We start from the raw sequence: 112,786 nt of genomic DNA, 5'->3' as shown, positions 1-112,786 counted from the left end.
CGCGCCGACAAAACCGACACCTCGTTCATTGCCATCATCCATCTCGCAGCCGCCGTCATAAATTCACGATGAATCTCAACAGGCCTTAATGCGTGACATGCGTTCCGGTTTCCCCCAGCAAGGCCGGCACGGCGCATTCGAGATCGCTGATGATCGCGCGCTGCCCGCCGTTTTCCAGGAAGCGGATCGCCGCATCCACCTTGGGGCCCATGCTGCCCGGCGGGAAGTGCCCCTGGTCGCGATAGGCCCTGAGTTCGTCGAGCGTGACGTTTGCGAGCTCCCTCTGGCTCGGCTTGCCGAAATCGACGGCGACGCGGGGCACCGCCGTGAGGATCAGCAGTTCCTTGATGCCAAGGATATTGGCCATGTGGGCCGACGTCAGATCCTTGTCGATGACCGCCGGCAAGCCGTCGCGTACCCCGTTGGCGGACCGGACAACGGGAATGCCGCCGCCGCCGCCTGCAATCACGATAGTACCGCGCTTGATCAGCGCATCGACAAGCGAAATGTCGCAGATATGCTTCGGTTTGGGAGAAGGTACGACGTGGCGCCAGCCGCGGCCGGAATCCTCCTTCATCAGCCAGTCCAGCTCGGCGCTGATCCGCTCGGCCTCTTCCTTGGAGAAAAAGGGCCCGACGAATTTGGTCGGATTGGAGAACGCCGGATCGTCGGGGTCCACTTCGACCTGCGTCATGAGGCTGGCGACATGGCGCGGATTGCCGACCTTGCGCAAGGCGTTCTCCATCGCCTGCATCAGCAGGTAGCTGATGCCACCCTGGCTGTGGGCGACGCAAATATCCATCGACATAGGCGGGATGCGGTCCATCGTCAGCATCTGCCGCATCATGATCTTGCCGACGACGGGGCCGTTGCCATGCGTGATGATGAGTTCGGTGTCCATCTGGGCAATCTGCAGCAGCGCCTTCGCCGTGCGCCTGGCGACAGCCTTCTGCTCCTGCGACGTGCCGGCAATATCCTCCGGATGGGTGGCATTGCCGCCAATGGCGATCACGAGGCGGCGGGGAAGTTCCTCAAGCGTGCGCATCGACTTCGCCTTTCACCGTTGCCAGGACCTTGAGAGCGACTTCACAGGCCTGGGCGTTGGATGGCGCCACCAGCACACCGGCCTCCTCGAGCGTGCGGACCTGACGGGACCGTATCTGCGGGTCGGCCTCCGTACCGGTGACCGAACCGATGATCAGGGGCGCATCCGGCCGGCGTCCCGCGATGACCTCCGCAAGATGGCCGGCGGGGTCGCTGTGCGCGCCATAGCCGATGATCAGGTCCAGGAGGATGACGGCAATGTCGGTGTTTTCGAGTGCCGTCCTGAGCGCGTCGTCGCGTATCGACGGATCGATCATGGGATGCGGGCGCCCACGCGTATATTCGTCGGCCCCGAGGTCAAGGATCCTGTCGCCCTGCCCTGGCTGTGCGTTCTCGAGGACGGCGACGCCGGGCACCGGCGCATTTGATGACACGCGACGCCCGGCATTCTTCAAAAATACCTGAGCCTCAGCGCACAGTGTTCCGCCCGCGAAAAGGCCTTCGATGCGCGCCCCGCGTCCTGCCGGCACGCCATGCCTTGCAGCGATGGCCGACGCATCGAAACCGGAGCCAATGCGAAGCCCGCCCAAAACCGCCTTCGCGGCGTCCTTCAGCGTCGGCGCAAAGGTTGCATTGGCCGGCACCTCGACTTGTTCCAAACCGATGAAGCAGACGGTATAAGGCTTCGAGCTCTTCGCGATGCGGGCAAGCACGGTCCTGGCGACATCGGGATGGGGCGGCTTCGAAATGAGCACGACCCGTTCGGTCGCCTCATCGGCATCCAGCGCATCGATCGCCATCAGAGTCGTAATGCCGCCGACCTCCTTCTTCAGGTCGCGACCGCCCACCCCTATGGCATGCGATACACCCGATCCGGCTTCCGACAGGAGGCATGACACTTCCTGCGTGCCGGTGCCGGACGCGCCGATGATGCCGACCGGGCCACGTTTGATCTTGTTGGCGAAGGCGAGCGGTGCATCGCCGATGATCGCCGTGCCGCAATCCGGGCCCATCAGCAGCAGGCCGCGCTCACGTGCCTCCTGCTTCAAGGACAATTCATCCTCGATCGATACGTTGTCGCTGAACATCATGACATGAAGGCCGTGCCGAAGAGCCTTGCGCGCCTCGGCGGCGGCAAATTCGCCGGGGACCGAGATCAGGGCGAGGTTTGCGTCCGCCGCTGCCGATACTGCCGCGGCAATGCTGCGCGGTGTCCATGCGTCGTGCGCCCCCGACTGCGTCTTCCGGCCATCGAGCGCCAGCAGCGCCTGGCCGAGCGCGGCGCGTGCAGTCGGCTCATCGTCGGCGCGCATGGCGACGACGAGGTCGTTGCCATGCGCTTCAACGTCGCCGCTCTCAAGCAGCCCGGCATCGCGCAGGATCGCCTTGTTTGCCGGCGTGGCCATCATGAGAGCGGCTTCGCGCACGCCGGGCAGCGCCGCGATCTCGCGCGACAGCCGCATCAGGGCGACTGAATCGAGGTAGAAGCCCTTGCGGATCTCGTTGAGAACGAATGCAGTCATGCCACTTCGAGCTCCTCGGCGATGGCCAACACGGCCTTTTCGAAACAGGCTATCGGCGCCTTCACAACGCCGGCACCAACCTGGCCGACGCCCGGTTCGCGATGCGCAATGCCGGTGTTGATGGTGGGCGCAAGCCCGCTCTCGACGACGAGCCGGACGTCGATGCCCGTCGGCACGCCGGCAAAATCGAGCGCGGGAATTGTCCATTCGGGATTCTGTCCGGCGGTGATCTCGCCCATCGACCTGGTGAAACTGGCGGCCGAGGAGGGTGACCCCGCACCGACGAATCCGGCCACGGCGGGAGAAGCAGCCATGGCGAAGCCGCCCAGCCCGATCGTCTCGACGATCGTCGAATCGCCCATGTCGGGATTGGCGTCGGCTTCCGAGAACCCCGGGAAATAGAGCCCTTCGGGCATCTCGACCGGCGCCGTAAACCATCTGTCTTCCGTGCCGCTCGTGCGTATGCCGAATTCGGTCCCGTTGCGGCACATTGCAGTGACGATGGTGGAACCGCGGATACCCCTGACGGGATCCATGATCGCCTTGCCCATCGCCATCGCAACATTGAGGAAGAACTGGTCGTTGCCGGCGATGAAGGCCAGACTGTCGGCCAGCCTGTCGGTGTCGCCACAGGTGCGGGCCAGCGATGGCGCGATCTCGCGCAGGAAGATGCTTGAACAGGCGACGTTGCGCTGATGCAGTTCGTCGCCCATCGACAGGCCGCGCGCCACGATCGACTTGAGCTCGATACCGTCGCGCGCACGGATCGCCTTGGCGAGTTCGGGCCCGAAGACGTCGCGCAGCCAGGCGAGACGGTTGAGGACGCTCTCGTCATTGCCGCCAAAGCGCATGACCTTGCCGAGGCCTTCGTTGACCGTGCAATAGGCCCGGTTACCGAAGCGCCGGTTCTCGACCACGAACACCGGCATGGAGGCGGTAATCATGCCGGTCATAGGGCCCACGGCGTCGAAATGGTGATTGGGATGAAATTCCACGCCGCCTTCGGCCGCGAGCTTGAAGGCGGCGTCGAGATCGGCCGCCCAGCCCTCGAACACGATCGCACCGGCGACTGCGCCCTGCATCGGGCCGCACATCCGCTCCCAGCCGATCGGCGGGCCGGCATGCAGGATCCGGCGTCCCTTCAGGCCGGAGATCACCTCGCCCGCCGGCACAATGTCGCTCAGCACCGGCTCGGCCTCGAGCATGCGCTGGAGCGCTTCCTTGTTCGCTTTTTCTATCAATCGCATCGCGGGACCCACCTAAACACCGAGCTTCGCAAGGAGAGCGGCCATCTTCGGATCGCCGCCGGCAGGCGGCCTCCAATCGACATGCGTCACCTCGATGCCGCAGGCCCTGAGTTCGCCCACAAAGCCCTCCAGACCGACATTGATGACCTTGACCCGATTCGCCAGCAGCGGCTTCAGCTCCCTGTTTTCCTCAGCACACATGACCCGCCTTCCCTTTCTGACTGACAGCTTCCCGGGTAATTTAGTAAGTAAGTTTTTACTTGTCAAACGATCACAGCGAATCCCCGTTGACGCCTGTGTATTCGCCTTCAGTTGGAGTGGCCCGAAGCGCTACATGCCCGCGTAGAGAAGACGCGGAAGCCACATGCTGATTCCGGGAACGTAGGTGACGATCATCAGGGCGATGATGGCGAGTGCCACGAACGGCAGGGCGCCGCGCACGGCCTGCTCGTAGGTCACCTTACCCAGACTGCTGGCAACGAAGAGGTTGAGGCCGAATGGCGGCGTGAACATGCCGATCGCCCCGTTCACTGTCAGCACGACGCCGAGATGAACCGGATCGATCCCGACCAGAACGCCGACCTTGTAGAACAGGGGCGCCAGGATCACCATGATCGAGGCGCCGTCGAGGAACATGCCGGCCAGCAGCACGGCGACATTGATCAGCATGAACAGATGTATCGGGTTTTCGCTGATCGACAGGATGGCGTTGGTCATCGCCACGGCAAGACCGGTGGACGTCAGATACCAGGCAAGCAGGGCGGCCGCGGAAAGGATGATCATCACCTGGGCCGTTGTTGCGGCGGAATCGCGAACTGCAACGAGCAGTTCCACGATGGTCTTTTCCCGGTAGATGAACGCGGACACGAAAAATGCGTAGACGACCGAGACCGCAGCGGCCTCGGTCGGCGTGAAGACGCCGCCGTAGATGCCGCCGAGGATGACGCCGGGCACGCCAAGCCCCCAGGATGCGTCCTTGAAGCCGTCCCGGATCTCGGGCCAGGTCGGCGTCGGGCTGCGCGGCACGTTATGCCGTTTGGCATGGATGGCGGCATACCCCATGAAGACGAGACCGTAGACGAGACCCGCACCGATGCCCGCCATGAACAGGGCCCCGACCGAGGTGCCGGTCACCGCTGCATAGACGATCATCACGATGCTCGGCGGGATGATGATGCCGAGCGAGCCGGACGCCACGATCAGGCCGATCGAGAAGTCGCGGCCGTAGCCGCCGTCCTTAAGTGCCGGATATAGGATGCCGCCCACGGCGACGACCGTGGCAGGGCTCGAGCCGGAAATGGCGCCGAAGAACATCGACGACGTGACGGCGGTGATTCCAAGCCCGCCGGTCATCCGTCCCACGACAAGGTCGGCAAACCGGATCAACCGCTTCGACAGCCCCCCGATGCCCATCAGATTGCCGGTGAGCACGAAGAACGGGATTGCCATCAAGGCGAAGGAGTCGATGCCGGAGAACATCCGCTCGACGACCAACGCCAGCGGCATGCCCTGCAACCACATCGCCGTCGTCACCGCGCCGGCGAGCACGATGAAGATGGGGATGCTGCTGGCCAGGAGGACCGCGAGGAGAGAGAAGAAGAACGGCGTCATCTGTTGTTTCCCCGCGCGATCAGTTGAGTATTGCGGTTTCGCTGCGGCGATATGTGCCCGCGATCTCGAGATAGAGGCGTTGGGCAAAGCGCAGCGCCATCAGGCCCGCCCCGACAGGGATTGCCAGTTGCACGATCCAGAAGGGGATCTGCATGGCCGAGCTGCGCTGACCAAACTGCTTCGTCTGCGCCACCAGCTCTAACCCGTATATCGCCAGCGCAAGGCAGAAGGCGACGCAAGCGACCCCGACGCAGATGTTGAGCAGCCGCTGCGCCGGAGCGGGCAGCATGTGAAGTACCATCTCGACACCGATATGGATGCCCTTGCGCGTTGCCACGCTGCCGCCGATGAAGACCAGCCAGACGATCTCGTAGCGCACGAACTCCTCGGCCCAAACAAGGCCGGTGTTGAAGAAGTACCGCGCTACGACATTGACGAAGAGAATTGCCGATGCCGTAACCAGAAGTGTTACGATAAAGACGTCCTCGGCCCGGGACAGCACCCGGTCAAATCGTTCGAGCATTGCGTGCCTCGCCGATTGGGCTTGCGCCAAAAATCGCGGGCGGCCCCCGAGTTTAGAAGAAACCGCCCCTGTTGAGGGGAGAACGGACCGTCAGGAGTCGGTCAGCTCGTCGATCTTGCGGTATGTCTTGTCGAGCAGCTCGGCGCCGATCGCGTCACGGAACTCGTCGTGGACGGACCGCGTCGCTTTCTCGAAGGCGCCGCGATTGTCGGCCGGCAGTTCACTGAGCGTCGCGCGGCTCTGGCGGATCGTCTCTATATAGCCGGCCTCGCGCTTCGCGGTTTCCTCGCGTTCCAGCGCGGTGACCTCGCGCGCGGCATCGACAAGGATGGTCTGCGTCGCCTCGTCGAGCTTCTCGAACCAGCGCTTGCTGAACACCAGGGCATAGCCGAGATAGGCATGGTTGCTGATCACCACGTCCGACTGCACCTCGTGGAACTTCATCTTGACGATCGACACGAGGGGATTTTCCTGGCAGTCGACCACCCCCTGCTGCAGCGCCGTGTAGGTCTCGGAAAATGCGATCGGCACAGGGGTCGAGCCCATGGCCCGGAACTGGGCGATGATGATCGGGCTCTCCATGACCCTGACCTTGCGGCCATTGAAGTCGGAAGGCACCTTGACCGGATTGTTGCAGGTGAACTGCTTGAACCCACTTTCCCAGAAGGTCACGCCCTTGAGACCGACCGCGTCAAGCGAAGCCAAAAGCTCATCGCCGATCTCGCTGTCGAGGAATGCGTGCGCGATGGCCGGAGAGGGAAAGAGGAAGGGCAGGTCCGGCAATTGCATGGCCGGCTGGAAGTTCGACAATTTGGCTGTCGGAACGATGCCGCCTTCGATTGCGCCGAACTGCATCTGCTGGGTTGCCTGAACGTCGTCGCCAAGCGAGTTGTTGGGAAAGATCTTCACCTCGATCGCCCCGTCCGTGCGCTCCGCGACCAAATCGCGGAACCGCTCGGCCGCCACGTGCTGGGCGCTGTCTTCGGGCAGGTCGTGATGGAATTTTAAGATCGTCTGGGCTGCGGCGCCCTCGTTCGTGAGAAGAATTGCGCTCATACCGAGCACAGCAAGAAGCATGTGTCGCACCAATTTATCTCCCATTGGTTGCCATTCATTGTTTTCTTGTGTAGGCGGCGGGCGGCGACCCGGCACCCTTTTAGTATGTAAACACTTTATTACTTCTGGGGCAAACTGCATCGAAAGACTGCCTCCTCTACCGCACTGCAACAACGCCATCACTGCGCGGGTCGCTGGCGCCCTCCAGCAGCCCGTCGGGATGACGCACGATGGCGCCTGCATGTCCCATCATTTCCTCGAACGGCCCGACAACGACCAGATCGTGACCGCGCTGCTCAAGCCCCGCGACGACTTCCTCGTCGAAACGCGCCTCCAGCTTGAGGTTGGTCGCTTCCTCGCCCCAGGTGCGCCCCAGCAGCCACCGCGGAGCCGTCACCGCCGCCTGCAGTTCCTGCCCGTAAAGGACGTGGCGCGTGAAGATCGCGGCCTGGGACTGCGGCTGGCCCTCGCCGCCCATGGTTCCGTATGCCATCAGCCGGCCGTCGGAGAGTTCGGCCATTGCGGGCTGGATCGTGTGAAACGGCAAGCGCCGCGGCTCGAGCCGGTTGAGATGGTCCGCTTCCATGCTGAAGCTCGTACCGCGGTTCTGCCAGGTCACGCCCGAGGCCGGCAGGACGAGCCCGGAGCCGAACTCCCAGTAGATGCTCTGAATGAAACTGACTACGAGACCCTGCCCGTCGGCGGCGGCGAGCCATACCGTGTCGCCCGGTTCCGAAGGATGCGGCCAGGGCGCGGCCTTCTCCTTCGATATCCGCGCGGCGAGGGCATCGATGGACCGGGCATCGAGAGAGGAGGTGGCCGGACACTTCATGTAGTCGGGGTCCGTCACATTCCGGTCTCTCACCTGGAATGCCGCCTTGGTGCATTCCACCAGGCGGTGCACGTGGGCGACGCCGTCTGCTTCCTCGGCCGCAACCCGATCGTAGAGCGCAAGCAGGAGAAGCGAGGCCAGGCCCTGGGTCGGCGGCGGAAGGTTGTAGACCTTGTGGCGCCCCACATTGACGCCGAGCGGCGCCACGACCGGCGCTTCGTGTTCTTCCAGGTCCGGGAGACGAATCGGGCTGCCCGCCGCCTCCAGATCACGCGCCAGGGATCTGGCCAAGTCGCCACGATAGAAGTCGCCCAGACCGGCCTCGGCCAGACGCTCGAGCGTGGCTGCCACGCGCTCCTGGCGCAGCCGCGACCCGACGGCGGGCGGCGACCCATCCTCCAGATACACGTCCGCAAAGCCCGGCACGTCCCGCAGCTCCGCAATCTTGTTGCGCGCGTTTTCGTGAAGGGTGCGCGGCACCGGCACACCGTCGGCGGCGTGCCGGATGGCGTGTTCAAGGAGACGGCCGAGCGGCAGCCGCCCGCCGTGGCGCTCGCGGCTCAGCGCAAGGGCCGACTGCCAGCCGGCCACCGTTCCGGCCACGGTCAGCGCGGCAAGCGGCCCGCGCGAGGGAATCTGCGAGACCCCCTGCCCGCGATACCAGTCGCGCGAAGCCAGTGCGGCCGACCGGCCGCAGGCCCGGATCGCCGTCGGCACTTCGCCCGACCGCCCGATGAGCCAGAAGCCGTCTCCCCCCAGGCCGTTCATATGCGGATAGACCACCGCGATCGTCGCGGCCGCGGCGATCATCGCCTCGATGGCATTGCCGCCGTCGCGCAAGACCTCCAGTCCCGCCTGGGCGGCAAGATGATGAGGGGCCGTGACCATGCCCGCATAGCCGCGCTTCGTCTGCAACATCGGATTCCTCGCATGTCGTCGGGCAGCCTGTAAGGCCGGCATATGTAATTATCTTTTTACTTATTGCGGTATTGTCAAGCCCTGCGTTCCCGATGCATGACCGGCGGACGAAAAGTCGTTACACTTCAATCGATGGCCGCAGCAGAAGTTTTTGGAGAGCAATGAGTGGTGGGAGGAACGCGGTGACGGATGAATTGGCGGGCGAGGACCGCCCCAAGCGGGAGCGCAACGCAAAGAAATCCCGTCAAGCGATTCTAAATGCGGCAAAATCCGAGTTCTGTCTTTACGGATTCAGCGGCGCCAGAGTCGAACGCATCGCCAGGAAGAGCAAGGCGAACATGCGCATGATCTACCACTATTTCGGCAGCAAGGAGGGGGTCTACCTCGCGGTCCTGGAGACGATTTACGGCGAGATCCGCGAAGGCGAGAACAAGCTCGACCTCACGCATGCCGAGCCATTGGAGGGCATTCGCAAGCTGATCGGCTTTACCTTCGACTTCTTTGCCGCGCGCCGCGACGTGCTCGCGCTCATCAATAGCGAGAACACGATGAAGGGCCGTTTCCTGAAACGCCTGCCGCACGTTCAGGCGATGACCCTGCCGCTGGTCGAGACGATTCGGGGCATTCTGGACCGCGGACAGGGCCAGGGCGTGTTTCGCGGCGATGTCGACCCGGTCCAGCTCTATGTCTCGATCGTGGCGCTGAGCCAGTTGCACTTGCTGAGCCAGTTCACGCTTTCGGTGATCTTCGCACAGGACCTTTCGGACCCGGACTGGCTCGCTCAGCGCCGGGTTCATATCGAACGGATGCTTGTCAGCTATCTCACCGACCGCAACGCCCCGGGGCCCGCGTAACGAGCCGCCCACCGCAGAATTTATCTCGACGCCGGACAGGGTGATTGCTGCGTTCATCTCTGTCTTGAAGCCGAGCATGGAGCGGACCCGACGCTTGACGCGCCGATGATCCTGCTCGATGCGGTCGTTGAGGGATTGGCTCCGGCGGATGCGGATTGCCTTCAACGGCCGACGCGAACCGCCTGACCCGCGTTCGAGCAGATCAGCACGAACAGGGACGCTTCGCCCCATTCGGTTCGGTGCGGCTGCCGAATGGAGCCGCTTGCCAGTCAAGCGGCTCTGCAACTATGCTACCGTTACGAGTAGGTTGGTATTGCCGGAAGACCCGCCTTGGTCAAAGTGCGCTTATCGAGCTTCACGGGCTTCGAACGCTTCGCCGGTACCCGCGAAAGCGGCACGTGCTTTCTAACGCATAGCGTGAATTTTCAGCCTGATCGCCGGTGCTATGGCGCGGCGCCATCCTCCTTCTTGAAGCGAATCCGAGGAACATTGATATGACCGAGTCCAGAAAGCGTGCGCTGATGGCGGTGCTCGTCGCAGTCGTGGCGGTTGCCGGTTACTGGGCCTGGCAGGCGTTCGATGATCGCGGCCTTCCGGACGGATTTGCCAGCGGCAACGGGCGCATCGAGGCAGTCGAGATTGACGTGTCCACCAAGACGGCCGGGCGCATTCGCGAAGTTCTCGTCAATGAGGGGGATTTCGTCGAGGCTGGCCAGGTGCTCGCACGGATGGACACCGAGCAGCTCGAGGCGCAGCATCGTCAGGCCGAGGCACAATTGCAGAGAGCCCGGATCGGCGTCGAAACGGCCGAAAGCCTGGTGGTCCAGAGGCAGGCGGAATACAAGGCGGCCGCGGCCGTGATCGAGCAGCGCGCGGCCGAGCTTGAGGCGGCGCAGAAGCGTTTCGAGCGCTCGGAGCGATTGGTGACGACGAGTGCGGTATCGCAGCAGGTGCTCGACGACGATCGGGCCACAGTGCAGGGCGCCACCGCAGCGCGCAGCGCCGCCGAGGCACAGCTCGCCGCGAGCGACGCCGCCACCCATTCCGCCAAGGCGCAGGTCGTCGATGCCAAGGCGGCTGTCGATGCAGCCCAGGCGCAGCTCGAGAGCATCCAGGCCGATATCAATGACAGCACCTTGCGCTCGCCGCGAGCCGGGCGCGTGCAATACCGCGTCGCGCAGCTGGGCGAGGTGCTGTCGGCCGGCGGTCGGGTCCTCAATCTCGTTGATCTCGGCGACGTCTACATGACCTTCTTCCTGCCAACGGCACAGGCCGGACGAGTTGCCATGGGATCGGAAGTCCGTATCGTCCTCGATGCGGCCCCGCAATATGTCATTCCCGCCACCGCGTCCTTCGTGTCCGATGTCGCGCAGTTCACGCCCAAGACGGTGGAAACGGCGGAAGAGCGCGAGAAGCTGATGTTCCGCATCAAGGCGCAGATTCCCGAGGCGTTGCTGAAGGAGCATATCCAGCAGGTCAAGACGGGGCTGCCCGGCGTTGCCTATGTCAGGCTCGATGCGGACGCGCAGTGGCCTGAAAACCTCAGCGGAACGCTGGTCGAATGAATAGCCGGGACAGCGCGATGACGGACGCACCGCCTGTCGCGCGGCTGGAGTCTGTCGGACTGTCCTTTGGCTCGACACGCGCGCTTGACGCGATCACGCTCGATTTGCCGTCGGGGGCGATGGTCGGGCTGATCGGCCCCGATGGGGTGGGCAAATCCAGCCTTCTGTCGCTCATCGCTGGAGCCCGTGAAATGCAGGAGGGCCGCATCATGGTCCTCGACGGCGACATCGCCGACCCGCGTCATCGCCGCTCGGTCTATCCGCGCATCGCCTATATGCCGCAAGGGCTCGGCAAGAACCTCTATGCCACCTTGTCCGTGTTCGAAAACATCGACTTCTTCGGGCGGCTGTTCGGCCACGGCCGCGAAGAGCGCGAACGGCGCATTGCCGATCTCCTGCAAAGCACCGACCTGTCGGCATTCGCCGACCGTCCGGCGGGCAAGCTTTCAGGCGGCATGAAGCAAAAGCTCGGCCTGTGCTGCGCACTCATCCATGATCCCGATCTCTTGATCCTGGACGAGCCAACGACCGGCGTAGATCCGCTGGCCCGGCGCCAGTTCTGGGAACTCATCGACCGGATCAGGGCCGAGCGGGCCGGCATGAGCGTTGTCGTGGCGACCGCCTATATGGACGAGGCGGCACGTTTCGACTGGCTGGTAGCCATGGATGCCGGGCATGTCCTGGCCACGGGGGCGCCAGCCGAGCTGTTGCGCCAGACCAGCGCGCCGACGCTCGATGCGGCCTTCATCGCTCTTTTGCCCGAGGACGAGCGGCGCGGATACAAGGAGGTGGTCATTCCGCCCCGCAAGCCGAATGACGCCGGCGAGCCGGCCATCGAGGCAGAGCATCTGAGCATGCGTTTCGGCACGTTCACCGCCGTCGACGACGTCAGCTTCGGCATCCAGCGCGGCGAGATCTTCGGCTTCCTCGGCTCCAACGGCTGCGGCAAGACGACGACGATGAAGATGCTGACAGGGCTCCTGGCGGCGAGCGAAGGCACGGCGCGGCTTTTCGGACGGGAAGTCGATCCCAACGATCTCGAAGTCCGCCGTCGTGTCGGCTACATGTCTCAGGCCTTCTCGCTCTATTCGGAATTGACCGTGCGGCAGAATTTCGAGCTGCATGCCAGGCTGTTCAGCGTGCCATCCGATGCAATTCCAGGCCGGGTGGCCGAAATGGCCGAGCGGTTCGGGCTGACAGACAACATGGACGAACTGCCGGACGCGCTGCCTCTGGGCATGCGTCAGCGCTTGTCGCTCGCCGTGGCGCTGATCCATTCGCCCGACATGCTCATTCTCGACGAGCCGACATCCGGCGTCGATCCGGTCGCCCGCGACAGCTTCTGGCAGAATCTGTCCGACTTGTCGCGGCAGGACGGTGTGACCATCTTCGTTTCCACCCATTTCATGAACGAGGCGGAGCGCTGTGACCGCATCTCCCTCATGCATGCCGGCAAGGTGCTGATCAGCGACACGCCGGCGGCAATCACCGCCAGCAAACAGGCGGCGACGCTGGAAGACGCCTTCATTGCCTATCTGGAAGAGGCGATCGGCGAGCCGGAGGCGCCTGCGCAGCCGGACACGCCGCAAGCCGCAAGCGCGGCCGAGCCGCACCAGCAGACTGTGCGCGACCGATCTTTCGACCTTCGGCGCATGTTTGCCTACACACGGCGCGAGTCTTTGGAATTGCAGCGCGATCCGATCCGCGCCACGCTGGCCATCCTCGGCAGCGTCATTTTGATGTTTGTCATCGGTTACGGCATCAACATGGATGTCGAGGACCTGACCTTCGCCGTGCTCGACCACGACGACACGACGATCAGCCGCAATTACGTGCAGCAGATTTCCGGCTCGCGCTATTTCATCGAGCACCCGCCGATCACCGACTATGCCGATCTCGACCGGCGCATGCGCAATGGCGAGCTCAGCCTGGCAATCGAAATCCCGCCCGGCTTTGGACGGCATATCGCGCGCGGCACAGACGTTGAGATCGGCGCCTGGATCGACGGCGCCATGCCGTCGCGGGCAGAAACCGTTCGCGGCTACGTGCAGGGGATGCATACGGCCTGGCTGACGCAGGAGATGCGCCGGCTCTACGGCGATGCCGCTACGGTCGGCGAATTTCAGCTTGCCATCCGCTACCGCTACAATCCCGACATACAAAGCCTGGTGGCCATGGTGCCGGCAGTCATTCCCATCTTGCTGCTGATCATCCCGGCGATCCTGTCGGTTCTCAGCGTGGTACGGGAGAAGGAACTGGGCTCGATCATCAATTTCTATGTGACGCCGGTCACCCGGCTGGAATTTCTCGTCGGCAAGCAGATCCCCTATGTCGTCCTGGCGATGGTCAATTTCTTCATGCTGACCGCTTTCGCGGTGTTCATCTTCCGTGTCCCCTTCACCGGCAGTTTTCTGACCTTCATGGCCGCAGCGTTCCTCTACGCGATCATCACGACCGGAATTGGACTGGTCATATCGACTTTCATCAAGAGCCAGATCGCGGCGATATTCGGCACCGCGCTTTTGACGATGATCCCGGCCGTTCAGTATTCGGGGCTGATCGACCCGGTATCCTCGCTCCAGGGGGCCGGAGCATTCATCGGCACGATATTCCCCACCACCTACTTCGTCACGATCTCGCGCGGCACCTTCTCGAAGGCGCTTGAATTCAGCGATCTTGCCAGCGCTTTCGTGCCGCTGCTGATCGCCATTCCGGTGCTCATGGGGTTGGGCATATTGATGCTCAGGAAGCAGGAGCGCTGAGCATGCGGCTGGCCAACATATTCAATCTCGGGGTCAAGGAACTGCGCGGCCTTTTGCGCGATCCGATGCTGCTGGCACTGATCGTCTACGCCTTCTCGGTGTCGATCTACACCTCCTCGCGTGCTGTCCCCGAAACACTCAACAATGCGACCATCGCCATCGTCGACGAAGACCGCTCGCCTGTTTCCGGGCGCATCGCAACGGCATTCTATCCGCCTTATTTCACCGTGCCGAACCTCATCTCCTGGCCGGAGATGGACAGCCGCATGGATGCCGGACTCGATACGTTCGCCCTCAACATCCCACCGAATTTCCAGCGCGACCTGCTGGCTGGCCGCTCGCCGACCATTCAGGTCAACATCGATGCCACCCGCATGTCCCAGGCATTCACCGGCGGCGGCTATGTGCAGCAGATCGTGAGTTCCGAAGTGGATGAATACGTCAACCGCTATCGACAGGTTCAGACCCTGCCTGTGGACCTGGCATTGCGGGCGCGCTTCAACCCTCAACTGGATACCGGCTGGTTCAGCGCCATCACCAACATCATCTCCTCCATCACCATGCTGTCGATCGTGCTGACCGGCGCGGCCCTGATCAGGGAGCGCGAACACGGAACCATCGAGCATCTGCTCGTCATGCCGGTGACGCCGACCGAGATCATGCTGAGCAAGATCTGGTCGATGGGGCTGGTCGTGCTCGTTGCCTCCACCTTCGCCCTGGTGTTCGTCGCGCAGGGGCTGCTCGCAGTGCCCATTCAGGGGTCGATCCTTCTGTTTCTCGCCGCAACCGCGCTGCAGCTTTTCGCCACCACCTCGATGGGCATTTTCCTGGCGACGGTCGCCGGCTCGATGCCCCAGTTCGGCCTTTTGCTGATGCTCGTCCTGCTGCCGTTGCAGGTTCTTTCGGGCGGAATGACCCCAAGTGAAAGCATGCCCGAAATCATCCAGACCATCATGCTGGCCGCCCCCAACACGCATTTCGTCATCCTTGCGCAGGCAATCCTGTTCCGCGGCGCCGGTCTGGGCATCGTGTGGCCGCAATTCGCAGCGCTCATTCTGATCGGGATCCTCCTGTTCAGCTTCTCGCTGCGGCGTTTCCGGCGCTTTCTGAGGTAGTCATGAGCCCGGCAACTGCTTCACATGATGAGCAGCGAATCTGCTGGCTGAACCTTTTGATGGTGCAAGACCGGGCAGTGGGGTTTTTGAGGAAGAAGGAGACCCGATATGTCGAACATGATGAAGGCTGCCGTGTGCAGAACGCTCGGCGAGCCGCTGGCGATCGAGGAGTGGCCTGTGCCGGAGCCCGATCCGGACCAGGTCCTCGTCAGGATAGCCGCCACCGGCGTTTGCCACACCGATTTGCATGCGGTGAAGGGTGACTGGCCCGTCAAGCCGAGCCCGCCCTTCATTCCCGGCCATGAAGGCGTCGGTACGGTTGTCGGCGTCGGGCGCAACGTCAAGCGCATCAAGGAAGGCGACAGGGTTGGAGTGCCGTGGCTGCACACGGCCTGCGGATATTGCACCTATTGCCGGACCGCCTGGGAGACGCTGTGCGCGAAGCAGCAAAATACCGGCTATTCGGTCAATGGCAGCTTCGCCGAATACGCGCTCGCCGATCCGAACTATGTCGGACGGCTGCCCGACAAGCTGGAATGGGGTCCCGCCGCACCGGTCCTGTGCGCCGGCGTCACCGTCTACAAGGGGCTGAAGGAGACCGAGGTCAAGCCCGGCGAATGGGTCGCCATTTCGGGCATCGGCGGACTTGGCCACATGGCGGTGCAATATGCCCGCGCCATGGGCATGCATGTCGTCGCGGTCGACGTTCATCCCGACAAGCTGGAACTGGCCAAATCGCTCGGAGCCGACATCGCGCTCAATGCGCGCGAAACCGATGTGGCTGACGAGGTCCAAAAGCAGATCGGCGGCGTGCACGGCGTCCTTGTCACGGCCGTTTCGCCGAAGGCTTTCGAACAGGCCTTCGGCATGTTGCGCGCCCACGGCACGATGGCGCTCGTCGGCCTGCCGCCCGGCATGTTCGCTATGCCGATTTTCGATACCGTCCTGAAGCGGATCACCATACGCGGCTCCATCGTCGGAACGCGCCAGGATCTCGAAGAGGCACTCGATTTTGCCGGTGACAGCGCGGTCGCGGCCCATTTCTCCTGGGACAAGCTCGACAATATCAACGACATATTCGAACGCATGGAAGCCGGCGGCATCGACGGCCGCATCGTCCTCAAGCTGCACTGAGGCCCGCGCTGGAGGCTATTTCGCCCGGGTGATCACCTCAGCGCCATTCTGCCCCAGTAGCGCCGTGTTGGAGAGGAATAGTCGGCCCGGGCGCAGCGCACCAAGAACCGCGTCAAAGGCCCGGCCGGCGGTCGAGTCTGACCACTGCGTTATCCGTCGATGGTTGTCAGCAATCCAGTCCGCCCGGTCCTGCGGAACGCGCCGGGCGAGCGCTTTTGCAGGCGTCGGAAAGCTTTGGAGAAATAGTTGGCGTCGGCAAAACCGGAAACCCTTGCCACTTCCTTGATGGGTGCATCGGTTGCAAGCAGCAGGCGTGTGGCCCGCTCCATCCGCTTGTCGAGAATATAATCCGATGGGGGCTGCCCGACAGCAGCGGTGAACAGCCGGACGAAATGCGCACGGCTCAGTCCCGCCGCCCGCGCCAGCATGCCAACATCGATCGCCCGCCCGAGATTGTCTGCCACAAACCGCTCGGCACGCAGGACAGGCAGAGGCAGGTCCGCTGCCTCGATAGCCGTGCCGAAAGCTTCGTCATAGAGCGCGGCAATGGCCTGGTAAGCGGCCGCCGATACGGCGCCAGGCAAGTCCACCGAACCGGAAAGCAGCATGACGCAGGCTCCGGCCAACCGGTCGACCACCGGCTGCACCGGCCTTGAGACCGGCCCCTTGGCCGCCAGTATGGCGCCCGCAAGGCGCAGCGCCTCGCGGCCGCTCAGGATGATCCAGAAATATTCCCAGCTCCTCCCCCGCTCCAGCCAGTAGCGGTTGGCATGGGGAAAGGTCAAAAGCATCGTATCGCCTGGAATGAGCACATGGCGCGTGCCCTCGTAGTCCAGCATACCCTCGCCTGCCATTGTGTGCTGGATGAGCACAAAAGGCTCCTCCCCCCGCCTCAGCCCGTCCCAGGAATAGACTTCGTTGACACGCAGCTCGTAGCCCGCGCCCCCAGCCATGCAGAAGAGACCTACCGAGCCCTTCGGCGGTGCGACCCGGCGCATCTTGTGGCCATGTTCGATCAGCGAGGAAAGCACAAAATTACCCATTTCAGCACAAGCTTTCTCTACACGGTTTTGGAGGAAAGGGCTAGCAATGGTGTCAGCATGGGAGCGTTGTTTCGAGCGGCGGCTTTCCGGCATGGATCCTCGGGTCAAGCCCGAGGATCCATGCCTGAGGGCTACCCGCCGCCGCGATCGCGCAATCCACCCTATACCCCGGCCTGACGAAGAGGAAAAAACATGTCGTTCAAAGTCGCCATCATCGGCGCCGGCTCGATCGGCTTCACCAAGACTCTCGTGTCGGACCTTTTCAAGGTTCCTGAATTTTCCGACATCGAGATCGCCCTGACGGACATCAACGAGCACAATCTCGATATGGTCCGCCAGATCATCGAGAAGATCGTGGCGGTGAATGACCTGCCGGCCAGGGTGACCGCCACCACGGACCGGCGCGCGGCGATCGAGGGCGCGCGCTACATCATGAGCTGCGTGCGCGTCGGCGGGCTCGAAGCCTTTGCGGGCGATATCGACATTCCGCTGAAATACGACGTCGACCAGTGCGTGGGCGACACGCTGTGCGCCGGCGGTATCATGTATGGCCAGCGCAACATCCCTGTCATTCTCGACTTCTGCAAGGACATCCGCGAGGTGGCCGAGCCCGGCGCACTGTTCCTCAACTATGCCAATCCCATGGCCATGAACACCTGGGCCGCGCTCCAATATGGCGGTGTGGATACGGTTGGCCTGTGCCACGGCGTGCAGCACGGCGCGCGCCAGATCGCGCAGGTCTTGGGGGTAAAGGGCAGCGAGCTCGACTATATCTGCAGTGGCATCAACCATCAGACATGGTTCATCGATCTGCGCGTCAACGGCCGCAGGATCGAGAAGGGCGAGCTGATCGCCGCCTTCGAGCGCCATCCCGTCTATTCGCAGCAAGAGAAGCTGCGCATCGATGTCCTGAAGCGTTTCGGCGTCTACTCGACCGAAAGCAACGGGCATCTTTCCGAATATCTCCCCTGGTATCGCAAGCGCCCGGAGGAGATCGGCAAATGGATCGACATGAGCGAGTGGATCCATGGCGAAACCGGCGGCTACCTGCGCTACTGCACCGAGGCGCGCAACTGGTTCGAGACGGATTTTCCGAAATTTCTCGCCGAAGCGGAGAAACCGCTTTCCGAGCACAGGCGCACCAGCGAGCATGCCAGCTACATTCTGGAAGCGCGCGAGACCGGCAGGATCTATCGCGGCCATTTCAATGTGAAGAACAACGGCATCATCACCAACCTGCCGACGGATGCCATCATCGAAAGCCCGGGCTTTGTCGACCGTTTCGGCATCAACATGGTGGAGGGCATCACCCTGCCGCTCGCCTGCGCCGCCACCTGCAACGCCTCCATATCGGTGCAGCGCATGGCCGTGGAAGCGGCCATTGCCGGCGACATCGACCTGTTGAAGCTCGCCGTGCTGCACGACCCGCTGGTCGGCGCCGTCTGCACGCCGGATGAGGTATGGGCGATGGTGGACGAAATGGTAGTGGCGCAGGCTAAATGGCTGCCGCAATATGCAGCCGCCGTGCCGGCAGCGAAGGAAAGGCTCGCCCGGACAAAGGTCGCAGTCCGCGACTGGCAAGGAGCGGCGCGCAAGCCCGTGCGAACCGTGGAGGAACTGCGCCGAATGGAAGGCGCGCATCGGTAAGGTCGAAGCCGGGGTCATGCAGCCTGCAGACCTTCCTTCGTTCCTTCATCGGGCGAAGTGGAGAGGGAGAGAGACGATGAGTGATGGTAAACCGGCCAATGATGAGCGTAGGCTTTCGGGCAGATGCATGTGCGGAGCGGTTCGCTATACGGTCGAAGATGCATTCTCTTATGCAGGCAACTGTCATTGCTCGCTATGCCGGCAGGCGACGGGCGCGGCCTTCAAGCCCTTCGCCGGCATAGAGCGCGAGAAGATGACGGTGACCCGGGGCGAAGACAGCCTGCTCATCTTCGGTGAGGCCGACAATCACGATGCGCGCTGTGCCCGCTGCGGCTCCTTTCTCTATTCCGTCGTCCGCGAAGGCGCATATGTTCATATTTCCATGGGCACGCTCGTCGACGAACCGACCCTGCGCCCCACAGAGCACATCTTCGTGGGCTCCAAGGCGCCCTGGTACACGATCACCGATGACCTGCCGCAATATGAAGGCCATGTCTTCGAGGGGCCGCCGATCAATCGGTGAAGGGCGAACTCGATCCTCATAAAGAAGACGCCCGGTTTGTGAACCGGGCGCAAGTCGGGGAGAGTGCGGTACTTTTTCAGGCGACCTGCTGTTTCGCACCACCGCGCGCCCATTCGGGCAGCATGTCGCCATGGGCGGCGAGAAGGTCATCGACGAGGCTCCATATCTGTTCGAGATCGAGCTCGGCGCCGGCGTGCGGATCCAGCATGGCCGCATGATAGATGTGATCGCGGTTTTCCCTCATCAATGCCGCCACTGTCAGTTCCTGAACATTGATGTTGGTGCGCATCAGGGCGGTCAGTTGCGGCGGCAGCGCGCCGATTACGGTCGGCTGGATGCCATTTGCGTCCACCAGACAGGGCACCTCCACCGCGCACCCCTCCGGCAGCGAGGTGATGTAACCCTTGTTCGCGATGTTGCCGTAGATGACGGAAGGCTCGCCCGTCCAGACCGAATTCATGATGGAGGAGGCGTATTCGTGACTCTCCTTCACCTCGATGCGCTCGGCCTTGCGGTAGCGCTCGGCCTGCGCCTTCCAGCTCTCGATCTGCTCCACGCAGCGCTTGGGATATTCGTCCAGCGGAATGCCGAATTTCTCGATCAGGTCCGGCCGGTCGCGCTTGATGAACCAGGGCACATATTCGGCGAAATGCTCCGAGCTTTCGGTGACGAAATAGCCGAGCCGCGTCATCATCTCGTAGCGCACCTTGTTGGGGCAGCGCGGGTTCCAGTGGCTGGACTTGGGAAAGCGGCCTTCGCGATAACCCTTGAAAAGCTCCGGATAAAGGTCCTTGTAGGTCCCGTCGGGCTGCTTGTGCTCGAAGTTCAGATAGAATGCCATGTGGTTGATGCCGGCGGCCCGGTAGCGGATTTCCTCCACCGGTATGTCGAGATCGCGCGCCAGTTCCGATGCCGTGCCCTGCACGGAATGGCACAGCCCCACCTGGCGGATCTGCGGATATTTTTCCGCGATCGCCCAGGTGTTGATTGCCATCGGGTTCACATATTGCAGGAGGATCGCCTGCGGGCAGACTTCAAGCATGCCCTCACAGACCTTCCAAAGATGGGGCACGGTGCGGATGCCGCGCATGATGCCGCCGACGCCCAGCGTATCGGCAATGGTCTGGCGCAGGCCGTATTTCTTCGGCACCTCGAAATCGATCACGGTGGACGGTTCATAACCGCCGACCTGGAAGGCGGCGATGACGAAATCCGCGCCCTCGAGAGCGGCGCGCCGGTCGGTATGGGTTTCCACCTTCGCCGGCACGCCCAGCGTCGCGGCGAGCTTGTTTGCCACGATCGCGCTCTCTTCCAGCCGTTCGGAATTGATGTCCATGAGCGCGACCGTGGCGCCGGCAAGCGCCGGCCGCTGCAACAGGTCTCCGACGATGTTCTTCATGAACACCGTCGAGCCGGCGCCGATGAAGGCAATTCTTGGATTTGCCATTTTGCTAACTCCGAAGTTCAAGCGGCAATTTCGAATGCGGCGCGGACGAGCCGGGCCGTATAGTCGGTCTTGGGGCTGGACAGCACCTCCTCCACGGGCCCTTCTTCGACGATTTTGCCGAACTGCATCACCATCACGCGGTGACACAGCGCCCGCACCACCTTCAGGTCGTGCGAGATGAAGAGGTAGGAAAGGCCCTTTTCATCCTGAAGCTTGCGCAGAAGCGCGATGATCTGCGCCTGCACCGAAAGGTCGAGCGCCGAGGTCGGCTCGTCGAGCAGGATGAATTCCGGCTCCAGCGCAATCGCCCTTGCAATGGCGATGCGCTGGCGCTGTCCGCCGGAAAATTCATGCGGGAAGCGGTTGAGGATATTGTCGGGCATGCCGGCGTCGGTGAGCGCCTGGCGCACGCGCTCCACCCGCTCGCGGGCATTGGCACCGATACCGTTGACGATCAGCCCCTCCTCGATGATCTGGCGCACCGACATGCGCGGATTGAGGGAGGCGAAGGGATCCTGAAACACCACCTGCATGCGCGAGCGCAATGGCTGCATGGCCTTGCGGTTGCGCCCATGGATCGGTTCCCCGTCGAAATAGATTTCGCCGCCCTGATTGGGGATCAGCCGCATCAGGGCCTGGCCGAAAGTGGTCTTGCCCGAGCCGCTTTCGCCGACGAGACCGAGGGTCTCGTGGCGCTGCAGCTTGAGATCGAGATCGTCTACGGCGGCGAGGTCGAAATAGTCGGGCCTGAACATGCCACCGCGGCGCAGCTTGAAGGTGACATTCACATCCCTGCCCTCGAGAACGATGGACTCGCCGCCAGAAAGCGGCCTGGCCCGGCCCTTGGGCTCCGCTCCCAGCAGACGCTGCGTATAGGGATGTTGCGGATTGGCGAACAGGGCGTCAGTCTCGTTGTGCTCGCGCACCACGCCGTTCTGCATCACATAGACATATTCGGAGAATTGGCGGACGATGGTCAGGTCATGGGTGATGAGGATCACCGCCATGCCGTATTTGTCCTTCAGCTCCTTGATGAGATGCAGGATCTGCGCCTGTACCGTCACGTCGAGCGCCGTGGTGGGTTCGTCGGCGATCAATATGTCCGGCCGGTTGGCCAAGGCCATGGCGATCATCACGCGCTGGCGCTGGCCGCCGGAAAGCTGATGCGGATACTGTTTCAGCCGCGCTTCCGGCTCGGGGATATGCACTTCCTCCAGAAGCTCCCTCGCCCGCGCCACCGCTTCCTTTCTGGAGATGCGGTTGTGCAGATGCAGGATCTCGCAGATTTGCCGGCCGATCGTGTAGACCGGGTTGAGCGAGGACATGGGCTCCTGAAAGATCATCGAGACCTTCTTGCCGCGCAGGCGGCGCATCGCCCGATCGCTCAAGGTCACGACATCCTTGTCCTGCAGCTTGACGCTGGCGCCCGGCCTGATGGTTGCTCGCCGCGACAAAAGCCGCATCACTGTGCGCGCCGTCACCGACTTGCCGGAGCCGCTTTCGCCCACCAGCGCCACGGTCTCGCCCTTGTGAAGCTGGAAGGAAACGTCTCGCACCGCGTTCACCACCCCGCCCTCGACCTTGAAGTCGACGGCGATATTGCGCGCGTCGAGGATCAGCTCGCGGCCATGCTGTCCCAGATCGTGCCGTTCGGGAGGAGCGAAGGAATTGTTCGTGTCGAGCATCCCCGCCTCCCTCAATACGGATCGACGGCGTCGCGCAGGCCATCGCCCAGCGCGTTGAAGGCGAAGACGGTGATGAGCACGAAGACGACCGGCGACAGGATCCACGGATAGGATCCGATCACCGAGAAATTCGACGTATCCTGCAGCATCAGCCCCCAGGAGATCAGCGGCGGTTTTACGGCAAAGCCCAGGAAACCGAGGAAGCTTTCCAGAAGCACTACCGTCGGAATGGCGATTGTGACGGCGACAATCACATGGGACAGCACATTGGGCAGGATATGGCGCAGGATGATGCGTCCGTCACCGGCACCCACGGCCATCGCCGCGCGCACATAATCGACGCGCGCCAGCGCCAGTGTCTTGCCGCGCACCTCGCGCGAGAGCTGCGCCCAGCCGAGCGCGGCCAGAACGACGATGACGAAGGCGAGGAAGACGTTGGACGACGCCGTCGCCGGGATCAGCGAAGCGAGCGCCAGATAGAGCGGCAGTTGCGGAAAGGCCAGCACCAGCTCGACGATACGCTGCAGCCACGTGTCGGCGCGGCCGCCCAGATAACCCGACGCGATGCCGACCAGCGTGCCGACGACCGTCGTGATGGAGACGACGATGAGCGCTATGGCAAGCGAAATGCGCGCGCCGACGATGCCGCGCGAAAGGATGTCCCGCCCGAACTTGTCCGTGCCAAGGAAATGGACGGGTTGGCCGTCGCGCGCACCAAAGAAATGCCGTTTGGCCGGAATGAGGCCGAAGAGCCGATAGGGGCTGCCTTTGACGAGGAAGCCGAGCGCGATGGGGTTCTCCAGATCCGGCCCGGTGAGAGGCTGGAAGGTGATCGGGTCGAGCTCGCCCGTCTCTCCGATGGGGTAGGCATCGGGGATCGGCGAAAAACTGCCGTCGGGTGAGAAGAAGCTTATGTGGTCCGGCGGCGCGAAGGCGATGCCCGGCTCCTTCGGGTCCAGGGGCGCGAAGAAATCGCCAAAGATCGTCACGATCACCAGAAGCGAGACCAGCACGAGGCCAACCATGCCGCTGACCGAGCGGCGCAGGCGCCGCCAGACAAGCCGCGAATAGCTTTCCTCGCCATGGCTGGGCAGCGTTGCAGGTTCCGTCTCGGGCGGCAATTCCTGCATCGTGCCGTGACGAGGCTCGGGAAGAGTGGACAAGGTCATTCTGCCGCTCCTCCCAGGCGCACGCGTGGATCGAGAAGGGCGAGCAGAATGTCGGCGATGATATTGCCGATGATGAGCGTTGCCGCCAGCACCAGCATGAAGGTCGCCGTCACGTAGACATCGCCCCTGTTCATGGATCCGACGATGGCCGGTCCTACTGTCGCCAGCGTGAAGACGATGGCCACCTCGATCTCGCCCGTCAGCATGTAGGGCAACACCACGCCCTGATAGGCGACCAGCGGATGCAGCGCATTGGGCACGGCGTGCTTCAATACCACCGCCCCTTCCGAAAGCCCCTTGGCACGCGCCGTCTCCACATATTGCGCGTTGAGCGTATCGAGCAGATTGGAGCGCATGACGCGCATGTTGTAGGCCAGCCCGCCGAAGGTGGCGATGGCGACAACCGGCCACACATGCTTCACCAGATCGACGAACTTGCCCCACGACCACGGCGCGCCGCCATAGCGGGGAGAGAAGAAGCTGCCGAGTTCCTGCACATTGAGCCTGAAGGCGAGGATATAGAGAATGACAAGGGCCAGCAGGAAGCGCGGGATCGTCATGCCCAAAAAGGATATGAAGGAGAAAAGCGTGTCGACCCAGCTATATTGCCTGGTCGCGGCAATGATGCCGAGCGAGATGCCGAGGATCGACGCCAATATATGGCAGGTGAGCGCCAGCAGGATGGTGCGGGGCAGGCGCTCGGCCACCACATCGCCAACGGGCTTGTTGTAATAGAAGCTGTGCCCGAAATCGCCGCGCGTCACGATGCCGGTGATCCAGCGCAGATACTGGACGGGGATCGGATCATTGAAGCCGCGTTCCTCGCGCCAGGCTTCGGCCTGGGCTTCCGCCTGCTCGATGGATGCCCCACCCTGGTTGATGAGCTGGGAGCGGATATAGTCGCTATAATCGCCCGGCGGCGCCTGGATGATGGCGAATGTCACCACGCTCAGCACAAGCAGGACGGGCAGCGTCGACAGGATGCGTATGGTGATGAAGCGCAGCATGGCTCTATTCCTTGCTGCCAGTGGATTGAACGGCGCCAGCTACCCCCCTCTGCCCTGCCGGGCATCTCCCCCTCAAGGGGGGAGATTGGACGGCCGCTTGTTCGAAGTATGTTTTGCGATGCCAGCGACGAGCCTGGGTCGCCATGAAGGCGATCTCCCCCCTTGAGGGGGAGATGCCCGACAGGGCAGAGGGGGATAACAGCGCCAAGTTTTCCATTTGATCAAGTCTCTTTGAAGCACCCGTCGGCAGGCGAGGAAGCGATCCCCCTCGCCCAATCATGCTCTCAGTTCACCGGCCCATCCGAGCCGGGCTCGCCCGGCAGCGTTTCGGCAAACAGCTCAAAATTCTGCTGCTTGTCCTGCGGCACATAGACCCGCTCGCGGATGATGCTGTCCTCGGCCCAGTTGAACATGAAGATCGGCGCGCCGGCGGGGATGTTGGCGAAGCGCTTGTTGATGATGAGGGCACCCGGATACTGCGTCACACCGATGGCCCATAGATTCTCCGTGTAGAGCTTCTGGTACTGCTTCATCAGATCCTGGCGCTCGGCGCTATCGCGGCTTCCCGTAAAGGCGTTGACGGTCTTGACCATCTCTTCCTCGAACGGAAGCAGATCGAGCGTGCCATCGCTGCCGGCCCGTCGGGTCCAGGTGGAGCGCGGCCCGATGGGCGCCAGGCGTTCGGTGAATTTCAGTGCAGTCGCAAGCTCTTCGGAGTTGCGATGCAGCGCCCAGTCGAAATTCCCGCCTTGCATCATGTCGTCGAAGGTATTCGAGTTCTGGATGTTGAGAACCACTCTCAGGCCGGCAGCCTCCATCATCGCGATGACGCCTTCGGCAAGACTTCTGTTCGTTTGATATTCGCCGTTGAGCAGCAACACGATCTCGACATCCTGGCCGCCAACGCCCTCAACCTCGGAGGGGAAGTTGACGATGCCGTTGCCATCCGTGTCGGTCAGGCCAGCCTTTTCGATAAAGGCCTTCGCGGTCTCAACTGAATAGGGATAGTAGACCGTGGACGCCTTGTCGTAGAACGAGGTGCCCGAATAGAGTCCGCCAGGATAGATCGCCGTAAACGGCCCTTTCACCAGCGCCTCGCCCAGCCGTTGCCGGTCGAGCGCATGAGTGACCGCTCTGCGGAAGTCGAGATTGCGGTTGAGTTCGCGAAGCGCCTGGCCGCGCGCGTCCGGGCTGCCCCAGCCATTGGCAGAGAGGTTTGGATAGAGCGTATAGCCGATGGTGCGCGCACCGAAGGCGAGCCTTGCCGGCGCATCCTCGGACGCCGCTCGCTTCAGCGATTCCACATAGTTCTCGGGCTGTTCGAGATTCGAGAAGTCGCCGCTGCCGGCCACCGCCTGCACGTCGCGGTCCGCCCAGGTGGAGAGCTTGTAGTGCATCTCGTCGAGATAGGGCAGTTGATTGCCCTCCTCGTCCACCTTCCAGTAATAGGGATTGCGGCGCAGCACGATGATGTCGTCCGAGCGGTATTCGACCGGCGCCCAGGCCCCCATCACCGGCCAGTTCATGAAATCCGGCGGAAAGGCGTTCTTGTATTCTTCATAAGTGTTGTCCGAATATTTCGGATGCTCGGGCTTCAAGATGTGCGAGGGGCCGGGGCAGAAAGTGCCGTAGGCCATCTGGTAGAGATATTGCTCCGGGAAAGCTTCCTCGAAGGTCCAGCGGATCGTATGGTCGTCGAGCGCCTCCAGCTTCGTTCCCTTGCCACCAAACGTATCCACGGTCGCGCCGTTGAGCGGCGAGACATTGGGATCGACCACATTGTCTTCCCAGTAGAACATCACGTCCTCGGCATCGAACGGGTCGCCGTCCGACCACTTCGCGCCCTCGATCAGACGCATGGTGAGCTGGTGGCCATCCTCCGACCATTCCCAGCTCTTGGCGAGGTTGGGCATGGGCTCCACCTCGTCGGCCTTGATCGTAAACAGCGGGCCGACGCGCGTCAGGCATTCCATCATGCCGATGTCGATGCCGCCCCAGCCCTGGCTTTGCCCGGCGATATAGTTCCAGCCCTCAGGACGACCGCCGATGACGTGGCGCATGACATCGCCGTAAGTGCCGATGCCGTCGGGCATGTTTGCGGCCTTGTAGACCAGGGGCTCCTTCGGCAAACGCTCCTCGACTGGCGGCAGGTTGCCGGTCTTGACGAATTTTTCGGTCACCCAATCCGGTTCATGATATTCGCCCAGCGCGCGGTATTCCATGATGTCCGAAATGCCCACGAACACCGGTTCGCTTTGCGCCGGAAAAGCCGGCGGATCGGGTGGCCTCGTGGGCTCTACCATTTCCGCCTGCGCGGCGAGCGCGGATACGCTCAACAGAAGGCCGGCCCCGCCAAGGGCCATCAGTTTCCTGTACATCGTTCCTCCCTTTCAGCACGTTATACGGGCCCCGAACCCTCTATTCGGCAGCCCACTGCGTGCATAATGAACGGTACCTCTTGCACCACGACGCGCAATCCGCTTTCCTAAGCAATTATTCCGGTTTTTACAGATCGGCGAGAAGCCATGCCAGATGTGACCGAGCGGAAGAACACTGTCAAAGCCGAAGCGCGCGCCACACCGCCCGTGCCGCGGCCGGACCGCCGCTTCTACGCCGCCAGCAAGGCCTTCGGCCGCTTCGGGATACGCTGGTTTGAGCCCCGGCTTATGGAGGCGGAGCACTGGCACGGGCATATCGAATTCAACTGGCTGACCAGCGGCGGAATGGGCTATCTCTTCGACGGCCGGCCGGTCGAAATTCCCGCGCGCCGTATGGTGATCTTCTGGGCCGGCATTCCCCATCAGACTGTACGGCTCGACCGGGGCGAAGATGATGGCGCGCGCCAATGCAACGTCTATCTGCCGCTGGACAGCTTCCTTTATATGCCCAATCTCGGCTCCCTGACGGAGACGATGATTGGCGGCGGTGTAGTCATGCTGCCGGAGGACGCAACCGATGATGCACTGCTGAAGCGCTGGTATCAGGATTACCGCAGCGGCGATGCCGAACGCGCCGACATCCTGAAATCGGAGATCGCCAACATGCTGCGGCGCACCACGCTGCTCGGCTGGGAAGAACTCCTTCCGCCCTGGATCGAGACGCTGGAACCGGTCACCCGCACAGCTTCACCATTGCGTTACGTGGTGGCCATGGTGCGTCATATCCACGAGAACCTGGCAGAACCGCTTTCTGCCAGAGACGTCGCCAAGGTGGTCGGCCTGCATCCCAACTACGCGCTCAATCTTTTCACGCGTGTCATGCGCATCCCCATGCGCCGCTTCATCATTCGCATGCGGCTTATCCGGGCACGGGCGCTTCTTTTCGAGGGCAACCAGTCGATCGCCAATGTGGCGTTCCAGTCCGGCTTCGCCTCGCAAAGCCAATTCTACGCCCATTTCCGCGCAGCTTACGACATCACGCCGCTCGAGATGCGGCGGAATCTGGTCTTCACCGGCAAGGCCGGACAGGGATAGGGGCTGTAGCTCAGCCCAGGACCAGATGGTGCATGCCGCTCCCTCACCTGGAATGGGTCGCGGATTCTCTTCATTGTGAGGCCCTACGATTGAACAGCATGTCGGCAGTTCGCCACGCCGCCGATAGATGCACTTTTTTTCGCCGGCGTGGACACCGGCTGGAAATTGCACCCGCCTGGTCTGTCGGACGCTGACGGCCGCAGCCCCGATGGTCTTCTCGCCGGCGGCTTCGGCGAGCGTGTGGAAAAAATCGGCCGATGCGGGCAGGTTTTCAGGATCTTTTGACTAGGGGCGGGGGCAGATAATTCAACCTTCAGGAAAGCGGTCGTTCCTCCAGGCCCGCCGGTGGCATCTGGGGCCGGTTGCGCAGGCGCTGGCGGAAATCGGACGGGCTCATTCCGGCGATCTTGCGGAAGCAGTTGGTGAAGGCCGATAGCGAGCCGAAGCCGCTATCCATCGCTACCCGCAGCACATTCGCATCCTCCTGCATGAGCAGCGCCTGGGCATAGGAGAGCCGCAGAAGGCTCACATATTCGTTGAGCGTCATGCCGGTCGACTTCTTGAAGACGCTCATGGCGTATTTGGGATGGATGTCGGCCGACAGCGCGATGTCGGTGGAATCGATGTCGTGACGGAAATTCTCGGCGATGAAGGCGCAGATGCGGCCGATGCTGTGAAAGCTGGTACGGTCCGGCGCCTCGGTCTCGGCCACAGCGAGCCCGCAGCCTTCCAGAAGCCTGTGCGGCTCGAACTGGATACGCTCGATGCGCAGGAGAAGCTCGTCGATGGCATGGTCGATGCGCTTTTCCTCGCGCGAACCGATATAGCAGGACCAGCGGTTGAAATCGAAGTCGTCCGAATCGCCCGCCCCGCCGGCAATCAGCGTCGCTCCGCGCATCAGCTTTTGCTGCATTTCAGCCGTCAGGCGCAGGCGAAAGAAATGCACCAGCGGCACATGGATGGCGATGTACCAGGCATCCTCAGACGTATCCACCACCCGGTGCGGCAGCCCGCCCCAGAAGAGGCACAGATCGCCCGTCTTCAGATTAACGTCATGGTCCTGCATGCGATAGTCGACCCGGCCGCGGAAAACGTAGTTCACTTCCACCTGGGCATGCCAATGCGTGGTGCGCATGATGCCGGGCTGCCCGTGGCTCGACACGAGCCTGGTGGGCGCCTTTTCGACGGTGCTTTTGGCAGGCTCCCAATAACGTTTGCCGGTTATCTTACCATCCAACGAGTCCGCCTTCCCATTCGACGTGACGCAGGAAAATCCTCCTCTAAGCTACGAAAGGCCCGGTCTGTGGGCAACAAAAAAGGGAGGAACTCATGCGCACGACGCTTGGTGGCGCCGCATTGGCGCTTGTGCTTACGGCAGGAGCCGCTCCGGCTTTCGCCCAATCGGGCGAAATCACCGTCTGGAGCTGGAATGTCGCCGCCTCGGCCCTTGAGGCGACCGTCGAGGGCTTCAATGCCGAACATCCGGATGTGAAGGTGACGGTTCAGGATCTAGGCAACGACCAGGTCTTCGACCGCACGCTGGCCGGCTGCGCGGCGGGCGGCGGGGGCCTGCCCGACGTGCTTTCCATCGAAAACCACGAGGCGGAGATTTTCTGGGCGCAGTTCCCCGACTGCTTCACCAATCTGAAGGAGCTTGGCTACACGGAGGAGATCGCCTCGGGTTTCCCGGAGTTCAAGCGGGTCGAGCTCGAAGTGGGCGATGCGGCCTACGCAATGCCCTGGGACTCCGGTCCGGTGGTGATGTTCTACCGCCGCGATTTCTATGAGAAGGCGGGCGTAAAGCCGGAAGACATCAAGACCTGGGACGATTTCACCGAGGCCGGGAAGAAGATCGCCGAGGCAAATCCCGGCGTGGTGATGACACGGGCCGATTTCAATGGCGATGCGGAGTGGTTCCGCATGATCGCGAATGAGCAGGGCTGCGGCTATTTCTCCAACGACGCTTCCTCGATCACCATCAATCAGCCGGCCTGCGTGGCCGCTCTCGATGCGGTCAAAAAGATGTACGACGCCGGCATCATCACGGCCGCCGACTGGAACGAGAAGATCCAGGCCAACACCGCCGGCACTGCCGCCAGCCAGATGTATGGCGGCTGGTATGAAGGCACGATCCGAAACAATTCGCCGGACCTCGCCGGCAAATGGGGTATCTACCGCATGCCGAGCGTGACGGCGGACGGGCCGCGCGCGGCCAATCTCGGCGGCTCCTCGCTGGCGATCCCAACCGTTTCGAAAAACAAGAAAGCGGCCTGGGCCTTCGTCAACTACACGCTGGGCACCAATGAGGGCCAGGTGACGATGCTGCGCGAATTCGGCCTCGTGCCATCGCTGCTGTCCGCCCTCGATGATCCTTACATGCAGGAACCGCAACCCTATTGGGGTGGCCAGAAGGTGTGGGTGGATATTCTCGAAACGCTGGATGAGATCGAACCGAGCCGCGGCACACCCTTCTTCGGCGATGCCGACGGCATCATGATCGCCGTGCAGACACGCTATCTCACCGGGGAATTCGCAAGCGCCCAGGAAGCACTCGACGATGCGGCCAACCAGATCGCGCTGGTGACGGGCTTGCCGATCGCGGAGTGATTTCGCCAGATTCGCGGATGCTGAGATTACCCCCACCCCTGACCCCTCCCCAATCCTGAGCTTGTCGAGGGGGAGGGGGGCGATGGCGCGCTCGACCTGCTTCCCTCCCTCCTTCGACAAGCTCAGGAGTGGGGAGGGATTGAGGGTGGGGGTCCTGAGACGAGTGCGAATCGGCAAGCCTCACACCCATAAAGGGAGGAAAGACATGCGGATGCGGACAAGGGCGGCCTATGGCTTCCTGACGCCCTATCTTCTGATCTTCGCCGCCTTCTGGGTGTGGCCGATCGTCTATTCCTTTTATCTTTCCTTCCTCGCCACGCGCATCCAGCCCTGGCGCTTCAACCCCGGCATGACCTGGGGGCGGCTGGTGGTGGATCCCGCCTTCGCCAACGCGCTGAAAAACACGCTGATCATCCTCGTCATCCAGGTGCCGGTGATGATCGCGCTGGCGACGCTGCTTGCCGTGCTGCTCAACTCGCAGCTTTTAAGGGCGCGCGGCATCATGCGCTTTGCCTTCTTTGCGCCGGTGGTGGTGGGCGAAGCGGCCTATGCGGCGGTGTTCCGGCTCATGTTCAACGCCGATTTCGGCGTCGTCAACAAGCTCATCACCGGCATCGGCCTGCCGCGGGTGGACTGGTTCGCAAGCCCGACGGCGGCGATGGCGCTGATCATCATGGCCGTCACCTGGCGCTGGGTGGGCTACAACGCCATCATCATCCTGTCCGGCCTGCAGGCGATTCCGAACGACGTCTATGAGGCGGCGACGCTCGACCGGGTGTCGAAGCCAAGACAATTCTTCTTCATCACCCTGCCCCTGCTCAAGCCCATTATTCTCTTCTGCGTGGTGCTGTCGGTCATCGGCACGATGCAGCTCTTTGCCGAACCTTTCCTCATCACCAATCGCGGCGGTCCCGGCGGGGCGACGGAGACGCTGGGCCTCTTCCTCTACCGGCAGGGCTTTACCGTGCTCAATTTCGGCTATGCCTCGGCCGTCGCCTACACCATCGCCGCGCTCGCCATCTTCATCTCGCTTGTCAATCTGTGGATCGGGAGGAGCCCCAAATGAGGTCGAAATCCGTCTCCACGCTTCGGCGCTCCATCGCCCTGCACGCAGTCATGGTGCCGCTGGCGATCGTCTGGCTGTTTCCGATCTGGATGATGGTGGTGTTCTCCACCATGCCGGAAAATGCCATCTTCAGCCCGAACATCCACCTGATCCCGTCCGACCGGTTCTGGGCCAATTTTAACGTTCTGCAGGGCGATACGAACTTCCTGCGCGCCATTTTCATCTCCGTCGTGGTGGCGTTGGTCTACACCGTTCTTTCGGTCATGCTCACCTCCATGGCCGGCTGGGCGCTGGCGCGCTATGCCTTTATCGGCAAGGGGATGGTGCTCACCATTATCCTCGGCACGCTGACGCTGCCTTATTTCGTCGTCGTCATCCCGCAATTCATCATGGTCGCGCGCGATTTCGGCCTCGCCAACACCTGGTTCGCGCTGATTGTACCGCCGCTCTTCAACTCGCTCGGCGTGCTTTTCATGCGGCAATCCTTCTCCATGATGCCGGCGGACCTGTTCGATGCGGCGCGTGTGGAGGGTGTGCGCGAATGGCGCATTTTCCTGTTCGTCGCCATGCCGCTGGCGCGGCCGACGCTGGCTGCCCTCTCCATCATCCTCTTCCTGGCGTCGTGGAACAACTATCTGTGGCCGCTCCTCATCAACAACCGGCCCGACATGATGACCGCCCCCGTGGCGCTCGGCTCGCTGATCGGGCTTACCAAGGTTTCCTGGGGCGGCATCATGGTTGGGGCGGTGTTGCTGACGGCGCCCATGATCGCCGTGTTCATTCTGCTGCAGCGTCATTTCATCGCCGGCATCGCCGCCGGCGCGGTCAAGTAAGGGTTGGTTCATGGCAGGTGTCACGCTCCGTAATGTCGTCAAGCGCTTCGGCTCCTTCGAGGTCATCCACGGAGCCGATCTGGAGGTGGAGGATGGCGAGTTCGTCGTCTTCGTCGGCCCCTCGGGCTGCGGAAAGTCCACCCTCTTGCGCATGATTGCAGGGCTGGAAGACATTTCCGACGGCGAAATCGCCATTGGCGGCACGGTGGTCAACGATGTCGAGCCGGCCGACCGCGGCACGGCGATGGTCTTCCAGTCCTATGCGCTCTATCCGCATATGACAGTGGAGAAGAACCTCTCCTTCGGCCTGCGCATGAACGGCAACGACAAGGCCGACACGGCGCGCCGGGTGGAACGGGCGGCGAAAATCCTGCGCATCGAAGAGCTGCTCGATCGCCGGCCGGGCCAGCTTTCCGGCGGCCAGCGCCAACGCGTGGCGATCGGCCGGGCCATCGTGCGCGATCCTGAAGTATTCCTTTTCGATGAGCCGCTCTCCAATCTCGACGCGGAATTGCGCGTGCAGATGCGCGTCGAGATCGCGCGGCTGCATGCCGAGCTCGGCGTGACCATGGTCTATGTCACCCACGACCAGGTGGAAGCGATGACGCTCGCCGACCGCATCGTCGTGCTGCGCGATGGGCGCATCGAGCAGATCGGCCGCCCGCTCGATCTCTACGACGACCCGGCCAACCGGTTCGTCGCCGGCTTTGTCGGCTCGCCGAAGATGAATTTCATGGCTGCCGAGGTGGTGGGCGCTGAAAATGGCAGCGTCACCGTCGCCCTCACCAACCAAGGTGGCGCGCGGCTGACCGTGCCGGCGAAAAACGGCTTTGCGGCGGGCGACAAGCTCACCGTGGGCCTCAGGCCCGAGCATTTCGGCGGTGCGGGCGAAGGCGATTGCGAGCTTTCCGTCAAGGTCGACGTCGCCGAGCATCTGGGCTCGACCAGCTATGTCTACGCCAACACCGCTTCGGGCGAACAACTCGTCATCGAACGGGAAGAATCGCGCAGCGAAATCGGCGTGGAGCACCTGACGGTCTCCATTCCGGCGGCGCGTACGTACCTGTTCGACGCTTCCGGCGCACGCCTGCGCTGACAAACTGAAACGCAAGGAAAGAAAGCACTCCTCCCATGATTTCATCCAGGAAACTGCGCTGGGGCATTCTCGGCCCGGGAAACATCGCCAAGGCCTTTGCCGGCGGTCTCGCCCATTCCGAGACGGGCGAACTCGTCGCTCTCGGCGCACGTCATCCCGACAAGCCAAACTATGCGCAGGATTTCCCTGGTGCGCGCGTGCTGGACGGTTATCAGGCGCTCATCGACGATCCTGAGGTCGAGGCCGTCTATATCGCCGTGCCGCATCCTCTGCATGCCGAATGGGCGATCAAGGCGGCGCGAGGGGGAAAGCACGTTTTGTGCGAAAAGCCGATGGGGCTCAGTGCCTATGAAGCCGACGCCGCTTTCTGCGAGGCGCGCAAGGCGGGCACCTTCATGGGCGAAGCCTTCATGTATCGCGTTCATCCGCAGACGACCAAGCTCATCGAACTGGTGGCGGACGGCGCGATCGGCACCGTGCGGATGATAAAGTCGAGCTTCGGCTTTGCCATGCCCTCCGTCATGCCGGAGCACAGGCTTTACGCCAATCACCTCGCCGGCGGCGGCATTCTCGATGTCGGCTGCTATCCGGTGTCGATCGCCCGGCTGCTGGCCGGTGCGGTGGAGGGCAAACCCTTTCTCGACCCGGTGAAGGTGGTTGGTACGGCGCATCTGGGCGAGACGGGCATCGACGAATGGGCCTCGGCCATCCTCCATTTCGGCAACGACATCATCGCGGAAGCCTCCTGCTCGATCTCGCTCAAGCAGGACAATATGCTGCGCATCTACGGCACCGAGGGCCGCATCGAAGTGGCCGATTTCTGGTTTGCGAGCGGACATGAAGGCGGCGTCGGCGAGATCGATATCATCCGCCCCGACCGCGCGAAGGAGACCGTTGCGGTGGAAGAAAGCCGCTGGCTCTATTCCTTTGAGGTCGATGCGGTGGCCGAGACCGTCAGCGCCGGGAGCCAGGAATTTGCCGCGCCCGGCATGAGCTGGGACGACACGCTCGGCAATATGCGCACGCTGGACAAGTGGCGCGCGGCCGCCGGGCTTACCTATGAGGTGGAAAAGTCGGCACAGCGCAGGACCACGCTCGCCGGCGAAAAGCTCGCGCAGCGCTCCGAGACCATCGGCCGCCGAAAGCTTCCCGGCATCGGCAAGCCGCTCTCCGAAGTGGCGCTCGGCTTTGAGGACTTTCCCGATTTCGCCAGTGCCGCGATCCTGCTCGACGCCTTCTTCGAGGCAGGCGGCAATGTCTTCGACACCGCCTTCGTCTATGGCGGCGGGCGCACCGAGGCGATCCTGGGCGACTGGCTGGCAAGCCGCGGCGTGCGCGAGGAGGCCGTGGTGATCGGCAAGGGCGCGCATTCGCCCCTCACCTATCCCGATGTCATCGCCAGGCAGCTCGACCAGTCCCTGGAGCGGCTGAAGACCGATCATGTCGACGTCTATTTCATGCACCGCGACAATCCGGATGTGCCGGTGGACGAGTTCGTCGATGCGATAGACGCCGAGGTGAAGGCCGGCCGCATTCGCGGCCTGTTCGGCGGCTCCAACTGGTCGCGCGAGCGCATGGCCGAGGCGATCGACTATGCTGAGAAAAACGGCAGAACGGCGCCCGGCGTGCTTTCCAACAATTTTTCGCTCGCCGAGATGATCGACCCGGTCTGGGCCGGCTGCGTCAGCGCTTCCGATGCGGACTGGAAAGCCTGGCTCGGCGAGCGGCAGATCCCCAATTTCGCCTGGTCGAGCCAGGGGCGCGGTTTCTTCACCGAGCGCGCGGGCCGGAACAAGCGCGACAATGAGGAGCTGGTGCGCTGCTGGTATTCGGACGGCAATTTCGCCCGCCGTGACCGCGCCGAGGAGATGGCTAAAGAGCGCGGCGTGAAGCCGATCCACATCGCGCTCGCCTATGCTCTGGCGCAGCCCTTCCCCGTCGTGCCGCTGATCGGCCCACGGCGGCTGGTCGAGCTTGACGACAGCCTGACGGCGCTTGCGCTCAAGCTGTCGCCGGAAGACGTGCGCTGGCTGGAGACGGGCGAACGGTAAGCGCTTCCGGCGGCCCCAAACTGCGTTGCAGGCGTACTCCAAACCGGCCAGTCCACGAGACGAAGCTGTCCGTGGCCCGATCGGGCGTATCGAACAGCCATGAGAGCGTGAACATGGAACCGACCGATTGCAGGTCCTTGTCCGCAATGGCGGAGAGCTTTTTTGCGTTCATCTTTCCAAACATTTGCCGCAGACCGTCGAACAGCGCGTCGGTGGCTTGTGGCGTGTAAGAGAGCAGCCCGCCGGCGAATATGTTCTTGCCCACGATACGGGCAGCGATCCTAATGTACCGGGGTCGTCGGGCTCTTCTTCGATGCCATCGCACCGGCCCCGTCCTGCAAGCGCTATTTCAGTGCCGGACCGGTTGAATCGCGGACCACCAGCTTCACGGCGGTTTCCGTATAGGTCACCAGCCGGTCCTGGGACCGGATCCGCTCGATGAGGCAATCAACGCTTCGCGCACCGATGTCCTCCGTCTCAATGCGGATGGTTGTCAAAGGCACGGAATTCAGCGCCGCTGTCGGGATATCATCGAAGCCGACCACGGAGACATCGCCCGGGACGTTCAGCCCGGCCTCCGTCAACGCCGCGATGGCACCGAACGCGCAGGCATCGTTGCAGCTTAGAATCGCGGTGAAGTCGCGGCCTTTCAGAGTTTCGAGGCGCTGCCTGATCGCCTGATAGGCGAGATTGGTGCGCATGGCCTCCAGTTCGATCACCAGGTCGTCGTCGGCCTCCATCCCGGCCTCCTGCATAGCCCGCCGATTACCGGCCATGCGGTCGCGGATCGTCGGGCGCGGCGGGTGGCCGAGGGTGAGAATTCTGCGATGTCCGAGCTGCAGCAGATGGCGGGCGGCAAGATAGCCGCCGGTCCGATTGGCCGGGGCGATGGCATCCAACCGCATCAGCGGTTCGCGACCGTTGACGATGACGGCAGGTACGGCGCGCTCGGACAGAAGCTGGATCAACGTCTCCGGCTGCATCGACAAAAGCAGATAGCCGGCCTCCTCGTCGTCGGGCTCCATCCGCGCCATGCCGGAGGGGCCGACCAGCTTCATGGAAAGGCTGATGCCGAGCTCACGCGCCCTCCTCTCCATGCCGCGTTGCACGGCCTGCATGAACTCTGCGCCGCTCTCGGTGAGATGGACGTCGTAGAGCACGGTCACCGAGGAAATGCCCGCCGACGCGCCGGCATAGTTGAGGCGCTCTGCGGCCGATTGAACGCGCGAGCGCATGGCGTCGGAAATGCCTGGCGTGCCATTGAGCGCCCGGGAAGCGGTGCTGATCGAAATACCCACGGCGTCGGCAATATCGCGCAAGGTGACCCGGCCGGGCGATGCGGCAACAGAATCCTTGCCAGAAGGCACGTCATATCCGGCCATCATCTGGCTCCTTGTTGGCGTGGTGTCATCTCTATGATGGTCGCCGAATTCCCTCTTTCCTGGAAGACTGGCACAAGCAGTTCGATCCTGCAAGTTTGCGTGAGTATCGCAACTTTGCGAATTTCGCAAAGATTTCCTTGATTTTGCGAAGCGCTGCTGCCTCACTTTGCGAAAAGAAGCATCAACTCGCTCCGAAAGAGGGGAACGTGTCCAGGGTGGCGGAAATCGGCCAAGACGCAGCGTCCGGGTTCCGGGTCGCCGACTGCCTGCCGGCGCTCGGCGATATCCTGCCCGTCTTCGTGCCTGCGCCAGCCTATGCCGATCGGGTGTTCCGGACCGGTATTCCCGACGCCATGAAATCCCGGCTGATCGCCGACGCCGAGGCGGCGCTCGGCTCGAGCTGGCCGGTTCTGACCGCGCAGGCCTATCGTGCCTTCAGCTCGACCGGGGACCGGGTCGGCTATGAAAGCGACTATTTCGAGCGCCGCCGGCGCGTCAATGCGCTTGCGCCCGCAGAGGCGGTCGAAGGGCGGGGCCGATTTGTCGATGATCGTCAGGGGATCGACCGGACCGGCGCCCGGCTAAGCAAATCCCTCGAAAAGTCATGCCATTCCCCTCGCATGGCCCCGCGCGACCGGCAGGCCGCCCATTCTCGTTTCAATCCGGCGAGGGGGCCACACGTTCGCAATCCCCAACCCGATCGCTCGTTCGAGCACGGCCGTACGGTTCCGTGCAGCAACCAGCGGCCTCCGGCTTGTCGCGTATTTCCTGAACCCTACTACGTTGCCGGTTTCGAGGAACCCGAACTCGAGGACTATGTGCCGGTGGTCGCCAGACGGCCGTCCTGACGATCTCCCGCAGGGCGCGGCTGGATCGGCGCCTTCACGTCAGGCGGGATCGGGCAGATATAGGGCGTCTTCGACGTGCGCCTCCTGTGATCGTCCCTGGCCGCCTCCAGCAGGTGCGGATTGTTCAGGAGATCGACGGCGCTCCCCGCCATCACCTTGGCGGCATAGACCAATCCCTTATGCGCCGGGCCGGCCTTGCCTTGTGCCGTGATCTGCCAGGAATGGCCCGGCGTTCCGATCGCATGGGTGGCCACGCGTGCCTGCGCCGTGGGCACCGCCCAGCTTACATCGCCAACGTCGGTCGAGCCGATCATCGCTTCGCCCACCTGCCGAAACGGCACGATGAAATCGCACAGCGGCTTGTCGTCCATCGGTTCGACGCCGCAGCGGTGGTAATCGCTGACGATGTCTTCCTCGCTCAGCGTTTCCTGGATCCTGGCGGCGAAGGCCCGGTCGGCAGCGTCGAAGACCACGGGGCCAAGGCGATCCATGTTGGCCTGCATGGTCTCATCCATCGGCGTGTTGGCGAGCAGGTTGGAAACGGCGCTCAACACGCGGATATCGACCTGCGTTTCCGTCATCATGGCGGCACCCTTGGCAATCTTGATGACGCGTTCGTTGAGCGCCATCATGCCGTGAACGTCGCGGGCGCGCACCGCATAGCGCACGGTAGCCTTGCCCTGCACGACATTGGGCGCGATGCCGCCGCCATCGATCATGGCATAGTGGATGCGCGCCGAAGACGGCATGTGCTCGCGCATATAGTTGACGCCGACATTCATCAGCTCGACCGCATCGAGCGCCGATCGGCCGAGATGAGGGGCGGCGGCGGCGTGGCTGGCGCGCCCGGTGAAGGTGAAATCGATACGCGTGTTGGCGGGCGACTGCATGTCGTCGACCCGCGTCAGCGACGCGGGATGCCAGGTCAGCGCGCAGTCGACATCGTCGAAGGCGCCGTCACGTACCATGAAGGCCTTGGCGGCCCCGCCTTCTTCCGCCGGGCAGCCATAATAGCGCACACGGCCGGGAAGGTTGTTTTCCGCCAGATAGGTCTTGAAAGCCGTCGCGGCCAGAAGGGCCGCCGAGCCAAGCATGTTGTGGCCGCAACCATGACCATAGTCATTGCCCGGCACCGGGCACGGCTCGGTGACGTTGGCTTCCTGGCTTAGACCCGGCAGGGCATCATACTCGCCGAGAAAGGCGATGACCGGGCCACCCTCGCCCGCCTCGCCCATCACGGCTGTTGGAATGCCGGCGACGTTCTCGGTCAGTTTAAAACCTTCCTCGCGCAGCATGGCCGCATGCTCGGCACTCGAACGGAACTCCGTATAGGCGATCTCGGGCATGCCCCAGATGCGATCGCTCAGCGCCTCGTAGGCGGTGCGTGGCTCGTCGACCAATTCCCAGATGCGTTCCGAATTGCTCATCATGCCTCCTTTGCGAGATTTGCCGACTGCGGTTCGGTGCTCTGACCGCCATGCCGTGCGTGTGGGTCAGGTGCCGGCCTGGTCGTTGAGATGACAGGCGGAGAAACGGCCGGGCGCGATTTGCCTGAAAACCGGCCTCTCGCTTCTGCAGCGCGCAAAGGCGTGCGGGCAGCGCGGATGAAAATGACAACCCGGCGGCGGGTCGAGCGGCGACGGAATTTCGCCCTGGATGATCGAATAGGTCTTCTTCTTCGGCTGCAGGGTCGGGACTTCGGCAAGCAGCGCGGCGGTATAGGGGTGGTTCGGCGCGGCAAAGACCTCCTCGCTGCGGCCGAGTTCCACCATGCGGCCGAGATACATCACCGCAATACGGTCGGAGATGTGTTCCACGACGCCGAGATCGTGACTGATGAACAGATAGGTGAGGTTCAATTCCTCGCGCAAACGCAGGAAGAGATTGAGAATCTGCGCTTGAATCGAAACGTCGAGAGCGGCGACGGATTCGTCGCAGACGATGAATTCCGGATTGACGGCAAGCGCCCGCGCAATGCCGATGCGGGCGCGCTGGCCGCCGGAGAATTGGTGCGGATAACGCCGGCGCATGGATGGATCGAGACCGACGCGTTGCAGCATGTCGTCGACATAGGCGGCAATCTCGCCACGCGGCACGAGCTGGTGGTAGCGCGGCGCCTCGCCGACGATCTCTTCGACCCGCAGTCGCGGATTGAGCGACGACATCGGATCCTGGAAAACGAGCTGCACCTTCAGTGCCGCCGCGCGCGCCGCCGCACCTCTCAGCGTCGTCAGTGCCTTGCCGCGATAGCGGATTTCCCCTTCGCTCGGCCGCAGAAGACCGGCCACCATGCGCCCGAGCGTCGACTTGCCGCAGCCGGATTCGCCGACGAGACCCATGACCTCGCCTTGCTCCACCGACAGCGAAACATCGTCGACCGCCTGCACGCTCGTGGCCTCGATCTTGCTGCCCAAAAGCCGTGCGGCGCGCGCGGCGATGTCCAGCTCGGTGGCGAACCGTTTGGATACGGACATGATGTCGATGATCGGATCGGTCACGAGACGGGATTTTCCTTGCACGGTTCGCCAAAGGGGTGAACGCAGCGCACCCGCCGCTCGCCCGGCAATGTGTCGAGCGCGGGCACGGCCAGGCACGCCTCGTCGGCACGGGAGCAGCGCGGGCGGAACGTGCAGCCCGAGGGCAGGTCGAGAAGCGACGGAGTCATGCCGCGGATCTGCTGCAGCGGCCGGCCATGGGCCCTGCCTTGCGGGACCGAACCGATGAGCCCCCGCGTATAGGGGTGCATCGGGTTTTCGATGACGTCGGACGCGGCACCCTCTTCGACGATCAGGCCGGCATACATGACGGCCAGCCGGTCGGCCAGGCCGGATACGACGGCAAGGTCGTGGGTGATCCAGATGAGCGCAGTGCCCGTCTCGGCGCACAGCTTCTGCACTTCCGCCAGGATCTGCGCCTGGATCGTCACGTCGAGCGCCGTCGTCGGCTCGTCGGCGATGATGAGATCGGGCTTGTGCAGGAGCGCGATGGCGATCGCCACGCGCTGGCGCATGCCGCCGGAAAACTGGTGGGGATAGCTCTTCAGCCGTTCGTCCGGGGCGGAAATCCCAACCATGGTGAGCGCCTCCCGGGCGCGCTTCAGCGCCTCGGCACGGCCGACCTTCTCATGGGCCAGGATCGTCTCCACCATCTGGGTGTCGATACGCAGAACGGGATTCAGCGTCATCATCGGGTCCTGGAAGATCATTGCGATGCGCTTGCCGCGCAGTCGGCGCATCGTCTTCTCGCCGGCCGCAATGAGATCGGTTCCGTCAAAGACGATCTCGCCCGAGACGACGCGCCCCGGAGGATCGACAAGGCCGAGCAGCGAGAAGCCCGTCACCGACTTTCCCGAACCGGACTCGCCGACCAGGCCGAGGATCTGGCCGCGTTCGACCGAAAAGCTGACGCCGTCGACCGCCTTCGCCACGCCGTCGCGGGTGAAGAAATGTGTCTTGAGGTCCCTGACGTCGAGAAGCGCCGTCATTTCTGCAGTCTCGGATTGAGCACGTCCCGCAGGCGGTCGCCGACCAGGTTGATGGCGACGATGGTCGCCACCAGGGCGATGCCGGGAAAGATGCTGACCCAGTAGCGGCCCGACAGCAGATAGTCGTAACCGTTGGCGATCAGCAGGCCGAGCGAGGGCTCGGTGATCGGCACGCCGACACCGAGGAAGGAAAGCGTCGCCTCCAGCGAGATCGCCTGCGCGATCTGGACCGTTGCCACCACGATGAGCGGCGGCACGCAGTTCGGCAGCAGGTGGCGGAACATGATGCGCCGATGCGAAAGGGCCAGGCACCGCGCGGCGTCGATATAGTCCTTTCGGGTTTCCACGATCGCCGAACTCCGCACCGTGCGGGCGTAATAGGCCCACTGGACGATGACGAGCGCCAGGATGACCTTGTCGACTCCCCGCCCCAACAGGGCCAGCAGGATGAGCGCGATCAGGATCGCCGGGAAGGAAAGCTGGAGATCGACCACGCGCATGATCAGGGAATCGATCCGGCCGCCGAAATAGGAGGCGACGACACCCAGCGTTACGCCGATCGTGATCGCGCAGCCGAGCGAAACGAAGGCGACGAGCAGACTGATGCGCAGCCCGTAGGCAATGGCCGAAAGCATGTCGCGCCCCTGCTCGTCGGTTCCAAGCCAGTAGGTGCCGCCAGTCGAAAAACTCGTCTCGCCCGGCGGCAGCCCGCCATCCATGATGTCGAGCTGCGCCAGATCATAGGGGTTTTGCGGCACGATCCAGGGCCCGATCACGGCAAAGGCGGCGATGAGGACAAAGACGACCAGGCCGATCACGGCCAGCCGGTCCTCGAAAAAGGCGGCGAGGATGCGCTTGAGCGGGCTGTCGGCCTTGGTGCGCCGCAAGGGCGCGGCCGACTCGCCGCCGGTGGCAAGAATTTCGCCGGTCATCCCTTCACCTCCGAAAGACGAATTCTGGGATCGAGGAAGGAATAGAGAACGTCGACGACGAGGTTGATCGTGACGATGATCAGCACGGTCAGCATCAGATACGCGACGATCAGCGGCCGATCGAGCAGCTTGATGGAATCGATCAACAGCTTGCCCATGCCCGGCCACGCGAACACGGTTTCGGTGACGATGGCGAAGGCGACCATGGAACCCAGCTCGAGCCCGAGAATGGTGACCACCGGGATCATGATGTTCTTCAGCACGTGCACCAGAACGACACGGCGCGTGGAAAGCCCCTTGGCGCGGGCAAACTTCACATAGTCCTGCGTAACGACCTCACGTGTATTGGCGCGCGCCAGGCGGATCACCAGCGACATCTTGAACAGCGCCAGGTTGAGCGCGGGCAAAAGCAGGTGCTGCAGCCCGTCCCAGGTGAGGAAGCTGACGCGCATGCCGAGCACTTGCACGGTCTCGCCGCGCCCGCCCGCCGGCAGCCAGCCGAGCAGTACGGCGAAGATGAGAATGAGCAGCATGCCCTGCCAGAAATTGGGCAGCGAGAAACCAAGAATCGATCCCGCCATGACCGAACGCCCGCCGATACTCTCCGGCTTCAGCCCGGCATAGACGCCGAGCGGAACGCCGATGACGACCGACAATGTGAGCGCGACCAGCGCCAGCTCCATCGTTGCGGGGAAGCGTTCCAGGATGATGTCTACGGCCGGCCGGCCATAGACGAAGGAATTGCCGAGATCGCCTTGCAGCGCGCTCTTCACGAAGATCAGGAACTGCTGCCAGAGTGGCTTGTCGAGACCAAGACGCGCGATCGTCGCGGCGATCTCCGACTGTGTGGCTTCCGGATTGATGAGGACATCGACCGGATTGCCGATCGCATAGACGCCGAGAAAAACCAGGGTCGCCATCACCATGATTGCGACCAGGCTCTGGCCGATGCGACGCATCAGATAGACGATCATGCACGGGCTCCGGAAAAGATCGGCATGGGCCGCGCGCTGCACGGGCGCGCCGGCGTGGCGTCGGATTGCGGGCCGCGAGAGGTCGCGGCCCGCATGGTTCCGTCCTTATTCCGCATCACCCTCGCCGTCGGCCTTCGTGACCGCATAGGCGAGCGTGTACTGATCGACGCGCGGCGTATAGTCGAGGCCCGGCGCCAAGGCCCAGACGGTCTGCTCGTAATGCAGCGGCAGGATACCCCATTCGTCGAGCGCCACGCCTTCGGCCTTTTGAAGAAGCTCGGAGCGCTTTTCATCATCGATGGTCTTCATCGCCTCGCCGAGCAGGCTGTCGAGTTCCTCGTTGGAGTAGCGGCCGGCATTCGTCACCCCGAGCCCGGCATCCGGATTGTGCGTCGCGACCAGCGATTTCAGCGGTGACGACATCTCGCCCGATGCCGCGCCCCAGCCGGCCATGTAGATCGGGAACTCCTGCTTGTTGCGACGCGAGAAGAACTGGCTCGCGGTGGAAGCGTCGACGGTCGTCTGGATGCCGATGCGCGCCAGCATCTGTGCGACGGCCTGCGCCACCTGCTCGTCATTGACGTAACGGTCGTTCGGCGTGCCGAGCGTAATCTGGAAGCCGTCCGGATAGCCGGCTTCGGCGAGGAGTTCCTTGGCGCGTTCCGGGTCGTAAGGATCGACCGCACGCCCCGACGTACCGAACATCGGCGGCGGCAGAAGCTCGGCCGCCGGCGTCGCATAACCGCCCATGATGCGCTCGACGATGGCTTCGCGGTTGATGGCGAGCGAGATCGCTTGGCGCACCTTGGCATCGGTCAGCGGGTTCTTTCCGTCGGTCCCGCCAAGGCCCGGCGCTTCGCCGTCCTGGTCCATGGCGAGATAGATGACGCGGTTCGATTGGGAATCGACGATCTTGAAGCCGGCCTCCTCGATGCGCGGAATGTCCTGGATCGGCGGCTGTTCGATCATGTCGACGTCGCCGGCGAGAAGAGCGGCGACGCGCGGTCCGGTGCTCGAAATCGGCCGCATGACGACGCGCTCCCAGTCCGGCGCGTCACCCCAATAATCGGCATAGCGCGTGATGACCATCTCGCTGCCGCGGGTGAAGCTGTCGAGGACATAGGGACCGGTGCCGACGGCGATGGCGGGATCGTTGAAGGCACCGGACTGCGGGACCTCGCCCATGCCTTCACAGCTCCCGTCGGGTCCGTAGGTCAGTTCCTCTTCGGCGCCCATGGCTTCAGCCGACAGGATCGCCCATGTGGCGCTTTCCACCGGAAGAAGCGGGTTGGCGCCGTCCGTCTCGATGATCAGCGTATGCGGGTCTTCCGCCCGCATATCGGAGATCTGCTGGGTGTAGATCGAGAAGGAGGATGGTGAATTCTCCACCATCGGGATGCGGCAAACGCTGTAGATCACGTCGCGCGCGGTGAACGCGCCGCCATCGTGGAAGGTGACGCCCTCGCGCAGCTTGAAACGCCACGTCGTATCGTCGATTGCCTCCCAGGATTCGGCAAGCTGAGGCATGGGCGACTGCGTCGCGTCCTGCTCAACGAGAGCCTGGAATACGTTCTGCAGAACCTGCGTATTGGTCGACAGATTGTGGAACTGCGGATCCATCGACGTCGCTTCCGATTTGAGCCCTATCGTCAGCTCGCCGTCCTGAGCGGTTGCCGGCGTCAGCATCGTTGCGGAAACGAGTGCCGCCGCCATTGCCGTCGAAACTTTCCTCATTTCGCTTTCCCCTTTTGGTTCTTTCGGCCGGCCTCCTCCGAAGGCAGGGCCGAATGTCCGACCGTGTCACGGCCCTGTTGGCAGACACGCTATTATGCTATAAACAAATTGCAAAGGAAAAAATGTATGCATTCTGCTCATATGATAGGCAGGGAGCGGTGACCCAGGACGAGACGGCGCCGACACGAATGGGCTTCACGCTGCGCGAGCTGGAAGTGCTCCGCGCGCTGGTGCAAACCGGCAAGACGACGACAGCCGCCCAGCGCCTGGGCATCTCGCAGTCGGCCATCAGCCGAAGCCTTTCGCAACTGGAAAGCGCGCTCGGCCGCACGCTTTTCGAGCGCGCCGGCGGACGCCTGCTGCCGACGCGCGAGGCGCTGGCCATCAGCCACGAACTCGATCCCGTCTTCGCCGCGCTCGGCCGCATATCCGACCGCACACGCATTGCGCCACAATCGCATTCGGGCTGCCTGCGCATCGTCGCTCCGCCGACCATGGCGCACCGGTTCCTGCCGAGCCATGTCGCGCGCTTCACCAAGGCAAATCCCGAGTTGGAGGTGATCTTCGACGTCCTGTCCAGCGACAGTCTCGTCACCAGCATCGCCGAGGGCCGTCACGATGTCGGGCTGACCGACACCGAACCAGCCCATGCCGGGGTGCGAAGCAATATACTCATCGAGAGCGAGGCGATCTGCGCCCTCCCCAGCCGACACAGGCTGTGCGCACGCGAAACGATCCGCCCGCAGGATCTGGAGGACGAGCCCTTCATTTCGCTGACGCGCCGCCATTCGGGGCGCATTTCCATCGATCGCGTGTTCGAGCGCAGCGGCGTGCGCCGCAAGATCGTCATCGAGACGGCGACCGCCGTGTCGGCCGCGGAATTCGTCCGCGTGGGGCTGGGCGTCTCGTTGCTCAACCCCTTTCCCATCGCGCATCAGTTCGCCAGCGGCATTGTCATGCGCCCGTTCTCGCCGAAAATCCCCTATCGCACGTCGTTTCTCTTTCCTTCGAGCCGTCCACCAAGCCCGGCCGCGCAGGACTTCATGGATACGACGCGCGCTAGCGTGGTGGATTTGAAGTTCGATTCATTCGAAATCGAGGGCGCCGCTACGAACTTCAAATCCTAATGCCACACCAGAATCATGGAATTGCCAGTGTCCTTGTCGATCCGAAATTCGCGCAGCGGGTATCGGTGATTGTAGCGAATTCCGGATTCGGGACACCGGTCTGATATAGCCATCATCGCGGGCCATCCCGCCAATCACGGAGTATCGTTCATGCCGCTTTCACCAAGCGAGGAAATCCTGGCCCGGCTCGTTTCCTTCGACACGACGAGCCGCAACACCAACCTGCCTTTGATCGACTATATCGCCGACTATCTCGAAGGACTCGGCGTGAAGAGCCGGAAAGTGTTCGACGAGACCGGCGAGAAGGCCAATCTGTGGGCCACGATCGGACCGCAGAAGGACGGCGGCATCGTGCTTTCGGGCCATACGGACGTCGTGCCGGTGGACGGGCAGGACTGGACGAGCGATCCCTTCGAACTGACCGAGCGCGACGGAAGGCTGTTTGGCCGCGGCGCCTGCGACATGAAGGGCTTTGTTGCCGCCTGCCTCGCCGCCGTGCCGCATTTTCAGAAGCGCAACCTCGCCCGGCCGATCCATCTGGCATTCTCCTATGACGAGGAGATTGGCTGTATCGGCGTGAAAGGCTTGCTCGAATGGCTGAAGGATGCGCCCTATCGCCCGCGTTACTGCATCGTCGGCGAGCCGACGCTGATGGGCGTCGTCGTCGGCCACAAGGGCAAGCGTTCGATGCAGATCACGGTGACCGGGCGCACCTGCCATTCTTCACTCGCCCCCCAAGGTGTCAACGCCGTCGACTATGCGGCCCTGCTTACGGTGAAGATGCGTGAGATCGGTCAGCGGCTGGCGCGCAATGGCAGCCGCGATCCCGAATATGATGTGATCCACACGACCGCCCATACGGGTGTCATTTCGGGCGGAACCGCACTCAACATCGTGCCCGACCAGTGCGTGATGATGTGCGAATTCCGGGCCCTTCCGGGAGAGGACGTCGACGCCCTTGTCGCCGAACTTCATGCCTATGCCCACGACGTGCTCGAACCGGAGATGAAGGCGATCGCACCCGAGGCTGGCATCGTGATCGAACTCACGTCGGAAATACCGGGGCTGGAAACAGCGCCTGACGCCGAGATCGTCACCCTTGCCAAGCGCCTTTCCGAGACCAACACGCACTCCAAGGTCGCCTTCGGGACGGAAGCCGGCCGCTTCCACGACATGCTCGGCCTGGAAACCGTCGTCTGCGGCCCGGGTTCCATCGCGATGGCGCACAAGGCCGACGAATATATCGAACGCGACCAGATGGCGCGCTGCGACCGCTTCCTGGAGCGGCTTGCCGACTGGGCGGAATCCGGCGCCTGAGCGTTCGCGTCGAACTCCATGACCCGGAGCGCCCCATCGATCATGAGAAGTGATTGAACGGGATGAGAGCCTGTGTGTCGAATGGACGTAGGGCACTCTAATTCTTGACTATAGCAATCATGTTTTGATACTGAACCTCCGATCAGCGGTGGGTACGATTCTTTTGTGTTCCACGTATCTTCCTACGCTCAGCAAGCGTGGCTGCATTCCGCGGCCGGCCAGCCAGGCAATCTTTGCAAAGAGGGGCTTGAGGCATGCTTGCGAATTCCGTTTGGCGCAGACGACTATTGTGCAGCACGGCGACGCTTTTGGTGGCAGTGGGGGCGGGCAACACCGCAACTGCGCAAGAAGGAGCCACGCAACTGGACAGACTTACGGTCGAAGCCGCCTCCGACCCCGATCGGACAGTCTTGACCACGACGGTGGAGAAGGAAGAGCTCGATCGTCGTATGGTGGACGACATCGACGATCTTTCGCGCCGCATTGATGCCGGCGTCAATTTCAACAGCAACAACAACAGCATCAACCTCCGCGGTCTTGATCAGAACCGCGTCCTCACGACCATCGATGGCATACGTGTCCCGTGGCTGACTGACCCGCGCGACAGCGCCCAGGGCGGACTGAACGCTTTCGACTTCGATACGATTTCCACAATCGACATCACGCGCGGGGCCGACTCGACACACTACGGATCGGGCGTTCTTGGTGGCGTCGTATCGTTCCGGACTCTTGATCCGGAAGACCTCCTGACGGGCGGGCGTCGATTTGGGTCGCTCGTCAAAGGGGCCTACGATAGCGCCGACCAGAGCTGGCGCACGAATGCCGCCGTGGCGGGCCGTGTCAACGATACATATGTCCTCATTCAAGGCAGCTATCGTGCGGGTCACGAGACCGACAATTTCGGGACTATCGGCGGTTACGGTTCGGACCGCACCGAGGCGAACCCGTTGGATTACGACCAAGGCAACCTGCTCGTGAAAATCCACCAATATGTCGGGGACGGTCACCGCTTCGGCATTACGGGAGAGCTCTTCGAGCGGGATGCAGACATAGACGATCGCATCGGCACATCTTCGAGCTACCAGCCGGGAAGCCTCAAGTCCGGCGATGATGTCAAACGGCAGCGCCTCTCCGCCACCTACGACTTTCTCTCACCGGATGGTGCAGACTGGGTCGATAGAGCCCATGTCACGGCCTACTGGATGCGCCAGCAGCTGAACAAGACGACCGACGGTTTTCGTTTCCGGGATTCGAGAGCCGATATCATCCCGGGCGATCCGTTCTTCTACGGTTATCCAAGCGGTGTCTACAAGCGCGACAACGAGCTTGAACAAACCTCCTACGGTGTTACGGGGAACACGTCGAAGGAAATGGAGCTCGGGGGGCTTAGTCACAACCTTCGCTTCGGCAGCGAAATCTACCGGCAGGACACGCATCAGTATTCGTCGGGCGTCGATAGCTGCCCCGATGTCGACTGGACGACCGTCCCGGATTTCTTCGGCCCCCAATCCTGCAAGTTCTTGCACTCCAACGCCTCCGACATGCCGGACGTCGAGAGCCTCTTCTTCGGCATGTTTGTCGAAGACGACATCGCGCTTCCCAACAACATCACTTTGACGCCGGGAATCCGCTTCGATTGGTACGAACACAATCCGAATTCGACTGCAGCGTATGAACGCGGGCCGAACTTCGACGGGACATTGCCCCCCTCAAACAGCGATGCCAGGGTCTCCGGCAAGATGCGGGCCGCTTGGCAGGCTACCGACAATCTGGAACTCTACGCTCAGTGGGCCCAGGCATTCCGAGCACCGTCGGCACTCGAACTTTACCAGAATTATGGCCAACCTGGATCGTATGCCCGTGTCGGCAACCCTAACCTGAACCCGGAGACCAGCAATGGTTTCGAACTAGGGGCCCGATACGAGGCAGCGGCATATGGAGCCTCGGTCAGCCTGTTCAACAATTACTACCGCAACTTCATCGATCAGGTGCAGATCGCCCCGCCTGGTGGGGAGTACCCGATCGGTGGCGTTATCGGCTACGAGAACAGAGACCGCGTCCAGATTTACGGTGCGGAACTGAGCGGTTACTGGAATTTCGCTCCCAACTGGCGGACCTGGGGGTCATTCGCATGGTCGCACGGCAAAGACACGGACACGGACGAATATCTCAATTCGATCCCGCCACTGCGGGCCATTGTCGGCCTGGGCTACAACACCGAAAACTGGGGTGCCGACGTCTCGCTCACCATGGCTGCCGCGCGCGACAAGGTCAGCGACGGAGGGTTCAAGGCGCCCGGATACGGCATTGTCGACGTCACGGGCTGGTGGGAGCCGGAGCAGCTCAACGGGCTTCGTATCCAGGCCGGCGTTTTCAACGTCTTGGACAAGAAGTACTGGAACGCGTTGGACGTGCCGGACAACACATCAGATGATGTTCGCGATCGCTACTCCGAGGCCGGACGAGCGTTCCGCATCACCATCTCCCAACGCTTTTAGGTAGAGTCGCCGAAGACCGGTATCGATCTGATAGCGTGAACGGCGTCCCGGATCGGTTCATCGTTTCATAACTGCGATGAACCGACCAAACTCTTTGATTCCGCTCTGCAGGATATCGGGGCGATACAGATTTCTGACCTTCGCGGTGGACCGTCGCTGCTGATTTGCCTGCGAAACCATGCAATATCATCTATAAGTCCGTATAAGGACAAACGGGGTGCGGCATCGCCTCCCCGATCGACACGATGATGACGAGCGGCGGCCAACATACCGGCCGGGTTCGATTGCGGAGGCGGATTCATTGGCCAGCGAAGACGAGCTGAACGACGGCGAGACCGGCGACAACGCCGGACCCGGGGGCGCCGGGACCGCGGCGGAAGCGGCTGTGCCTGGCGCCATTCGAACACTCGGCGAGCTCGGACTGCAGCAGTTCGCGCCCTACCTGATGAACCGCATCATGGGGCGCTACAACCAGACGCTGCGCGATCGGCTCAACGAGGAAGGCCTGACCACGCCCAAGATGCGTGCGCTTGCGGTGCTGTCGGTCATGGACGGCCTGAAGATCAACGAGCTCTCGGTCTATGCGGTCACCGAGCAGTCAACCCTCAGTCGTGTCCTCGACGCCATGGAGGCGGAAAAACTGATCCGCCGCCAGGCGGCCCCGGACGACAACCGGGTGCGCAACATCTTCATCACCGAGCGCGGGCGCGCCACCTTCAACGCGCTCTGGCCGACGATGCTGGCTTCGTCGGAGGCGATGTTCGTCGGCATCGACGACGAGGAACGCGAGCGCTTCACCGCCACCTTGCAGAAGATCCTGCGCAACATCCGCAAGCACGAGATCTGAACCCGCCGAAGTCCGCTTGACGTGGCCAACCGTCCAAAATAATATGCAAATGCATATTATTTCAGGCACCGATCGCTCTGCAAGCCCGCGCGGACAATGTTATGCGGGTTGGCGCGACGGCAACCGACGGATCGAAACGCAATGGCCGAACGCTCATTCGCTAAAGAGGTCGAGAAGCTGCGCATGGGCGCAGGCGATACCTTCCACGGCGAAGGCATTCTCGCCATCACCAAGGCGCTGCTCGAAAACGGTGTGGGCTATGTCGGCGGCTATCAGGGTGCGCCGATCAGCCACCTGATGGACGTGTTGTCCGACGCACAGGAGATCCTCGGCGAGCTCGGCGTGCATTTCGAGGCCAGCGCATCGGAAGCGACGGCTGCCGCCATGCTTGCCGCCTCGGTGCACTACCCGATCCGCGGCGCGGTCACCTTCAAGTCGACCGTCGGCACCAATGTCGCCTCCGACGCCCTGGCCAATCTGGCATCGGGCGGCGTGACAGGCGGCGCGCTGGTAATCGTCGGCGAGGATTACGGCGAAGGCTCGTCCATCATGCAGGAGCGCAGCCATGCCTTCGCCATGAAGAGCCAGATCTGGCTGCTCGATCCGCGCCCCAACCTGCCTTCCATCGTCAAGGCCGTCGGCGACGGTTTCGAGCTGTCCGAGGCGTCCAACACGCCGGTGATGCTGCAGGTGCGCATTCGCGGCTGCCATGTGCACGGGCGCTTTGCCGCCAGGGACAATGTCGCGCCCGCAATGACCGTCCGCGACGCCGTCGAAAACCCGCGACGCGACACGCAGCGCATCGTCCTGCCCCCGGCTTCCTTCGTCCACGAGCACGAGAAGATCGACAAGCGCCTGCCGGCGGCAATCCGCTATATTCGCGACAACGGACTCAACGAGGTCTTCGGCCCGGACAGCGCCAAGGTCGGCATCGTCCTGCAGGGCGGGATGTACAATGCCGTCATCCGCAGCCTGCAACGGCTGGGACTGGCCGACATTTACGGCAATACGAAGGTGCCGCTCTATGTCCTCAATGTCACCTACCCGCTGATAAGCGAGGAGTTCCTTTCCTTCTGCGACGGCAAGGACGCCGTGCTCATGGTCGAGGAAGGCCAGCCCGACTATATCGAGCAGGCCTTCGGCTCCATGCTCTACAAGGCCGGCGCCAGGACACGGCTTGTCGGCAAGGGGCCGTTGCCGATGGCCGGCGAATATACCGGCCAGGTGATGACCGACGGCATACGCGCCTTTCTGTCGGAGCACGGCGCCGGCCTGCTGCCCTCCAGGGGCCGGGCCCCGAACGCGCCGCCACCGGTCGAGACCGCCCCCGATCTGGCCAATGTCGTGCCGGTGCGCCCGCCGGGCTTTTGCACCGGCTGCCCGGAACGGCCGATCTTCGCCGCGACCAAGCTGGTGGAAAAGGAACTCGGCCAGCACCACATTGCATCCGACATCGGCTGCCACCTGTTTTCCATCAACGCGCCCTTCGAGATCGGCGCCACAACGATGGGCTACGGGCTCGGCCCGGCCTCGGCTTCCGCCTTCAACGACCCCGGCGCCAACCGGCGTTCCATCTCCTTCGTCGGCGACGGCGGCTTCTGGCACAACGGCCTCACCTCTTCTGTCGGCAACGCCGTGTTCAACCAGAACGACGGCGTCATCGTCATCGTCGACAACTATTATTCCGCCGCCACCGGCGGGCAGGACGTCCTGTCCTCGCGCGCCGACAACAAGACGAAATCGACCAAGCATCCGATCGCCGAGGCCGTGCGCGGGCTCGGCGTGAACTGGGTGCGCCAGGTCGACCGCACCTACGATGTCGGAAAGATGCGCGATACGCTGCGCGAGGCGCTGACGACACCGGAAAAAGGCCCGAAGGTGATCGTCGCCTCGTCGGAATGCATGCTCAACCGCCAGCGCCGCGAAAAGCCGCTGCTCGGGGCGGCGATGAAGGCCGGCGAGCGCGTCGTCAAGCCGCGCTTCGGCGTCGACGAGGATGTGTGCACCGGCGATCACGCCTGCATGCGGCTTTCGGGCTGCCCGTCGCTGTCGGTCAAGAAACTCGACGATCCGCTGCGCGACGATCCGGTCGCCAGCATCGACCAGAGCTGCGTGGGCTGCGGCAATTGCGGCGAGGTCGCCGATGCGGCGGTCCTGTGCCCGTCCTTCTATCGCGCCGACGTGGTGCACAACCCCACCCGGCGCGACCGGTTGGTCGACCGCCTGCGGCGCGGCCTCATCGGCTGGCTGCAGATGCGCCGCGAAGCGGGCCGCCTCCAGTTCGCGGAGCAATGAGATGAACGTTCACAGGCTCCCCGATCTGCCGGCCGGCGGCGACGACGCGACCGCTTCGATCATCAAGATCGCCATTCTGGCCGTCGGCGGCCAGGGCGGCGGTGTTCTCAGCGACTGGATCATCTCGCTTGCCGAGAGCAACGGCTACCGCGCGCAATCGACCTCGGTCGCCGGCGTCGCCCAGCGCACCGGCGCCACGATCTATTATGTGGAAATGGCGCCGGACACAGGCGGCGAGCCGGTCTTCTCGCTCAGCCCCTCGCCCGGCGACGTCGATATCCTGATTGCGGCGGAACTGATGGAGGCCGGGCGCGCCATCATGCGCGGCTTTTCCACGCCGGACCGCACGACGCTGATCGCATCGGCGCATCGGGTGCTGGCGGTGTCCGAAAAGATCGCGCCGGGCGACGGGCGTGCCGACGCGCAATCCGTCATGACGGCGGCCTCGGCCGCCGCCCACCAACTCGTCTGCTTCGACATGGAGAAGATCGCCGTCGAGGCCGGTAGCGTGATTTCCTCAAGCCTGTTCGGCGCGCTCGCCGGCTCCGGCGCCCTGCCCTTTTCGCGCGCTGCCTTCGAGGAGACGATCCGCCGCTCCGGCCGCGGCGTGGACGCAAGCCTGCGCGCCTTCGCCGCCAGCTGCGAGCGTGCAGGTTCGGCTGGAGAGGACAGCGTCGAGAAACGCCCCGACCCGGCCGCGCCATCCGCCGAGGCCGTTGCCGGGCCGCGCCGGCTCGTCGAAGCCTGGCAGCGACTGTGCGACCGCGTCGACGCACTGCCCGGCTCGGTGCGCGAGATGGCGATGCCCGGCCTGAAAAAGGTCGTCGACTATCAGGACGTCGCCTATGGCGCGGCCTATCTCGACCATGTCTCGCGGGCGCTGGCCGGCGACACGGCCGAGAACGGATATGCCTTCTCCGTGCAGGCGGCCAAATATGCCGCCAACGCCATGGTCTATGACGACATCATCCGCGTCGCCGACCTGAAGACGCGCACCAGCCGGGAGCGGCGCCTGCGCAAGGAGCAAGGCGTGGCACGAGACGGCATCGTTCAGGTGACGGAATATTTCCATCCGCGCATGGAAGAGGTCTGCGGCACCCTGCCTGCCGGTCTCGGCCGCTGGATCGAGGCACGGCCGAAACTGTTTGCCTGGTGCGACCGCCGCATCAACAAGGGCCGGCGCATCCGCACCGACAGCCTGTCGGGCTACCTGATGCTCTGGGTCGTCGCATCGCTGCGCCCATGGCGCCGGCGCCTGCTGCGCCACACGGTGGAAACGGCACATCTCGAGAACTGGTTCGAGACGGCGTTGCAGCAACGCGAACGCTACTACGCGCTCGGGGTGGAGGTGCTCAAGTGCCGGCGGCTGATCAAGGGCTATTCCGACACTCACGCACGCGGACAGTCGAAATTCGCCCGTGTCATGGCTGGCCTGCCCTTGATCGAGCATCGCGAGGACGGCGCCGACTGGCTGCGCCGACTGCGCGAGGCTGCCCTGCTCGACGAGGACGGCGACGCACTCGACGGGGCGCTGAAGACCGTCGCCACTCTTTGAAACACGCGGAGCGCGGTGCAGGACTACCGGAGAGGCGTCGCTCAGGCATGGATCCTCGGGTCATAGCCCCTTGGGGTGCGCCATGAATTCCTCGATGATCTCGGCCGGCGGCTTCACATAGTCCGAAGTGCGGCTGGTGCCGAGCCCTGTCAGGCGGCGCAGCTTGACCGCCGTCTCGGCCATTTTCACGACGATCGGAATGCCGTTGATGACCGGTGCGCCGTCGACGCGGTGCCCTTGAAGCTGGGAGAAAAGCAGCATCGGAATGCCGCCGCCGGGGATCAGCACGTCCACCCCCTGCCCGACCAGCGGCCGCGCCTGCTCCTCGAACAGCCCGACCACCGTCTCCAGCCTTTCCTGCGAGCCGAAGGCAGCGAGAATCTGCCCCGGCTCGAAATCCATCGCATGGACGCCCGCCACCCGCTCCTTCAGGCCGTATTTGCCGATCTGGTGGTGGAACCAGGGGATATAGCGCCGGTTGATGGTGACGATGCCGGAACGCTGGCCAAGCTGGCAGGCATGGAGCATCGATGCCTCGCCCATGCCGAGCACGGGGATATCGACGACCGAGCGCGCCTCGTAGAGGCCGGCATCCTGGAAGTGTCCGATGATGAAGGCGTCATAGCCTTCGCGCTCGGCCCTGACCGCGTTGCAGATGACCTCGCGGGCGCATCTGAACTCGACGATCGCATGGGCGTAGCTGTCATGCGGCGTAATGCCCTTGATGTCGACCGTGGTTCCGGGGTCGACGATGGCGTCGAGATGCGCGCGCAAGGCGTCCCAGTACTGGGCGCCGTGCTCGTAGTCGACATAGCTTTGATACCAGATCTTCATATGGTCAGCTCCTGATCAGGCCGGGCAGCCAAAGGGCCAGTTGCGGAAATAGCGTGAGAAGCACGACCAGCAGCATCGTGCAGCAGATATAGGGAAAGGCTGCGCGTGCGACGTGTCCGATCCTGGTGCCTTTGGGGCTCACGCCGACCATGACGAACAACAGCAATCCGAAGGGCGGCGTGACGAGGCTCAACTCCAGCGCCAGAAGCATGATCACGCCGAACCATATGGGATCGAAATCGTAGAGCCCGACAAGCGGCATGAAGATCGGCAGCGTCAGCATCATGATGGAGAGCTGGTCCATGAACATGCCGAGGACGATGAGCACGAGGAACATCGCGGCGAGGATCAGATAGGCGTTGAGCTCGAAGCTCGTGGCGAACGTGATCAACCCGGACGACGCGCCCGAGAAGGCCAGGATCTGCGAGAAGGTCGTGGAGCCGACGATGATCATCAGCATCATCGCCGAAACGGCGAGCGTGCCCGTCATCGACTTGACGACCGCGGCCCAGGTGAGCTTGCGGTAGAGCGCGGCGAGCACGATGACGGACAGAGCCCCGAAGGCGGCCGATTCCGTCGGCGTCGCCCAGCCGAGCAGGATCAACCCGACCACGGCGAAGACGACGATGCCCATGGGCATCACGTCGAGGAGGAGTGCCCTTGCGATCTCGCCGATCGATGCACGTTCCGCCGCGTATCCGGGAGCGGCCTCCGGATCGGCCGCAATCTGGAGACGGATGGTCGCCGCGAACATCGCCGCCAGGACGAGGCCGGGAACCAGACCGGCAATCAGCAGAGCGCCGACGTCGATGCGCGCCAACGAGCCCAGCAGGACCGCCAGGGACGATGGCGGAATGATCATCGCCAGCCCGCCCGTCGCCAGGATCGGCCCCATGATCATGTGGGGCTTGTAGCCGCGCTTGATCATGTCGGGCATCAAGGTGGTGCCGAGCATGGCCGTGTTGGCCATCGAAGAGCCCGACAGCGTGGCGAAGATCGTGCCGCCGCCCACGGTCAGGTAGGACAGCCGCCCCTTGATGCCGCCGAAACATTTGTCGAGCGCATCGAACACACGGATGGCAAGCCCCGTATGAAAGAGCAGTTCGCCCATGATGAGGAAAAGCGGAACCGGGACGAGCGCGAAGCTGGTGACGGACGTCGTGGCGTTGGCGACAAGCTGGTCGATGCCGATCATGCCGCCCATGAAGATGTACACGCCGACAATGTTGATCGCCAGGAAGGCGATGGCCACCGGCATGCCGAAAAACATGAGGAAGAGCAGGCCGCCGACCATCAGCAAGGCGGCTTCATACCAGACCATCAATGCCCACCTCCCGTGCCGCTATAGGTCTCGCCGCGCAGCAGCAGACGCAGGAACTCGAGCGCCATGAGGCCGAACCCGCCCGACAGCATGGCGTAGAGCACCCAGGAGGGAATGTTGATGGAGCGCATGTCGACGGCCCGCGAGGCGACCATCTGCAGGCCGACCGCGGCCGAACGCCAGCACAGAAGGGCAAGCGTCAGGATGGCGATCAGGAGCATGGCGCGGCCGGCCAGCAATCTGAGGGACGGCGGCATGATCTCGATGAAGGAGGAGATCGCCACATGTCCATTGGTGCGCACCAGCCAGGGTGCCGCGGCCATGGTGGAAAACAGCATGACATATTCGACAACCGCGCTCGTCCACAGGAACGGCCGGAAGCCGGTATTGCGCAGCACGACGTCGACGATGATCGCCGCGGTGATGAAGACGAGGCTGAGCGCGCCGAGTGCCGCCAGCCCGGGGATGAACCGGTTGTACATTCTGAGAGGGAGCATCTGCCTCTGCCCTTGTTGCAGGAGGCGACGGGCCGCGTCTGCCGCCCGTCGCAAGCCCGGACCGAGTGCGTCAGCGCTTGTAGTAAGCCTCTCTCAGCGCGTCGTAATATTCCGACCCGGCATCCTTCATGCGCTTCCAGGCGCTTTCATAGGCGAGATCGAGATATTCGGCTTTGGTCTGCCCTTCGAGCGTGATGACTTCCATTCCATTGTCACGCACCGCCTTGTCGGTCTCGGCGGCCATCGTCTGGAAGTTGTCGTAGGAGGTCTTCTCGTACTCGGCCGCCGCCTCGTTGAGGATCTGCTTCGCCTCGTCGCTGAGCGCGTCCCATTTGGCCGGGTTGATCACCACGGCCAGGTCCGTCTGGAAGAAGCCGGGATCGATGCGGTATTTCAGGAACTTGTCCCAGGACAGGTCCTGAATGCCGATCATCGGCCAGCCGGAGCCGTCGAAGGTGTTGCGCTCGAGCCCCGTATAGACATCCGGCACCGGAACCGAGACGGGGATCGCCCCCAGCGCCTCGAAGAAGGAATTGTAGATCGGTTGGGCCCGGATGCGCATACCGTCGAGGTCGACGCCGCCGTCGGCGGTGCGCTTCGGCTCGTTCACGGTGTAGATGAAGAACTGGACACCCGTGTCGAGATGCGCCAGCAGATTGACGCCGAGCTTCTTCGAAAACGCCTCCTGCATGATTGCAAAGCCGCCGTTTTCCCGCGCCTCGGCCGCCGTCACGGTCGAGCCAACCCAGGCGTCGGCCTCCGGCATGGTACCCAGATAGTAGGAGGCGGGACCGTATTGCATGTCGATCACGCCGCGGCGCACCGCATCGACCTGCTGGTTCGGCGGAAACATTTCGGGCCCGCCGGCATAGTCGATCTGGACGACGCCTTCGCCGCGTTCGTTGACGAGGTCGACGAAGCCCTTGAAGCTCTGCGAAAAGGCGAGCGAAGGCGGGAATGCCGAAACGGCCCGCAGGGTTTCCTGCGCATTGGCCTGGCCGGCGAAAACGGCCATGCCGGCCGCGCCGGCCAGCAGCGCGATCCTGAACTGCCTGGCGATCGATCGAGTCTTAGCTTGGTGCATCTTGATAGTCCTCTCTGGTTTGTCCGGCTTATCCTGCGCGGTTCGGTTTCACGGATCGCCCTCCAGCACCGGCTCGCGCACGAGACCGGCATTGCCGAGAGCCTTCAGAAACGCCTCCATGCGGCGCCGACGATAGGCGTCGACGTCGATGTCGGCGTAATCGAAGAAGCCCGAACCGGTCTTCAGACCGATCCGTCCCTCCTCCATGTTTCGGGCGATGATGGCGGGCGCGGCGTAGCGCGTGTCGCCGAATGCTTCCGTCAGGTAGCGGCTGGCGTGATGGAGAATGTCGCCGCCGCCCCAGTCGATGAATTCGAGCAGGCCGAGCACGCCGAAGCGCAGGCCGAAGCCGTAGGTGACAGCCTTGTCGACATCCTCGGCGCTCGCCACGCCCTCTTCCACGATGCGCGCCGCCTCGTTCATGGCGAGCGCCTGGATACGCGGCACGATGTAGCCCGGCGACGCCTTGCACACGATCGGCACCTTGCCGATGCCTTCCAGGAAGCCGCGCATGAACGCCAGCGTCTCGTCGCTTGTCTCGTCAGCCGGACTGAGTTCGACCAGCGGCATCAGGAAGGCTGGATTGAGCCAATGCGCGTTGAGAAAACGCGCCGGATGCGCCGTCAGGCCGGCAAGCTCGGTCGACAGCATTGTCGAGGTCGTCGATGCCAGGACGGCGCCTTCATCGCCATGTGCGTCGAAGAGTGCGAACGCATCGCGCTTGGCCTCCATCACCTCGGGCACAGCCTCGAAGACCAGCCCGGCGCCGGCCATACCGGAAGCCGCCTCGTTGGCAGGCAGAACGCTGACACGTGCCATGATCTGCGGGATCGCGGCGGGGTCGAAGCCGCCGAGTTCGGCGATCGATTCCAGGCCCTTGCGAACCTCGCCGAGCGCTTCGCCGCGCAGAGTCTCAAAGGCTGACGCATCACGCAGCTTTGCATCGATCAGCGTGACCGAATGGCCGGCATAGGCGACGGACTGGGCGATGCCGCGGCCCATGCGCCCGGCGCCGATGCAGGCAATCGCCGTGCGACCCGCCATCACAATCCCTCGCGCAGCATGGTCTGCACCTTGTCGCGACTGTCTCCGGCAAGACCGATCGTTTCCATCGTGCGGCCATCCTTGCGGAAATCGCGCTCGGCGACAGCCCCGGCAATCGCCAGAAGACCACTCGCCACCGGACAAGGGACACCGGCCCACTCGCCGACCGAGACGAGAAAGGCCAGTCCGAGCCCGATATCCTCGAGCATATAGCGGTGCGTCTTCAGGTCGAGATTTTCGTGCCAGTCGCCCGAGCCCACCAGCTTGTCATGGGCCAGATTGCCATACATCCAGTTGCTCGTCTCGTAGTGATCGGCGAGCGGGAAATGCGGCGCGCCGTAGCCCAGCGCCTCGCGGATGGCGATGCGCTCATTGTCGAGCGCGGTGTGGGTACGGCGGATCGCCGGCTGCGTGCCCTCGTTGTGAATGTCCCAGCGCTCGAAATGCTCGATCGGGCCGGCATTCATCAGGATCAGGGGCGGATGGATGATCGGCCCGGCATTCATCAGCGCACCGGACAAGGCGTCGTCGAGCGGCTCGATTGACGCCGGAAAGGCCTCGGCAATCGCCGCAATCGCCCGTTCGGTGTGGCGGGCCGGCAGGACGCCGGTCGGCAGGCGCGAGGCACGCGTCGTCACGCGCACCTCGAGCGGTCCCTGCTTGCGCGTCAGCCAGGGCAAGGTGCCCGTCTCGGCAATCGCGATGTCGGCCGTCGAGCCGGCGGCGCGAATGCACTTCATCATGATGTAGGAGCCGAAGGTGCCGGGCGGCAGGTAGATCACCTGGCCGTCGGCCAGGTGCGGCGCCAGGCGTGCGGCGATGTCTTCCTGGGCGAAGGCCGGCGTCGGCGCGACGATCAGTTCCGCCCCGTCGAGCGCGGCGGCGAGATCGTCGCTCGGCACGACCGCCACATGCCGACTGCCCTTGTGATCGGTCAGCGTGATGCCGCCGGCGACCGCAATGTCGGAGAAGCTTTCGGGGTCGCGCCGCCACCAGCGCACGTCGTGGCCCGCCTCGGCAAAATCCGCCGCCGCCGCGTAGGAGCCATTGCCACCTCCGATCACCGCTATTTTCATTATCGTTCCGCTCCCATTGTTTGGACAGGTTCCGTCAGCCGCGCGCCTGCGCGCCAACGGGCAGCACCGCCGTTGCCTCGATCTCCACCAGCGCCTTCGGCTCGACCAGGCGCGTGACCTCGACGGTGGCCATTGCCGGGAAGCAGCGGCCGAAGACATCGCGATAGGCCGCGCCGAGCCCTTTCGGGTCGGCGAGATATTGCTCGATGCTGGTGACGTACCAGGTGAGCCGGGTCAGATGTTCCGGTCCCGCGCCAGCCACGGCGAGAACGTCGCGAATATTGCGAAAGGTCTGATGCGCCTGACCGACGAAGCTCTCGGGAAACCGCCCCTCGCTGTCCCAGCCGACTAGGCCCCCGGTGTAGATGGTGCCGTTTTCGGCCATGACGGCGTTGGCATATCCCTTCGGCAGCGGCCAACCTTCGGGCTGCAGCACATCGTGGACAAGACGTGTCGGGTTCATGGAGCCCGAGGAACCGGTTTCGCTCATCATGCAGGTGTCTCCATTTGGTCCGCCTTCGCCACGCCGGCCATGCCGGTGCCGTAAAGTGCGTTGATGCGTTTCAGCCCCTCTTTCAGCGTTGCGGCTTCTCCCGGCGGCAATCGCTCGATGATCGACATTTCATGCGCCCGCGCCGCGGCGACGAGATCGGCGCCCTGCTTGCGCCCTGCCCCGGTCAGGTAGACGCGCACGCGGCGCCGGTCCTTGGCGTCGCTGCGCCGCGTCACCAGGCTCTTCGTCGCCATCTGGTCGATGATCTTGGTCAGGTGCGACTGTTCCATCAGCGCCAGTTGCGCAAGCTGCGTGATCATCTGGCCGTCTTCGTCCGACAGGCAGGCGAGAATCCGCCACTCAGGCACGCGCAGCCCCTGCGCCCGCACCTGGGCATGGAAATCCTCGCTGGCGGCATCGCTGGCGGCGGCCAGCAGGAAGAGCAGGTAGTCGGCAACGAATCCTTCGCTGCCTGTCCCGGCCAGATTCGCTTGGTTTTGTGCCCGGACGTTCATGGCGCTCCCGCTACATCGAGTTGGGAATGAGCAGCGCCATGGCCGGAACCGCAATGAGCAGGCCGAGGCGCACGATATCCATCGCCACGAAAGGGACGATGCCGGCGAATATCCGCTCGATCGGAATGTCGGGCGCCACGGTGCGCATGACGAAGACGTTCATTCCGATGGGCGGGGTGATGAAGCTGAGCTCTGTGGCGATGACGACGAAAATGCCGAACCAGATCGGGTCGAAGCCGAGCCCGGTGACGATCGGGAACAGGATCGGCACGGTCAGCGTGATCATCGAGAGGCTTTCCAGCAGGCAGCCCAGGACAAGATAGACAATCACGATCATGAAGATGACCGCATAAGGCCCGACGCCCAGCGCATTGATCCAGCTGCGCAGATCGCCCGTCAGTCCGGAAAAGTTCACGTAGTTCAGGAAGTAGAGCGCGCCGAACAGGATGAAGAACATCACCGCGGTCGTCTTGGCCGTGTCGAAAAGCGTCGTCAGCGTGTCGCGCAGGGTGAGCCGTCCGCGCATGAAGGTCAGAAAAAACGCGCCGCCAGCGCCCATGCCCGCCGCCTCGGTCGCGGTGAAGACGCCGAGATAGATGCCGCCGAGCACGAAGACGAACAGGCCGAGCGCCCAGATGACGCCGCGCAGGGCGCGCAGGCGCTCCGCGAGCGGCAGTTTCGGCTGCGTTTCCAGATGCTCGCCATAGACGGCCAGCGACAACCGCACCGCGATCATGTAGCCGACGACGCCGACAAGACCCGGCAGGACGCCGGCCAGAAACAGCTTTCCGATGTTCTGTTGGGTCAGGATGCCGTAGATGACGAGAATGACGGATGGCGGAATGAGGATGCCGAGCGTTCCGCCGGCCGCGATCGACGACGCCGCCAGGCGGTCGGAATAGCCGTATTTGCGCATTGCCGGCAGCGATATCCTGGCCATGGTGGCCGTCGTCGCCAGCGACGATCCGCAGACCGAGGAAAAGCCGCCGCAGGCCACGATGGTGGCCATGGCGAGGCCGCCCTTGCTATGCCTGAGCCAGGCATTGGCCGCGGCATAGAGATCGCCCGCCACACCCGACTGCACGACGAGGTTGCCCATGAGCAGGAAGAGCGGCACGACCGACAGCGTGTAGCTGCGTCCGCTGTCGAAATAGACCTGCCCGACCATCGACAAGGCCGGCTGCCAGCCGATGATGGAGACGACGCCGATCAGCCCGACGGCAGCCATGGCGAAGGCGATCGGAACGCCGGCGAAGATCAACAGCAGCAATGCCGCCATGCCGACCGGCCATGCCATCACACGCCTCCCCCGTCGCCCTTGGGCAAACGCATGAGCGCCATGACGAAGGTCACGACCGCGCATATCCCGGCAATGACCGCCGTCGCCTTGGCAAAGGGTGCCAGCGGCGCCCTGAGATAGACCGTGACCTCGTTGTAGCTCGCCAGTTGCGCCGCGTGCTCCCAGAGCTGCCAGGCGATGACCGCCAGGACGAGCGATACGATCAGCCGGGCGAAAACGGTCTGCACCTTTTCGGCCACGCCGCGCAGGCGCGCCGTGAACAGGTCGACCGCAATATGGCCGTCATCCAGACAGACGGCCGGCAGCCCCATGAACACGATCGCCATCAGCAGCATCTCGGTGTACTCGGCCGCGCCCGGCAGCGGATAGGACAGGAGATAGCGGCCGATCACATCGACCACCGTGACGAGCGTCAGCGCGACGAGCGCCGCGCCGCAAAGCACGGCGGTCGCCATTCGCAATCGCCGCCTGATCCGCATGGCGGCATCTTCCGGCGACAGCGCCATTATTCCGCCGCCACCGCCGCGACTTCCTTCCTGAGCTTGGCGAGCATCGCATCGAAGTCGACGCCCTTTGCCTCATAGGCCGCGGCGAGATCGTCGAAGAGCGGCTGCGCGCGCGCTTTCAACTCGGCCATCTCCTCGTCGGTCGCATCGTGGAAGTCGACGGTCGAACCGATCACCTCCATGCCCGCGGCGTCGGCGGCGTCCCACGCCTTGCCGGCCATGCGCGCGAAGGCCTCGCCCGAAACCTCTTGGATCGCCGCCTTGTCCTCGTCCGACAAGCTTTCGAACTTCGCCTTGTTCATGACGAAGAAGAAGGAGACGTTGTAGAGCCCGCCGGGCGCCCGCAACGCGGTATCGACCAGGCCGTCGAGCTTGAAGAAGGGCACGGATTCGACGGGAAAGAAGATGCCGTCGGCCACGCCGCCCGACAGGATCTCGTAGGATTGTGGCGACGGCGCCTGGATGGAAACCATGTCCATCGCTTCGGCCAGCTTGTTGGTGATGTTGCCGGCGACCCGGATCTTGGCTCCGGAGAGCCCGTCGAGCGGCGTCACCGGCTTGCCCTTGGTGAACAGCAGCCCTGGTCCGTGGGTGAAGACGCCGAGCACCTTGGTGCCGCGATGCTCGTCGGCCTTCGAAAGGTCGCTCTCGAAGAGCCGCCAGAAGGCGACCGACAGGCTTTCCGAGGTGTCGGCAAGGAACGGCAGCTCGGCGATCTCGGTCAACGTGAAGCGCCCGGGCGTATAGCCGTGAACGCCGTAAGTGAGATCGACGGCGCCATTGGCGGCGAGATCGAAATGCGCCGGCGGCGGGCCGACGGGGGCGTCGAGGATCTGGACCTCAATGCGTCCGTCGCTGGCCTCTTTGAGCTTTTCCGCCCACGGGATCATCATGTCCTTGACGATCGGATGCGACGGCGGAAGCCAGTTCGACATGCGCAGAACCGTCTCCTGCGCCAGGGCGCCGACGCTCATTCCGAGTGTGATGATAGATGCAGATGCAATTAATTTTATCATGTTCCCCATCTCTCGTTCCTCCGTCGATGGCATGCCTCCAATCGCAGAGGCTCCCACAGCTTCGGCCTCTCTTCAAGCTTAAAAAGATGAAAATGCACTTTTTTAAGCATGAAGCTTGACAGACAAAAACATGACAATTCATATTCTTTTTTCGCTGCGGGAGACGGCCCTTGCACAAGGCCGATAACTGTCCCCGCGGACGGAGGAGGAATGCTGTCGATGAGCGAACTCAGGCTGAAGGTGATCGGAACGCACGCGCCGTGCGCGCAGATCCGGGCCCTGACGCTGGCCGCCGAAGACGGCGACCCCTTGCCCGGTTATTCCGCCGGCGCCCATATCCGCGTTAAGCTTCCGGATGCGAGCGACCGGCACTATTCGCTGATCAACTGGATTGCCGAACCTGGCGCGACTTCCGCGCCCGCGACCTACCGGCTCGGCGTGCGGCTGGAAGAAGACAGCAAGGGCGGCTCACGCCATATGCACAGCCTGCGCGAAGGCGACATCGTCACGGTGGCACCGCCGAAGAACGATTTCGCGCTGCACGACAGCCCCGCCCCGGCCCTGCTCATCGCCGGCGGCATCGGGGTGACGCCGATCATCTCGATGGCGGCGGAGCTCAAGGCAAAGGGCCGCCCGTTCGCCTTTCACTATTGCGGGCGCTCGCGCGGCCTCATGGCGTTCACCGACGAGCTCGAAGAACTGTGCGAAGAGGCGCTCACCGTCCATAGCGACGACGAACCCGACACCTGCGTCGACCTGAAGGCGCTGGTCGGCGGCGCTTCGGCGGATAGCCACATCTATGTCTGCGGCCCGCGCGGCATGATCGAGGCCGTGCGCGAGATCGCCCATGCGCGCGGCTTTGCCAAGGATCACGTTCATTTCGAGCTCTTCGACACGCCCGAGGCGACGACCGGCGACCAGTCCTTCGAGGTCGAGATCAGTTCGACCGGCCAGGTCTTCACCGTGCCGCCCGACAAGTCGATCATCGAGGTGCTGGAGGCCGAGGGCGTCGATCTCGTCTATGATTGCCAGCGCGGCGATTGCGGCATCTGCCAGACAGCGGTGCTCGAAGGCGTTCCGGACCACCGCGACGTCATCCTGACCGACGAGGAGCGCGCCGCCAACGACGTCATGCAGATCTGCGTCTCGCGCGCCAAGTCGGCCCGCCTCGTTCTCGATCTTTGAACCATGTGGAACGGCACAAGCAAGGGAGCCTCCCAGCCATGAGCCAGCCAGCCCGCAAGACCATCGAGGCCCTCGTCCGGCCGACCGAGGTGCATCGCGACATCTATATCGACCAGGGCGTGTTCGAACTGGAGATGAAGCATCTGTTCGCCAACACCTGGGTCTTCGTCGGCCATGACAGCCAGGTGCCGAACAAGGGCGACTACTTCACCACCGAGATCGGCACCCAGCCGGTCATCATGGTACGCCACACCGACAACGAGATCTACGTCGTCCACAATCGCTGCCCGCACAAGGGCACCAAGATCGCCATCGACCGCTCGGGCAATACGGGCAAGTTCTTCCGCTGCCCCTATCATGCCTGGTCGTTCAAGACGAATGGCTGCCTGCTCGCGATCCCGCTGCGCAAGGGCTACAAGGACACCGGCCTGGAGGAGAGCGAATCCGTCAAGGGTCTCGCACCCGTCGGCGCGGTGAAGAACCATCGCGGCTTTATCTTCGCGCGGCTCAACCCCGAAGGGATCGACTTCGACAGCTTCTTCGGGGAATCGCTGAGTTCGATCGACAACATGGTCGACCGCTCGCCCGAGGGGCGGCTGGAGGTCGCCGGCCCCCCGCTGCGCTACATGCACAAGTGCAACTGGAAGATGCTGGTCGAGAACCAGACCGACACCTGCCATCCCATGGTGGCGCATGAAAGCTCCGCCGGCACGGCGATCGACCTTTGGGAAAAGATGGACAAGCCGGAAGGCACGAAGAAGCCGATGGCGATGGAGGTCATCGCGCCCTTCATGAGCCCTTACGAGTTCTTCGAGAACATGGGCATCCGCACCTGGCCGAACGGCCACGGCCACACCGGCGTGCACCATTCGATCCATTCCGACTATTCGGCCATTCCCGGCTATTTCGAGCAGATGGTCGAGGCCTATGGCGAGGAACGGGCCAAGGCGATCCTTGGAGAGAACCGGCACAACACGGTCTACTTCCCCAACATCATGATCAAGGGACCGATCCAGCAATTGCGCCTGTTCAAGCCGGTCGCCGCCAACAGGACGCTGGTCGAAAGCTACATCTACCGGCTGGTCGGCGCGCCCGACATGCTGGTCGAACGCACCGCCATGTATAACCGCATGATCAATGCGCCGACCTCCATGGTCGGCCATGACGATCTTGAAATGTACGAGCGGGCGCAGGAGGGCCTGCATTCCGACGGGCTGGAATGGGTCAACGTTCAGCGCCTCTACGAGCCGGGCGAGAATTTCGACGAGATCGCGGTGGAGAACGGCACGACCGAGCGCCAGATGCGCAACCAGTTCGACACGTGGACGAAATTCATGACGATGACGATGGAGGCGCCGCAATGAGCTTTCCGACCCGCGACGACCTGATCGACTTCGTCTATGAGGAAGCGCGCATGCTCGATGACGGCCGCTTCGACGAATGGCTCGATCTGTGGACGCCCGATAGCTACTACTGGATGCCGCTCGACTACAATCAGCAGGACACGAAGCACGTCACCTCGCTGCTGCATGAGGACGCCTTCATGCGCCAGTTGCGCGTCGAGCGCTTCAAGGGCGAGCGCACTTTTTCGCAAAAGCCGAAAACGCGCTGTCATCACGTTCTGAGCCGCCCCTTCATCGACCACATGGACGAGGAAAAGGGCGAGTATGTCACGCACACCGCCTTCCATTATGTGGAGACGCGGCTCGACGAGCAGATCCTGCTGGCGGCGACGGCCCGCCACGAACTGAAGCTCGTCGACGGCAAGCTGAAGATCGGCCTGAAGCGCGTCGACCTTCTGAATTCCGACGCCGCCTTCGGCAACATCCAGATGTTCCTTTGACAGGGGCCCAGCGCATGTCCGAGACCCCGCCCCACGACACCGTCTTTGCCGCCTTCGAGGCGTCCGCCCGCCGCTGGCCGGACCGGCCGTTTCTCACCGTGCTGCCGGAAACGGCGGAGATCTACGGTATTCCCGCCGGCGAAATCTCCTACCGTGTGGCTTTGAGCGAGATCGAGCGGCTGCGCGAGGCCTACCGCGCCGCCGGATACGGGCAAGGCATGCGCGTCATGCTCCTGATGGAGAACCGGCCCGCCTTCTTCCTGCACTGGTTCGCGCTCAACGCGCTCGGCCTGTCGGTGGTGCCGGTCAATCCGGACCTGCGCTCCTCCGAGCTCGAATATATGGCCAGCCATTCACGCCCCGCTCTCGCCGTGGCGATCGCTACGCGGGTCGCCGACCTTGAACAGGCTTCGCAGGCGTCCGGTGTCGGCTTTCCGGTCATGACGCCGGAGGCGCGGCCACCGCGCCTGAAGGACGGGTTTGCCGGCAATGCCGTGGGAGTCGAGACGCCTTTGCGCCGCGAGGCGGCGATGCTCTACACGTCCGGCACGACGGGCAAGCCGAAGGGCTGCGTGCTGTCGAACCTCTATTTCCTCCATTCGGGCCGCTGGTATGCGCGCGCCGGTGGGCTGTGCGCCATGACCGAGGACGGCGAGCGGATGATCACGCCGCTGCCGATCTTCCACATGAACGCGATGGCCTATTCGCTGATGGCCATGGTGACGGTCGGCGGCTGCCTGATCGCGCTCGACCGCTTCCATCCGCGCACATGGTGGCTAAGCGTGCGTGACAGCCGCGCCACCTGCCTGCATTATCTCGGCGTCATGCCGTCCATGCTGATGAAGGCCGAGCCGACACCGGAGGATCGCGACCATTCGGTGCGCTTCGGCTTCGGCGCAGGCATCGACGCCAAGCTCCATGGACCGTTCGAGGAGCGCTTCGGCATTCCGCTGGTCGAGGGCTGGGCGATGACGGAAACCGGCGCCGGCGCCGTGATCGTCGCCAATGGCGAGCCGCGCAAGCGCGGCACCAACTGCCTCGGCCGTCCCGGACCCGACATCGAAGCACGCGTGGTGAGCGAAGGCGGCACGGACGCCGCCCCGGGCGAGCCCGGCGAACTCCTCGTGCGCCATGCCGGCGACGACCCGCGTTTCGGCTTCTTTTCCGAATATTACGCCAACGAGCAGGCAACGACCGAGGCCTGGCAAGGCGGGTGGTTCCACACCGGCGACATCGTGATGCGCGACGCAGACGGTGATTTCTTCTTCGTCGACCGCAAGAAGAACGTCATCCGGCGCTCGGGCGAAAACATCGCCGCCGTGGAGGTCGAGTCGGTCCTCATGCAGCACCCCGATATCAAGGCGGCGGCCGTCGCCGCAGCACCCGACGAGATGCGCGGCGACGAGGTTTTCGCCTGCCTCGTGGTTGACGGCGAACGTTCGCAGGCCCGCGCCCGCGCCATCGCCGAATGGTGCCTGTCGCGCGTCGCCTATTACAAGGTGCCGGGCTACATCGCCTTCGTCGACGCCCTGCCCCTGACCTCGACCCAGAAGATCCAGCGCGGCGAACTCAAGACACTGGTCGTGCGGCTGCTCGACGACCCGGCAACGGTCGATACCCGCGCGATGAAGAAAAGGCAGGCAGCCTAGTGGCGCGCTCATCCTCCTCCCGCCGCCTCGGCTATGACGGCATCGTGCTGGCCGCGCCCGTCACCGTACCCTATCAGCGCTTTTCGAAGGAAACCGCGCATTGGTGGATCGCGCGCGCGCTGAGGCAGACGCTGAAGGCGGCCGGTGTGGCACCGCGTGATCTCGACGGCTTCTCCGTTTCGAGCTTCACGCTGTTTCCCGACACGGCCGTCGGCCTGACGCAGCATCTGGGTCTGACGCCGCGCTGGCTCGACCATATCCCGATGGGCGGCGCCAGCGGCGTTGCGGCGGTGCGCCGGGCGGCGCGCGCCGTGCAGGCGGGCGACGCCGACATCGTCGCCTGCGTTTCCGGCGACACCAACCATGTCGACAGTTTCCGCCGCATGCTGTCGAGCTTCAGCCGGTTCGCCCAGGACGCTTCCTACCCATACGGCGCGGGCGGCCCCAATGCCTGCTTCGCGCTTTTGACCGACCATTACATGAATGCATATGGCGCCAGGCGCGAGGATTTCGGCCGCATCTGCGTTGCCCAGCGCGACAATGCGCTGAAGAATCCGCACGCGATCATGAAGACGCCGCTGACGCTCGATCAATATATGGGTGCGCGCATGATCTCCGATCCGATCGCGCTCTTCGACTGCGTGATGCCGGTGAGCGGCGCGGAAGCCTTCCTCGTCATGCGCGAAGTGGACGCCCGCGCCGCCGGCATTCCTTTCGCCCGCATCCGCTCCACCATCGAGCGCCACAACGCCTTTCCCGACGATCCGATCCAGATGCGCGGCGGGTGGGCGATGGATATCGACGAGCTCTACGCTATGGCTGACGCGAAGCCCGACGACATCGACCTGCTGCAGACCTATGACGACTATCCGGTCATCTCGATGATGCAACTGGAGGATCTTGGCTTCTGCAAGAAGGGCGAAGGACCCGAATTCGTGCGCGCCCATGACCTGACGATTGCAGGCGACTTTCCGCACAATGTCTCCGGCGGCCAGCTCTCGGCCGGCCAGGCCGGTGCGGCCGGCGGTTTCATCGGACTGGTCGAGGCCATCCGCCAGGTGACAGGCACCGCCGGGCCGACGCAGGTGAAGGACGCGACGACCGCCATGGTCTCCGGTTTCGGCATGATCAATTTCGACCGCGGGGTGTGCTCCGGGGCAACCATCATTTCGGGAGATGCCCAATGACGACGCCGATCGTCCCGCCGCCGAAGAAGGACCCGCAAAAGCGCACGCGCGTGCCCACGCGGCCGTCGGAACTGCGCAGCCGCGCCGCACTCGGCCTTGCCGCAGCCGCAGCCGAGGGCCGCTTCATGCTGCAGGTCTGCGGTGAATGCGGCGCGATCCAATATCCGCCGCGCGACGCCTGCGCCGCCTGCCTTTCGGTGGACCTTCCCTGGAAGGACGTTTCGCCGGCCGGCCGCCTGATGGCCGAGACAACGGTGCGCACCAGCACAAACGTCTATTTCCGAGAGCGCACGCCGTGGCGCATCGGCACGGTGAAGCTCGACGCCGGCCCGTCGATCATGTGCCACGTGCATGGCGACGTCGAACGCGGCGGCACGGTGCGCATCGTCAACCGGCTCGACAAATCCGGCCAGGGCGTCTTCTTCGCTCTGCCGAGCGAGGAAACCCCCGCCATGGAAGACGACCCGCAATTGCGCGAAATGAGCTGCGACCCGAAATACCGCCGCGTGCTGATCACGGACGCCCGAAGCGAGAATGCCGTGGCACTGGCCAAGGCCTTTTCGGATGCGCAGGCGTCGATCATCTTTGTCGGCGAGGCGGAAAGCTGGCGGGCCTATCCGCACCGCGCCGCACTCGCCGCTATCCCGAATGTCGAGATCCTGCCGCTCGACGTCACCGACACGCAATCGGTGAACGAACTTGCCGGCGAGATCGGCGGCAAGACCGACATCCTGGTCAACAATGCCCGCTTCGTGCGCCCCGGCGGCATCATGGACCGCGGGGATACAGTCTTTGCCCGCGACGAGATGGAGGTGAATTTCCTCGGCCTCATGCGTCTTGCCCAGGCCTTCGGCCCGGCCATGCGCGGGCGCGGTGCCGACGGCCAGAGCAGTGCGACCGCCTGGGTCAACATCCTGTCGGTCTACGCCTATTCCAACATGCCCGCCTTCGGCGCCTTTTCCGCCTCCAATGCCGCCGCCTATTCGCTGTCGCAGTGCCTGCGCGCCGAAATGCGGCCGGGCGGCGTGCGCGTCATGAACGTCTATACCGGGCCGACCGAGGATGCCTGGCACCAGCCGCTGCCGCCGCCCAAGGTGGCGCCGGCTGCACTCGCCAGGGCAATCATTGCAGGGCTGAAGGATGGGCTCGAAGATGTCTTTGTCGGTGACGTGGCAAAGGACCTGATCGAGAAATGGCGCGCCGGGGCGAAAATCCTCGAACGCGAAATGACCGAAGCCGGTGGAGGCGAAACATGACCGTTCAGGCACCGAACCCCGCCGCCCTTCTCGGCGACCTGGCGACAGCGCTCGCAAGCGAAGCGATCGAGGTCATCGACCTCACCCACACGCTCGACCAGGATTTCCCGGTCATCGTGCTGCCGCCGGAGTTCGGCCAGTGCGCGCGCTTCCGCATGGAGGAAATCTCTGCCTACGACCATCGCGGGCCGGCGTGGAAATGGCACAATTTCACCTGCTGCGAGCACACCGGCACGCATTTCGACGCGCCCTCGCACTGGATCTCGGGCCGCGACATCCCCAACGGCAATGTCGACGAGATCCCGGCCGACCGTTTCATCGGGCCGGTCTGCGTCATCGACTGCTCGGACGGTTCGAAGGCCGATGAGGATTTCGAGCTGACGCCGGAGATCATCGAGGCGTGGGAGGCCAAGCACGGGCGCATTCCGGAAGCAAGTTGGGTGCTGATGCGCACCGACTGGTCGAAACGGCGCGGTGCGGATTATCTCAACATGCGCGAGGACGGCCCCCATTCGCCGGGACCGACGCCCGACGCGATGAAACTGCTCGTCAACAAGCGCGGCATTCGCGGCTTCGGAACGGAGACGGTCGGCACCGACGCCGGCCAGGGCGCGCATTACACGCCCCCCTACCCGGCCCATTTCTTCCTGCACGGCGCGGGCCGCTACGGACTGCAATGCCTCAACAATCTCGATCGCCTGCCGCCGACAGGCGCGATGCTGATTGCTACGCCGCTGAAGATCAAGAAAGGCACGGGCAGCCCCTTGCGCGTCATCGCGCTCGTCGCGCGGGAAGGAGGGCAGTGATGAGCCAGGACTTCACCGCCGTCATCACCGGCGGCAACAAGGGCATCGGCGCCGATCTAGCGAAGCGCATGCTCGCCGATGGCTACCGCGTCGTCTCCGTCGCCCGCCGCGCACCAGACTTTTCGCACGAGCGGCTGAGCTCGGTGGAGGCCGACCTGCTCGACGCGGACGCCGTCAGCCAGGCGGCAAAGGAGATCGCGGCCACCCATCAGGTCACGCATTTCGTGCAGAATGCCGGCCTGATCTGGCCAAACCTGATCGAGGACGCCAAACCCGACGACATAACCGGCCTGGCGCAACTGCATCTGGGGTCTGCGCTCACCCTCCTGCAGGCCTTCCTGCCGGCGATGAAGGAACGGCGCTTCGGCCGCGTCATCTTCAACGGCTCGCGTGCGGCACTTGGCGCGAAAACCCGAACCGCCTATGGCGCTTCGAAGGCCGGCATGGTCGGCATGGCGCGCACATGGGCGCTGGAATTGGCGCCGCACCAGATCACCGTCAATGTCGTGGCGCCCGGCCCGATCCTGACCGACAACTTCTGGGGCATCATTCCAAAGGGCAGCCAGCAGGAGGCGGAGCTTGCAAGCCGCATTCCCGTCGGCCGTCTGGGCGAGGTCGAAGACGTCACCAACGCCTTCATGTTCTTCGCCGATCCGAAATCCGGCTTCGTCACCGGCCAGACACTCTATGTCTGCGGCGGTGCCAGCGTCGGCAGCCTGCAGATCTAGAAGATGTCCCGCTCAAACGGAATCGTTTGAGTGAAAGGCACATGTTCCAGCATATTGACCTGGCGCGCATATCTTTGCTTCAAACGTTTCCGTTTGAAGCGAATGCGCGCTAGAGAATCTCCCCGCCATCGATGACCAGCGCCAGGCCGGTCACGAAACTCGAGCGATCGGAGGCGAGATAGAGAATGCCTTCGGCAATCTCCTCCACGCTTGCCCAGCGCCCCATGGGGATGGCCTCCGAAACATAGTGCTCCAATGCCGCGCGGCCGCCCATCTGCTTTTCGAAACCGGTATTGAAGGGGGTGTCCACGAAGCCGGGACAGAGCGCGTTGAAACGGATGTTCTCGCGCGCATAGTCAGCCGCCATCTGGCGGACCATGGCGACGGCAGCGTGCTTCGTGGTGGCGTAGGAGATCATGCCGCGATCATATTGGCATCCTGAATTGGACGCGGTGATGATGACGGACCCGCCGCCCTGCTTGCGCATCGGGGCGACCACGGCACGAGACAGCACGAAATGCGCCCGCACATTCAGCGCCCAGGCCGCATCCATGTCGCTGGCGGACACGTCCTCCAGCTTGCCCGCGATCTGGATGCCGGCATGGCTGTGAACCACGTCGACCCGTCCCTTTTTCTCAACGATCCGGCCGACCTCGGCTTCGATCGCGGCGTCGTCGCGCATGTCCAGCGCCCGGGCCTCAGCCTTGCCACCAGCGGCTTGGATATGCTCTGCGGTGCTTTCGGCGAGTTCGGCGCGCAGATCGGTCACGATCACATCGGCGCCTTCGCGCGCCATGGCCATGGCGCCCGCACGTCCAATTCCTGACCCTGCACCCGTCACCAATGCGACGCGTCCCTGAAGCATTCTGTTCTCCTTGGTTGAAATCTATTGCCGCCGTGCGTCTCCACGGCGCAGCATCAATTGCGCTACGATCAGAAGCCCCAGCGAGGCCACCATCACCATCGTGCCGATCGCATTGATCTCCGGCGTCACGCCGCGCCGGATCGATGAGAAGACATAGATGGGCAGCGTCGTTTCCGAGCCGGCGACGAAAAAGGCGATGATGAAATCATCGAAGCTGAAGGTGAAGCTGAGCAGGAAGCCTGCGAGGATCGCGGGCGCGATCAGAGGCAGCGTGACCTGCCGGAAGGTGGCGAGCGAGCCGGCGCCCAGATCGTTCGACGCCTCGATCAAGGCGCGGTCCAGTGCTTCCATACGCCCGCGTACGATGAGAACCACCAGCGACATGGTGAAAAGGCCATGTGCCGCCACCAGCGAGCCAAAACCCATTGAGAGCCGGTAGCCGCTTGCGGCCTCGAGCCACGGGTTCACAATGTCGAAGACGGAGACCAGCGCGATCAGCGTGGCGATGCCTATGACGATGCCGGGGATCATCACGGCCACATGCACCATCAGGTCGAAGCCGGCCCGCAACCGCCCCTTCATGCCCGTCAGCGCAAGGGCCGCCATGGTGCCGACGACGGAAGCCAGGACCGCCGAGACGAAGGCGACTTTCACCGAGGTCCAGAGCGCTTCCATCACGAACGGATTGTTCAGCGCGCGGCCATACCACTTGATGGAAATGCCCTGCAGCTGCGTTGCCGAGCGTCCCGCCGACAGCGAGAAAAGCGCGATGATGCCGATGGGCAGATAGAGGAACAGATAGACGGCCGTCGCGTAAAGTCTCATGGCTTCCTCACATCAGGCCGACATCATCGCGGCCAACGGAGAACCGGCGGGCGAGACGGCCGTAAAGCGTCACGACGATCAGCATGATGACCACAAGCGCGACGGCCACCGCCGAGCCGAAGGCCCAGTTGCGCGATTGAAGGAACAGATCGACCAAAGCGTTGCCGACGAAGAACACCTTGCCGCCGCCGAGGATCGCGGGGATCAGGAATTCGCCCATCAGGAGGATGAAGACGAGCATGGTGCCGGTCAGGACGCCGGGCATGGACAGCGGCAAGGTGATCTGCAGGAAGCTGCGCCAGGGTGGCGTGCCGAGATCGGCGGCGGCCTCCAGGAGCTGCTTGTCGAGCTTTTCAAGCGCCACATAGATCGGGAAGACCATCAGCGGCAGGTAGCCGTAGACAATTCCGATCAGCACCGCGAAAGGCGTGTTGATCAGCCTGACGCCCTCGATGCCGACCCAATCGAAAAGCGCCGGGATTCCTCTGCCTCCAAGCAGGAATATCCACGCGTAAGAGCGGATCAGGATCGACGTCCAGAAGGGCACGATGACCAGGACCAGAAGCGTGGTCTTCCAGCGCGAACTGACCTTCACCGCCAGAAAATAAGCGAGCGGATAAGCGATCAGCAGCGCCGCCAGCGTGCCAAGCGGCGCCAGCGTCATCGTGTTGCGGAAGGCGGCGAAACGGGCTGGCAGGTTGGCATACTGCTCGAAGGTGAAGCCCGGCGCGTAGCCGCCCACCGCATTGCGCTCGCCGAAGGAAAAGATGAGGACGACGGCCAACGGCAGAAGCAGCAGCGCCGCATACCACAGCCCCGCGGGCGTGAGCAGAAGCCACCTTGTCTGTTTCTGCGTCAAGGCCATCGTCCCCTCCGATCAGGCCGACTTGAAGCGGGCCATCAACTCGGCGCGGTTGGGGTCGGTCAATGTCGCCGCCGCGCCGAACTCCAGCGCACTCAGCCGCTCGGCTGCCGGATAGAGGATCGGATCGTCCAGGAGTTCCTCGGGCAGAAGCGCGTTGGTGCGGGAATCGGCAACGGGATAGCCGTGGGCCAGCGCCTCGCGCGCATTCACTTCCGGTGTCAGAAGATAGTTGATCAGCGCATAAGCGGCCTCGCGATGCGGCGCGTCCTTCGGAATGGCGTAGTAGTCCGACCAGATCTCGCCACCCTCCTTGCCGAGCGCGAAACCGATTTCCGGCATGTCGGAATTGAGCTGTTTGCCGTCGCCCGTCCAGCACATGGTAAGCCAGGCATCGCCATTGCGCATTCCCGGCTGATAGTCGGAGGTGATGGCAAAGAGATGCGGCTTGACATCGATCAGCAGTTTTTCGGCATCGGCCAATTCATTCGGCGCAACCGAATTGAAGGAATGGCCGAAATAGACCAGCGCATTGCCGATGGTCGTCAACTGATAGTCATGCACCATGGCCCGGCCGGTCCACTGGTCGCGCGCACCGTCGAAAAAGCTCTTCCAGCTATCGACGACACCACCGGTATGATTGCTGTTCGAGGCGATGCCGGTCGTGCCCCAATTCTTCGGAACGGCATAGACTGTACCGTCGATCGTCCCGGCATCGGCAAAACGTGCCTGGAAGGCCTTCGCGTCGTAATTGGGCAGCTTGGAAATGTCGAGCGGCTCGATCAGATCGGCCTCGACATAGGTCGAGATCGTATAGTTGGTCGGAACGAACACGTCCCAGCCCGAGCCGCCGGCCTGCAGCTTGGCCAGCATTTCCTCGTTGGAGCCGAACACGTTGACCTGCGTGAAAACGCCGGTCTCATCGGTGAAGAGATCGAAATTTGCCGGGTCGTGATAGTTGGGCCAGGTGGCCAGCACGGCCCTATCGCCCAGTTCCTGCGCGCGTGCGCGTCCGCTCACCAGGCCCGGCATGGCGCCGGACATGACGGCCATCGCCGTACCGAGGCCGGTTACGCCCAGAAAGTGGCGGCGCGTGACGGAGCCTTTCTCATAGCGCCGCAGTTCCTCCAGGAATTTCTTGCGCGAGATCGGTGTCGATTCGTCTGTCATATCAGTGTTCCCTTGTTGCGATGGTGCTTAGTCTTCGGCACCGAGCATGAGGCCCGCTCCTGGTGCCCAGATGACGTGGAGCCTGGCGCCCACGTCATGTCCGCGCATGGCTCTTTCGGCCTGTCGCGGCACGAGAACCTGAAGCGGACCGAGATCGGCCGAGCGCAGCAGGTATTCGATATGATCGCCAAGAAAGGTGCGGCGGGTCACTTCGGCAGGGAGAACCGTGTGGCCATCGGGGATCTGGTCGGATGCGGACGCAAGGCCCAGAGCCTCTGGCCGCACCGCGATTTCGACGTCCTTGCGTGTATCACCAGCAGGCGCCCGGACCACGACATCGCGCCCGCCTGGAAGGGCGATCCGCGCCATTCCGCCTTCACGCGAGACAATCTGCCCCGACAAGATATTGGCGCGGCCCACGAAATCGGCCACATAGCGATTGGCCGGCTGATCGTAGAGTTCCAGCGGCGTGCCGATCTGGGCTATGCGGCCCTTTCCCATGATGCAGATGCGGTCGGACATGGAGAGCGCCTCTTCCTGATCGTGCGTGACCAGGACGAAAGTGATGCCAAGGCTGCGCTGCAGATCGAGCAGTTCACGCTGCATCTCCGCCCGCAGCTTCGCATCGAGCGCGGCCATGGGTTCATCGAGAAGCAGGATCTTGGGTTCATTCACAATGGCGCGGGCAAGAGCCACGCGCTGCTGCTGGCCGCCGGACATTTCCCAGATGCGCCGGTTGCCGAACTCGGTGAGGCGCACCATCGCCAAAGCATTTTCGACCTTTGCGGCGATCTCGGCCTTTGCCATGCGCGGGCGGCGCTGGCGCAGTCCGTAGCCGATATTCTGCGCCACCGTCATATGCGGAAACAGCGCATATTGCTGGAAAACCATGTTGACGGGACGGCGATAGGCGGGCGTTGCCCCCATCTCCTGCCCATCAATCAGGATTTGCCCTTCCGTCGGTGCCTCGAAGCCCGCAAGCATCCTCAGCGCCGTGGTCTTGCCGCAGCCGGAAGGACCGAGAAAAGAGAGAAACTCACCACGGCGGATGCGAAAGCTCAGCCTGTCGGCAGCGAGCACCGGCCCAAAACGCTTCGTTGTTTCGACAAATTCGGCAACCGTCTCATCCCCCGGCCTGTTGCCAATGTGCCCTGTCATTTCGGTTTCCCTGTCCCCTCAGGTTGCATATGTTATGCAGACACAATTTTTTTGCGCTGGCCGGCTTGACCGGTCTATTGCATGCATGAGCAAATTGTTAGGAATTAAGCTGATTGCTGTATATACCACAAAGCGCATAGATTTCAGGAGATGGGTGCGGGATGAAGTGGGTAGAGGAGAGTGCCCGCGTCGTTGACGCGCTGGGGGAGGCGGAATTTCCGAACATTCTGACCGAGGCGCTGCGCTCGGTGGTCCCATATGAATTCACCGTGATCTTCGCCTATTACGAAGACAGAAAACCGATTGATCTTTATGACGATTTTCCGAAAGTGAAGCGGCGGGTAATGGTCGATGACTATCAGGAGGGGCCCTACCTTCTCGATCCGTTCTACCTGCATTCGGTGGCGCCCACGGATCCTCGCCTCGTGCGCCTGCGTGAACTGGCTCCTGACCGCTTCTACCAGAGCGAATATTTCCGCAACTATTATGTGCAAACCGGGCTCGCCGAAGAGATCGGCTTTATCGTCGACGTGGGAGACGATGTCAGCGTGGTCATTTCGGCGATGCGCGAGCACAAGGTCTTTTCAGCACGTGAATTCCGCGATCTGAATGCGTTGTTTGCCTTCGTCAACGCCTGCTCGAAACGTCACTGGAAGGGGCTGATCTCGCGGTTTGCCGACCGGCCGGCCGCGGAGGGGCCGCGCCTGTCGAAGCTCATCGAGCAGGCATTCCAGAGTGTTGGCCGCAACCTGCTCACGCCTCGCGAAACAGAGATTGTCGAATATGCGCTCAAAGGCCATTCGGCGGAGGCGACCGGCAAGGTGCTGGGAATTGCACCAGGCACGGTACGTATTCACCGGCGCAACATCTATGCCAAGCTGCAGATCAGTTCGCAGGGCGAACTATTTTCCCGCTTCATCTCGGCACTCACGGAATTGAGCTGATCGGTCCACCACGGCTCACTGGCACTCTTCGTGCAGAAGCGTTGGCGGATGAGATCACCGATGCAACACTTTGATTTTCCGTTATTATCCCCTCGATCTGGAACAGCCAGGCCCGCTGGAAGACTTCGCGGGTCCCGGCACACTCTCCCCGCCTATCCGGTCAGCGCGACCCCGGCGCCGTGGCGCGCCCTGTCGGAGGGAAGGTGCAAGGCGCAGGGAACGGCGCGCAGGACATTTGTCGCCGGTCGCGTGTCGATCATTTCGAACACGGCCTCCAGCATGTGCGGGACGTCCTGTTCGGCCATGCCGACATTTTCCGGCAGGCGGGCGGCGAAGGGGTCCCAGTCGAAGCAGCCGAAGCGCAGACCGCCGATGCCACCCCGATCGTTGCGCTGCATCCACCTGACGACGCCTTCGAGCGTGATGGTGGAATTGACGAAGATGCCGAAACGCTGCGGCAGGTCCATGCTGTCGAGGGTGGCCTCGGCCTTTTCCGCCGAATAGCCCCTGATGATCACGCAATCTTCCGGCACATCGAGCCCCGCCTCGGCATGAGCCTCGCGGAAACCGCGCAACCGCTCGGCGGTGTTGTGGTCACTGGCCCGCCCGCCGATGAAATAGAGCGGCTCGAACGTTCCGAGCTCGGCGCGAACACGCGACAAGATCACCCGTGTCAGGTCGCGCGCGCCGCCGAAATTGTCGGAGACCACCGACGGCGAGAGAGAGCCCGGCAGGTCGAGATTGATCGTGCGCACGCCGGCGGCGGTGCAGAATTCGCTGATCCGGTCGGGATCGGTGGCGCCGGTGGCGATGAGGCACTCGACCTGATAGGACACGAGGGCCCGTGCGGCCTCCAGTTCCAGCGCCGGTTCGCGCTGGGTGCAGGTGATCACGGGAAACAGGCCGCGCTGGCGCGCCCGTGTCTCGAACTGCTCCGCGATGGCGCCGAAATAGCGGTTGTCGTATTTCGGCATGATCATGCCGACGATGTTGGATCGCTCGCGCCTGAGAACGCTCGCCTGCAGGTTGAGGGCGTAGCCCTCATCCTCGGCGATCCGCGTGATCCGTTCGGCCAGCTTTTCGCTGATCCTGCGCTTTTTCCATGTCCCGTTCAAAACGGCGCTGACCGCGCTGGGAGAGGTCCCGGCGATCTCTGCAATATCATAGATGGTCGTTCGTTTCGATCCGCCGCCGTCGCCGGCAGCACGCGCCTTGTCCACGCATTCATCCTTTCCTGTCTCGATTTTGATCTTGACACCAAAGCGGCGGAACAACAATGATAGCTTCATCGATTGAGCAGATATGCACAATCGATGGTGCGTGTGTGGCAGAATGGCCGCAGACGGCTGGTTCCCGTGGGACGATCGGCGGAAAACGGGCAAGATTCGTTCCCGCGGGAGGCGTCATTATCAAAGAGCGTTCGGGGCTTTTCGGGCCTTCGGGCGACAAGTGGAGGAAACACGACAATGAAATCTGTTCTTATGCTTGCAGGCACGTCCGCGCTCGCCTTGGCGACGCTTTCGGGATTCGCCCACGCACAGGAGCCGGCCACGGTTGCCTTCCTGATGCCGGACCAGGCATCGACGCGCTACGAGGAGCACGATTTTCCCGGCTTCAAGGCGGCCATGGCCGAGCTGTGCGCCGAATGCACCGTCATCTACCAGAACGCCAATGCCGATGCCTCGCTGCAGCAGCAGCAGTTCAACTCGGTGATCGCCCAGGGCGCCAAGATCATCGTGCTCGATCCCGTGGACTCTTCCGCGGCCGCCGCGCTGGTGGAGATCGCCCGTTCGCAGGACGTCAAGGTCATCGCCTATGACCGTCCCATCCCCGATGTGCCGGCCGACTACTATGTGTCGTTCGACAACAAGGGCATCGGCGAGGCGATCGCGCAGTCTCTGGTGGACCACCTGGAGGCCGAAGGCGTGCCGGCCGGCTCCGGCGTGCTGCAGATCAACGGCTCGCCCACCGATGCCGCGGCCGGCCTGATCCGCGACGGCATCGACCTGGCTCTCGACAATTCCGAGTACAAGACGCTCGCCGAATATGACACGCCCGACTGGGCTCCGCCGAAGGCGCAGGAATGGGCCGCCGGTCAGATCACGCGTTTCGGCTCGGACATCATCGGCGTGGTCGCCGCCAATGACGGCACTGCGGGCGGTGCCATCGCCGCCTTGAAGGCGGCCGGCGTCAACCCCGTTCCCCCGGTCACCGGCAACGATGCGACGATTGCCGCGCTGCAGCTCATCATTTCCGGCGACCAGTACAACACCATCTCCAAACCCTCGGAGATCGTCGCAGAGGCCGCGGCGGGGGTCACCGTCACCTTCCTCAAGGGCGAGGAGCCCGAGGCCAAGACCACGCTCTACGATACGCCGTCCGAGCTTTTCGTGCCGGCCGTCGTCACCCGGGAGAACATCAAGGCCGAGATCTTCGACAAGGGCATCCAGACCCCGGAAGAAGTCTGCACGGGCGAATATGAAGCGCCGTGCAAGGAGCTCGGCATTCTCGACTGAGCCGGTATTCTCAACTGAGAACGAACCGCTATCCTGCAATGAGCGTTGGGCCCGCCCCACCGGGCGCTGGGGCCCCAACCCGCGGAAGGGACAAGCGGGCACAACCCGCGGAAGGGAAATGTCTCATGAGCGCATCGTCTGCCGGCAACAGCCCGCCGGGTGAACCGATCCTCCGCCTGCGCGGCATATCCAAGCAGTTCGGCGCGGTATCGGCGCTGACCGACATCGATCTCGATATTCACGCAGGCGAGGTGGTGGCGCTTGTCGGCGACAACGGCGCCGGCAAGTCCACGCTCGTCAAGACGCTGGCCGGCGTTCACCAGCCCAGCGCCGGCACGATCGAGTTCATGGGCGAGGACGTCACGCTGGACACGCCGGCAAAGGCGCTGATGCTGGGCATCGCAACCGTCTTCCAGGACCTGGCACTGTGCGAGAACCTGGACGTGGTGGGCAATCTCTTCCTCGGCCAGGAGCTTGCGCCGTGGCGCCTCGACGAGGTGGCCATGGAGGTGCGCGCCTGGACACTGCTGAACGAATTGTCGGCCCGCATCCCCTCGGTGCGCGAGCCGGTCGCCTCCCTGTCGGGCGGCCAGCGCCAGACCGTTGCCATTGCGCGCTCGCTGCTGCTCGACCCCAAGATCATCATGCTCGACGAGCCGACTGCCGCGCTCGGCGTTGCCCAGACGGCCGAGGTGCTGAACCTGATCGAACGGGTCCGCGACCGCGGCCACGGCGTCATCTTGATCTCGCACAACATGGAAGACGTGCGCGCGGTGGCCGACCGCGTCGTGGTCCTGCGGCTCGGGCGCAACAACGGCGTGTTCACCGCGGACAGCTCCAACGAGGAACTTGTCGCCGCCATCACCGGCGCGACAGAGAACGCAGTCTCGCGCCGCCATGCGCGCAAGCACGAAAACACGGACCTTCAAGATGAAGCATGACTCCAGCGCACTGGACCGCGCGGACACCCGGTTGCGGCACGACGAGGGGATCGCCGGCATGGTTCGCGGCTTTATCGACCGCGTGCGTTCCGGCGATCTCGGCATGCTGCCCGTCGCCATCGGCCTGATCCTGATCGCAACGGTCTTCACATCGCTCAATCCGGTCTTTCTGGCCCCAAACAATCTCGTCAATCTGCTGTTCGACGCCGCGGCCGTCGGGTTCATCTCTCTGGGCGTCGTGTGCGTCCTTCTGCTCGGGCAGATCGATCTTTCCATCGGCTCGATGAGCGGCCTCGCCTCGGCGATCGTCGGCGTGCTTTGGGTCAATCTGGGAATACCGTTGCCCGTGGCGGTGCTCGGCGCGCTGGCCTCCGGGGCGATCGTCGGGCTGATCTACGGCACGTTTCTCAACCGCTTCGGCATGCCGAGCTTCGTGTCGACGCTCGCCGGGCTTCTCGCGCTTCTGGGCCTTCAGCTCTACATTCTGGGGCCGACCGGTTCGATCAACCTGCCCTACAGTTCACCCCTCGTGCGCTTCGGGCAAATCCTGGTGATGCCGCATTGGCTCGCCTATCTCCTGGCGATCGTGCCTGGGGTGGTCATGGTCGTGCTCGGGCTGCGCACCATTCGCAACCGCGCCACCGCCAAGCTGTCGAATCCCGGGCTGGGCGTTCTTCTGTTCAAGGCGGGCGTCCTGACCCTGGCCTTGCTCGTTGTCGTCTTCTATCTCAACCAGGGGCGTGGCATTCCCTACATGTTCGGGCTCTTCATCGCGATGGTCATCGTGATGAATTACGCGTTCACCCGCACCAAGTGGGGCCGCTCGATGTTCGCGATCGGCGGCAACACGGAGGCCGCGCGCCGCGCCGGCATCAACGTCAACTTCATCCGGCTGTCCGCCTTCATGATCTGTTCGACCATGGCGGCGCTGGGCGGGGTGCTCTCCGCCGCGCGCCTTGCATCGTCCAGCCAGCAGGCCGGCACGGGAGACGTCAACCTGAACGCGATCGCCGCAGCCGTGATCGGCGGCACCTCGCTTTTCGGCGGGCGCGGCTCGGCGTGGTCGGCGCTGTTCGGGATATTGGTGATCCAGTCGATATCGAACGGCCTGACACTGCTCAATCTGAGTTCGTCGCTGCGCTACATGATCACCGGCGCGGTGCTCGCCATCGCGGTGATCGTGGATTCCCTGGCGCGCCAGTCGCGGGCAAGCCACGGACGCGCTTAGGGATTTTTCAGACGAACGGAGAAGAACAATGGCTGAAACCATGAAGGACAAGGTCGCCGCCGTGACCGGCGCGGCTTCCGGCATCGGCCTGGAATGCGCACGCACACTGCTTGCCGAGGGGGCAAAGGTCGTCATGGTCGACCGGGACGAGGAGCGCTTGCAGGCGTTGTGCGACGAACTCGGACCCAACGCCCTCCCCCTTGTCGTCGATCTCCTGGACGGCGCGCAGGTCTCCTCGATGCTCGACCGGATCGTCGAACTCGCCGGTCCGCTCGACATCCTGCATGCCAATGCCGGCGCCTATGTCGGGGGAGCTGCGGCCGAAGGCGATCCCGACGCCTGGGACCGGGTATTGAACCTCAACATCAACGCCGCCTTCCGCTGCGTGCGGGCCGTTCTGCCCCACATGATCGAGCGCCGAACGGGCGACATCATATTCACCTCGTCCGTGGCTGGCGTGGTGCCCGTGGTGTGGGAGCCCGTCTACACGGCGTCGAAATTCGCCGTGCAGGCCTTCCTGCACACCACGCGCCGGCAGGTCTCCGAATACGGCATTCGCATGGGCGCCGTCCTGCCGGGGCCCGTGGTGACGGCGCTGCTCGACGACTGGCCGAAGGAGAAGATGGAAGAAGCGCTTGCCAACGGCTCCCTGATGCAGCCGAAGGAAGTTGCGGAGGCCGTGCTGTTCATGCTGACGCGCCCGCGCAACGTCGTCATCCGCGACCTCGTCATCCTTCCGAACAGCGTCGACCTCTAAACCAGCCGTTTCACGGCAGGACACCCGCCGCGCCGATCCACGGGAGCGCCAATGGCCCAGGACCATACCCTTTCCACTCCAGGCGAGACCTATCTGCTCGGCATCGATGTCGGCACGGGCAGCGCCCGCGCCGGCCTCTTCGACACGGCCGGAACCATGCTCGCTTCCGACAAGCGCGACATCACGCTTTGGCAGGAGAGCGGAGGTGTCGCGGAACAGTCCAGTGACGAAATCTGGTCATCGGTTTGCGGCGCCGTCCGCGGCGCCGTCGAGAAGGCCGGCGTCGACCCGTCCCGGATCGTCGCAATGGGGTTCGACGCGACATGTTCATTGGTGGTGCTGGGAGAAGGCGGAAAGCCGTTGCCCGTCGGCACAGGCGGCGACCCGCGGCGCAACATCATCGTCTGGATGGATCATCGGGCAACCGACCAGGCCGAGCGCATAAACGCCACGGGGCACAGCGTTCTCGATTATGTCGGCGGCATCATTTCGCCCGAAATGGAGACACCCAAGCTGCTCTGGCTCAAGGAGAACCTGGCCGAGACCTATCATGGCGCCTGGCAGTTCTTCGACCTGGCCGACTTTCTCGGCTGGAAGGCAACGGGCGACCTCGCGCGGTCGAGCTGCACCGTCACCTGCAAATGGACCTATCTGGCGCATGAGGATCGGTGGGATCCGGACTATTTTCGCCTGATCGGGCTCGGCGACCTGCCCGATGAAGATTTTGCATCCGTCGGACAACGTATCGTGCCGTCCGGCACGCCGCTTGGCCAAGGGCTGAGCGCCGAGGCGGCGGCCGATCTGGGCTTGCGTCCGGGCATTCCGGTCGGTGCGGGCCTGATCGACGCGCATGCGGGCGGTATCGGCACCGTAGGTGCGAAGAAAGAACCGGAAAGGACCCTCGCCTATGTGTTCGGCACCTCGTCCTGCACGATGACGTCGACACAAGAGCCCGTCTTCATTCCGGGCGTCTGGGGCCCCTATTATCAGGCCATGGTGCCGGGCATGTGGCTCAACGAAGGGGGCCAGTCGGCGGCCGGCGCAGCGGTCGACCAGCTCGTGTCGTTCCATCCGGCCGCCGCAGAAGCACGGCAATCGGCGAACAACGAAGGATATTCGCTGCCGGGATGGCTCGCCGAACGCGCGCGCCAATCCGTCGACACGCCGTCCGATGCGGTGACGCTCGCCCGCGGTCTGCACGTGGTGCCGGAATTTCTCGGCAACCGGGCGCCCTTTGCCGACCCGCAGTCCCGCGCCGTCATTGCCGGCCTTGGCATGGAGCGCGGCGTAGATTCACTTGTGGCGCTCTATGTCGCCGGGATATGCGGGCTGGGATACGGCTTGCGCCAGATCATCGAAACCCAGGCCGAAAACGGCGCACCGGTCGATACGATCGCCATCAGCGGCGGCGCCGGAAGCCACCCGCTGGTGCGCCAGCTCCTGGCCGATACGACGGGGCTTCCCGTCCTCGCCCCGCGCGCGCAGGAGCCGGTTCTGCTCGGTTCGGCCATGCTCGGCGCAGTCGCGGCCGGATGTTTCACGGATATACCCACCGCCATGGCGGCGATGTCGTCGGCCGACGCCGTCTACAACCCCGCCACGGGGCAGGTTGCGGCGCTGCACGAGGAACGGTATCGCTCCTATAGGCAGTTGCAGGACGTCGCCAGAAGCATCAGGCGGGCCGCGGAACACTGACCTCGTAGTCGAGTTCTTCGCGCTACTCCGTTCATCCGGCTTGATTTATACGATGCCGCCCGAGCCTCCTGCGACGCTCGGCCGCTCGGCGGCGACCCTCCCGCGATAGCCGCTCGCGCGATAGGCGGCCACCGGATCGATCGCTCCACCCTCGAGAAGGCGCGCCCGCGCCAGGATCGGCTCGACATCGGTGCGGAAGGCAACTTTAAGCGTCTGTGCGGCCATCAGGGCGTCGTTTTCGTCCTGAAATCCTTCCAATGCCGCGCGATCGACGAGCAGCGCCTGGGCATAGGCGCGCTGCACCTCGCAAGCCGACACCATCAGGCTCTCGATGGGATCGGTGACGTTGTGGCTCTGGTCGAGCATATGCGCCGGATCAAATCCCTTTGCGCCGCGCAGTTCGGCATCGACCAGTTCGTTGAAAACCAGGAACAGCCGATAGGGATCGATCGAGCCGGCATCGAGGTCGTCGTCGCCATATTTGGAATCGTTGAAGTGGAAGCCGCCGAGCTTGCCGAACTGGATCAGCCGCGCGACGATCATCTCGATATTGACGTTGGGTGCGTGGTGGCCGAGATCGACGAGGCAGTGCGCCTTGGGGCCCAGTTCCTGCGCGATCAGGTAATTCGTTCCCCAGTCCTGGACAACGGTCGAATAGAAGGCCGGCTCGTACATCTTGTGCTCGGTGAACAGCCGCCAATCGCCGGGCAGCGCGGCATAGACCTCCTTCATCGCCGACAGATAGCGTTCGAAGGCCCGCGTGAAGTTGGACTGGCCGGGAAAGTTCGAGCCGTCGCCGATCCACACCGTCAGCGCCTTCGAGCCGATCGCCTTGCCGATCTCGATGCATTCGAGATTGTGCTCGACGGCCTGGCGGCGCGTCGCCGCGTCGGTGTGCGACAGGGAACCGAACTTGTAGGAAAGGTCCTGGTCCGCCGCATCGGAAAAGGTGTTGGAGTTCATGGCATCGAAGCCGAGGCCGAAACGCTCCGCGGTCGCACGCAGCTTCGACGGGTCGGCCTTGTCCCACGGAATGTGCAGCGACACGGTGGGCGTGGCGCGCGTGAGCTGGTTGATCACCGCGCAATCGGCGATCTTGTCGAAGATGTCGCGCGGTTCGCCGGGACCGGGAAAGCGCGCAAAGCGGGTGCCCCCGGTGCCCACGCCCCAGGACGGAACGGCAACGCCGAAGGCGGCGACCTTTTCGGCAATCGCGTCGATCGCGATGCCTTGCCGGTCGAGTCGCTCGCCGAGCGTCTCGTAGTCGCGCAGAAGCGCCGTGCCCCGCGCTTCGTTTTCCTTTTCGACGATATCCGCCGCGATCGGCTTATCGGTCATTATCCAATACCCCCCTCTGGTCTGCCGGCCATCTCCCCCTCAAGGGGGGAGATTGGCTGTCGCGACCCATTTTGCCAATCACCAACGCCTCTGGTCGAACGGCAGCGTTGAAGCTGCTTATCTCCCCCTTGAGGGGGAGATGGCCGGCAGGCCAGAGGGGGGTGCATCCGATGGATAGCATCACATCACACCGGGCCTCACCGCGTGAAGCTCTGCGCGTTGCCGGCGTCGACATTGATGATGTTGCCGGTCGATTTCGCCGACATATCCGAAGCGAGGAAATAGATCGCCTCGGCGATATCCTCGGGAAAGACAGAACGTTTCAGCATCGAGCGCGAGCGGTAATGCTCCTCGAGTTCGTCCGTCGACATGTTGTAGGCGGCGGCGCGCTGCTCCTTCCATTCGCCGGTCCAGATCTTGGAACCACGCAGAACCGCGTCGGGATTGACCACGTTGACCCTGATCTGCTCGCCCGCGCCCTCGAGCGCCAGGCAGCGCGCAAGATGGATCTCGGCCGCCTTGGCGGTGCAATAGGCCGAAGCGTTCGGCGAAGCGGCGAGCGCATTCTTCGACGCCACGAAAACGACGTTGCCGCCCATCTTCTGCTGGCGAAAGAGCCGGAACGCCTCGCGCGACACCAGGAAATAACCGGTGGCGAGGATATCCATGTTACGGTTCCAAAGCTCGAGCGTCGTCTCCTCGACCGGCGCCGACGATGCGAGTCCCGCATTGGAGACCAGGATGTCGACGCCGCCATAATCGACGACCACATCGACGAACCCGGCCGCAATCTGTTCCTCGCTGGTGACATCCAGGCGCACCGAGCGGACGACATCCTTGCCATGCACCCCGGCAAGCACGCCATCGGCGGCCGTCAGTGCCTCGGCATCGATGTCGGCAAGCACCACGCAGGCGCCGTCGGCCAGAAGCCGCGCCGCAGTCGCCCGGCCGATGCCGCCGGCTCCTCCGGTGACGAGCGCCACCCGTCCGGCAAGCGGTTTCGGCTTCGGCATACGCTGCAGCTTGGCCTCCTCCAGAAGCCAGTATTCTATGTCGAAGGCCTCCTGTTCGGGCAGGCCGACATAGGTCGACACGGAGGAAGCGCCGCGCATGACATTGATGGCGTTGACATAGAATTCCGCCGAGATGCGCGCGGTCGCCTTGTCGGCGGCAAAGGTAATCATGCCGACGCCGGGCACGAGATAGACCACCGCGTTGGGGTCGCGCATCGCCGGGCTGTCCGCGTGCCGGCAGCGCTCGTAATAGGCCGTGTAGTCGGCCTGATACGCCTCGACCGCGCCGGGCAACGCTTCGAGCGTGGCGTCGAGATCGGGCGCCTGCGGGTCGAACGGCACGACCAGCGGCCTGATCTTGGTGCGCAGGAAGTGGTCGGGACAGCTCGTGCCGAGCGCGGCGAGCGCCTCCATGTCGTTCGAGCAGACGAATTCGAGCACCGCATCACAATCGTCGAAATGCCCGACCTTGTAGCCCTTGGCCGAAATCATCCCGCGGATCGCCGGCATAAGCCGCGCAGCCGCCTTGCGCCGCTCGCCGGCCGGCATGGCCTTGCGCCGGGTGCCGCCGAACACCGCCTGGCCGGCCGTCCTTTCCTCGAACCATTCGATGGCCCGGTTGATGATGCGGACCGTCGTCTCGTAGCTTTCGCGCGCCGTATCGCCCCAGGTGAACAGGCCATGGCTTTCCAGAACCACGCCCTTGGCCTCGGGATTGTCCAGGCAGAATTTCTCCAGCCACAGACCCAGCTCGTAGCCCGGCCGCTTCCAGGGCAGCCAGCCGATCTCGCCACCGAAGATTTCCTCGGTCAGGGCCTTGCTGTCCTTCGAGGCGGCAATGGCGATGATCGCGTCGGGGTGCATGTGGTCGACATGCGGCTTCGGCACATATGCGTGCAGCGGGGTGTCGATGGAGGCCGCGCGCGGGTTGAGGTTGAAGGTGCAGTGCGGCAGGTAGCCGACCATCTCGTCTTCATGCTCGATACCGCGATAAAGCCCCTTCAGCGCCTTGAGCTTGTCCATGTAAAGCGTGGCAAAGCCGTCGAGCTTGATCGTCCCGACGTCGCCGCCCGATCCCTTGACCCACAAGACCTCGACCGGTTCGCCGGTCAGCGGATCGTTCTGGATGACCTTGGCCGACGTGTTGCCGCCGCCGAAATTGGTGATGCGCTTGTCCGAGCCAAGCAGGTTCGAGCGGTAGAGCAGGCGCTCCTGCTCGTTCATGGCTGCAGCCTTGGCCTCGTCCCAAAGATCGGCAAGGCGCGAGGCGGTGCGCGTTTCAAGCATGTTCTGAACCTCCCGGTGCGCCGTGGCAGTGGCGCTCGATCAAGACGAAATGTGCATCGCGGCGCGGGGCATGTCAATCAAAAACGATCAATTTCGATCATATTGCGATGCACAACGCAGCAAATTGATCGAATATGATTGACAATGCCCGTTTTCGATGAGCTAATTGTGCCGGCAGGGAGGAACCATGCACGAGAAAGAGCGCCACCGCATCATATTGTCGGCTGTCCAGGAACGGCCCGTCGCGACGGTGTCCGAACTCGTGGACCTGACCTCTTCCTCGGAAGCGACGATCCGGCGCGACATTGCCGCACTGCACGTTCAAAAGCGGCTCAGGCGCGTGCGCGGCGGCGCCGAGGCGATCAACCCGCCCCATATCGTCGGGCTGGCCGGACGGCCGTTTTCGGTCAACGAGACGATGCATGCCGTACAAAAGCGGGCCATTGCGCGCGCGGCGGTCGATCTTTGCAGCGACGGCGAGCCGATCATCATCAACGGCGGCACCACCACCCTCCAGATGGTGCATTTCCTGTCCAATCGCAGGATGCCGATCTTTACCAATTCCTTTCCGATCGCCGAGCACCTGCTCAAGCATTCCAAGAACACGGTGATGCTGTCGGGCGGCACGATCTATCGCGAGCAGAACATCATCCTGTCGCCGTTCGAAAACGACGTCACGCGCAACTTCTATGCCCGGCGCATGTTCATGGGAGCGCAGGGCCTGGGTCCGCTCGGGCTGATGGAGGGCGACCCGCTCCTCATCCAGGCCGAACAGAAGCTGATCGATCAGGCCGACGAACTGGTGGTGCTGGTCGATTCCTCGAAATTCCGCCTGCGATCGAGCCTCATCCTGTGCGGCCTGTCGCGCATCGCAACCGTCATCACCGACGAAGGCGTCGAGGACGCCGACGCACAGATGCTCGAGGCGGCCGGGGTCGCCTTGATCATCGCCCCGGCAAGTGCTGCCGGCGCGGAGGAATCTTCGCTGCCGGCCTGAAGCGGCGGCGCTGATGAACCATCAACATAAGGGAGGAGAGATATGTCCTTGATGAAAAAGCTCTTTGCCGCGGCGGCGATGACCGCTGCGGTGTTCGCGATGCCGGCCTCGGCGGCCGACATGAAGATCGCGCTGGTCGTCAAGTCGCTCGGCAACGGCTTCTTCGATGCGGCCCACAAGGGGGCGCTGGAAGCAGCCGAGGAGATCGGCGGCGTCGAAGTGATCTATACCGGACCGACCTCGGCGACGGCCGAAGGCCAGATCGAGATCGTCAATTCGCTGATCGCCCAGCAGGTCGACGCGATCGCGATTTCGGCCAACGATCCCGACGCCCTTGTGCCGGCGCTGAAAAAGGCGATGAGCCGCGGCATCAAGGTCGTGTCGTGGGATTCGGGTGTGGCGCCGGAGGGCCGCCAGGTGCATCTCAACCCGTCCGACACCGACCTGATCGGCGAGACCATCATCAAGCTGGCCGCCGACTATCTGCCCGAAGGCGGCGACGTCGCGATCCTCTCGGCCTCCTCGACCGCGACCAATCAGAACGCCTGGATCGAGGCGGCGAAGAAGGTGCTGCCGGAAAAATTCCCCGACATCAACCTGGTTGCGACGGTCTATGGTGACGACGATGCGGTCAAAAGCACCAACGAGGCCAAGGGCCTGATCGCCTCCTATCCGGACCTCAAGGCGATCATCGCTCCGACCACGGTCGGCGTCGTGGCGGCCGCCCAGGTGGTCACGGATGAGGACCTGATCGGCAAGATCAATGTCACCGGCCTCGCCCTGCCGTCGGAGTTCAAGCAGTTCATCGACAACGGCGCCAGCCAGGCCGTGGCTCTGTGGAACCCGATCGACCTCGGCTATTCGGCCGTCTACCTGGCGCACGACCTGGCGACCGGCGCCACGGCGGAACCGGGCGCGACGCTGTCGATCGGCCGGGTGGGCGAAGTCACGCTCGACGACACCAATGCCGCGGCGATGGCGCCACCCTTCCAGTTCGACAAGTCGAACATCGAAGAGTTCTCCAAGATCTACTGATCTTCAGCCAAGCGGGCGGCGCATCGCCTGCGCCGCCCGCGTTCCAGCGACTTGCAGGATGATAGCCGGTGTTCACGCTCTACCTTGCCCCCCTCTGGCCTGCCGGCCATCCCTCCCACAAGGAGGGAGATCGGCCTTCATCTCTGCCGGCGCATATCCTGCGGAGTTGGCGATCGGCGAACGCAGGGGCGACAGCCAATCTCCCCCCTTGTGGGGGAGATTGCCGGCAGGCCAGAGGGGGGCGCGAAGGGGCGCCGGCGCACGCATGATGCACGCCCCTGCCCCCACGACGGTCAACGCGACCGCTCCGCTGCTGACACTTTCCGGCATATCGAAATCGTTCCCCGGCGTGCGGGCGCTGAACGATGTCGCCCTGTCGCTCTATCCGGGCCAGGTGACGGCGCTGATCGGCGAAAACGGCGCCGGCAAGTCGACGCTGGTCAAGATCATGACCGGCATCTATCAGCCCGATGCGGGGCGGATCGCCATCGATGGACGTCCGGTCGAGCTGGCGAGCGCCCATGCGGCCTTCGAAAACGGGATCACCGCCATCCATCAGGAGACGGTGCTGTTCGACGACCTGAGCGTGGCCGAAAACATCTTTCTCGGCCATGCGCCGCGCAGCCGGCTCGGCCTGATCGACTGGCGCACCATGCGCGCCAATGCGCGCGAAGTGCTGGAAACGATGCGGGCCGGTCACATCGATGCCGACGCCCGTTTGCGCGACCTCGGCATCGCCAACAAGCATCTCGTGGCGGTGGCGCGCGCCATGTCGATCGACGCCCAGATCGTCATCATGGACGAGCCGACCGCGGCCCTTTCGGCCAAGGAGATCGAGGAGCTGTTCCTGCTCATCGAGTTCCTCAAGGAGGAAGGCAAGGCGATCCTGTTCATCAGCCACAAGTTCGACGAAATCTATCGCATCGCCGACCGCTACACCGTCTTCCGCGACGGCGAGATGGTCGGCGAGGGACGCCTGACCGATACAGCCGAGGGCGAGATCGTCAGGCTCATGGTGGGCCGTTCGGTCGAACATATCTTTCCAGAACGGACGCCGAAAATCGGCGCACCCCTGCTGGCGGTCTCGGGCCTTTCGCACCCGACGGAGTTCGAAGACATCTCGTTCGAGTTGAAACGCGGCGAGATCCTGGGCTTTTACGGCCTTGTCGGTGCCGGCCGCAGCGAAATCATGCAGGCGATCGCCGGCATGACCCGGACGAGTGGCGGATCGATCGCGCTCGACGGCGAGACGCTCGCACCCAAATCGGCGGCGGAGGCCATCGCGTCGGGCATCGTCTATGTGCCGGAAGAACGCGGCAGGCAGGGCGTGGTGATCGGCCTGCCGATCTTCCAGAACGTTTCCCTGCCATCGCTGTCGAAAACGTCGAAGAACGGCGTGCTGAGGCTCGCCGAGGAATTCGCGCTGGCGCGCACCTACACCGAGCGCCTCGATCTGCGCGCCGCCTCGCTCAGCCAGGACGTCGGCACCTTGTCCGGCGGCAATCAGCAGAAGGTCGTGATCGCCAAATGGCTGGCGACGAAGCCGCGGGTCATCATTCTCGACGAGCCGACCAAGGGCATCGACATTGGCTCCAAGGCGGCGGTGCACGGCTTCATGGCCGAGCTCGTCGCTGAGGGCCTGTCGGTCATCATGGTTTCATCGGAACTGCCCGAGATCCTCGGCATGTCCGACCGGATCGTCGTCATGCGCGAGGGACGTATGGTGAATATCTACGACAATGACGGCCTCGACGCCGAGACGCTTGTTCGCGCGGCCGCGGGGATCGTGGCATGAAATCTCTCGCCAAGCATCGTGAAGTCTGGCTGGCGGCGGCCATCGCGCTGCTCGTCATGCTGGTCGCCGTGCGGTTTCCCGGTTTTGCCCGGCCCGACAACCTGCTGACCGTCTTCAACGACTACTCCATCCTCGTCATCCTCGCGCTGGGACAGATGGCGGTCATCCTGACCCGGTCGATCGACCTGTCGATGGCCTCCAACCTGGCCTTCACAGGCATGGTGGTGGCGATGACCAACGCCGCCTTTCCGGGCCTTCCCGTGCCGCTGCTCATCGTACAGGCGATGGCGATCGGCGCCGCACTGGGGGCCTTCAACGGCGCACTGGTGTGGAAGCTCGCAATACCGCCGATCGTCGTCACGCTCGGCACGCTGACGATCTTTCGCGGCGCAACCTTCGTCGTCTCGGGCGGCGCCTGGGTCAATGCCGACGCGATGAGCCCCGCCTTCATCTCGCTTCAGCGTGCCGAGGTGCTGGGCCTGCCGGTGCTCTCCTGGATCGCGATCATCACCATTGCCGCCTTCTTCGTCTTGATGACGCGAACGTCGCTCGGGCGGTCGATCTATGCCGCCGGCGTCAATCCGACTGCGTCGGTCTATGCCGGCATCGATGTCGGCCGCACGAAGTTTCTCGCCTTCTGCCTTTCCGGCATGGTCGCCGGGCTTTGCGGCTATCTCTGGGTCTCGCGCTACGTGATCGCCTCGACGGAGGTCGCCAACGGCTACGAGTTGCAGATCGTCGCCGCCTGCGTCATCGGCGGGGTGTCGATTGCCGGCGGGGTCGGCAGCGTCGGGGGGGCTGTGCTGGGGGCTCTGTTTCTCGGCGTGATCGGTTCCGCCCTGCCCGTCATCAACGTCTCACCCTTCTGGCAGCTCGCCATTTCCGGCGGCGCGATCATCCTTGCCGTCGTGCTCAATGCCCGCGGCGAGAAGAACAAGGGCCGCATCATCCTGAAGAAGGCCGCCACGGCATGACGACCATCGACCGGCACATTCCTGACCGCCTCGACTCGCCGCTGCGTTCGGCGCTGTTTTCGTGGGAAGCGCTTCTGGTGCTCGTGGCGGTGGCCATTTTCATCGTCAACAGCTTGGCTTCGCCCTATTTCCTCAATGCCTGGTCGATCTCCGACCTGACCTTCAACTTCGTCGAAAAGGGGCTGATCGCGCTGGCCATGGCGCTGTTGATCATTGCCGGCGAGATCGACCTGTCCGTCGCCGCGATCATCGCGCTGGCGTCGACTGCCATGGGCATGGCCATGCAGGCCGGCCTCGACACGCCCGGTCTCGTCATTGTCGGGCTCGCCGTGGGTCTGGCGTGCGGCGCCTTCAACGGCCTATTGGTGACCCGGCTGGGGCTGCCTTCCATCGTCGTCACCATCGGCACGATGAGCCTGTTTCGCGGCATCGCCTTTATCGTTCTCGGAGACGAAGCCTATCGCGGCTATCCGCAGAGCTTCGCCTATTTCGGCCAGGGCTATGTCTGGTGGGTGGTCTCGTTCGAGATCGTCCTGTTCGCCGTCATGGCCGTCGTCTTCTGGTTTCTCCTGCATCGGACCGTCTTCGGCCGCACGGTCTTCACGATCGGCAACAACCCGGTCGCCGCCGCCTTCTCCGGCATTCGTGTGGAGCGGGTGAAGTTCATCCTTTTCTGCCTCACCGGCCTGATGGCGGGCGTCGCTTCGGTGCTTCTGACCTCGCGGCTCGGCTCCACCCGGCCGTCGATCGCCCAGGGCTACGAACTGGAGGTCATCACCATGGTCGTGCTGGGCGGCGTCTCTATCCTCGGCGGTTCCGGCTCGATCGTCGGCGTCGTGCTGGCGGCCGTCATCATGGGTCTGGTGACGTTCGGGCTCGGCCTGCTCAACGTTCCGGGCATCGTCATGTCCATCGCCATCGGGATGCTCTTGATTACCGTCATCGCCCTGCCGATCCTGTGGCAAAGGCTGAAGAAGGCGCGCACCGTGTGATGGCCGAGAAATACGCATTCAAGATGAAGCTAAACCCCGGCATGCACGAGGAGTACGTGCGCCGGCATGATGCGATCTGGCCTGAACTCGCCACGCTTTTGAAGCAGGCCGGCATATCCGACTATTCCATTCATCTCGACGCGGAAACCGACATCCTGTTCGCCGTCTTGTGGCGCAGCGACGGCCACGCGATGGACAATCTGCCGAAGCATCCGGTGATGCAGCGCTGGTGGGCCCATATGGCCGACATCATGCAGACCCATCCCGACAACGAGCCGGTCTCGGCCCCGCTCGAGACCGTCTTCCATATGCAATGAACCCCGCCGAAACCCGCCACGTCGCCGTAATCGATATCGGCAAGACCAATGCCAAGCTGGCGCTGGTCGACCTCAAACGACGCACCGAGATAGCAGCGATCCGCCAACCCAACCGGCCGCGAACGCAAGGCCCCTATCCGCATCATGATGTCGAGGCGCTGTGGTCCTTCGTCCTCGACGGCCTGGCCACGCTCCGGCGCGACCATCCGATCGACGCCGTTTCGGTGACGACGCATGGCGCGACGGCGGCGCTGATCGACCGGCAGGGCGACCTCGTCCTGCCGGTGCTCGACTATGAGCATGAAGGACCGGACGACCTCCGCGCCGACTACGAGGCGATACGCCCTCCCTTTGCCGAAACGGGATCGCCGCGTCTGCCGGCCGGTCTCAATCTCGGCGCCCAGATCTTCTGGCTGCAGCAGACCTTTCCCGACGCATTCGCGACGGCGCACGCGTTCCTGACCTATCCGCAGTACTGGACATACCGGCTTACGGGCGTCGTTGCGAGCGAGGCGACGTCGCTCGGCTGTCACACCGATCTATGGAACCCGCAGTCGGGCGATTTCTCGACATTGGCCGATGCCGCAGGGTGGCGAAAGCTGTTCCCGCCGCTGCGCCGAGCAGGCGCGGTGCTCGGCCCCGTCCTGCCGCAGATCGCGGCGCGCACCGGCCTTGATCCCGCAACACCGGTCGTCTGCGGCATCCACGATTCCAACGCCTCCCTGCTGCCGCACCTGGAAACGCGCAAACCCCCGTTTGCCGTTGTGTCGACCGGCACATGGGTGGTTGCCATGGCCGTCGGCAGCGGCAAGGCAGTGCTGGATCCCGCGCGCGACACGCTGATCAACGTCAACGCCCATAGCGATCCCGTCGCCTCGGCGCGGTTCATGGGCGGACGCGAATTCGAGACGGTCATGAAGGACGCCGAACGACGCTCGAACGATGCCGACCTCGAAGACACCCTAAGCCAAAGCATCATGTTGCTGCCGTCGGTTCAGCAGGGATCTGGCCCCTTCCCCGACCATGCGGCAGAGTGGCTTGGTGAAGAACCTGCGGGAGGGCGGCGGTACGTCGCCGCCTCGTTCTACCTGGCCCTGATGACGGCGACCTGCCTCGACCTGATCGGCGCGGACGGAGCAATCGTGGTCGAAGGTCCCTTTGCCGCGAACGCGCCCTATCTCTCGATGCTGTCTGCCGCCACAGGCCGGCCTGTGGCGGCTCAGGAAGAAGACGGAACGGGCACGAGCGTTGGCGCCGCCCTGCTGGCCGGGCGCGCCACACCCCCTGCCCCGCCCGCGCCCGCAGCCCCGATATATCGCTCCGCGCTGCTCCGACAATATGCTGAGAATTGGAGATCGAGCGTGGCCGCCAGGACAACCCCACCCGGGCGATGATTGGGGCCGGCGAGCCGCCGCCCTGTGGCAACTATCGACATGAGGCCGACAATCTGCGCTAGATTGACCGGGCCGAAGGCAGTATCGAAATTGCGTATCGCGCGGCGGGCGGCAGCATCGATGCAACTGGAACACAAGAAGAGATTGATCGGCAGGGACGCGGAAATCGCCCGCGTGTGTCAATTCCTCACCGACAGGGCGGGCAACGAGACCAGGGTGGTCCTCGTCTCCGGCAAGGCAGGGGTCGGCAAGTCGACCCTCGCAGGCGAGGTTCTGGACGGTCTCGAAGGCGGATACTGGCTCGTCTCGACCAAGTTCGACCAGTATCTCGACCTGGGGCCGGCCCGCTTCTTCACCGATGCGCTTTCGGCCCTGGCCGAACGCATACTGGCCCTGCCCGGCGATCAGCGCTCCGCCCTGCGCAACCGCTTGGTCGACGCCGTCAGCCCGAACGGCCAGTTGGTGATCAATCTGTGCCCGCGCATGGGTGAAGTCCTCGGGGCGCAGCCGGAACTCATCGAACTGGCACCGCAGGAGAACCAGGTCCGGTTGTCCATCGTTCTGCGCAAGCTCGTCGCGGCACTGGCGACACCCGAGCACAGATTGATCTTTCATCTCGATGACCTGCAATGGGCCGATGCGGCGACGCTGCGCCTCCTGTGCGACCTCGTCGTCGATCCGGATGTGCAGAATGTGGCGGTACTCGTCGCCTTTCGCTCCGACGACAAGGTTGCGGACAGGCAGCAAAGGGTGTCGACATTCCTTCGCTCCGTGCAGGTCGCGGGGGTCAAGGCGCTGGAATTGACGGTCGGCGGCCTTTCGGAGGCCGAGATCCAGGCCTTCATCCATCAGTCGGTCGAGCTTCCACCGGAAATCATCGGGCAGTTGAGCAGGCAGATCAAGCAGTCGACGGGCGGGGTCCCGCTCGCAGCCGTCAATTTTGTCGACGTGCTGGTGCAAAGGCAGATGCTGCAGCGCGATCCGAAAAGCAGCGCGTGGTCGCAACTCTTCGACGAAGCACAAGAGCTGCTGAGCGATACCGGGGTTCACAATCTCGTCGACCTGAGATTGTCTGCGCTGGAACCGCAAATGCTTCGCACGCTGACAATTGCTGCGGCGATGGGCCAGACATTCGACATCGCCTTGCTGGCCGAAGTCGGATCCGTACCGGTGGACGATATCCGCTCGCAGGTCGAGGCGTTGAAGATGCGCCACCTCGTCGTCGGATCAACATCGCAAGGCAAGATCACCGATCCGGATCGGCAGGAGCTTCGCTTCGCCCATGATACCGTGCAGCAGGCGGCCCATGATCGTGCGTCCGCGGCCGATATGGGCAGTTTCCGCCTGCGCGGCGCACGGATATTTGCCCGCCGGTTCGACGAGGAAGCAGACAATGTCTGGCTGTTTCGGGCCGTCTCCCTGTTCAACCACGCTCCAGATGCGATCCCCGATCGGGCCGAGCGCCAGCGCGTCTTCGACCTCAACACTCTTGCCGCCAGACGCGCGCTCGATGCCGGCGGACCGAGCATGGCCCTGGCCTTTGCGAGGGCAGCGATGGTCGTTCTGCAGGACGATGCATGGTCGCTCGGCTACGAAAACACTCGCATGGTCCATCTCGCGGGCGCCGAAGCGGCGTATCTGTGCGGCGAAAGGCAAGCACTCGAAGACTTCTGCCGCGATGCCGCGGAAAACGCGCGCGACGTCGCGGACTGGGCGCGTGCCCGTGCAATCCTGCTGCAGGAGCGGGTCAGCGCGATGGCCTATCCCGAAGCCCTGGACATGGCGCTCGACACGCTGCGGCGCCTGAAGGCACCGCTGCCGCGCCATGCAGTCAAGGCGAACGTGGCGACGAGCTTCGCGCGCACCATGCTGGTCCTGCGCCGCTACACGAGCGAAGAGCTGTTCCAGCTTCCGCGCATGCGCGACGAGCGCTCGGAGCGCGAAATGGAGATCCTCATGCTTGCCGCCTCGGCGGCCTATTTCGCCGCGCCCAACCTGTTTGCGCTGATCGTGTTGCGCATGGTGCGGCTGTCCGTGCAGAAGGGAAACTGCATTGCCTCGGCCTTCGGCTGGGAGTGTTACGGCCTGGCGATGTGCGCCATGCTGGGCCGCGTCGAGGCCGGCTACGGTTACGGAATCCTGGCGCTGCGCCTGATCGAGAAGTTCAAGGCCGATCATCTGCGCGCGCGTGTGCACATGCTGTTCAACGTCTTCGTCCGCCATTGGCAGGAGGGGCGCGACCTCATCGCCGAACATCTGCTGGAGGGCGAGAAGGCCGGCATCGCCACCGGCGACCTCGAATTCGCCACCTACTGCATGTGGCACCGGTGCAACGACGCCTTCTGGTCGGGCACGCCGCTGGCGGATGTCCGCGCCATGGCAAGGCAGGCTCATTCCATCTCCACCAGGCACAACCAGAGCAAGGTCGCGTTCCTTCTCGCAATGATGCTCGAATTCATCGAGTGGGCGGCGGCTGACCCGGGCGAAGCGCCCCTGCCCGACGACGACAAGCATGAGGCCTACTGCCTGGATCACGGCGACTTCACCTCGCTGTGCTACGTCAAGCTGTACCAGGCGCTGCGCCATGCGATCGCCGGGGACATGATGGCGTGTCTGGCCGCAACCCGCGAGATCGACCGCCATTCCGACGCCCTGCAGGGACAGTTCTACGTCCCCCACGCCATCCTCTTGCGCACCCTGGCCGCATCCGAATGCGCCCGCGCCGGCACGACGCCGAAAATGCTCGCCCGGCTCGCCGGCAAGGGCGCGCGGCGCCTGAGGCACTGGGCCGACAAGGGCGCCGTCGACGTGGTACCGCTGGCGGGTCTCGCCGAGTGCCTTGCCAGATGGGCTGCCGGCGACCGCCTCAAGGCACTGGAAGGGCTGGGCCACACGCTCCAGCCGGGCGATACGCAAAGGGGTCATGGCTCGACGCTACCGGTTCTCTATGCCGGGTTCGCCGCCGACAGCCTGTCGCGCCTCGAAGCCGAACTGGGACTTTCGCGCGGCGCATCCGATCACTCAGAAGCAGTAGACCGGGCCAGGGCATGGGGCTCGCCGGTATTTGCCTCCCGGCTTGCCGGAAACCGGTCCTGGCAACTGCCATTGCGCAGCGAAGGCAGTGCAACGCCGGTGCGAAGCGGTCCTCTCCCGGCCGACCCGGCGGCGGAGACCGGGGGGCTCGACGCACTCACCGCCAACACATCGCAGCGCATTCTCGATATGCTCGGCGGCACCTATCTCGAACTCGTCCTACTGGAGGACGGCGAGGCGTTCACCCTGCTGCGGGCAACGCGTGGAAAGTCCGGCGCCGTGTCGGTCGATCACACGGGCGTGGCGACCCGGAGCGATGCTGCGACCGCTGCCCGAAAGTCTGCCGAAACGACGGAACTCTCCATCGTGCAGCACGCCTCGCAGACTGCGGTCCAGCAGATGAGCGTCTCCCTGCCGCAATATGACGGCACCGTGGCCTGTCTCCTGGTGCAGTCCGATCGCGATGGCGGACACGCCGTGCCGGCCGGGCAACTCCGCACCATCGCCGCACCCCTCGTCGCCGCCTTGCGCCACGAGCGCCTGAAGCGCAGCCTCGACCGCGAGCAGTCCCGGCGGGTCTCCTTGACGACGGCGCATGGCCGGTTCGTGCCGCAATTCATTCTGCGCGCCCTGGGACACAGCGAAATCACCGAGCTGCGGATCGGCGATTTTGCGCCCAAGCGCATGACGGTGATGTTCTGCGACATGCGCGGCTCGACCGGCATCGTCGAGGCGATCGGGCCGCAGGCGAGCATGGAACTGTTCAACGAGCTCTTCGCGGCCATGGAAAGCGAAGTGCTGAGGGCGGGCGGCTATGTCGACAATTTCATCGGCGACGCGGTGCTGAGCCTGTTCGAAACGCCGGCCGATGTCGTCGTGCAGGCGGCCATTGCACTCAGCCGTGAACTGCGGCGCCTGCACGGCACGCTCGAAAAGCGCGGCCTGCCCGTGCCGGGCTTCGGCATCGGCATGAGCACCGGCGACGTGGTGCTCGGCGCCGTGGGCGGCCTCAACCAGATACGCGGCGGCTCGATCGGCGATACGGTGAACCTTGCCGCCCGGGTGGAGGGGCTGACCCGGCGATACCGCGCAAGCACGCTGATCGCCGAAAGCACCTTTGGCGAATTGACCGATCCGGGCCAGTTCGCTCTTCGCCAGGTCGACTACATCACGGTTGTCGGCAAACAGATGCCGATCCGCCTCTTCGAGGTGATCGACGCGCTTCCCGCGGATCGGGCCGAGCCGCTGCGCCGCATGCTGGCGCGCTACGAGGAAGGCGTCGCGCAATATTACGCCAGGGATTTCGCGAACGCCGCCGAAGCATTCAGCGACTGTGTCGGCAGCGTTCCGCACGATATCCCCGCGAAAGCCTATCTGGAGCGGGCCAGAACCAATATGCGCGACGGCGTGGCGGACGACTGGACGGGCGTGCACCAGCTGCGCGAGAAGTAGAAGGGGCTCTCGCTACACCCCTGCGGCTCCCGTTCTATTCGTCCCTGTGGCCGCCGATCCAGCGATCGGTATATTCGCAAAAGCCCGGTGTCGAGATTTCGGCAAGAACGGCGCCGGCCTTGCCCGTTTCCGATTCTCTGGCAAGGAGTTGGCCGGTAAAGTTGCATGCCTGCTCGAACACGATCAGCGGGTATTTCCATAGCGTCGAGGTTTCGGCGACCTGCCATTCGAGCCGCAGAATATATTCGCCGCCGGCATCGACACCTTCGAAGGAAACCCGTGTCGGGTAGTCCCAGAAATGCCACCAGCTTTGCCAGTCGCTCTGGGTGGCCTTGAATCGGTCCTGCGGAAAATAGAGCGCCTTGTCGCCCCAGCGAAGATAGGCCGTCGACTTCTGAAAGGCGGCATGGAAGCCGACATCGAACGCCACCGTGTGATCGGGTGTCGAGAACTGCGCCCAGCTCCAGATGCGCTCGGGCAGCATCCACATGCCCCAGTCATGGTCGTGATAGCCCTTGGCGTCGGAAAGCCCGTATGTCTGGCCGTCGACCACGACGCTGCCCTCCACTTGCGCCCCCGGCATGTAGACCAGCCAGCTGGAAACCTCCCAGTCCGAGTATCCCGGCACGTTGTTGGCCAGCAACTGCGAGGGGCCCTTGCGATGAAACGTCAGGTCCATGCTTACCGCGCCGTCCCCGGTCCGTGCGCGCACGCGGTACGTATCGGGATCGACAACCTTCACCGTATTCGAGGCAATCGTCACATCGGCGCATTCGGGCGCGGCGGCGAAGTGGGTGATGTGGAAGAACTCGATGTCCGTAACCACCTCCTTGCCGGGCTGGAAAACGGCCATGTTGAGGCTTGCCGTGCCAAGGTCGAGCTCGTTTCCGGGATTGCTCACGGCGAAGGTCACCATGCCCGACAGGCCGGAAACCGGATCCTGGAAATTATAGTACCACCATTCGACATAGAACAGCTTGTGCGAGTGATGCTGGAAGTCCTGGAAGTGAAAACCGTCGTCGCGCGCCGTGATCGCCTCGCCGCTGCGCAATGGCGCGGGCTGACGCGGTGGACCGGGCAAATTCGCTTCGCCGGCGCGCGCCAGCATGGCCCGGCGGAGACGTTTGATCAGTCCGGCATCGGCTTCCATTGCGTATTCCCTTTCCGGTTATTCGCTTGCAGGCTCAAAAGAACAGATGTCCGTCCCAGGGTTTACCCGCCTTGAAGCGCGTCTTGTCATGCGCCCGCCAGGCGCTCAACACGGACGGCATCGGCATGTCCCACAACCGGCAGCGCTCGTCGTGCGAGCAGGCATCGTCGAGTATCGCGTTGACAGCCCGGCGCGCCGCCTCGTTTGCCGCTTCCATGCAGGCAAGGTCGGTCTCCGTCTGCACGTAGTCGGAGGCGAGCACGAGGTTGCGGATGGCCGTCTTCGCTGCCGGGCGCACCGGCCAGGAACGCGGTTCATTGATGAACAACGGCTCCAGATTGATCGTGGCATGCGGCCTGTCGGCGTGCGGGATCTCGATATCCGTATCCAGAAACCAGCTGTGCAGCATGTCGTCGCTCAACTGCACGCGGCCGCCGACATTCTGGCTGCGTTTCAATTCCTCCCAGACCTCTTTTGCGATGTCCTCGGCAGCCACGACGTCCCTCGCCTTCTTTTTGACGAAGGTGCCGCGCGCGTCCCAGTCCGAGATGTCGACCGAGAGGATGCCGCGCACCGTGCCGTCGCCATAGCGCGACAGGTCGATGCCGCGCCAGAGCTGCGCCTCCGAGATCGAGGTGATCGCCCAGGGACTGTCGACATAGAGGGAATGGCCGTCGACGATCGGCACGTCCTGCTTGAGGAAGAACTGGATTCCGTTCATCCAGCGCACATTCGGCGCCAGTTGCCTGACGCCGGCCAGTTCCGGGGCACGGCCGACCATCTCGTCGCTGATCAGCGGTGTGAAATGCTCGATCGGGATGGCGGCGACGAAATAGTCCGCCTCGACCTCTTTCTCGCCGTCGGGACCGGAGACGGTCGCGGCGGATATGCGATCCCCGTCCATGGAAATCCGCGTCACCCGGCTGCGCGTATGATAGGTGCCGCCGAGGCGGGCAATCTCGGCAATCCAGGGCAACAGCAGCGCTTCGCTCGTCGGCGCGTTCAGCACACGGTCCGTGCCCTTGCCGCCGGCGATCATGCCATCGGCAAGCCGCACCTGTATCTGCCCGATGGTGCGCGCGCTGCCCTTGCGCGCATTGGCGGCGACCAGCGAGCGCGACAGACCCTCGGCGAGGAATTTCTGGTAATCGGCGCTGCGATTTTCCGCCTCGACGAAATCCCACCAGGACTCGTTCTCGAGTTCGGCCAGCCGGCGTTCCTTGCACGAGGTCATCACCTGCCAGAGCTTGCCGGCAAAGAATTCGAGGTCTTCCAGCGGCAGTGGCAGGATGTGGCCGTACACCTCGCGTATCAAGATCTCGATATCGGCCAGTGACCTGGGAATGCGGGCAAGCAGTTCCACCGACGGCTTGTCGTAACGCGCAATCTGGATGGCTTCGACGCCGACCAGATTTTCGGCGCATGTCGCCCCGCGCGCGCCGTAGGGTATGCGCGACATGCTGTCGGGCAAATGGACGTAGAAGGCGGGGAAGAACCGAAAGCCGTGCTCGCCGGGCAGATCGCGCCGGCCATGCGTTCCGGTATGCGGAGCGGGGATCGTCCGGGCCTTGCCGCCGGGAATGGTCTGGGCGTCGAATATCTCGACGGCGAAGCCGCGCAGGGCCAATTCGTGCGCGGCGGTCAGACCGCCGATGCCGCCTCCCAGGATCGCCACTTTCTTTGCCATGTCTCCCCCATAGTGGTTGATGAGATAGGTTCGGGACGGAAGGTGTCGATATTCTCCGGGCGGCTCCGAGTGTGACCGGACGGCGCTTTATCGTGATTGCCCTCGCCACGAATGGCAAACATAAAATGATGATGATCAAGAAATGGACTGTATATCTGAACAAGAAATCTTGCGCAGCGGGTCTTTACTTTGCAGATCAATCTTGCCGGGTCGCCCGGCGCCCACCCTGATTGCCGTGCCGCGCTCAGGTCGCGCGGCGCGGCACGCCGCCCGGGCGCATCAGGATTGCCAGGACCACGACGGCGCCGGCAAGGATGGCCGCCCAATGGGTCGAGATCAAAAGCAAGCCGGCGATGGTCAGCGCCGCCTTTTCCCACAGCACGAGATCGCGGCGGAACCAGCCGATATAGGCGGCTGACAACGCCAGCACCCCCAGCAGGCCCGAAAGCAGTGCGGTGATGAACTCCACCCAGGTGAAATCCACGAACAGCAGGCTTGGCGCGTAGATGAACATGAACGGCACCAGCGCCTTGCCCATAGAGAGCCGGAAAGCGGTGGTGCCTGTCGTCATCGGCTCGCTGCGCGCAAGACCGGCAGCCGCATAGGCCGCCAGCGCCACCGGAGGCGTCACGTCGGCCAGCACGCCGAAATAGAACACGAAGAAATGCGTGGCGATGAGCGGCACGCCGAACTCCGTCAATGCCGGCGCCGCGATCGAGGCCAGGATGATGTAGGTCGGCGTCGTCGGAATGCCGGCGCCCATGACGATACAGGCGATGGCGACGAAGATCAGGCCGAAAAACAGCGCCATGCCGTTTTCAGACAGAAGCCCGGTGAAATCGAGCGCAGTGACGAAACCGGCAACGTCATGCGCCAGTTGCACCACCGCGGCGGAGAACTTGAAGCCGAGACCGGTGAGCGTCGTCATGCCGAGCAGGAAGCCGACGCAGGCGCAGGCCGCGCCGATGGCCAGCGCGAACTTGGCGCCGTCCTCGAAGCCCCGCACCAGGCGCGGCGGCGTCAGTACGGTGGAGGTGTCCATCGTTTTGTTGCCGAGCGAATGCATCACGAGCGGCACGTAGGAAAACACGATGGTCAGGATGATGCCCCAGAAGGCGGCGAGGAAGGGCGTGTACTGCATCAGCAGCATGGCCACCATCGCGACCAGCGGGACGAACAGATGCCAGGATCTTGCCAGCACGGCGCCGAATTGCGGGATCCTGTCCTTCGACAGCCCCATCAGGCCCAGCTTCTTGGCCTCCAGATGCACCATCAACAGGATGGCGATATAGTGGAAGCAGGCCGGCACGATGGCGATCAGGATAAGCTCGTTATACGGCACGCCCAGCATTTCCGTCATCACGAAGGCCGAGGCGCCCATGATCGGCGGCGTGATCTGCCCGCCGCAGGAAGCCGAAGCCTCGACCGCGCCGGCGAAGCGGCTGGAAAAGCCCGACTTCTTCATCAGCGGTATGGTGAAGGCGCCGGTCGTCACCGTGTTGGCGATGGGCGAGCCCGAAATCATGCCGAAAAAGCCCGAAGACACGACCGACACCTTGGCCGAGCCGCCGGAGGCACGCCCGGCGACGATCGTGGCAAGATCGATGAAGAGTTTCCCAAGCCCGCTCATCTGCGCGAGGATGCCGAACAGCACGAAGTGGAACACATAGGTCGCCACCACGCCGACGGCGACGCCGTATATGCCTTCGGTTCCGACATAGAGATGGTTGATGATGCGCGTGATGGAATAGCCGCGATGGGCAAGGATCCCCGGCAGATAAGGGCCGGCCAGCGCGTAGAGCAGGCAGGCGATGCCGATATAGGCCAGCATCGGCCCCATGGTGCGGCGGGTGGCCTCCAGCGTCATGACAATGGCGATGAGGCCCATCATGTAGACGGGCTCCGGCGGGTTGCCCACATTGTCGATGAAGATGTACTTGAAGAAGATCGACAGATAGGCCGAGAAACCCGCGCCGAAGGCCGCGAAGATCCAGTCGCGCAGGGCGACCTTCTCGGGGTCGGCGCCGCGCCGGTTGAACGGCAGGGTGAGCGCGATCAGCATCAGCATGACGGCAATGAAGACGGTTCTTACCGTACTGGCGGGCAGCCACGTCGCAATCTCGTAGAGCAGATAGAGATACAAGCCGGCGAAGAAGAGCGATTCCACCCAGATCTTCGCGTCGGGCGCCGCGCGCTTGCGCGGAAAAACAAGAAAGATCAACCCCATCACGAAGGACAGGTGGATCGTGCGGTGCATGACCTCGTTGAGCAGGCCGAAGCCGGCCGTGTAGACATGGAACAGCGACAGCATGACCGCGGCGACGGTGACGAGAACCGCGGTCGGGCCGACGAGCTTGCGGAAATTCGACTCCGAATCGTACTCCCGAACGAGCGCCTCGACTTCGTCAGCGGTCGGTTCGCGCTCGGCCTCGCTCGCGGATTGGGCGTGACTGCCTCTGTCAGGAATCAGGTTGGTCAATGCGTTGTATCCTCGTCGCAAGGGGCAAGGGTCAATGCGGCATGGCCGAGATCGGCCAGCGGCAGATCGGTCCCGGCAGTGTGCAGCGTATTCTTGAAGCGCGCCTGAATCCGCAGCGGTATGGGGCCGGTATGGCGTGCCATTTCAAGAATGAACCGGCCGTCTTCATGCCGCCAACCGGTTGCGTCCATATCGTTGGCGATCGACGGCAGCCCAGCGCCGTGCGCCTCGAACACTTCCGAGGTTTGCACGATTTCGCCGCCCTCGACGCGGTAGGCGTCGATCACCGGCGTACGCGAAACGGAATGAATGAAACTCAACCGAAACGTTGCCCCGGGGCCCAAAGGCAGGCGCGCAACCTCGCGCCCCGTGCCTCGGGTCTCCGTCAGGCACAGCCAGTCGCCTCCTGCGGCCGCAGCCGGCAGGGAGACACATGGCGCGACGGAGATGGCGGCCAGCGCCGCCATCCCGATCCTGCGCAGTTGCCTGCGCACAAGCATTACTTGGAGACGCCTTTCTCGGCGTAGTACTTCTCGGCCCCCGGATGAACCGGGATCGAAACACTTTCCAATGCCTTGTCGAGGGAGATCTGCTTGCCCATCGGGTGCACCTTGCCCAGCGTCTCGGTGTTCTCGTAGAGCGCCTTGGTGACCGCGTAGATGATCTCTTCCGGAACCTCCTCGTGGGTTGCCCAGATGGCGCGCACGGCCAGCGTTTCAACGTCGGCATCGAGGCCCTTGTAGCTGCCCGCCGCAATCACCGCGTTGGCGTAGTAGGGCTGGGTTTCCTGCAGCTTGGCGATCGCCGGACCGTTCAGCGGAACGATGCGGATGTCGTGGCCATTGGCGAGATCGGTCACCGACGAGGTCGGCAGGCCGGCCGTGATCAGCGAGGCGGCGAGGTTGCCGTCCTTGATCTTGTCGACCGACTGGGCGAACGAGGAATAGTCCTCCGAAACGTCCTCGCGCTTCATGCCGTGGGCCTCCAGGAGGTCGCCCAGAAGCTGCCACTGGCCCGAACCCGGCGAGCCCGAAGAGACCGACTTGCCCTTCAAGTCCTCGAACGTCTCGATGCCGCTGTCGGCCCGCACGACGAGCTGCACGGTCTCCGGATAAAGTGCGCCGATGGCCCGCAGGTTGGTCAGCGCGCCCTCATTGAACTGGTTCACACCGCGAAAGGCGGCATCGAGAATGTCGGCCGCCACGAAGGCGGACTCGATCTCGCCCCGACCCAGAAGCTGCGCGTTGGCGACCGAGGCGTTGCCGGTTTCGGCCGTGGCCGAGATCCTGGTATCGGGCAATTCGGCGGTGTTCGAGATCAACTGCGCCAGCATCCCGCCCAGCGGATAGTAGGTGCCGCCCGTGCCGCCGGTGGCAATGCCGAAGAAGGTGCGGCCGGCGGCGAAGGCAGGCGCGGTTGCAAAACCGGCCAGCGTCGCAGCGGCCGTGGTGCCAAGGAACTGGCGCCGGGATAGGATCATGGAATGCACTCCCTCTGTTCAGGTTCATCCTTCCCGCACCGCAAGGGCCGGCGGCCTGCCTGGGACGAGATAGGATGGAAACCTTCTTGACGCTTCGTTTTTGCATGTCAATAACAGTTTTCAAATGCGAAAGGAGATGACGTGGGCAGAGAGCTTGAAACACCGCTTTTTGATCGGATCGCGGGCGATACGCCCCTGCTGCTGAATGTGCCCCATGCCGGCACGGAGCTGCCCGATTCGCTGCGGTCGCGGCTTTGTCCCGAGGCGCTCGATCTGCGCGACACCGACTGGCACATGGATCGTATCGCCCGCGACATCCTGCCCGACGGCGCCAGCCTCATGGCCGCCCGGCTCTCGCGGTATGTGGTCGACCTCAACAGGCCCAAGGAGGACGTGCCGCTCTACACCGGTGCAACGACCGGCCTGATCTCGACCATCGATTTCGACGGCACGCCGATTTACCGCGAAGGCAAAGAGCCGGACGAGGCCGACCGCACGGCACGCATTGCCGATTTCTGGCAGCCCTACCACGCTGCGCTGGCTGCCGAGATCGAGCGCATCCGCTCGGCCCATGGCTTCTGCCTGCTGCTCGATGTCCATTCGATCCGCAGCCGCGTCCCTCGTCTTTTCGAAGGCCGCCTGCCCGACCTCAATCTCGGCACCAACTCCGGCGCGAGCTGCGCCCGCCCCCTATCAGACTCCGCATTCGAGGCACTGGAGGCGAGCTGCTTCAGCGCGGTTCGCGACGGGCGTTTCAAGGGCGGCTTCATCACCCGCCATTATGGCGAGCCGGCGCGCAACGTCCACGCGCTGCAGATCGAGATCGCCCAGGACTGCTACATGCTGGAAGAAAGTCCCTGGACCTACCTGCCCGAAAAGGCCGACCGCCTGAAGCAGGCGCTCGCCGCGCTCGTCGCCGCGATGGTTGAATTCGGATCGACCTTGGAAAGCAAGCAGCAATGACCCCGCCACACATGCAAGGCGCGCATTTTCGCCTCGCGCTGACCCCCGAGGGCTGGCGGCGCAACCTTTCGGCCCGCTTCGCGCCCGACGGCACGGTCGCCGCACTGACCGAAGACGACAATCCGCTCGGCCTGCCGGTCTACGAAAACCCGGTCGTGCCGGGCATCACCAACCTGCACAGCCACGCCTTCCAGTATGCCATGGCCGGCCTGTCGGAGGTGCGGCGCAATCCGGTCGACAGCTTCTGGTCGTGGCGCGACATCATGTATTTCTTCGCGCTCACACTTTCGCCCGAGGACATGCAGGCGATCGCCGCGCGGCTTTATCTCGCGCTCATCAAGGGCGGCTATACGGGCATCGTCGAGTTTCACTATGTCCACAACGATCTCGACGGCACACCCTATGCGCGCCGCGAGGAACTGTCGCTGGCGATCTTCGAGGCGGCCGCCGCGACGGGCCTTGAGCTCACCCACCTGCCGGTCTTCTACGCCCATTCCAATTTCGGCGGCCTGCCGCCGACCGACGGCCAACGGCGCTTCATCCAGGACCTCGACGGCTACGCCGCCATAATCGAGGCGCTGAAAGGCCCGGCCGCACAAGCCGGCCACAGGCTCGGCATCGCGCCGCACTCGCTGCGCGCGGCAACGGCGGACGAAATCGCCCGGCTGATGGAGTTGCGCCAGTCCGTTCTGCCCGACTGCCCGGTCCATATCCATGTGGCCGAGCAGGTGAAGGAAGTCGAGGACGCACTCGCCTGGAACGGGCGCCGTCCGGTCGAGCAGCTTTTCGACATCGCGCCGGTCGATGAGCGCTGGTGCCTGATCCACGCCACTCACCTGATCGACGCCGAAGTCGCACAAATTGCCAGGTCCGGCGCCACTGTCGGGCTCTGCCCGATGACCGAAGCCAATCTCGGTGACGGCATCTTCCGCGCGGCGGAATACCTGCACCAGGGCGGCCATTTCGGCATCGGATCGGATTCCAACATCGCCACCTTCGCGGCGCAGGAGTTGCAGCAGCTCGAATACAGCCAGCGCCTGCGCGACCGGCAGCGCAACGTTCTCGCCGCCCCCGGCCAGCCGCATGTGGCGGCCAATCTGTGGTCGCAGGCGGCCCTTGGCGGGGCGCGCGCGGCCGGTCGTCCCGACGGCGCGCTGAGGGTCGGCGGCATGGCCAGCTTCGTCGAGCTGACCAGCCCGGAACCGGCAGCCATGGCGCCGGTCGACTCCGAAGCCGCGCTCGATTTCCACGTCTTCGCCGGCCGTGGCTTCCATGTCGGCGATGTCTGCGTGCGCGGCAAGCGCGTGGTGAGTGCCGGCCGTCATCCGCGCGAAGAGGCCATCCTTGCCGACTATGCCGCCGCCATGCAACGCGTCTCGCAGCGTCTCGCCGAACGCAACGAGGGTGGCCGCAGGTGAGCCGAATGGCAAAGGAACCGGACTACCGCTCCAACTCCCTGGTGCGCGGTCTGAGCATCCTGCAATGTTTCGACCATCGCCACCCGGACAGGACGCTGAGCGAGATCGCCGAGGCGATCAACGTCACCAGTTCCGCCGCCTATCGCTTCGTCGTGACGCTGGAACGCGAAGGCTACCTGGCGCGGCAGGACAACCGATACCGGCTGGCGCCACGGGTGATGGATCTCGGCTACAGCTACATCTCCTCGCTCGACGTCTACGACATCGCGCGCCGGCCGGCCGACGCATTGCGCAACGAAACGGGCTTCACGGTGCATGTCTCGGTGCTCGAAGGCACCGACATCGTCTATGTCTACCGCGCCCTTTCGGACCGCTCGATGGTCTCCAACGTACCGGTCGGCTCGCGTCTTCCGGCTTTTTCCACAACCATGGGCCGCATCCTCTTGAGCGACCTTTGCGAAGAAGAGCTCGAGCGGCGCTTCGCCGACTATGTCTTCGCGCCGATGAGCAACAAGGCGCCCGCCTCGCTGACCGACCTCAAGGCGCTGCTCGTCGAGGATCGCAAGCGCGGCTACGTGGCGCAAGCCTCCCATCTGGCGACCGGCACCTATTCCGTCGCAGCACCGCTGATCTCCCGCGACGGCCGCTATGCCGCCGCGATAAACCTCTCCGGCCACGAGCTGCAGATGCGTCCCGATGCCAGGCTGATTGCCCGGGTGCGCGAGGCGGCTGGCACCATCTCCGAGATGCTTTGACCGGATGCGATCCGGCGGATGGCAGTCGCCGGTGCGGGTTCGCTTCAACCGCGATCAGAACCTGACGCTGAGTCTCGCCTTGAAGCCGTGCTCTTGGGCATCGCCGGCGATCTGGCCGGCATAGGACAGGCCAAGCGTGGCGCTGTCGGTGACGGCGAGGTCGAGCCCGGCCTCGATGATGGCCGCGTCCTCGGCGATCGGCGCGCCGGCAACGGTAAAGGCCGCGCCGCCGTCAAAGGCCTGCGTGGCAAGCGGCACCGTGTCGCCGAATGCATGGCGCCAGCCGAGGGTGCCGCGCGCCGTGGCGCTCATCGTGCCGAGCGAAAAATCGGTCGAAGCGCGCAGGCCGAGCGTGGCAAAACTGGTCTCGGTCGTCTGGCCGTTGGCCGAAAGTGCGGCCGCGCCGCCTTCCTCGCCAAAGCCGTTCGTGTCGAGATTGACATAGGCGAGGCCAGCGAAGGGTTCGAAGGTGGCGATGGCCGTATCGATCCGGTAGCCCGCCTCGCCGAATGCCTGGAACGTGCCGGCGTCGTAATCGGCCGAAAGAGAATCGGCAAAGCCGGGAAAGGCGACCGAACGGCTAGTCTCGATGGCGTGCCACGTATAGGCGAGGCCGCCGGTGAGCCTCAAGGCGTCCCATTGCCCGCCGCCGTAAAGGCCGAGATGGACATTGTCGCTCGAGCCTGACGCGGCCCGGTCGTCGGCATGAAAGGAGGAATGGCTGTAGCCGGCCAGAACACCGAGCCGAAAATTTTCCGTGACCGTGCCGTCGAGCCCGGTCAGGAAACCGCCGGTCGAGCGGTCGAGCTTGGCCGCATTGCCGTTGCCTTCGCTCTCGCCCCAGGCGCCGAAGGCCTAGCCCCAGGCGACGAGGCCGGCACTGTCGGCCGCCGCCGGGCGCCGTCCGTCCGGCCCATAGGCCATCAGCGGCATGGCGGGGGCGGCAATGCCGGAAAAGGCCGAGCGCATGCGCGCGCCGACCGCATCGCGCACGAAACGGCTGTCCTCGATGAAGCCGCTCTTGATGCTGGCGTGAATCTCGCCGGACAGGGCATCGAAGACTGCCGGCGCTGCCGCCTCGCCCAATCCGACCAGCGCGCGA

General features: G+C 63.7%; 92 protein-coding genes and 3 pseudogenes. 45 read left to right on the top strand and 50 right to left on the bottom strand.

Annotation, left to right across the window (positions count from 1 at the left end):
- Nucleotides 1-85: 85 nt before the first annotated feature.
- The 8 genes from GM909_RS20730 to GM909_RS20695 all read right to left on the bottom strand — a co-directional run bounded on the left by GM909_RS20730 (nt 86) and on the right by GM909_RS20695 (nt 8,754).
- Nucleotides 86-1,045 (bottom strand): carbamate kinase, encoded by a 960-nt coding sequence (locus tag GM909_RS20730; protein WP_157019121.1) that lies wholly within the window; start codon nt 1,043-1,045, stop codon nt 86-88.
- Complete coding sequence (gene fdrA / locus GM909_RS20725) at nt 1,032-2,567, bottom strand: acyl-CoA synthetase FdrA (protein ID WP_157019120.1); 1,536 nt, start codon at nt 2,565-2,567, stop codon at nt 1,032-1,034. The genes GM909_RS20730 and fdrA overlap by 14 nt, the downstream gene beginning before the upstream one ends.
- On the bottom strand, nt 2,564-3,814 hold the full coding sequence (locus GM909_RS20720; RefSeq protein WP_157019119.1) for a YlbE family protein: 1,251 nt from the start codon (nt 3,812-3,814) through the stop codon (nt 2,564-2,566). The genes fdrA and GM909_RS20720 overlap by 4 nt, the downstream gene beginning before the upstream one ends.
- 12 nt (nt 3,815-3,826) lie before the next feature.
- A complete protein-coding gene (locus tag GM909_RS20715) occupies nt 3,827-4,015 on the bottom strand; it encodes a hypothetical protein (RefSeq protein ID WP_157019118.1) in 189 nt (62 codons plus the stop codon).
- A 129-nt stretch (nt 4,016-4,144) separates the two neighbouring features.
- Complete coding sequence (locus GM909_RS20710; RefSeq protein ID WP_157019117.1) at nt 4,145-5,425, bottom strand: TRAP transporter large permease; 1,281 nt, start codon at nt 5,423-5,425, stop codon at nt 4,145-4,147.
- A 19-nt stretch (nt 5,426-5,444) separates the two neighbouring features.
- The gene (locus GM909_RS20705) at nt 5,445-5,948 is read right to left on the bottom strand and encodes a TRAP transporter small permease (protein WP_157019116.1); all 504 of its coding nucleotides are present in this window, start codon (nt 5,946-5,948) and stop codon (nt 5,445-5,447) included.
- A 90-nt stretch (nt 5,949-6,038) separates the two neighbouring features.
- Nucleotides 6,039-7,025: a TRAP transporter substrate-binding protein gene (locus GM909_RS20700; RefSeq protein WP_235912001.1), complete on the bottom strand. Its 987-nt coding sequence runs from the start codon at nt 7,023-7,025 to the stop codon at nt 6,039-6,041.
- A 136-nt stretch (nt 7,026-7,161) separates the two neighbouring features.
- A complete protein-coding gene (locus GM909_RS20695; protein ID WP_157019114.1) occupies nt 7,162-8,754 on the bottom strand; it encodes a gamma-glutamyltransferase family protein in 1,593 nt (530 codons plus the stop codon).
- A gap of 92 nt (nt 8,755-8,846) precedes the next feature.
- Between GM909_RS20695 and GM909_RS20690 the strand changes: the two genes are divergently transcribed.
- Nucleotides 8,847-9,608 (top strand): TetR family transcriptional regulator, encoded by a 762-nt coding sequence (locus tag GM909_RS20690; protein ID WP_157019113.1) that lies wholly within the window; start codon nt 8,847-8,849, stop codon nt 9,606-9,608.
- A 21-nt stretch (nt 9,609-9,629) separates the two neighbouring features.
- On the opposite strand, the pseudogene GM909_RS20685 reads toward GM909_RS20690, so the two are convergent.
- Nucleotides 9,630-9,782, bottom strand: a pseudogene (locus GM909_RS20685) (DDE-type integrase/transposase/recombinase); the annotation flags it as partial.
- A 320-nt stretch (nt 9,783-10,102) separates the two neighbouring features.
- Between GM909_RS20685 and GM909_RS20680 the strand changes: the two are divergent.
- From GM909_RS20680 to adhP, 4 genes are all read left to right on the top strand, one after another.
- Nucleotides 10,103-11,173, top strand: coding sequence for an HlyD family secretion protein (locus tag GM909_RS20680; protein ID WP_157019112.1), 1,071 nt, complete (start codon nt 10,103-10,105; stop codon nt 11,171-11,173).
- The gene (rbbA, locus tag GM909_RS20675) at nt 11,170-13,935 is read left to right on the top strand and encodes a ribosome-associated ATPase/putative transporter RbbA (RefSeq protein ID WP_157019111.1); all 2,766 of its coding nucleotides are present in this window, start codon (nt 11,170-11,172) and stop codon (nt 13,933-13,935) included. The genes GM909_RS20680 and rbbA overlap by 4 nt, the downstream gene beginning before the upstream one ends.
- 2 nt (nt 13,936-13,937) lie before the next feature.
- A complete protein-coding gene (locus GM909_RS20670) occupies nt 13,938-15,050 on the top strand; it encodes an ABC transporter permease (RefSeq protein WP_157019110.1) in 1,113 nt (370 codons plus the stop codon).
- A 108-nt stretch (nt 15,051-15,158) separates the two neighbouring features.
- A complete protein-coding gene (adhP, locus tag GM909_RS20665) occupies nt 15,159-16,184 on the top strand; it encodes an alcohol dehydrogenase AdhP (protein WP_157019109.1) in 1,026 nt (341 codons plus the stop codon).
- Nucleotides 16,185-16,333: 149 nt separating this feature from the next.
- Here adhP and GM909_RS20660 read toward each other — a convergent pair whose 3' ends face one another.
- On the bottom strand, nt 16,334-17,320 hold the full coding sequence (locus GM909_RS20660; RefSeq protein ID WP_235911998.1) for an AraC family transcriptional regulator: 987 nt from the start codon (nt 17,318-17,320) through the stop codon (nt 16,334-16,336).
- Between the two features lie 99 nt (nt 17,321-17,419).
- Between GM909_RS20660 and melA (GM909_RS20655) the strand changes: the two genes are divergently transcribed.
- Complete coding sequence (gene melA, locus GM909_RS20655; protein ID WP_157019108.1) at nt 17,420-18,874, top strand: alpha-glucosidase/alpha-galactosidase; 1,455 nt, start codon at nt 17,420-17,422, stop codon at nt 18,872-18,874.
- Between the two features lie 76 nt (nt 18,875-18,950).
- The gene (locus GM909_RS20650; protein WP_157019107.1) at nt 18,951-19,397 is read left to right on the top strand and encodes a GFA family protein; all 447 of its coding nucleotides are present in this window, start codon (nt 18,951-18,953) and stop codon (nt 19,395-19,397) included.
- Between the two features lie 76 nt (nt 19,398-19,473).
- On the opposite strand, the gene melA (GM909_RS20645) is transcribed toward GM909_RS20650, so the two are convergent.
- The 5 genes from melA (GM909_RS20645) to GM909_RS20625 form a co-directional block, all read right to left on the bottom strand.
- Nucleotides 19,474-20,844: an alpha-glucosidase/alpha-galactosidase gene (melA, locus tag GM909_RS20645; protein WP_157019106.1), complete on the bottom strand. Its 1,371-nt coding sequence runs from the start codon at nt 20,842-20,844 to the stop codon at nt 19,474-19,476.
- A 17-nt stretch (nt 20,845-20,861) separates the two neighbouring features.
- Nucleotides 20,862-22,529, bottom strand: coding sequence for an ABC transporter ATP-binding protein (locus GM909_RS20640; protein ID WP_157019105.1), 1,668 nt, complete (start codon nt 22,527-22,529; stop codon nt 20,862-20,864).
- Nucleotides 22,530-22,540: 11 nt separating this feature from the next.
- Nucleotides 22,541-23,659 (bottom strand): ABC transporter permease, encoded by a 1,119-nt coding sequence (locus GM909_RS20635; protein ID WP_157019128.1) that lies wholly within the window; start codon nt 23,657-23,659, stop codon nt 22,541-22,543.
- Between the two features lie 35 nt (nt 23,660-23,694).
- Nucleotides 23,695-24,705 carry an ABC transporter permease gene (locus GM909_RS20630; RefSeq protein ID WP_157019104.1) on the bottom strand — a complete coding sequence of 337 codons (1,011 nt, stop codon included), beginning with the start codon at nt 24,703-24,705 and terminating at the stop codon, nt 23,695-23,697.
- Nucleotides 24,706-24,989: 284 nt separating this feature from the next.
- Nucleotides 24,990-27,083: an ABC transporter substrate-binding protein gene (locus GM909_RS20625; protein WP_157019103.1), complete on the bottom strand. Its 2,094-nt coding sequence runs from the start codon at nt 27,081-27,083 to the stop codon at nt 24,990-24,992.
- Nucleotides 27,084-27,230: 147 nt separating this feature from the next.
- Here GM909_RS20625 and GM909_RS20620 point away from each other — a divergent pair, with 147 nt between their 5' ends.
- A complete protein-coding gene (locus GM909_RS20620) occupies nt 27,231-28,178 on the top strand; it encodes a helix-turn-helix domain-containing protein (protein WP_157019102.1) in 948 nt (315 codons plus the stop codon).
- A gap of 313 nt (nt 28,179-28,491) precedes the next feature.
- On the opposite strand, the gene GM909_RS20615 is transcribed toward GM909_RS20620, so the two are convergent.
- A complete protein-coding gene (locus tag GM909_RS20615; protein WP_235911997.1) occupies nt 28,492-29,415 on the bottom strand; it encodes a helix-turn-helix domain-containing protein in 924 nt (307 codons plus the stop codon).
- Between the two features lie 92 nt (nt 29,416-29,507).
- On the opposite strand from GM909_RS20615, the gene GM909_RS20610 reads away from it, so the two are divergent.
- The 5 genes from GM909_RS20610 to GM909_RS20590 all read left to right on the top strand — a co-directional run bounded on the left by GM909_RS20610 (nt 29,508) and on the right by GM909_RS20590 (nt 35,831).
- Nucleotides 29,508-30,785: an extracellular solute-binding protein gene (locus GM909_RS20610; RefSeq protein ID WP_157019101.1), complete on the top strand. Its 1,278-nt coding sequence runs from the start codon at nt 29,508-29,510 to the stop codon at nt 30,783-30,785.
- Between the two features lie 205 nt (nt 30,786-30,990).
- Complete coding sequence (locus GM909_RS20605; RefSeq protein WP_157019100.1) at nt 30,991-31,851, top strand: carbohydrate ABC transporter permease; 861 nt, start codon at nt 30,991-30,993, stop codon at nt 31,849-31,851.
- The gene (locus GM909_RS20600; protein ID WP_157019099.1) at nt 31,848-32,684 is read left to right on the top strand and encodes a carbohydrate ABC transporter permease; all 837 of its coding nucleotides are present in this window, start codon (nt 31,848-31,850) and stop codon (nt 32,682-32,684) included. The genes GM909_RS20605 and GM909_RS20600 overlap by 4 nt, the downstream gene beginning before the upstream one ends.
- 10 nt (nt 32,685-32,694) lie before the next feature.
- Nucleotides 32,695-33,780: an ABC transporter ATP-binding protein gene (locus tag GM909_RS20595; protein ID WP_157019098.1), complete on the top strand. Its 1,086-nt coding sequence runs from the start codon at nt 32,695-32,697 to the stop codon at nt 33,778-33,780.
- 35 nt (nt 33,781-33,815) lie between these two features.
- Complete coding sequence (locus GM909_RS20590; RefSeq protein ID WP_157019097.1) at nt 33,816-35,831, top strand: aldo/keto reductase; 2,016 nt, start codon at nt 33,816-33,818, stop codon at nt 35,829-35,831.
- On the opposite strand, the gene GM909_RS26105 is transcribed toward GM909_RS20590, so the two are convergent.
- Nucleotides 35,782-36,096 carry a hypothetical protein gene (locus GM909_RS26105; protein WP_235911996.1) on the bottom strand — a complete coding sequence of 105 codons (315 nt, stop codon included), beginning with the start codon at nt 36,094-36,096 and terminating at the stop codon, nt 35,782-35,784. The genes GM909_RS20590 and GM909_RS26105 overlap by 50 nt on opposite strands.
- 79 nt (nt 36,097-36,175) lie before the next feature.
- Complete coding sequence (locus tag GM909_RS20580) at nt 36,176-37,198, bottom strand: LacI family DNA-binding transcriptional regulator (protein WP_198174331.1); 1,023 nt, start codon at nt 37,196-37,198, stop codon at nt 36,176-36,178.
- Between GM909_RS20580 and GM909_RS20575 the strand changes: the two genes are divergently transcribed.
- Nucleotides 37,168-38,061, top strand: coding sequence for a hypothetical protein (locus tag GM909_RS20575; RefSeq protein WP_157019095.1), 894 nt, complete (start codon nt 37,168-37,170; stop codon nt 38,059-38,061). The two genes, GM909_RS20580 and GM909_RS20575, sit on opposite strands and share 31 nt — an antisense overlap.
- Here the strand turns inward: GM909_RS20575 and GM909_RS20570 are convergent.
- The 6 genes from GM909_RS20570 to GM909_RS20545 all read right to left on the bottom strand — a co-directional run bounded on the left by GM909_RS20570 (nt 38,028) and on the right by GM909_RS20545 (nt 45,185).
- Nucleotides 38,028-39,488, bottom strand: coding sequence for a M20 family metallopeptidase (locus GM909_RS20570; RefSeq protein ID WP_157019094.1), 1,461 nt, complete (start codon nt 39,486-39,488; stop codon nt 38,028-38,030). The two genes, GM909_RS20575 and GM909_RS20570, sit on opposite strands and share 34 nt — an antisense overlap.
- Nucleotides 39,489-39,554: 66 nt before the next feature.
- Nucleotides 39,555-40,535, bottom strand: a complete 981-nt coding sequence (locus tag GM909_RS20565; RefSeq protein ID WP_157019126.1) for an ABC transporter ATP-binding protein — start codon at nt 40,533-40,535, stop codon at nt 39,555-39,557.
- Nucleotides 40,536-40,555: 20 nt separating this feature from the next.
- Complete coding sequence (locus tag GM909_RS20560; RefSeq protein WP_157019093.1) at nt 40,556-41,545, bottom strand: ABC transporter ATP-binding protein; 990 nt, start codon at nt 41,543-41,545, stop codon at nt 40,556-40,558.
- Nucleotides 41,542-42,477, bottom strand: coding sequence for an ABC transporter permease (locus GM909_RS20555; RefSeq protein ID WP_157019092.1), 936 nt, complete (start codon nt 42,475-42,477; stop codon nt 41,542-41,544). The genes GM909_RS20560 and GM909_RS20555 overlap by 4 nt, the downstream gene beginning before the upstream one ends.
- Entirely contained in the window at nt 42,474-43,451 is a 978-nt protein-coding gene (locus GM909_RS20550) for an ABC transporter permease (protein ID WP_157019091.1), read from the bottom strand. The genes GM909_RS20555 and GM909_RS20550 overlap by 4 nt, the downstream gene beginning before the upstream one ends.
- Nucleotides 43,452-43,556: 105 nt before the next feature.
- On the bottom strand, nt 43,557-45,185 hold the full coding sequence (locus GM909_RS20545) for an ABC transporter substrate-binding protein (protein WP_157019090.1): 1,629 nt from the start codon (nt 45,183-45,185) through the stop codon (nt 43,557-43,559).
- 158 nt (nt 45,186-45,343) lie between these two features.
- Here GM909_RS20545 and GM909_RS20540 point away from each other — a divergent pair, with 158 nt between their 5' ends.
- The 6 genes from GM909_RS20540 to GM909_RS20515 all read left to right on the top strand — a co-directional run bounded on the left by GM909_RS20540 (nt 45,344) and on the right by GM909_RS20515 (nt 54,824).
- Complete coding sequence (locus tag GM909_RS20540) at nt 45,344-46,312, top strand: LysR substrate-binding domain-containing protein (RefSeq protein ID WP_198174330.1); 969 nt, start codon at nt 45,344-45,346, stop codon at nt 46,310-46,312.
- 150 nt (nt 46,313-46,462) lie between these two features.
- Nucleotides 46,463-47,629: an acetylornithine deacetylase gene (gene argE, locus GM909_RS20535; protein ID WP_157019088.1), complete on the top strand. Its 1,167-nt coding sequence runs from the start codon at nt 46,463-46,465 to the stop codon at nt 47,627-47,629.
- A gap of 254 nt (nt 47,630-47,883) precedes the next feature.
- Nucleotides 47,884-50,127 (top strand): TonB-dependent hemoglobin/transferrin/lactoferrin family receptor, encoded by a 2,244-nt coding sequence (locus GM909_RS20530; protein WP_157019087.1) that lies wholly within the window; start codon nt 47,884-47,886, stop codon nt 50,125-50,127.
- Between the two features lie 385 nt (nt 50,128-50,512).
- A complete protein-coding gene (locus GM909_RS20525) occupies nt 50,513-50,974 on the top strand; it encodes a MarR family winged helix-turn-helix transcriptional regulator (protein WP_235912000.1) in 462 nt (153 codons plus the stop codon).
- Nucleotides 50,975-51,115: 141 nt separating this feature from the next.
- Nucleotides 51,116-53,269, top strand: coding sequence for a thiamine pyrophosphate-dependent enzyme (locus GM909_RS20520; RefSeq protein ID WP_157019086.1), 2,154 nt, complete (start codon nt 51,116-51,118; stop codon nt 53,267-53,269).
- A gap of 1 nt (nt 53,270) precedes the next feature.
- A complete protein-coding gene (locus GM909_RS20515; RefSeq protein ID WP_157019085.1) occupies nt 53,271-54,824 on the top strand; it encodes an indolepyruvate oxidoreductase subunit beta family protein in 1,554 nt (517 codons plus the stop codon).
- 60 nt (nt 54,825-54,884) lie between these two features.
- On the opposite strand, the gene GM909_RS20510 is transcribed toward GM909_RS20515, so the two are convergent.
- From GM909_RS20510 to GM909_RS20460, 11 genes are all read right to left on the bottom strand, one after another.
- Entirely contained in the window at nt 54,885-55,658 is a 774-nt protein-coding gene (locus tag GM909_RS20510; protein ID WP_157019084.1) for an aspartate/glutamate racemase family protein, read from the bottom strand.
- Between the two features lie 4 nt (nt 55,659-55,662).
- Nucleotides 55,663-56,979 carry a TRAP transporter large permease gene (locus tag GM909_RS20505; RefSeq protein WP_157019083.1) on the bottom strand — a complete coding sequence of 439 codons (1,317 nt, stop codon included), beginning with the start codon at nt 56,977-56,979 and terminating at the stop codon, nt 55,663-55,665.
- Nucleotides 56,979-57,476, bottom strand: coding sequence for a TRAP transporter small permease (locus tag GM909_RS20500; protein WP_157019082.1), 498 nt, complete (start codon nt 57,474-57,476; stop codon nt 56,979-56,981). The genes GM909_RS20505 and GM909_RS20500 overlap by 1 nt, the downstream gene beginning before the upstream one ends.
- Before the next feature lie 70 nt (nt 57,477-57,546).
- On the bottom strand, nt 57,547-58,560 hold the full coding sequence (gene dctP, locus GM909_RS20495) for a TRAP transporter substrate-binding protein DctP (protein WP_157019081.1): 1,014 nt from the start codon (nt 58,558-58,560) through the stop codon (nt 57,547-57,549).
- A 48-nt stretch (nt 58,561-58,608) separates the two neighbouring features.
- Nucleotides 58,609-59,604, bottom strand: coding sequence for a 3-hydroxybutyryl-CoA dehydrogenase (locus GM909_RS20490; protein ID WP_157019080.1), 996 nt, complete (start codon nt 59,602-59,604; stop codon nt 58,609-58,611).
- A complete protein-coding gene (locus tag GM909_RS20485; RefSeq protein WP_157019079.1) occupies nt 59,604-60,680 on the bottom strand; it encodes an NAD/NADP-dependent octopine/nopaline dehydrogenase family protein in 1,077 nt (358 codons plus the stop codon). Before GM909_RS20485 ends, GM909_RS20490 begins: the two co-directional genes overlap by 1 nt.
- A 34-nt stretch (nt 60,681-60,714) precedes the next feature.
- Nucleotides 60,715-61,170 (bottom strand): RidA family protein, encoded by a 456-nt coding sequence (locus tag GM909_RS20480; RefSeq protein WP_157019124.1) that lies wholly within the window; start codon nt 61,168-61,170, stop codon nt 60,715-60,717.
- Complete coding sequence (locus GM909_RS20475) at nt 61,170-61,688, bottom strand: MarR family winged helix-turn-helix transcriptional regulator (protein ID WP_157019078.1); 519 nt, start codon at nt 61,686-61,688, stop codon at nt 61,170-61,172. Before GM909_RS20475 ends, GM909_RS20480 begins: the two co-directional genes overlap by 1 nt.
- 10 nt (nt 61,689-61,698) lie before the next feature.
- A complete protein-coding gene (locus GM909_RS20470) occupies nt 61,699-62,985 on the bottom strand; it encodes a TRAP transporter large permease (protein WP_157019077.1) in 1,287 nt (428 codons plus the stop codon).
- Nucleotides 62,985-63,494 carry a TRAP transporter small permease gene (locus GM909_RS20465; protein ID WP_157019076.1) on the bottom strand — a complete coding sequence of 170 codons (510 nt, stop codon included), beginning with the start codon at nt 63,492-63,494 and terminating at the stop codon, nt 62,985-62,987. The genes GM909_RS20470 and GM909_RS20465 overlap by 1 nt, the downstream gene beginning before the upstream one ends.
- Complete coding sequence (locus GM909_RS20460; RefSeq protein ID WP_235911995.1) at nt 63,494-64,468, bottom strand: TRAP transporter substrate-binding protein; 975 nt, start codon at nt 64,466-64,468, stop codon at nt 63,494-63,496. Before GM909_RS20460 ends, GM909_RS20465 begins: the two co-directional genes overlap by 1 nt.
- 261 nt (nt 64,469-64,729) lie before the next feature.
- Here GM909_RS20460 and GM909_RS20455 point away from each other — a divergent pair, with 261 nt between their 5' ends.
- The 8 genes from GM909_RS20455 to GM909_RS20420 are packed head-to-tail and all read left to right on the top strand — an operon-like array spanning nt 64,730 to nt 73,164.
- Complete coding sequence (locus GM909_RS20455) at nt 64,730-65,695, top strand: PDR/VanB family oxidoreductase (protein ID WP_157019074.1); 966 nt, start codon at nt 64,730-64,732, stop codon at nt 65,693-65,695.
- A gap of 38 nt (nt 65,696-65,733) precedes the next feature.
- Nucleotides 65,734-67,059, top strand: a complete 1,326-nt coding sequence (locus GM909_RS20450) for an aromatic ring-hydroxylating dioxygenase subunit alpha (protein WP_157019073.1) — start codon at nt 65,734-65,736, stop codon at nt 67,057-67,059.
- Nucleotides 67,056-67,538 carry an aromatic-ring-hydroxylating dioxygenase subunit beta gene (locus GM909_RS20445; protein ID WP_157019072.1) on the top strand — a complete coding sequence of 161 codons (483 nt, stop codon included), beginning with the start codon at nt 67,056-67,058 and terminating at the stop codon, nt 67,536-67,538. The genes GM909_RS20450 and GM909_RS20445 overlap by 4 nt, the downstream gene beginning before the upstream one ends.
- Nucleotides 67,539-67,552: 14 nt before the next feature.
- The gene (locus GM909_RS20440) at nt 67,553-69,187 is read left to right on the top strand and encodes an AMP-binding protein (RefSeq protein WP_157019071.1); all 1,635 of its coding nucleotides are present in this window, start codon (nt 67,553-67,555) and stop codon (nt 69,185-69,187) included.
- Nucleotides 69,187-70,374 carry a thiolase family protein gene (locus tag GM909_RS20435; protein ID WP_157019070.1) on the top strand — a complete coding sequence of 396 codons (1,188 nt, stop codon included), beginning with the start codon at nt 69,187-69,189 and terminating at the stop codon, nt 70,372-70,374. The genes GM909_RS20440 and GM909_RS20435 overlap by 1 nt, the downstream gene beginning before the upstream one ends.
- The gene (locus GM909_RS20430) at nt 70,371-71,630 is read left to right on the top strand and encodes an SDR family NAD(P)-dependent oxidoreductase (protein ID WP_157019069.1); all 1,260 of its coding nucleotides are present in this window, start codon (nt 70,371-70,373) and stop codon (nt 71,628-71,630) included. The genes GM909_RS20435 and GM909_RS20430 overlap by 4 nt, the downstream gene beginning before the upstream one ends.
- A complete protein-coding gene (locus GM909_RS20425) occupies nt 71,627-72,436 on the top strand; it encodes a cyclase family protein (protein WP_157019068.1) in 810 nt (269 codons plus the stop codon). The genes GM909_RS20430 and GM909_RS20425 overlap by 4 nt, the downstream gene beginning before the upstream one ends.
- A complete protein-coding gene (locus GM909_RS20420) occupies nt 72,436-73,164 on the top strand; it encodes an SDR family NAD(P)-dependent oxidoreductase (protein ID WP_157019067.1) in 729 nt (242 codons plus the stop codon). Before GM909_RS20425 ends, GM909_RS20420 begins: the two co-directional genes overlap by 1 nt.
- Before the next feature lie 109 nt (nt 73,165-73,273).
- On the opposite strand, the gene GM909_RS20415 is transcribed toward GM909_RS20420, so the two are convergent.
- From GM909_RS20415 to GM909_RS20395, 5 genes are read right to left on the bottom strand one after another with little or no spacing between them, the layout of a single operon-like run.
- Nucleotides 73,274-74,029, bottom strand: a complete 756-nt coding sequence (locus GM909_RS20415; protein ID WP_157019066.1) for an SDR family NAD(P)-dependent oxidoreductase — start codon at nt 74,027-74,029, stop codon at nt 73,274-73,276.
- A 21-nt stretch (nt 74,030-74,050) separates the two neighbouring features.
- Nucleotides 74,051-74,854, bottom strand: a complete 804-nt coding sequence (locus GM909_RS20410; protein WP_157019065.1) for an ABC transporter permease — start codon at nt 74,852-74,854, stop codon at nt 74,051-74,053.
- Between the two features lie 7 nt (nt 74,855-74,861).
- Entirely contained in the window at nt 74,862-75,719 is an 858-nt protein-coding gene (locus tag GM909_RS20405) for an ABC transporter permease (protein ID WP_157019064.1), read from the bottom strand.
- 12 nt (nt 75,720-75,731) lie between these two features.
- Entirely contained in the window at nt 75,732-76,886 is a 1,155-nt protein-coding gene (locus GM909_RS20400; protein ID WP_157019063.1) for an ABC transporter substrate-binding protein, read from the bottom strand.
- A 27-nt stretch (nt 76,887-76,913) separates the two neighbouring features.
- Nucleotides 76,914-78,044 carry an ABC transporter ATP-binding protein gene (locus tag GM909_RS20395; protein ID WP_157019062.1) on the bottom strand — a complete coding sequence of 377 codons (1,131 nt, stop codon included), beginning with the start codon at nt 78,042-78,044 and terminating at the stop codon, nt 76,914-76,916.
- Nucleotides 78,045-78,313: 269 nt separating this feature from the next.
- On the opposite strand from GM909_RS20395, the gene GM909_RS20390 reads away from it, so the two are divergent.
- Nucleotides 78,314-78,988, top strand: coding sequence for a helix-turn-helix transcriptional regulator (locus GM909_RS20390; protein ID WP_235911994.1), 675 nt, complete (start codon nt 78,314-78,316; stop codon nt 78,986-78,988).
- Nucleotides 78,989-79,140: 152 nt separating this feature from the next.
- Here the strand turns inward: GM909_RS20390 and GM909_RS20385 are convergent, their stop codons facing one another.
- On the bottom strand, nt 79,141-80,208 hold the full coding sequence (locus GM909_RS20385) for a LacI family DNA-binding transcriptional regulator (protein ID WP_235911993.1): 1,068 nt from the start codon (nt 80,206-80,208) through the stop codon (nt 79,141-79,143).
- 246 nt (nt 80,209-80,454) lie between these two features.
- Between GM909_RS20385 and GM909_RS20380 the strand changes: the two genes are divergently transcribed.
- The 5 genes from GM909_RS20380 to GM909_RS20360 all read left to right on the top strand — a co-directional run bounded on the left by GM909_RS20380 (nt 80,455) and on the right by GM909_RS20360 (nt 86,125).
- Nucleotides 80,455-81,504, top strand: coding sequence for an ABC transporter substrate-binding protein (locus GM909_RS20380; protein ID WP_157019059.1), 1,050 nt, complete (start codon nt 80,455-80,457; stop codon nt 81,502-81,504).
- Between the two features lie 125 nt (nt 81,505-81,629).
- Nucleotides 81,630-82,445, top strand: coding sequence for an ATP-binding cassette domain-containing protein (locus tag GM909_RS20375; protein ID WP_157019058.1), 816 nt, complete (start codon nt 81,630-81,632; stop codon nt 82,443-82,445).
- Nucleotides 82,435-83,673: a sugar ABC transporter permease gene (locus GM909_RS20370; protein WP_157019057.1), complete on the top strand. Its 1,239-nt coding sequence runs from the start codon at nt 82,435-82,437 to the stop codon at nt 83,671-83,673. Before GM909_RS20375 ends, GM909_RS20370 begins: the two co-directional genes overlap by 11 nt.
- A gap of 28 nt (nt 83,674-83,701) precedes the next feature.
- Nucleotides 83,702-84,430, top strand: coding sequence for an SDR family oxidoreductase (locus tag GM909_RS20365; RefSeq protein ID WP_157019056.1), 729 nt, complete (start codon nt 83,702-83,704; stop codon nt 84,428-84,430).
- A gap of 51 nt (nt 84,431-84,481) precedes the next feature.
- Nucleotides 84,482-86,125 (top strand): FGGY-family carbohydrate kinase, encoded by a 1,644-nt coding sequence (locus GM909_RS20360; RefSeq protein WP_157019055.1) that lies wholly within the window; start codon nt 84,482-84,484, stop codon nt 86,123-86,125.
- Nucleotides 86,126-86,170: 45 nt separating this feature from the next.
- On the opposite strand, the gene rhaI is transcribed toward GM909_RS20360, so the two are convergent.
- The gene (gene rhaI, locus GM909_RS20355) at nt 86,171-87,463 is read right to left on the bottom strand and encodes an L-rhamnose catabolism isomerase (protein WP_157019054.1); all 1,293 of its coding nucleotides are present in this window, start codon (nt 87,461-87,463) and stop codon (nt 86,171-86,173) included.
- Nucleotides 87,464-87,660: 197 nt separating this feature from the next.
- Nucleotides 87,661-89,763, bottom strand: a complete 2,103-nt coding sequence (locus GM909_RS20350; RefSeq protein WP_157019053.1) for a bifunctional rhamnulose-1-phosphate aldolase/short-chain dehydrogenase — start codon at nt 89,761-89,763, stop codon at nt 87,661-87,663.
- Between the two features lie 187 nt (nt 89,764-89,950).
- On the opposite strand from GM909_RS20350, the gene GM909_RS20345 reads away from it, so the two are divergent.
- The 8 genes from GM909_RS20345 to GM909_RS20310 all read left to right on the top strand — a co-directional run bounded on the left by GM909_RS20345 (nt 89,951) and on the right by GM909_RS20310 (nt 101,752).
- Nucleotides 89,951-90,760 (top strand): DeoR/GlpR family DNA-binding transcription regulator, encoded by an 810-nt coding sequence (locus GM909_RS20345; protein ID WP_157019052.1) that lies wholly within the window; start codon nt 89,951-89,953, stop codon nt 90,758-90,760.
- Between the two features lie 42 nt (nt 90,761-90,802).
- On the top strand, nt 90,803-91,795 hold the full coding sequence (rhaS, locus tag GM909_RS20340; protein ID WP_157019051.1) for a rhamnose ABC transporter substrate-binding protein: 993 nt from the start codon (nt 90,803-90,805) through the stop codon (nt 91,793-91,795).
- A 265-nt stretch (nt 91,796-92,060) separates the two neighbouring features.
- Entirely contained in the window at nt 92,061-93,590 is a 1,530-nt protein-coding gene (locus GM909_RS20335; RefSeq protein ID WP_157019050.1) for a sugar ABC transporter ATP-binding protein, read from the top strand.
- On the top strand, nt 93,587-94,564 hold the full coding sequence (locus GM909_RS20330) for an ABC transporter permease (RefSeq protein WP_157019049.1): 978 nt from the start codon (nt 93,587-93,589) through the stop codon (nt 94,562-94,564). Before GM909_RS20335 ends, GM909_RS20330 begins: the two co-directional genes overlap by 4 nt.
- Nucleotides 94,561-95,556, top strand: a complete 996-nt coding sequence (locus GM909_RS20325; protein ID WP_157019048.1) for an ABC transporter permease — start codon at nt 94,561-94,563, stop codon at nt 95,554-95,556. The genes GM909_RS20330 and GM909_RS20325 overlap by 4 nt, the downstream gene beginning before the upstream one ends.
- Complete coding sequence (gene rhaM, locus GM909_RS20320; protein ID WP_157019047.1) at nt 95,556-95,873, top strand: L-rhamnose mutarotase; 318 nt, start codon at nt 95,556-95,558, stop codon at nt 95,871-95,873. The genes GM909_RS20325 and rhaM overlap by 1 nt, the downstream gene beginning before the upstream one ends.
- Nucleotides 95,870-97,267, top strand: a complete 1,398-nt coding sequence (locus GM909_RS20315) for an FGGY-family carbohydrate kinase (RefSeq protein WP_157019046.1) — start codon at nt 95,870-95,872, stop codon at nt 97,265-97,267. The genes rhaM and GM909_RS20315 overlap by 4 nt, the downstream gene beginning before the upstream one ends.
- A gap of 120 nt (nt 97,268-97,387) precedes the next feature.
- Nucleotides 97,388-101,752 carry an AAA family ATPase gene (locus tag GM909_RS20310; RefSeq protein ID WP_198174329.1) on the top strand — a complete coding sequence of 1,455 codons (4,365 nt, stop codon included), beginning with the start codon at nt 97,388-97,390 and terminating at the stop codon, nt 101,750-101,752.
- A gap of 34 nt (nt 101,753-101,786) precedes the next feature.
- On the opposite strand, the gene GM909_RS20305 is transcribed toward GM909_RS20310, so the two are convergent.
- From GM909_RS20305 to GM909_RS20285, 5 genes are all read right to left on the bottom strand, one after another.
- Nucleotides 101,787-102,902: a DUF2804 family protein gene (locus GM909_RS20305; RefSeq protein WP_157019044.1), complete on the bottom strand. Its 1,116-nt coding sequence runs from the start codon at nt 102,900-102,902 to the stop codon at nt 101,787-101,789.
- A gap of 34 nt (nt 102,903-102,936) precedes the next feature.
- Nucleotides 102,937-104,589, bottom strand: coding sequence for a hydroxysqualene dehydroxylase (locus tag GM909_RS20300; protein WP_157019043.1), 1,653 nt, complete (start codon nt 104,587-104,589; stop codon nt 102,937-102,939).
- A 244-nt stretch (nt 104,590-104,833) separates the two neighbouring features.
- Nucleotides 104,834-107,068 (bottom strand): TRAP transporter permease, encoded by a 2,235-nt coding sequence (locus GM909_RS20295; RefSeq protein WP_198174328.1) that lies wholly within the window; start codon nt 107,066-107,068, stop codon nt 104,834-104,836.
- A complete protein-coding gene (locus GM909_RS20290; protein ID WP_198174327.1) occupies nt 107,065-107,535 on the bottom strand; it encodes a DUF1850 domain-containing protein in 471 nt (156 codons plus the stop codon). Before GM909_RS20290 ends, GM909_RS20295 begins: the two co-directional genes overlap by 4 nt.
- A 32-nt stretch (nt 107,536-107,567) precedes the next feature.
- Complete coding sequence (locus tag GM909_RS20285) at nt 107,568-108,548, bottom strand: TAXI family TRAP transporter solute-binding subunit (protein WP_157019041.1); 981 nt, start codon at nt 108,546-108,548, stop codon at nt 107,568-107,570.
- A 141-nt stretch (nt 108,549-108,689) separates the two neighbouring features.
- Between GM909_RS20285 and hutG the strand changes: the two genes are divergently transcribed.
- The 3 genes from hutG to GM909_RS20270 are packed head-to-tail and all read left to right on the top strand — an operon-like array spanning nt 108,690 to nt 111,684.
- On the top strand, nt 108,690-109,511 hold the full coding sequence (gene hutG / locus GM909_RS20280) for an N-formylglutamate deformylase (protein WP_157019040.1): 822 nt from the start codon (nt 108,690-108,692) through the stop codon (nt 109,509-109,511).
- Nucleotides 109,508-110,929 carry a formimidoylglutamate deiminase gene (locus tag GM909_RS20275; RefSeq protein WP_235911992.1) on the top strand — a complete coding sequence of 474 codons (1,422 nt, stop codon included), beginning with the start codon at nt 109,508-109,510 and terminating at the stop codon, nt 110,927-110,929. The genes hutG and GM909_RS20275 overlap by 4 nt, the downstream gene beginning before the upstream one ends.
- Nucleotides 110,930-110,934: 5 nt before the next feature.
- Nucleotides 110,935-111,684, top strand: a complete 750-nt coding sequence (locus GM909_RS20270; RefSeq protein WP_157019039.1) for an IclR family transcriptional regulator — start codon at nt 110,935-110,937, stop codon at nt 111,682-111,684.
- 54 nt (nt 111,685-111,738) lie between these two features.
- Here the strand turns inward: GM909_RS20270 and GM909_RS20265 are convergent.
- Both GM909_RS20265 and GM909_RS25835 read right to left on the bottom strand, forming a co-directional pair.
- Nucleotides 111,739-112,527: pseudogene (locus GM909_RS20265) on the bottom strand (autotransporter outer membrane beta-barrel domain-containing protein); the annotation flags it as partial.
- Between the two features lie 12 nt (nt 112,528-112,539).
- A pseudogene (locus GM909_RS25835) lies at nt 112,540-112,786 on the bottom strand (hypothetical protein); the annotation flags it as partial.

The organism is Mesorhizobium xinjiangense (genome assembly GCF_009749525.1).
Lineage (GTDB): Bacteria > Pseudomonadota > Alphaproteobacteria > Rhizobiales > Rhizobiaceae > Mangrovimarina > Mangrovimarina xinjiangensis.
Note: the sequence above shows the minus strand (reverse complement) of the source record. Positions and strands in the feature narration are given on the sequence as shown.

What these genes read in the sequence shown, in the direction of transcription:
- GM909_RS20310 (WP_198174329.1), top strand. Translation starts at nt 97,388, where the DNA reads ATGCAACTGGAACACAAGAAGAGATTGATCGGCAGGGACGCGGAAATC.
- GM909_RS20590 (WP_157019097.1), top strand. Translation starts at nt 33,816, where the DNA reads ATGATTTCATCCAGGAAACTGCGCTGGGGCATTCTCGGCCCGGGAAAC.
- GM909_RS20485 (WP_157019079.1), bottom strand. Translation starts at nt 60,680, where the DNA reads ATGAAAATAGCGGTGATCGGAGGTGGCAATGGCTCCTACGCGGCGGCG.
- GM909_RS20730 (WP_157019121.1), bottom strand. Translation starts at nt 1,045, where the DNA reads ATGCGCACGCTTGAGGAACTTCCCCGCCGCCTCGTGATCGCCATTGGC.
- GM909_RS20550 (WP_157019091.1), bottom strand. Translation starts at nt 43,451, where the DNA reads ATGATCGTCTATCTGATGCGTCGCATCGGCCAGAGCCTGGTCGCAATC.
- GM909_RS20650 (WP_157019107.1), top strand. Translation starts at nt 18,951, where the DNA reads ATGAGTGATGGTAAACCGGCCAATGATGAGCGTAGGCTTTCGGGCAGA.
- GM909_RS20710 (WP_157019117.1), bottom strand. Translation starts at nt 5,425, where the DNA reads ATGACGCCGTTCTTCTTCTCTCTCCTCGCGGTCCTCCTGGCCAGCAGC.
- GM909_RS20720 (WP_157019119.1), bottom strand. Translation starts at nt 3,814, where the DNA reads ATGCGATTGATAGAAAAAGCGAACAAGGAAGCGCTCCAGCGCATGCTC.
- adhP (WP_157019109.1), top strand. Translation starts at nt 15,159, where the DNA reads ATGTCGAACATGATGAAGGCTGCCGTGTGCAGAACGCTCGGCGAGCCG.
- GM909_RS20325 (WP_157019048.1), top strand. Translation starts at nt 94,561, where the DNA reads ATGACGACCATCGACCGGCACATTCCTGACCGCCTCGACTCGCCGCTG.
- GM909_RS20350 (WP_157019053.1), bottom strand. Translation starts at nt 89,763, where the DNA reads ATGCTTGAAACGCGCACCGCCTCGCGCCTTGCCGATCTTTGGGACGAG.
- GM909_RS20610 (WP_157019101.1), top strand. Translation starts at nt 29,508, where the DNA reads ATGCGCACGACGCTTGGTGGCGCCGCATTGGCGCTTGTGCTTACGGCA.
- GM909_RS20465 (WP_157019076.1), bottom strand. Translation starts at nt 63,494, where the DNA reads ATGGCGCTGTCGCCGGAAGATGCCGCCATGCGGATCAGGCGGCGATTG.
- GM909_RS20460 (WP_235911995.1), bottom strand. Translation starts at nt 64,468, where the DNA reads ATGAGCGTCGGCGCCCTGGCGCAGGAGACGGTTCTGCGCATGTCGAAC.
- GM909_RS20530 (WP_157019087.1), top strand. Translation starts at nt 47,884, where the DNA reads ATGCTTGCGAATTCCGTTTGGCGCAGACGACTATTGTGCAGCACGGCG.
- GM909_RS20440 (WP_157019071.1), top strand. Translation starts at nt 67,553, where the DNA reads ATGTCCGAGACCCCGCCCCACGACACCGTCTTTGCCGCCTTCGAGGCG.
- GM909_RS20315 (WP_157019046.1), top strand. Translation starts at nt 95,870, where the DNA reads ATGAACCCCGCCGAAACCCGCCACGTCGCCGTAATCGATATCGGCAAG.
- GM909_RS20455 (WP_157019074.1), top strand. Translation starts at nt 64,730, where the DNA reads ATGAGCGAACTCAGGCTGAAGGTGATCGGAACGCACGCGCCGTGCGCG.
- GM909_RS20470 (WP_157019077.1), bottom strand. Translation starts at nt 62,985, where the DNA reads ATGGCATGGCCGGTCGGCATGGCGGCATTGCTGCTGTTGATCTTCGCC.
- GM909_RS20565 (WP_157019126.1), bottom strand. Translation starts at nt 40,535, where the DNA reads ATGTCCGTATCCAAACGGTTCGCCACCGAGCTGGACATCGCCGCGCGC.
- GM909_RS20545 (WP_157019090.1), bottom strand. Translation starts at nt 45,185, where the DNA reads ATGAGGAAAGTTTCGACGGCAATGGCGGCGGCACTCGTTTCCGCAACG.
- GM909_RS20505 (WP_157019083.1), bottom strand. Translation starts at nt 56,979, where the DNA reads ATGGTCTGGTATGAAGCCGCCTTGCTGATGGTCGGCGGCCTGCTCTTC.
- GM909_RS20480 (WP_157019124.1), bottom strand. Translation starts at nt 61,170, where the DNA reads ATGAGCGAAACCGGTTCCTCGGGCTCCATGAACCCGACACGTCTTGTC.
- GM909_RS20415 (WP_157019066.1), bottom strand. Translation starts at nt 74,029, where the DNA reads ATGCTTCAGGGACGCGTCGCATTGGTGACGGGTGCAGGGTCAGGAATT.
- GM909_RS20445 (WP_157019072.1), top strand. Translation starts at nt 67,056, where the DNA reads ATGAGCTTTCCGACCCGCGACGACCTGATCGACTTCGTCTATGAGGAA.
- fdrA (WP_157019120.1), bottom strand. Translation starts at nt 2,567, where the DNA reads ATGACTGCATTCGTTCTCAACGAGATCCGCAAGGGCTTCTACCTCGAT.
- GM909_RS20365 (WP_157019056.1), top strand. Translation starts at nt 83,702, where the DNA reads ATGGCTGAAACCATGAAGGACAAGGTCGCCGCCGTGACCGGCGCGGCT.
- GM909_RS20625 (WP_157019103.1), bottom strand. Translation starts at nt 27,083, where the DNA reads ATGTACAGGAAACTGATGGCCCTTGGCGGGGCCGGCCTTCTGTTGAGC.
- GM909_RS20715 (WP_157019118.1), bottom strand. Translation starts at nt 4,015, where the DNA reads ATGTGTGCTGAGGAAAACAGGGAGCTGAAGCCGCTGCTGGCGAATCGG.
- GM909_RS20360 (WP_157019055.1), top strand. Translation starts at nt 84,482, where the DNA reads ATGGCCCAGGACCATACCCTTTCCACTCCAGGCGAGACCTATCTGCTC.
- GM909_RS20560 (WP_157019093.1), bottom strand. Translation starts at nt 41,545, where the DNA reads ATGACGGCGCTTCTCGACGTCAGGGACCTCAAGACACATTTCTTCACC.
- GM909_RS20660 (WP_235911998.1), bottom strand. Translation starts at nt 17,320, where the DNA reads ATGCCGGAAAGCCGCCGCTCGAAACAACGCTCCCATGCTGACACCATT.
- GM909_RS20410 (WP_157019065.1), bottom strand. Translation starts at nt 74,854, where the DNA reads ATGAGACTTTACGCGACGGCCGTCTATCTGTTCCTCTATCTGCCCATC.
- GM909_RS20330 (WP_157019049.1), top strand. Translation starts at nt 93,587, where the DNA reads ATGAAATCTCTCGCCAAGCATCGTGAAGTCTGGCTGGCGGCGGCCATC.
- rhaM (WP_157019047.1), top strand. Translation starts at nt 95,556, where the DNA reads ATGGCCGAGAAATACGCATTCAAGATGAAGCTAAACCCCGGCATGCAC.
- GM909_RS20430 (WP_157019069.1), top strand. Translation starts at nt 70,371, where the DNA reads ATGACGACGCCGATCGTCCCGCCGCCGAAGAAGGACCCGCAAAAGCGC.
- dctP (WP_157019081.1), bottom strand. Translation starts at nt 58,560, where the DNA reads ATGCACCAAGCTAAGACTCGATCGATCGCCAGGCAGTTCAGGATCGCG.
- GM909_RS20515 (WP_157019085.1), top strand. Translation starts at nt 53,271, where the DNA reads ATGAACGTTCACAGGCTCCCCGATCTGCCGGCCGGCGGCGACGACGCG.
- GM909_RS20475 (WP_157019078.1), bottom strand. Translation starts at nt 61,688, where the DNA reads ATGAACGTCCGGGCACAAAACCAAGCGAATCTGGCCGGGACAGGCAGC.
- GM909_RS20500 (WP_157019082.1), bottom strand. Translation starts at nt 57,476, where the DNA reads ATGCTCCCTCTCAGAATGTACAACCGGTTCATCCCCGGGCTGGCGGCA.
- GM909_RS20450 (WP_157019073.1), top strand. Translation starts at nt 65,734, where the DNA reads ATGAGCCAGCCAGCCCGCAAGACCATCGAGGCCCTCGTCCGGCCGACC.
- GM909_RS20620 (WP_157019102.1), top strand. Translation starts at nt 27,231, where the DNA reads ATGCCAGATGTGACCGAGCGGAAGAACACTGTCAAAGCCGAAGCGCGC.
- GM909_RS20270 (WP_157019039.1), top strand. Translation starts at nt 110,935, where the DNA reads ATGGCAAAGGAACCGGACTACCGCTCCAACTCCCTGGTGCGCGGTCTG.
- GM909_RS20300 (WP_157019043.1), bottom strand. Translation starts at nt 104,589, where the DNA reads ATGGCAAAGAAAGTGGCGATCCTGGGAGGCGGCATCGGCGGTCTGACC.
- rhaI (WP_157019054.1), bottom strand. Translation starts at nt 87,463, where the DNA reads ATGACCGATAAGCCGATCGCGGCGGATATCGTCGAAAAGGAAAACGAA.
- GM909_RS20605 (WP_157019100.1), top strand. Translation starts at nt 30,991, where the DNA reads ATGCGGATGCGGACAAGGGCGGCCTATGGCTTCCTGACGCCCTATCTT.
- GM909_RS20490 (WP_157019080.1), bottom strand. Translation starts at nt 59,604, where the DNA reads ATGGCGGGTCGCACGGCGATTGCCTGCATCGGCGCCGGGCGCATGGGC.
- GM909_RS20370 (WP_157019057.1), top strand. Translation starts at nt 82,435, where the DNA reads ATGAAGCATGACTCCAGCGCACTGGACCGCGCGGACACCCGGTTGCGG.
- GM909_RS20375 (WP_157019058.1), top strand. Translation starts at nt 81,630, where the DNA reads ATGAGCGCATCGTCTGCCGGCAACAGCCCGCCGGGTGAACCGATCCTC.
- GM909_RS20400 (WP_157019063.1), bottom strand. Translation starts at nt 76,886, where the DNA reads ATGACAGACGAATCGACACCGATCTCGCGCAAGAAATTCCTGGAGGAA.
- GM909_RS20570 (WP_157019094.1), bottom strand. Translation starts at nt 39,488, where the DNA reads ATGAGCAATTCGGAACGCATCTGGGAATTGGTCGACGAGCCACGCACC.
- GM909_RS20680 (WP_157019112.1), top strand. Translation starts at nt 10,103, where the DNA reads ATGACCGAGTCCAGAAAGCGTGCGCTGATGGCGGTGCTCGTCGCAGTC.
- GM909_RS20290 (WP_198174327.1), bottom strand. Translation starts at nt 107,535, where the DNA reads ATGGCGGCGCTGGCCGCCATCTCCGTCGCGCCATGTGTCTCCCTGCCG.
- melA (WP_157019108.1), top strand. Translation starts at nt 17,420, where the DNA reads ATGTCGTTCAAAGTCGCCATCATCGGCGCCGGCTCGATCGGCTTCACC.
- GM909_RS20690 (WP_157019113.1), top strand. Translation starts at nt 8,847, where the DNA reads ATGCATGACCGGCGGACGAAAAGTCGTTACACTTCAATCGATGGCCGC.
- GM909_RS20380 (WP_157019059.1), top strand. Translation starts at nt 80,455, where the DNA reads ATGAAATCTGTTCTTATGCTTGCAGGCACGTCCGCGCTCGCCTTGGCG.
- GM909_RS20420 (WP_157019067.1), top strand. Translation starts at nt 72,436, where the DNA reads ATGAGCCAGGACTTCACCGCCGTCATCACCGGCGGCAACAAGGGCATC.
- GM909_RS20345 (WP_157019052.1), top strand. Translation starts at nt 89,951, where the DNA reads ATGCACGAGAAAGAGCGCCACCGCATCATATTGTCGGCTGTCCAGGAA.
- melA (WP_157019106.1), bottom strand. Translation starts at nt 20,844, where the DNA reads ATGGCAAATCCAAGAATTGCCTTCATCGGCGCCGGCTCGACGGTGTTC.
- GM909_RS20555 (WP_157019092.1), bottom strand. Translation starts at nt 42,477, where the DNA reads ATGACCGGCGAAATTCTTGCCACCGGCGGCGAGTCGGCCGCGCCCTTG.
- GM909_RS20695 (WP_157019114.1), bottom strand. Translation starts at nt 8,754, where the DNA reads ATGTTGCAGACGAAGCGCGGCTATGCGGGCATGGTCACGGCCCCTCAT.
- GM909_RS20425 (WP_157019068.1), top strand. Translation starts at nt 71,627, where the DNA reads ATGACCGTTCAGGCACCGAACCCCGCCGCCCTTCTCGGCGACCTGGCG.
- GM909_RS20405 (WP_157019064.1), bottom strand. Translation starts at nt 75,719, where the DNA reads ATGGCCTTGACGCAGAAACAGACAAGGTGGCTTCTGCTCACGCCCGCG.
- GM909_RS20510 (WP_157019084.1), bottom strand. Translation starts at nt 55,658, where the DNA reads ATGAAGATCTGGTATCAAAGCTATGTCGACTACGAGCACGGCGCCCAG.
- GM909_RS20285 (WP_157019041.1), bottom strand. Translation starts at nt 108,548, where the DNA reads ATGATCCTATCCCGGCGCCAGTTCCTTGGCACCACGGCCGCTGCGACG.
- rhaS (WP_157019051.1), top strand. Translation starts at nt 90,803, where the DNA reads ATGTCCTTGATGAAAAAGCTCTTTGCCGCGGCGGCGATGACCGCTGCG.
- GM909_RS20700 (WP_235912001.1), bottom strand. Translation starts at nt 7,025, where the DNA reads ATGCTTCTTGCTGTGCTCGGTATGAGCGCAATTCTTCTCACGAACGAG.
- GM909_RS20595 (WP_157019098.1), top strand. Translation starts at nt 32,695, where the DNA reads ATGGCAGGTGTCACGCTCCGTAATGTCGTCAAGCGCTTCGGCTCCTTC.
- GM909_RS20395 (WP_157019062.1), bottom strand. Translation starts at nt 78,044, where the DNA reads ATGACAGGGCACATTGGCAACAGGCCGGGGGATGAGACGGTTGCCGAA.
- GM909_RS20520 (WP_157019086.1), top strand. Translation starts at nt 51,116, where the DNA reads ATGGCCGAACGCTCATTCGCTAAAGAGGTCGAGAAGCTGCGCATGGGC.
- GM909_RS20705 (WP_157019116.1), bottom strand. Translation starts at nt 5,948, where the DNA reads ATGCTCGAACGATTTGACCGGGTGCTGTCCCGGGCCGAGGACGTCTTT.
- rbbA (WP_157019111.1), top strand. Translation starts at nt 11,170, where the DNA reads ATGAATAGCCGGGACAGCGCGATGACGGACGCACCGCCTGTCGCGCGG.
- GM909_RS20640 (WP_157019105.1), bottom strand. Translation starts at nt 22,529, where the DNA reads ATGCTCGACACGAACAATTCCTTCGCTCCTCCCGAACGGCACGATCTG.
- GM909_RS20670 (WP_157019110.1), top strand. Translation starts at nt 13,938, where the DNA reads ATGCGGCTGGCCAACATATTCAATCTCGGGGTCAAGGAACTGCGCGGC.
- GM909_RS20335 (WP_157019050.1), top strand. Translation starts at nt 92,061, where the DNA reads ATGATGCACGCCCCTGCCCCCACGACGGTCAACGCGACCGCTCCGCTG.
- GM909_RS20635 (WP_157019128.1), bottom strand. Translation starts at nt 23,659, where the DNA reads ATGCAGGAATTGCCGCCCGAGACGGAACCTGCAACGCTGCCCAGCCAT.
- GM909_RS20275 (WP_235911992.1), top strand. Translation starts at nt 109,508, where the DNA reads ATGACCCCGCCACACATGCAAGGCGCGCATTTTCGCCTCGCGCTGACC.
- GM909_RS20600 (WP_157019099.1), top strand. Translation starts at nt 31,848, where the DNA reads ATGAGGTCGAAATCCGTCTCCACGCTTCGGCGCTCCATCGCCCTGCAC.
- GM909_RS20630 (WP_157019104.1), bottom strand. Translation starts at nt 24,705, where the DNA reads ATGCTGCGCTTCATCACCATACGCATCCTGTCGACGCTGCCCGTCCTG.
- GM909_RS20575 (WP_157019095.1), top strand. Translation starts at nt 37,168, where the DNA reads ATGCGGCAACAGAATCCTTGCCAGAAGGCACGTCATATCCGGCCATCA.
- GM909_RS20305 (WP_157019044.1), bottom strand. Translation starts at nt 102,902, where the DNA reads ATGGAAGCCGATGCCGGACTGATCAAACGTCTCCGCCGGGCCATGCTG.
- argE (WP_157019088.1), top strand. Translation starts at nt 46,463, where the DNA reads ATGCCGCTTTCACCAAGCGAGGAAATCCTGGCCCGGCTCGTTTCCTTC.